The sequence below is a fragment of the Fictibacillus barbaricus genome (assembly GCF_031457135.1).
Classification (GTDB): Bacteria; Bacillota; Bacilli; order Bacillales; family Fictibacillaceae; genus Fictibacillus; species Fictibacillus barbaricus_A.
The window spans coordinates 1-83,480 of the sequence record NZ_JAVDWA010000010.1; the positions used below are offsets into that span (position 1 = coordinate 1).

Sequence of the window (83,480 nt, forward strand, 5' to 3'; positions counted from 1 at the left end):
CGGAAGGTTATTTGTCATGGACAAATTCAGTATAACATGAATAATTGTAGGCTTTTAATGAAAAATGTTGACAAACTATTAGCTGGTTTTGTGGACTAACCCTATTTAAGTTGCTTTTCAACTTCCTCATTGTACTTTTCAATTTGTTCATTATTATTTGTAGTATTGTATTTCTTTTCTAGTTTAGGTTTCAGTTTTAACCAAATGACATTCTTCTCATAAATATCTCTGTCAAAATTATGGTTAAGTTCTTCAAGAGATAACCCCATAGCGTCTGCAAAAGCTCGGTGTTGCGGCAAGTCACTCGTATCTGGACCTTCCTTAATGTAATTATCTACTTCTTTTTGAGTAGTAGAAACTTTGTATTTGTTTTTAGCGATTGATTTCCATACCTCATCTTCTTCCATCTCTTGAACAGCTAGCTGTATCACTTGTTCAGCCGTTAAATCCGTTTTATAGGATAATTTTTCTTGTGTTAAAATCCGTATTATCTATTTCTTTAATTTTTCATTTTTCTCAAATTCATCTGCTTTAGATATTACTTCTTCAAAAACCTTTTTATAATCTTCGTAAGTGTAAGTATCAGCAATCTCTTTTAGTTCTTCATCGCTTTTTATCTTCACATCTACCTGATCATTTGAATTTGATTGGCAACCTGTAAATAAAAAGACCGCCATTATGCCGAAGCAATCGTTTTAATGAATTTCAACATTTCCCCTCCCATAGGCACGTCAATTGACAAGTGAGTTCGCATACCAATTCGCAGCGTGACAATAGTTATTGTCATCTTGCTAAAACGTGTGCGAATCAGGGTGCTAATTAAGGAAGCAATCGTTTTAATGAATTTCAACATTTCCCCTCCCATAGGCACGTCAATTGACAAGTGAGTTCGCATACCAATTCGCAGCGTGACAATAGTTATTGTCATCTTGCTAAAACGTGTGCGAATCAGGGTGCTAATTAAGGTGATAAAAGTGGTGTTTTTTAACAATAGACCTTATATACCAAGAAAAAACCGCAACGAAATACGTTGCGATTTATTGTGCTAATTGCTTTGCGATTTGGCTTGTTTTTCCTCGTTTTCTCCCTCAAAAGAGAACCCGTTACCAAAAGGTGGTCCCTTTCTTTTTAACTTATAAAGGTTTGATAAGGAGAGGTCAGATGAAGAAGCAAATTGAAATCAACATTTTAGAAGGTCTTTTTGTTAAAAGCATGGTTTTATTTATAAACCTTATTTTAGAAAGCCACCCATTAAAGATTTATCGTTCGTTTTCTGATGATATTCATTAATAAAATTTCAGTTAAGCAAAATATGTAAAAAACTCAAAAATAAAAATACCCATTTGCTTAAGAAATCGCAAGGATATTACAGTGATTTTATCGATGCAAGGTGGATAACTGGGAACACTTAGATTGAGACGGAATGATTCTTTATCTGCAACAGGCGATTTCCCCAGATGCCTGTGAGTTCAGCTCTGTTTATCTTCCATTAAAGCACCCGATTGTTGAATAAAAAGGAGAGACAGTTTAGTTAGAGTCCATCTCTCATTATTTACGAATACCGATACCTAATATCTTTTTTGAAACTTCATCAATATATACGTTAATCGGACCAAGTTCTGCATCATCAGTTGTTTTAAAGGTTACCTTCAATGTTTTAAGCCCTTCAATATTGATATACCTGTCTTTTTTTTCATCCTTTACTTCTAATTTCCCAGTGGGTGTAAATTTCTCCACATTTGCTTTTTTCCAATCCTTAATAGTTTCTTGGGAAACAGGACTAACATAGTTGTAAGCACGTTCAATTTCATCAGGATATGCTGAATTTGAATTGCAACCACTTAAAACAATTGTAATGAACAAACTAAATATAATAAAAAATTTTCCCACCAAGCACCTCCAAACAAAATTAATACCCCTTATTCAACAATCCTGCTCGTTTGTTGAATAAAATTCATTGTTTTTTTACATTACTATATCTTCTTTTGAGGTGTCGTTTATCCTTTTTCGTTATATTTGGTAAGTCTATTACCAAGTCCCATTATCGAATGTCAATATGAATAAATCCAAGTTAATAACTAATACTATCACCAGTGTTCTATATCCTTTTTAAAAGGAGTAAATTAAGGAATTTTCAACGGAGGAGATTTTTATGCCAGAACAAGGTCATAAACCACCAAGAATATCTGATAAATCTGTTGACGACAATCCTTATTTAGATACAAGTAAGCACCACTCAACAAGAGCTGATTATGATGGTGGTAGCCCTTATCTAGATACTAGTGAGAATCCAACTATACAGGTTAATAACGCTGGGGGCAGTCCCTATTTAAATACAAGTGATGACTCTACAACCACAGGCTAACGAATAAATGGAAACCAACTGAGCAATAGAAAAGGACCACCAGAAGGTGGTCCTTTCTTATTGGACAAACTTTACAAATACAGGCATTCTTAGAATTCCAGCCTTTGTGTAATTCCTGAACTTCACTGTGCAGCAAACTTTAGGACTTAGATATACTGCATCCTCCGTTTCGTTCGTAACGAATCCAGCAGCAGCTTGATAAAGTTCCCTTCTAGCCTTAGGGGGCACGAATTCGGTAACGCCAAGTGGTCTTGTGACACCGTTCTCTACTTTACCAAGTATCCAGCCAAACTCCTTTTTGCGGTACCCAATCACGAAAACATCTTCATATTGATAGTTAATCACTTTCTGCCACGAATGAGAACGGCTGTCTTTCTCATAGACCGAATCGGCTTTCTTTTGCACAATCCCTTCTAGTCCTCGCTCTTGGCAAAGGGCAAACAACTCGCTTCCTTTTCCTTTTAACCAACGAACCTTTGATACTCGTTCGTTCTCTTGGATTATAGAATCCAAGAGTCGCTTCCGTTCCAATAAAGGTAATTTCATGACAGACTTTCCTTCATGATACAGAATATCGAAAGCACAGAAATGGACAGGATTATTTTTGGATAAGCCTTGAATCTTCATTGTCTTAGAAACCTGAAAACGGCCTTGGATGGCTTCAAAATCGGGATGTCCTTTATGGTCAGTCATGATAAGTTCTCCGTCAAGAATGGTCCCTTTTGGAATGCCAGCGTCCCAAAGTTCTGGGAACTTTTGACTTACGTCATTGTTATGTCTTGTATATAGCCTCAATTGTTCCATATTTGAATAGATCATCCGTATACCATCAAGTTTCAGTTCCGATATATAACCTTCTTGATTAAGGGGTTCGTCTGATCTTTGTAGTAACATCGGAGATAAAAACATTTACATCACCCATAATAATTTTACCACTGGGTGCAGTTTTAGAATAAGTAATTAGGATACAGAAACTTTTGGAAATTTTTAAGTATCCATACGTCTAAAACAACAAAAATCTCCCAAATACTGATAAAATAGGAGGTCATAATAATGCGGCAAGAGATTGGTCAACGGGTTTGTTTTTTAAGAAAGAAAAAAGGCTTCTCTTTAGCAGAACACGCTAAAGAGTTCGGCGTCTCGAAAACGTATATGTTTAACCTAGAAGCAGGAAAATCCAAAAGCATCTATTTTCAGATTCTTGAAGAACTGCAAAAAGAACTCCACATCTTTCCCGATGTCCTGCCAGACAAAGAGAACGATGAAAGTTCTTTTCGAGTGAATCATGCTATAAATCGATATAAAGAGTTACTTGCAAAAGACGAGGAAGCAGCTGAATACCTGCTATCCAGTTTTGAAAAAGGATTGGAACTTCTTTTATCAAAATCTAAATAAGCCCATCTCATCTGTAAAAGACCAACATAAACATGAAAAAGCAAAAGAGGATTAATTATAAATGATAAGTAGCAACTCTACCATTAGTAGTAGTTCACAAATATCATTTCCAATATATTTACATTTTGTTATACTTTAAAGTATTAACTGATTAGATTGGATGATAAAAATGATTACTTGCGAGCAGTTGCTGCAAGAGATTGCCAGAGTCAAAAACGAGTTATTGCAACAGACTTATACGATTGAATGCTTAACTGATCCTGTTTTGTTAAAGAAGAGTCAAGAGTTGGATGATTTAATATCTCTATACCAAGCCAAACAACAACCGTATTATTATCTTGAGGAAGGCAACTAGTTCTACCGTCTTATTGTAAAACTTCAATCCCTTGATCATTAGTAAAAAACATACATAAACGTGAAAAAGCAAAGGATACTTAGAGGTTCCTTTGCTTTTTTTATTGCTTGTTTATGCTTCTGGAAAGATTCTTTTTAGTACATCTTTCAATTCAACTGTACTTGTACGGTTACTTCCGCCTTGGCAGTGAAAGTAAATCTTTTCCCCTCATGAAAAGCACTTACGGCTTCTTGCCATGGTTACTATGCTTCTTCCTCGACTAACTCAATTTCTTCTCCGTTTATCTCACCATCCTTGCTAATGTCTGGAGTTTTTTTGACATCTTCCTTTTTTACTTTTTGCTCAATTGGAGGACCGACGGTTCCGTCTTCCTTCAAAACCAGTTTTTTATCTTTTATCTGTTTCAGCAATTGAGGAAAGGTTTTCTTAAGCAGCGGAACAAAAACTTTCATCTCCTCTTGCGAAACTGGACACATATAACCATTTTCTTTAAATACATTATCTCTCATGAGTTCTTGGTCATCAAAATAGACGTTGTAGATGATTTTCATTTCATTTTCAAGTGAATCAGTATCCACCTCATTAATAATTTCTTTTTCTATTAATAGCTCTTTAAATTTTCCAAATTTAACTTTTTCATATTTGTTGCCCTTCTTTTTCGGAATAGAAGGGCTTTTATCACTAGGTTGTTGAAGAACTGGGTTTGTACCGTTGATCGTTTTCTCCTTGCTAGATGGTTTTTTTAATTGTTCTATTTGTTGATTCAGATGGTTTAACTCATCATTAATTTTGTTTAGAACATCATCCAAATTTTTTTCGGCTGCAATAATCCTTTTTTTTCCTTTAAGATAAGATTCTGAATTTGGAACAATTACACTTTCGGAATACTTGTCATAAATGTATACCATTTCAACAATGCCTGGCATTTCTTCATCAATGAACTCATATAGGTCGTACTCCTTTATCATCCATCCATCTTTTCGGGTTGCTTTAACCCCGTGTAGCCTACCTTCCCTAATATAACGAGAAACTGTTTGTATATTCTCAATAATGTAGTGTCGCTTCAAAATTTTAAAAGCCTCATGGACATTGAATGTTTTCTCCACTTTTCGATCACCATCCCCTGTTTACTTGTACAAGTATATGAAAAATGGTTTTTATTCATGACGGTTGTAATATTACAACGGTAAAGTTACAGCAGAATTTTTATTGGAGTAATATTAAAACGGAAATATTACGATCCTAAATTTACTTCTGTAATGTTACTCCTCTATTATTACTGTTTCATTGTTATTCAGATGATATAAAAAACCGAGAAATATTGTGTTGAAATATGATAAACCGAGATATTATTTAGAGGATAATGTTGATAAAAGTTGAAACGCATAAAATGGTGTAAAATCCTTGTAGGTTCGTACAGGTTTGTCCATTCCTTATAATATGGTTCTCGGCAAGTGTAGGAAAAGGGATCCCTTTTCCTACACTTGCCGAGAAATTGTATAAGCCTCTCCGAACTGCCGAGAAATAAAGAAAAATAAAATAAGAAAAAATAAAATAATATAAAATAACTTTATTTCTTTGTTCAGTACAAAAAGGCATAATTTTTTTGTCGAATGTTTCAAAAATATTATAACTTGTCCGACCTATTATGGACCACACCCTTATTTTAACGCGTTATTAGAATGGATTGGAAAAAAAGAAAACAAAAAATGAGCAGATTTTCTGCTCATTTTATTTACCACTTAGATCAAGCGTCTCGGGTAGGAGTGATTTAATTTTTAATTTAACCTTTGTTGAAGTAATGAGGGAACATTCTTCAATGAGAAGCAGCACCAGATTGCGAATTTCAAGATTGGTAAGTGACTTCCATCTTTTGTAGCGAAAAAACAAATCAACCCATCCTTCAATGTTTCCATCCATATCATGTATCTCTTTTAACTTCCGACATGCTTCTTCCATTTGAGGTAAATCAACCTTATAGGACTTTAATTTGCCCTCACTATCAGCTTTTGAGAGCAGATATGCCAATAAATCATGTTGTTCTGAATCAAGGAGCATGCCATCCTTTTTATCTCCGTTTTTTTCAAACATTTTAAGGACATTTAAATTGTTCTTTTCATACTGGATGTCATTCTTCAATTGAAGTATTTCTATTTCTTTAGCCACAATCTCAGCAGCAATCATTTTTTTTACTTCCCTGATGGTTAAGTCTTTTGGTGCAGTCATTTTAAAGATTAAGTCTAAAACCAGGTTATTTAGTACATCCGCTTTTATTTTCTCTTTACACTTCGGACAAATATAATAGCGGAACCCATATACCTTTTTCCCTTTTTTCCTGTTTAGGTTTGTACGCTTATCTCTTCCCATCATCAGACCACCACAATAACATCTTAATAGATCATTCATATAAAATGATGTATTCAAAAACCTCGGCCGTTTATCTTTCGTTTTTGTGTACTTATGCCAACAATACCACCAGTCTTCTTCACTAATTACAATGCCCTTCTCTTGGATAAAAGAACATTTAAACCATTTCCATTGTTCGATTGGAGCAAAATTTCTTGATTCCTTCTCATAACGGTTATAGACGAGATGACCCGTATAGATCGGATTCGTTATGATTTCTTTAACCCTGGTAGCCGTCCATTTCTTTGGAGGATTTTTTTTGTTCAATGTGTTAGCTATACTTGAGAATGTCTCACTTTTTTTATACAGATGAAAGACCTTTTTTACATTACTCAACTCTTTGTGAACAGGTTTAAATCGAACGACTTTCTGCTCTTTCTTCACCTTCTTCACATCATCAACAATGGGTTCATATCCATATGGTGGTGCTCCACCAATATATTTCTCCCTGTCCAGTAATGATTTTAAAGTGGCTTTTGTACGGGTTGAAATGTTGTCAGATTCAAGTCTCGTGAGAGCGTCTTCCACAAGTGTACGAATAAAATCTTCCGAATCATACAACTCTCCTCTTGATGCAATAACAACTGGCACACCTATTTTTTCTAATAATAACCTTAACTGAAAATGCTCTTCGGTCTGTCTGGAGAGTCGATCACGGTCTGAAACAACGATAGCATCGAACTCTTTATTTTCTACCGCATGTAATAAAGCCTCTAGATTTTTTCGTTCCGTAAAAGGTTTTGAATAAGCCGATCCAGTATCGGAAAACTTAGCATCATCATTAACCGTTTTATCATACCGATTTAAAAAATCAGAAACCTTTCCATACTGCTGACCTTCATCTTTTTCTTTTTCTTGTTCTTTTGTTGATACTCGGCTGTAAAACGCAATGCGTTCAGCATTTTTTATGATTTCATCAACCGAAAGTATTTCTTTTTTCTGTTTCATTTCTCACCTCTATAAGTCGGTATTAAACAACGAATATCGGGTGTCTTCTTACGGTGATAGTGCACTACTTTTACGAGGGAGAGGATGTTTTGCTTCTGTATCTCGGTTAAGTTTATATCACTTATTAAATCAAGTGTTTCCTTTTTATCTAAGTGATTAAGAAACTGTTTGTTATGAAAATGAAGTGACTCATATTTTTCTAGTTCTTTTGATTTTTCTTTATAGCAGTTTACAAGATAAGATAATTGCTCTTGATTATCCTCAGATGGATATTTTAGAAGTTGTTGAAAATGGGATTTAATTTTATTCTCCAATAAAGATATTTCATTATCCAGATACGTGATTCTAGCTTTGAACGGTTCTCCATAGCGTTTTTCTAAGATCTCTTTAAGTTTTCCCCATTGGTGTTCTCCCTTTTTGATGAGGTAAGCCCATACTCTTTGAAAGACTTCTTCATCCAGTTTGTTGATTTTTGGTGCGTTTTTACACGTTTTTGTTTTGCACTTGTATACTTTTTTTATCGCTATTAATGGTTCTTTACAGGTTCCGCAGCGTAAAACATGTTCTAACTTTGCCATTGGCAGCTCTTCTTCTAAACCTTCATCATCCTCTGATTTTTCACCCGTTATAGATTCAGGTACGTCGAGCTGTTTCACGATATCGTTCGCTTTATACCATAACCCTTCTTCTTCATAGGTTAAAATGCGAAGCGTCTGTGTGACTTCGTTATCAATCGAATATTCATTACCATCTAATCGTTGTACCATTTTTCCGATATGAAGGGGCTGGACAATGATGTCCCAGATTTGTTTTGGGGTCAGAGATGCTAGGTTTTCATTCTCTTTTAAGCATTTGCAGAAAAATGAAAAGTCACGCTTGTCCACAATATCCGTAGAAATCGCGTCCACTTCAGAGTAGAGAGTCCTAACGGTTTTCACTTTATCAGGGATGTGCCTCAAATTGCTTTCGCCTTCTTTAAGTTCCTTAATAGGTTCTTCATCCTCCTCTTTAGAATCAGATTTTTTCTTCTTTTTTGATTCATAAGCGAAAGGTGGAGAACCTACTTGCCACAGTCCTTTCTTTATCAAAGGGATCTTGGAATAGATTAACCTTTGGACGATATTGTTGGCTTCATGTTCTGCAATACCAGCCAATATCGCCTCAATAAACTCAGAAGCTGCTCCTTCAAATGGAGGGGGTTCATTATCTGCTGTAAAATGCAGGTCAACTTTGTATTTTTTTAGTATTCGATAGATCTCGATGTACTGCTGCACTTTCCTAGCTAGCCGATCCCGCTTAAAGACTAAGATTCTTTCAATCTTTCCTGTTTCCACATCGTTTAATAAACGTTTTAATTGAGGGCGTTCATCTAATGTGGTTTTTCGAGCTGAACGATTTCCTTCATCGTAAACTTCGTGGATGATCCAATCCCGTTTTTCAGCATATTCTAAGGCCATATCTTTTTGCATGCTGATGGAATGCGGCTGTTTATCAGTGTTAAGGGACTGCCTTAAATAGATGACAGTTTTCTTCATGGAAGATCACCCACCTCCTTTATCAGGTTATCTTTGATCTGAAAATAAATATAAGAAGCGATCACTTTCGCCCAATCTTTTTCAAACCCTGGTTCAAAAACAAATTCTAACTTTCCTATTTCTAATCTTTCCTCTGTGACTGATTTTTTGTGACGAACCATATTTTTCCCTCCATTCATTTACTGGCTGTGACTGTATTATGTGTAAACGAATAGAAATTATTCACATATAAAAACAATTGTTCATATATATGAATAGTCTGTGTAAATCAGTTTATCCTATCAGTATGACTAACCTTTGCATTCTTTCCGATAAACCTCTAGCGTCATTGTTTGCTTAGGATCGAGTGACTCCATAAGGCTTTCATAAGCACCACGCCATAATTTTTCTTCCACCTTGTGCCAGTTTTTGATGAATTGTTCTTGATCGCTTGTGGATAATTGGTCAACAGAATGAAACGGCTCACCGTTTCGAAAAAAAGTAACACGTCTCTCCATTACTTGTCTCATCGCCATTCCCCCTTACTTCACTCTATGCAGAAGGAGAAGTGAGATAATCCATCTTTCATAAGACAAGTTTTGAACACATATAATGGACAAACAGAATGGGGGATCGATATGTTTCGTCAATCAGAGGAAATCGACCAACGAGACATAGGGATTTATACACGTGTATCGACCGAAGAACAAGCACGTGAAGGGCTTTCACTCGATGAACAGAAGAATCGATTAGAGTCTTATTGCCACGCCATGGGTTGGAACCAGCACATCCGTTTTTTTATCGATGAAGGGGAATCGGCAAAAAACTTAGAAAGACCGCAACTAAAACTGCTAATGGAAGAAGTGAAAGAGAACAACCTTTCACGGATAATCGTCACAAAGCTCGACCGATTGAGCCGAAAACTCTCTGACCTTCTAGCACTCATCGACTTGTTCCAGTCACATAAAGTGTCTTTCATCTCCATCAGCGAGAGTTTTGATACGAATACGCCGTCTGGCCGATTGACGCTTCAAGTTTTAGGGGCCGTGGCGGAGTTCGAGCGTGAAAGAATCCGTGAACGTGTTATCGATAACATGTTTCATGCAGCGAACCAGGGACAATGGCTCACATCGGCTCCATTTGGGTACAAACTCGCCGACAAAAGACTGGTTATCGATGAAAATGAAGCCAACATTGTGCGAAGGATTTATGGGATGTTTTTAAAGGAAAACATGGGCTATTTTGCGATCGCTAAAAAACTCAACGAAGAAGGAATCCCCTCTCATACGGGAAAAGAATGGTGGAACCGAACGATCAAACTCATGATCACGAATCCCGCCTATAAGGGGACAACCATCTGGAACCGATTAGCTGGCAGTACAGAAAAACGCGAGAAGAAGGATGTCGAGGAATGGGTCATCATAGAAGGTACGCACGAACCCATCATCGACCCTGAAATATGGGAGGAAGTCCAGAAGAAAGCCGAGAAAAAAAGACTGCCCGCTCGCTCGCAGCGAAGCACGCATCTTTTAAGCGGTATCTTAAAATGCGGATTATGCGGTTCGGGGATGAGTCATGACCGTGCGGGATCGAAGAACAGCAAATACGGGGTCTACCGCTGTTCTGCGAACAAAAACAAAGGAACCTGTACGGGTAAAGTTTACCGTTCGGCCGAGTTAGAACTACTCTTCAAAGAAAGTCTGTTGCAGCTGTCAAAAGATTTCACGCTTCATTTTCTTCCGTCTATCGAACCTGCTAAAGATGCACTCACTTCGACCGCCCTTCAGCAGAAAGTTCATAACGCCAAAAAAAGGTATCAACGAAAAGTGGAAGCCTACACCGCTGGTCTAATCGAGATGGAAGACCTGCAAAATGAAAAAGAAAGAATGGATACACTTGTAAGTGAGCTTGAAGCATCCGAAGTCATCGAAGTGAACCCGAAAGCCATTGAAGAAAACATTAAGTCCAAACTTCGTACTTTGATGAACGTTATGGACCAGTTACCTGTTTCGGTCACAAAAGCACTCATCAAAGAAGTCGTGGAGAAAGTTGTGGTTAAGGGAGAACATGATATTGAGATTCATTTGAAATAGCATCCATGTCGGATGCTTTTTCATTTGTTTATAACTTTATCTATTTAACCTGAAGGAAAAAAACACTTTATTAAAACGGGTCTAATTGTTATAATGATCCAAAAATGGGAAAGGTTGTTTTTATGAATATTAACAGAGATATAGATGATGTGATAGTTTCCCTTAAGAATGCAAAACGTGAAGGCATTAAAGTAAATCTTTTAATCGGTGCTGGATGTTCTGCAACGGCAGATATACCGACAGCTAATGGGATTGTGAAATTAATAAAAGAAAAATTCCCAAGAGAGTATGAAAGAGCAAACCCTAAAAGCTACGAAAATTGCATGTCAAAATTAACTCCTTCTGAAAGAAGAAACTTAATTAAAAGTTTAGTTGATGATGCTAAAATAAACTGGGCACATATAGCCATTGCACAGTTGATAAAGCACAACTTTTTTCATAGGGTGTTAACTACCAATTTTGATAATTTATTACAAAGAGCATGTGCACTTGTAGGTGAGTTCCCAGGGATATACGATTTAACCACTTCTTCAGAATTCAGATCAGATTTACTATTTGAAAAATCGATAATTCATTTACATGGTCAACACACTGGTTTTATTTTATGTAACACCAAAGACGAACTCGAAGAACAATTAAATATAATAAATCCTGTTTTTAAACAACTAAATCAAAATAGCCTTTGGCTTATAGTAGGATACAGTGGCAAAAACGATCCGATTTTTAATTTATTATCTGAACAAAAATTATTTGAAAATAGATTATTCTGGGTTGGTTATAGGTATGATGAACCCGAAATGCATTTAAAAGAGAATTTATTGAGTGAGGAAAAATATGCATTTTATGTTAGTGGACATACTTCAGATGATTTTTTCATTGAATTAGCCCAGAACCTTGACTGTTTTCCACCTACATTTATTCAAAAACCTTTTACATACCTGTACAGTACACTTAATAACATTACAGAATACAGTGAGCCTGGATACAGGAACAGATTTAAAGACGACAAAGATAGTAATATAAACGGCAATATTCAAGTTAGTACAAAGAATTTTATAAATAAAGCAATATATGAGATAGAAAGCGATCCAAAGTTAATGGCAGATCATTACTTGATGGCAGGATTATATGATGAAGTATTAGAATTTGATAAGAAAAGTGAAAATGATTTTGAATTAGAAATCAATATTATCCAAGCTCTTAAAGCTAAAAGTATACTCCACAAGGAGACAAATATTATAACTGAGGCTAAAGATAGAGCAGAATCACTTATTTCGAGATACCCTGATGACCCGCAACTATACACATTACTAGGTGAGATCCATTATGAAACTTTCTTAATGAAAAGTAGAGTTGAATTAAAAGAGCAATTTCTGGATTTAATATCTTCATTAGATGCAATGATATACTCAATGGAACTTAGTCCATCCATGAAAAAATTAAAAGATATATATTATATTACTTACATGTTATTTAGAGACTATAATGATCAAAAGCTAAATACAAATAATCAAAATGCAAAAGATGATTTCAATAAAGGTGATTTGGACAAATGTCTTTCCACCTGTTTAGATCTCTTAAAACAGTATTTTAAACAATTTACAACTTTTAATGAAACTCTCGATGGACTCTATATTAACTTAACTTATGAACTTGTAGCTGCTGAAGATTATGAAAATGCCAGAAAATATTTGACTTTCTATAATGAGGTAAAAGAATATTTAAATCCACATGATGTTCCTTTTATTGATGCCAATTGGGGTTACTGGTATTTCAATAATAACACCTTAGAATTCTCTGAGGCTGAAGAAAAAGGTAAATATTTTTATAGTATTGCCTTCGAACAACTTAGCGTTAATGATCCACAAAACAGTGATTTATTAAATGCTTTTAAACAAAAGTATTATTTAGAGCATAGTAAATTTTATTTGAGATATGAAATGATTCAAGAGGCTACTGATATGTTAATAGAAGCGAAGAATTTAGGGGAGTTAAGATATTCGTTTTTATACAATGAGTGTAAGGAACTTGCAATCGAAATAAAATCCAAATTGGATTTGAAGAATCAAGAAGTTGCTAGTGCCTTGGATATTGATGAAGAATCTAATTAGAAATAAAAACACGAAGTTAATTATTACTTCGTGTTTTTATTTGATATTTTTCATTTAACCGCCTTAATGGGACGAGCCCCAGCCTTCGTTCATGATTTTCGTTTCGAGCTGGGGCCAGAAATACAGCATTTCTTCTCTCATCATTGATAAAATATCCCGTTGCCATTCTTGAAGCTCACGGCTATATATTTCAATAAACATCAGGATGTCTTTTTCAGGCTGAGGAGGAAAAGATTTTTTCTTTTTTATCATAGGTTTATCTGATTTCTTTAGATCCAGTTTCCATAAATCATCATACGGTGTTTCTTTTTTAGGTGTTATTACTTCCTCTTCTTCTATTCCATATTTAAATTTTTTCCGGACAATGGAAGGATCAATATGTTCTTGAATGGCAAGTACAGCATCAAGGAATTGCTCAACCTCTTTTTTACCATATTGATGTTCATATTGAGCTACTCGTTCAGCAGTCGCCGTCATACATTCAACCATATCGCGCCTTGTGTTTGAAAAACGAACGTTGTTTTTGAAAAAATCGCAGTGTGCTAATACATGAGCGATAATAAGTTTGTTTTGAATAAGTGAGTTTGTATCTAATAAAAAGGCGTAGCACGGGTCTGAATTGATTACGAGCTCATAAATCTTACTGAGCCCTAAGTCATATTGAAGTTTCATCTTATGAAACTGTTTACCGAAACTCCAATGGGAAAACCGAGTTGGCATTCCATAGGCACCAAATGTATAAATAATATCTGCCGGACATATTTCATACCGCATTGGGTAAAAATCAAGGCCAAAGTGGTCAGCAATCTCGGTAATTTCAGCAATTGCATTTTCCAGTTGTTTATTTTGCAGATCCCAGTTCATGTTTACCCCCTCCTGCATATTCCTTACTCTTAACTGTATGACCGAAGAAGGACATTCATGAAAGAGTAAAGGCGAAAAATGGGGACTGACCCCAAACAATTTATTTCCCTTGTCGGTTTCAGCTTGTTGTTCTGGATATTTCCTCACTTTTAATCGTTCATTTTCATGGTTTTCATATTCTCATTTTAAATCACAACAATATTTCCGATTTATATTTCATTACACATAAACAAACAAAAGGCGAACTCTTTGCAAAGAGTTCGCCTTTTGTTTCGTTCTATCTAGCTTGATACACATCTAGCACACATTGCCATCCATAACAGTCTGATGGAGCTTTTACATGATTGATCCATAGTTTCTCATTTGAGTTTATATCGTTCTTTTTCATCACTTTCACATTTGTCATGTTAGAGTTTGTCCTAACCCACATCAATCGACCATCCAGAAGTGTTTTGGGATAAACATCTGCCATTCTCTTTGGATAAGTGAGTTGTTTTGAACTTCCATCTCGTACATTAACAAAGGTTAGAAATGCTTTTGGTCTTTGTTCTTTCGGGATATTCCATCCGCTTTCCTTTTGTCGGCTTACTACTAATTCTTGTTCATTTCTCCAGGTGAAGTCTCCATCTGCAAAGCCTGCTGTACCATAGCTATTTTCTTTTTCCGCTATTGAATTCCAGACTGTTAATTTTTTATTTTCTGTAGTCAGCCTTCCTATCCCTTTTATATACGCTAACTTCTCAGATTTTGGCGACCAGTGAAACCAGTTTGGGTTATTCAGCATCTCACCCGCTATTTTTGTAGCAGCACCGTCTTTCGAGACAATCATCAATGTGTTGCTGTCAGCTGATAATGATGCTGTTGGACACGCAATAAAAGCAAACTCACTTCCTCCTGCAGCCCACTTAAACTTTGATGTGCCAATCGCAAAAAAGGATGCGCTTGCTTTTGGCAATGTAGTAAGCAGTTTCACTTTCTTCAAATCACCGTTTGCATCATAAGGTACAGTGAAAATTTTTACTGATGTCCACCCGTCTGGCTCTAGATTAGCAGAAGAGGATACAACAAAGCCTTTTCCATCAGGTGTCCAGCTGTAATTACCTGCACCTAAAGTTACATTCTGAAAAGATGAAGCAGGTTTGGATACATCAATAACATTGAGGACACCATCGCTTTTCCATGCTAATAATGGAGCAATAGGTGACCAATTAGGCATTGTGGCATTTGACGGAAATACTCTCCTTTTCAACCTTGTTACTCGGTTATATACCCATAATTCATTTGAATCTCCAGAAAGATAACTGATATAGATTCCATTGGATGATATTTTCGGATAAGACAATTTTGGCCCTTCAGCTATTTTTCTTTCAACATCTCCATCTATATAGTATAATCCGTCATCTCTTACAAAAGCAGCTTGATTGCCCGCCGCCTCTACTGTCAACACATGAGAACTGCCGAACAAAGCGATGATAAAAATGACTGCAACAGATATTCGACTCAACATGATCACCTCTTTATTAAGATGAACCAATGAGACAAAACCATACAAAGAAAACTTGGCTGAGCCAAGCCCTTCTGTCACCTTAGTTGCACTTGTACTATATAAACTTGTAACCTCATCGATAAACATCAGTGTTAACAAGATATCTTTTCTATAGTAAAAAAAGCTCAGAAACCAGCCGGTTCCTGAGCTTCTATCCTACTTTCCTGTTTCAGCAAAACGTTTGATGCGTGCTCCGATTTCGTCGCGAACACGCTGGAATTCACTCCACTCTCTCCCTGCAGGATCATCAAATCCCCAGTGTTCTCGCGTTTTGTGTGGTGGTGTAGCTGGGCAAACATCATTAGCATGTCCACATAATGTTACAACCAAATCCGCTTTTTCTAAAATGTCTTTATCGATCACATCCGAAGTTTGCTTTGTAATATCAATGTCTACTTCGTTCATCGCTTTAACCGCGTTTGGGTTTACACCATGCGCTTCAATTCCTGCAGAATGCACTTCATATCTATCACCTAGGTAGTGGTGTCCGAATCCTTCAGCCATCTGAGATCGGCAAGAGTTACCTGTGCAAAGAAAATAAATGATTGGTTTAGCCATTTTAAAACCCCCTAATACTTCTTTCGTGATTATCATAATATAAGTACATCCTTATATCAATATTTAATTATATATACTTTGACTTTCTATATAAACATATGGTTATATACTAATGAGGTGAAATGGAAATGGAACTTGAACAGTTAACTGAATGTTATAAAGCAATGGCCGATAAAACACGTTTGAATATTTTAGCTTTACTACGTCACGAAGAATTGTGTGTTTGTGAGTTAGTTGAAATTCTGCAAATGACACAACCAAGTATTTCACAGCATTTACGCAAGTTAAAACAAGCTAAATTAGTGAAAGAACGCCGAAACAGTCAATGGATTTTCTATTCCATCGATGGAGAAAATTATCCTTTTATGAAAGAAAATTTAGAAGCGCTTCCTGACATGTCAGATAAAATTGAGCAATTAAAGCAATCAGGCGGAAAAGTTTGCTGCTAATTCAGAGAGAGAAAATGCATAAGCAATTGGGGGAATTTTTATGAACAGCATGGCAATTACGGCTTTTGCTGTATTTTTATTAACGATTATTTTTGTAATTTGGCAGCCGCGAGGACTTTCCATAGGCTGGTCGGCTACCATTGGAGCTGCCATTGCTCTTCTTGCAAAAGTAGTGACTCCATCAGATGTTTGGACCGTTACCGGAATTGTATGGAATGCTACCTTAGCTTTCGTTGCTATTATACTAATATCCATAATTTTAGATGAAATCGGATTTTTCGAATGGGCCGCCCTCCATATGGCAAAACTGGCTGACGGAAATGGCAGGAAGATGTTTTTCTATGTCATTCTGCTTGGTGCAGCTGTATCTGCTTTCTTTGCCAATGACGGTGCAGCTTTAATTCTGACACCTATTGTTCTTGCTCAAGTACGTGCCCTTAATTTTAAAGAGTCCATGATCTTACCGTTTATTATGGCAAGTGGTTTTATCGCTGATACCACTTCCTTGCCGCTCGTTGTATCAAACTTAGTTAACATCGTCTCTGCTGATTTCTTTAAATTCGGTTTTGTAGAGTACGCGAGCCGCATGATTGTACCGAACTTCTTTTCATTGTTTGCGAGCATGCTTGTCCTATACGTATTCTTCCGAAAAGATATTCCGGCGAATTACGATGTTTCACAATTAAAACAGCCAAAGGATGCAATTCGTGATCCAAAGATATTCAAGCTTTCTTGGTTTATACTAGCAGTTCTTTTAGTGGCATACTTAACAAGTGAGTTCATCGGAATTCCAGTATCTTTTATCGCTGGTGGAGCTGCTCTATTCTTTATTTTCGCTGCACGTAAAAGCCCTGCCATCCATACAAAAAAAGTCATCAAAGAGGCACCTTGGACGGTTGTTGTTTTCTCGATAGGAATGTATGTAGTCGTATACGGTCTTCGCAACGCTGGATTAACAGACATGCTTGGAGATTGGATACAAGTGATTGCAGATCAAGGCTTATTCTCAGCCACAATTGGAATGGGCTTTCTTGCTGCCTTTTTATCCTCCATCATGAATAACATGCCTACTGTTATGATTGATGCGTTAGCCATTCATGGGACGGGTACCTCTGGCGTTATCCGTGAAGCGCTAATTTTTGCTAACGTGATCGGTTCTGACTTAGGACCAAAGATAACACCAATCGGATCCTTAGCAACTCTTTTATGGCTTCATGTTTTATCGAAAAAAGGAGTTAAGATTACTTGGGGTTACTACTTTAAAATCGGTATCATTTTAACGCTTCCTACCCTATTTATTACTTTAGCAGGGCTTTACTTATTGCTCCTGCTTGTATCTTAAAAAAGGAGAGTGCAAAATTATGATTCAACGTATGCATGTTGCTGTTAACTGTTCAGATTTGGAGAAATCTCTATCGTTTTATAAAAGTTTCTTCGGTCAGGAGCCAGCAAAAGTAAAAGAAAACTATGCAAAATTCGAGCTGGATGAGCCTGCCCTTCACTTTTCTCTAAATGTACGTCCCTTTGAAAAAGAAGGAGTGCTTAATCACTTAGGGTTTCAAGTGAACAAAACCGAAGATGTCCTCGCAATGGGCGAAAGACTTCGAGAATCTGGACTTCTATTAATCGATGAAATGAATACAACTTGCTGTTATGCTGTACAAGATAAGGTTTGGGTATATGACCCAGACGGCAACGCTTGGGAAATCTTCTATACAAAAGAAGATTCCGAATTCGAATCTGCAGGAGATTCACGTGATTTATCATTATGCTGCGCTCCTCCTCAGAACCCACAGACCATTCAATTAGGTTTCACAAAGAAATAGTAAACAAAAAATCCCTCTGCTACTTAAAAGTGCAGGGGATTTCTTAATTAAAGGGCAGACAAAGCAATAATTTCATCCGTCCGTATGATGATCTGGTCAAATTGCTGATGATCATTACGCAAGACACTTATTATTATATAATCTCTTTCCACTACTTTAAGTCTGCCTTTGTAAGTCTTTTTCACTGTATCAACAGCGACTTGCCTCTCAATAAGACGCATAGCTTCTCTTCTGAAGCCCATTCTCATAACTCACCCTTCCCATTTAGTACAACAAGGGTCTACATACTATTACATGCAGCAAGTTCATAAAAAGATACGGACAAACATACCAGGTCAAATGACTATTTTAGGACAAACAAACATATGTATGAATAATAAAAGTACAAGGATGATTGCCATGGTGAGACGTACTGTTGCTATATTTTTCGGCAGCCTATTAGTTGGCATTGGTATTAATGGATTTATCGTTCCGTTTCATCTTCTCGATGGCGGGATGATTGGAATTAGCCTGCTCGTTAAATATGTATGGGGATATAAGATTGGACTGACACTCGTCATTTTAAGCCTGCCTATTTATCTGATGGCTTGGAAACTTGAGCGACGCTATTTTATTAACAGTATCCATGGTCTTCTCGTTTCTTCTATTATTATCGATCTTCTTACTCCGCTAAGAGGGATGTTTACCGTTTCGATCATGGAGAGTTCAGTAATAGGCGGACTGTGTATTGGAACCGGAATCGGCTGGATGCTCCGCTATGATACCAGTACAGGCGGTTCCGATTTATTAGCCCTCTTTGTTTCGAGATGGTTTTCCATTAATGTTGGGATGGTTATTTTTCTAATTGATGCAGCGGTCATTATCGCAGGATTATATGTTATGGGAGAAGGCATCTTATTTTACTCACTCGTTACCATATTATCCGTAGGCTTTGCTACGATGACCATGACCCTGATTCGTTCTATTAACTTTTTCCAAAGCACTTCATAGGTATGACCCTATGCATTTGTTTGAGGAATTCACATTAGCTTTTGTAAGATTTTGTCGACTCGGGAGTATATGATAAAAACTCGGTGGATTATGAGTGAAACTCGGTGAATAATTTCAAAATCTCGGTGGATTATGGCTGAATTTCGTTGAATTAATCACTCCGCAACTAAGAATAAGGAAAAAGAAGCCTCCAATAAGGCTACTTTTTTCTCTTTTATCAACGAACGAGACCCCCTTTACAAAAAAGGCTCTGTCATTCCACTTTTTAAGTGCAGTGACAGAGTTTTTTCATAATAAAATATCAAACCAAATTTTAAGTGCAGTGGCGATAATTAATGCGGCTAAGATAATTTGAAGTATTTTTGTATTCGATTTTTTTCCTATCTTGGCTCCAAGCGGAGACGCGATTAAACTAGCGACAACCAAAATCAAAGCCGGCCACCATAAAATTTGCCCTGTTGAAATTTTCCCCGCAATTGATCCAATCGAAGAAATGAATGTAATCGCAAGGGAAGAAGCAATCGTCATCCTCGTTGGAATCTTCAATACTACAAGCATAATCGGTACTAAAATAAATGCACCGCCTGCGCCTACAATACCTGCAGCTAGACCTACTATAAAAGCAAGGGAGGCCGCAAGCCATTTGTTGAAACGAACTTGGTCATTTGGAATATTATCTATTCCTTTTTTCGGTATAAACATCATAATAGCTGCAATAACTGCTAATACTCCATACACGATGTTGACTTGTTCATCAGACAATAATCGAGATCCGAACCCACCGATAAAACTTCCTAACAATACGCTTATTCCCATATAGAGAATCAATGTTTTATTTAAATATCCGCCTTTTCGATAAGCCCAAACACCGCCGATCGTCGCAAAGAATACTTGTACGGCGCTGATGCCTGATACCTCATGCGGGGAAAAGGCTGAGAACCCCAATAATGCAGGGATAAAGAGAAGCATGGGATAGTTAATGATAGATCCACCGATACCGACCATTCCAGATATAAAAGAACCAATAAAGCCAATTAAGAAAATAGTAATAAAATAAGAAATATCCATGCCTTTATCCTCCCCTGCCCAAGTACCTATTAGATAAATAAGTTAATCTTGGATTCGTCTGCATCAGCAAGATAGGATGCCACACCTGCATAATCTAAACCGTCAATAAGCTCATCTTGTGTAATTCCCATTACATCCATTGACATTGTACAAGCAACCATCTTAACATCAAGATCTTGAGCCATTTCAATTAATTCTTTCAGTGAAACGATATTTTTCTTTTTCATGGTGTACTTCATCATTTTTCCGCCAAGACCGCCAAAATTCATTTTTGAAATACCAAGCTTTTCTGGCCCTCTTGGCATCATTGCAGCGAACATCTTATCCATGAATGATTTTTTACCAACGTTCACATACTCTTCTTTTCTTAAAATGTTTAATCCCCAGAATGTAAAGAACATTGTAACTTGTTTCCCCATAGCTGCAGCACCTGTTGCAATGATGAAACTTGCCATTGCTTTATCAAGATCACCGCTAAAAACGACCATTGTTGATTTATTTTGTTGTTCCATTATTCAATCTCCTCCTCATACTTTCACAATTAGTATCATGTTATAGGGAGGAATGTGACCATACCCCCAATGCTTTGTTAACCCTTTTTAATATAGAATTTGAATACGCCGTCTTCTTCTTTGTGCTCTAATAATTCATGACCTGATGATTTTGACCAAGCAGATAAGTCATTTACTGCCCCTTTATCTGTTGCTAGTACTTCCAATACATCACCGCTTTGTAATGTATCCATTGCTTTTTTCGTTTTTACGATTGGCATTGGACAAGATAATCCTTTAGTATCTAAAGTTTGTGTTACGTTCATTTGAAGAACCTCCTGATTAATGTTGTTTTAGTCAAACTACACTCTTTTATAAAAGCTGTTTTCGTAAACTCTGTTACTTTTGAATAAGGTTAATTTCCATTGCAGGACTCGCTTTCCGCAGGGTGTGCGGTGAACCCTCGTTAGAAGATGAATGAATCCTGCTCCTGCGTCTGCAAGAAAATCCTGCCGTAGTTAGCTTCCTCGTCGCATACCTTTATAGATGAATATTCAGGTAGCTGGTATGCAGGAGTCTCACACCTTTCACTCCAATCAACTGTCAAAGAAGATAATAAATAAGATTAAAAAACAACAATCTATTAGAAAACAGCCATTAGAAAAGAGCGTTTGTTTTATTTACTCAGTAATTGCACAGCGGTTTGGACCAATTTCCATCTCGCGCTGTTCGTCAGTTGTAGGGTCGATTTTACCCATGTTTGTCTGACGGATTTCTTGGTATGCGTTAGGCTGAGGCGGTAAGTTTTCTGTTACAGCCTTACGGAATTCATCATCACTTTCAATTTTTAAACCATCATTCTTTTCGAATAATTCACCTAGTGGAGCAGAAACAGCACCTTTTTCATCAAGTTCGCTGATCTTACCAAAGTGAGCTGGCAATACCACTAAATCTTTTGAAAGACTGTTGTACTTGTTATATAAAGAATCACGTAAATCACTTACCCAGTCTTCCGCTTTACCTACTAGGTCTGGGCGTCCGATTGAATCAACAAACAGAATATCTCCAGAAAGCAAGTATTGGCCGTCAACGATCATAGAAGTACTTCCAATCGTATGACCTGGCGTATAAAGCGGCTGAATTTCGATCTTTGTATTACCAATCGTAATGTCTTTGCCTTCTTCTAAGGCTTCATAAGAGAACGTTATTTCCTCAGCATCTTTTGGAGGCAGCCAGTACGTTGCGTTCGTTTTTTCCGCAAGACGGCGTCCGCCTGAAATGTGATCAGCATGAAGGTGAGTATCGATCATGTGCTTAATTTCAATATTGTTTTCTTTAGCAAAATCTTCATAAGCTTCAACAGTACGAGCAGAATCGATGATTGCTGCTTCACCGTTTGAATCAACAAGGTAAGAAAGGCATCCTTTACCAATACGGTTGAACTGATAGATAGAGCCTCCATCCTTTAAATCGCCGATCTTAACTGGCAACAAGTATTCGCTCCAGGCTTTCATTCCGCCTTCAAGGTAATAAACATCTTTAATGCCTGCTTCATCAAGCATCTCTGCAACCATTACTGAAGAGCCTTCTTTCGCACAAACAACTAAGACCTCTTCTTCTGGAAGGTGTTCAAGCAAATCTTCAACCCCATCAATTAAATCGAAGTACGGACGATTTAAGGATTCAATACCTTTCCCTTCGATCTTCCAGTCTGAAAAATCACTTTCATTACGAACATCAAGAATAAACATTTTTCCTTCAACAACACGTTTTGCTACTTCTTTAGCTGTTAATGCTTTTATCATTTTAAAAATTACCTCCCCGGGTATATTCTTATTTAAAATTTTTTTACTGAGAATTTACAGGTCCAGACCATTCAGACATTCCAGGTAAAACGTTTTTCACACGCTCAAAACCTTTTTCCGCTAAGAGTTGTGCGGCCATATCACTTCTGCTGCCTGTGCGGCAAATAACGTGAATTTCTTTACTTTTATCAAGTGTATCTAACTTATTTTCAAGTTCACCTAGAGGAATAGATACTGCCCCAGGTATATGTTTGAACTCATATTCTGCAGGTTCTCTCACATCAAGCAGAATCAAATCATCTTTATTCTCAGCTAAAACTTTTTCTAACTCATCGTTTTGAATCGTGTGCTCAAACTTAGCTGCTTCTTTTACTTCACCAGGGTTAGATTTTCTTAAATAGTGCTTAAGAACATCTCCCTCTTCTTTTGTACCTAAATATTGATTTCCCGTGTTTCTAGCCCATCCTTGAATATCAGCCAATGAACCTTTATCTGTTGCCTGAACTTCAATTACTTGACCTGCTTCAAGCTGATCGATTGCTTTCTTCGTTTTTACTATCGGCATCGGACATGACAATCCTTTACAATCTAAAACTTGATCTACTTTAATACTCATTTAATAAAACCCTCCATACCTTCTGTTTTATTTTGTTTGACCTTCCCAATTCATCATTCCGCCAGTCATATTCTTAACTTTGAAATTGTTATCGGATAAGAACCCACATGCTTTTTCACTTCTTTTACCGGATCTGCAAACCATGATGTATTCTTTTGAATGATTTAATTCATTTAATCGGTTTGGAATTTCTCCAAGCGGAATATGCTTTGCACCTGGAATCATCCCATGTACCACTTCATCATTTTCACGTACGTCAATAAAGTTTAACGAGTGGTTGTTTTTCAGTAAATCTTCTACTTCTTTTGGTTCAATTGTTGGGAATGACATAATAAACATCTCCTTTTTAAAGTAACAAAGTTTTTATATACTCATACCCGTATAGGTATATTAATTCCTAAAATTTTTAACATAATCCTATACGACTTCTAACACTAAGCTTTTTCATATAAAAGATTTTGTTTATATTAATTAACCAAAATACCCATAGGGGTATATTAAAACATAAAAGATAATCTGTCAACAGTCATTACTTTTGACAGATATTAGCGGCTTTTCACTAGAAGCTGGACAGCTTCTTTAACAAGATCAGAGTTCAGATTATCGCCTTTTTCCATTTGATCACGCAAACATTGTTCCAAGTTAGTGCCGACAATCAATCCAATGGTACGGTCAATTGCGGTACGAGAAGCAGAAAGCTGTGTAATAACATCTTTACAATCCTTTTCTTCCTCTAACATACGCAGAACACCACGAATTTGACCCTCAATTCTTTTTAAGCGGTTTTTCATTTCTTGTGTGTACTCCAAATCAGCACCTCCTCGCTTTCAATACCTATAGGGGTATATTACAGGAATCCAGCTTACATGTCAAACAAGTAAAGAAAAAGGCTGCAGTTCTATCACCACAGCCCATTTATACTTATTGTGCCACTTTTTGCATTCTTTCATGAACCAGATCCATAACAGCTTGTTTAAGATCAGCTAAAGCATTATCTGCTTTATCATTAGATTCAGCTTTTACTCCGAAATAAAATTTCACTTTCGGCTCTGTTCCAGAAGGTCTTACACAGAACCAAGAACCATCCGCAAGCTTATATTTTAATACGTTGGATTTTGGAAGTGTAATATCTTCAATCGTATCTTCTTCAGTATAATGACGGCTGCTAGCTTGGTAATCTTCAGTAACCGTTAGCTTTTGTCCGTTTATTTCTTGAGGCATATCCGCTCTAAAGCCCGCAAGCAAATTCTCTATTTGTTCTGCACCTGACTTGCCTTTTAGTGTTAAAGATTCAAGGCCTTCTTTATAATAGCCATGTTTTTCATAAACATCTGTTAGGGCTTCATATAGCGTTTTACCATTTTTCTTATAATAAGCAGCCATCTCAGCAGCCATTAAACAGGCTTGAACGGCATCTTTATCACGTACAAAGTCACCGATTAATGATCCATAGCTTTCTTCATATCCGAATACAAAGGAATGTGTTCCGCTCTTTTCATATTCTTTAATTTTTTCACCGATGAATTTAAATCCAGTTAGTGTATCTTCAACTGTTTGGCCATATGATTCTGCAATTACACGTCCTAATTCTGATGTAACAATTGTTTTAAAAACAATGCCATTTGAACTTAGGCTGCCCTTTTCTTCTCGTTGTGAAAGAATATATTCAATCATTAGGGCTCCGGTTTGGTTTCCTGTCAAAATTTCATATTCACCAGCATTATTTTTCACGGCGATTCCTACACGGTCAGCATCAGGATCAGTAGCCATTAATATTTCTGCGTCTGCTTTCTTCCCATATTCAATAGCAAGTTCAAATGCAGCATGTTCTTCTGGATTAGGAGACTTAACCGTTGAAAAATTCGCATCAGGAAGTTCTTGCTCTTTAACGATTGTCACGTTTGTAAAGCCAAGTCTTTTTAATCCTTCACGGACTGGAATGTTGGCTGTACCATGAAGTGGAGTAAACACGATGCTTAAATCATGCATATCTTGAACGGCATCACGGTTCAAGCTGATTTTAGCCAGTTGTTCCATATATGCTTCATCAATTTCATCACCGACTACTTTAATCATGCCTGATTCTTTTAATTCTGCTTCCTCTTTGACTGCGAGTGACAGCTCATCTTCAACAGCATTGACTTTATCAATAACTATATCAGCTTCTTTAGGAGGAAGCTGCCCGCCATCTGGCCCATATACTTTATAACCGTTGTATTCAGGAGGATTATGACTTGCTGTTATCACGATTCCGCAATACGCTTTTAAATACCTAACTGCAAATGATAGCTCTGGAGTTGGTCTTAGACTTTCAAACACATATGCCTGAACACCATTGGAAGCTAACGTCTTAGCCGCTTCCATCGCAAATTCAGGTGAATAATGTCTTGAATCATAAGCGATTACTACTCCGCGCTTTTGAGCTTTTTCTCCTTGTTCGATAATGAAATTCGCTAACCCTAAAGAAGCCTTGCGAACTGTGTATGTGTTCATCCTGTTTGTACCAGGACCGATTTCTCCGCGCATTCCGCCAGTACCAAACTCTAGATTCTTATAAAAGCAGTCTTCAAGTGCTGTCCCGTTATCCTTCATTTCTTCTAATGCAGTTTTTAATGATTTCTCTAATCCTTCGTGTTGAATCCACTTTTCGTATGTTTGTTGCCAGGACATCTTACTGCCTCCCTCATCATTGTTGTAAAAAATTCGTTTAGTGTAATTTCGGTTTTTCTCGACTATTTCCTGCTTTATCTTTTAATTACGGCATTTATTATACCGTTTTCCCAATAAAATGAATACCTCTTATTGGAATTTAATCACATATATGACACTGTTCGAGATATTTCCCGAGAAATAGAGAAAATGCGGCAGCATATTTGCTAACCGCATTTTGGATATTTATTTGCTTTTGTCTTTTTGAACAACAGAATATAAATCTAATCGTCGATCACGAAGTAAGGTTACACTTCCTGTTTTCCGCTGTCTTCTTAAGATTTCTAAGTCTACGTCACCAACAACAACGGTTTCTATATTCGGGTGACATTCCCCGACAATTCCATCACGAGGAAATGCAAAATCAGATGGTGTGAAAATACCGGACTGGGCATATTGGATATCCATGTTTTCAACTTGTGAAAGGTTTCCTACTGTACCTGCAATTGCCGTATATATCTCATTTTCAATTGCACGCGCTTGAGAACAATAACGTACTCTTAAATACCCTTGGCGATCTTCCGTACAGAAAGGAGTAAAGATAATTTTTGCACCTTGATCCGTAACAATGCGGGATAACTCTGGGAATTCAATGTCATAACAGATAAGAATAGCAATCTTTCCACAGTCTGTATCAAATACTTGAATTTGGTCTCCAGGGCTGATTCCCCACCATTTACGTTCGTTCGGCGTGATGTGCAGTTTGTATTGCTTATCAATCGTACCGTCTCTTCGGAATAAGTAAGCTACATTGTAAATATCTCCATCTTCTTCAACAAAGTGTGAGCCTCCGATAATATTTACGTTGTATCTGACCGCAAGATTTGTAAACAGCTCAATATATTGCTCCGTAAATTCTGTCAGCCTTCTAATCGCAGAACTCGGACTCTTCTCCTCGCAAAAAGATAGAAGCTGTGTAGTAAGAAGCTCTGGGAACACAGCAAAATCTGATCCTTGATCTGAAGCAACATCTGTATAATACTCTACTTGTGTTGCAAAATCCTCAAATGAATCGATGGTTTTCATCATGTATTGAATTGCTGTAATTCGAACAGGCTCACTCGTTTTAAAGTATTTCTTTGTTTTGTTCGGAATGAAATCAACGTTGTTCCATTCCATTAAAGTAGCGTAGGCTTTTGATTGTTTGTCATCAGGAAGATAGCTCTTGTTTAATCGCATAACAGTGAAACCATTCATTAATTGAAAGGTTAAGACAGGGTCATAAATATTATGCTGGATAACTTCCTTAACATATTCTCGCGGTGTCATCTCATTTTCATATTTATGATAGTTTGGAATTCGTCCCCCGAGAATGATACTTTTAAGATTTTTTTGCTCAGCTAGTTCTTTCCTTGCTTCATATAATCTGGCGCCGATTTTCATCCTCCGAAACTCAGGGTGAACCATCACTTCAATTCCATACAGATTAAATCCTTCTGGGTCATGGTTTGTGATATAGCCTTTGTCCGTAATTTCATCCCATGTATGTTTATCATCATACTCATCAAAATTCACCATTAAGCTGGAGCAGCTGCCTACAATCTCCCCTTCATATGTAACACAGAATTGCCCTTCAGGAAAAATTCTTAAATGGCTTTCTAGCTGCTCTCTAGTCCAAGGCTCCATATTATTGGGAAAGCAAATCTTTTGAAGTGCTAAAATTTCATCTAAATCTTGAAACTCAATATTTCTTAATTCTATCTTTTTCTCAAATTTGGATACATCGATTTCATTGCTCATCTTATCCACTCCTCTAACCTTTAAGCTGCTGTTTTTTTACGACCAGTTTTTCATACGTTCGTACAATGAACCTGTGTAGAATTCCAGTTCATTTCCATCAGGATCAGTAAAGCTTACTGTCCATCCCCCTCCTCGCACAATAGGTCCTCTAATGATGGTCACTTGTTTTTCACTCAGTGATTCAACAGCCTTATGAAAGCTTTCTTCGCTCACTGTAAAAGCAAAATGGTCTACTCCGATTTGTTCTTTTTGAATAGGTTTTGCATTTTTTATTTCTATTAAACACAACCAGACTCCGCCTACATCAAGATATATATCTGTATTCCCTTTGTGGACGAGTTTTGCACCTAAAATATGTTGATAAAACAGATAGGCTGTATTTATATCTGAAACTTTGATCGTAATATGGTTTAGCCCTAATACTTTAACCATCTTTTAATGGTTGTTTTCAATCATTTTAATAAGATTGGATAGTTCGAGCTCTGCAATGGATTCCATTTTGTGATCTACTTCATCAAAAACCATGTGTTTGGTTACGGGGTTAGGTATGGCCACACAAAAAAGTCCCGCTTTTTTTGCAGCAAGAGAGCCGTTTAACGAATCTTCAAAAGCAATCGCTTCATCTGGCTTCACGCCCAGTGCCTCCACGGCTTGTATATAAAGTGCAGGATCCGGTTTAACCTTTTCCACATCATCTGCCGTTTTTATCACTTCAAAATAATCCATAAGTCCAGTTCGTCCTAAATGTTCTGTTACCCACGCTCGGCTGGAACTCGATGCAAGCCCAATTTTCAAATGGGCTTCCTTAGCAGCTTTTAAGTAATTTTCAATTCCCGGCAGCGGCTTTTGTTCGCCGATTAATTCCAATACCCGTTTCGTTCGTTTTTCTTTCAACTCTTCATGGTCGAGCTTTTTTTGGATCTGCTTCTCTAAATATTCGTAAGGATTAAATCCAGAATGGGTACCGATGCCTTCACCCCATACTTCGATCGGCAAATCGGCTCCATGTTCTTTAAATATTTCCTGCAAGGCGTTATAGTGTTGAGATTCTGTATCTAATATCGTGCCATCGAAATCAAAAACAAGTGCTTTTATCAATGATTATCATCCTTTTGGGCTGGCTTTTACTCTATCTTCTAAAATTTTTAAGAATGACGCAAGAAAACAGGTCTACCGAAGACATAATATGTGGTTTATCTCGCAGATTTTTTGATAATCTCACGGATTCTTATAATATTCTCACGGATTTTTCAATAAACTCACGAAAATCCGGATATACTCGCGAGCCGACAAAACTTGTCATATTCGCTCTGGGTCGCCACTGATTTTTAATGGATCGGACTCGTTTTGAACATCACCTTTTTCCCGTTGCTCGTGGCAATAATTGCTCCTAATTGGTCTGTTCTGTATATCGTCATTTTTCTATTATTTAATCTGTACATGACTTCTCTTGAAGGAAATTGATAAGGATTGTTTCTGCCGACCGAAATAACAGCGGTTTTTGCTTTCACCTTTTTTAAAAAGTCCAGTGTTGTTCCTGTATTCGCCCCGTGATGTCCTATTTTAATAACATCCGCTTTTACACCGCCTCGGCTGAGGATCTCCTTTTCCTCTTCAGCACCCGCATCAGCCATCAATAAAAACTTCTTTTTCGCATGCTTGATCATAATAACAGCAGAGTAGTCATTGATATGTTTGTAGTAAGAACCTTTTGGCGCCAGCATTTCCACTTTTACCGAAAATCCCATCCTAAAACGAACACCAGCTTTCGCTCGATCAACTGGAATTTGTTTTTCATTGATTACCCGAAACAGGTCGTGATAATATTTCGTATCATATGGAAGATTGGGCATATAAAGAACACTGACAGGAAAAGCTCGTATGACATCATCTAATGAACCGATATGATCATGGTGAGGATGTGTGGCTATTACAATATCGAGTTGAGTAATCCCAACCTTTTTCAAGTAAGTAATAATTTTATCAGCATCGTTTTCATCTCCGCCATCAATTAGCATGGTTTGCCCATTTGGAGCTTGAACGAGTATACAATCTGCTTGTCCGACGTCTAAAAAGTGAATGGTTAATGGATCAAACCAGTCGGCATGTACGGTTTTCCCCGAAAATAACATGAATACAAGCAAAAAACTAAAAAATAATGCCGCTGATTTGTTATATTGCTTCAATTTTCACACCCCTTATTTACCATCTTTTTCGTCCAAAAAAACTTATCCTTAGTTATATGTAATTCTTTCTATTTCAACAACAAAAACCGCCATCCAATACATGGATAGCGGTCAGATATGCATTATAGCATGATTTCATTCTTCTTAAAAAAGCTCTTCATCGCGTGATAAACATCTGCTTTTTCTTTTAGGATATAATAATTAAATTTCGGATTATCCATATTTTTGTAAACACTCATTAAGGTTGAGTGCCGATTATAAGCATTTACTTCGCCATAGCCGAACATGTTCGAATGCTCCATTATCTCCTGCACAAGTTTCACACAGCGTGCATTATCACTTGTTAAGTTATCACCATCGGAAAAGTGGAAAGGATAGATGTTGTACCGGCTTGAAGAATATTTTGTTTCAATCAATTCCAGTGCTTTACGATAAGCAGATGAACAAATTGTCCCCCCGCTTTCTCCCTTGTTGAAAAAATCCTCTTCTGTAACGACTTTTGCTTCTGTATGGTGGGCAATGAACTCTATCTCCACCTTCTCATACTTAGATCTTAGGAAACGAGTCATCCAGAAAAAGAAGCTGCGAGCCATATACTTTTCCCAAATTCCCATGGATCCTGATGTATCCATCATCGCTAATACGACGGCTTTAGATTCGGGCTTAATGACTTCATTCCACGTTTTAAAACGAAGATCGTCATTCATGATCGGTGCAACACTAGGCTTACCGATGAGTGCATTTCTTTTGAACGCAGTTAAAATCGTTCTCTTTTTATCGACGTTGCCCATGAGTCCCTTTTTACGCACGTCGTTAAATTCGATTTTCTCCAGCACGATCTCATCTTGTTCTTTTTGTTTCAAATTCGGAAGCTCGAGTTCTTTAAAAAGCATTTCTTCCAGTTCTAAAATGGAAACCTCAGCTTCTGCATAATCCACTCCGGGTTTATCTCCTGCAGGTCCTTTTCCTTTTCCGGCACCGTTTTGTCCGGCACGTCCATCTCGTGCGACTACATCCCCCACCTGGCTATCTCCGTCACCTTGGCCGACATGTTTGTTTTTATCATAGTTGTATCGGATTTTGTATTCATCCATCGAGCGGATTGGTATCTTAATAACATCACGTCCGTTGGATAAAATGATATTTTCCTCACTTATCAAATCCGGCAGGTTATTTTTTATCGCTTCCTGCACCTTTTCCATATGCCGTTGATGATCTTGATATCCTTTTCGGTGGAGGGACCAATTTTCCTGAGAGACAACGAAATTGTTTTTATCTGGTTTATTCATAGTAATCCCCTCCAGAGCAACAATAATCAATGCTGCCTTTTCTTGATCAACCCGGGGCAAATACTGTTTTCTATAAATCCGCTATTTTGAGGAAAAAAGGGTTGGTTACTCTATCTTATGCAAGTACTCTCTAGAATTGCTAAACTTTCGCGATAAAAAAAGCCCTCTTTTTCAAAAATAGAAAAGGAGAGCTTTTTGTTTATTTATCATATTCATTTTTATCATGCTGTTCTGGGTCATTCGTTTTCCCGCTTTTTCTCACTTCTTCATTTGTTGATACATGTTCCATCACTTTTCCGTGTTCTTTCATTTCTTCGAATGTCGATGCCATTGAGCTGTTTTTTCTTTTCGGCTCTTTATTTTCTTTTGTCATAGGAATTCACCTCTTAGGTAGAATTTTCCCCATTTATTCGGTTTTAAAACCGTTAAAGACTCTCATTTCATCCACTGGCCAATAACGCAGGTTTGCTTGGCCTACAATATCCTTCATATCTACAAAACCGATATGGCGGCTATCAATACTGTGCAGACGGTTGTCTCCCAGAACAAAAATTTTCCCTTTTGGTACTTTGTTCTGCCCGGTGATCTCCTCAAGCGTAAAATTCCCGGTCAATGTACGAGTGCCCGCATATTGCTTGTATTCCCTCAAATAGGGTTCATCTATCGGTTTGTTATTGATATATAGTTTGTCATCTTTGTACGCAATATGGTCACCCGGGAGTCCAATCACACGTTTAATGTAATCTTCTTTCGGATTCGCTTTAAACACAATAAGATCAAATCGATCCGGCTGCCCGATATCGTAAACGATTTTATTCACGATTAAACGATTGCCGTTTTGAATAGTCGGCATCATGGATTCTCCATAAACAACATATTGCTCAATCAAGAACTTTTTTATAATAATAGCAAGTATGAGTGCAATTCCTATCGCTTTGATCCAATCCACTAGCCCATTTCTTTCTTTTCGCGCAGAGCTCATACCGCTCACCCCTTATATCAGCTTATTAGTATCAATTTACCATTTTTAATTTATAAAATACAAGCTCATTTGTTTTTAATGTAAAAATTTATAATAGCTTAACATGTAATTCATTTAGTATTAACGAAAAAGGTATAAAAAAACACACCCTAATGACCATTACTATGTCCAGGGTGTGTTTTTCTATTAGACTGTTTTCTAAAAGATCGTTGCTTTGTGATCCATTATCATCTCATCCTGTAACGGAAAGCATCCACTTCCAAGAGCAGCAAAGATTGCGAAATCAGCCTTTCAGTTATTACCGGTTTAACAAACTGCCTACATAGCGCAATAACTCATTGGCACTCGTTGTATTATATCCGTGCTCATCTACTAACCGGGCTATTACCTCATTAATCTTTTTCAATTGAGACTCATCCGGCGTCTTCGATGATGTCGTAATCTTAACAACATCCTTCAAATCTGCAAATAATTTCTTCTGAATGGCTTCTCTTAATCGTTCATGTGAATTGTAATCAAATTTCTTTCCTTTTCTTGCATAGGCCGAGATTCGAATCAAGATTTCTTCACGGAATGCTTTTTTAGCATTTTCGGAAATACCGATTTGCTCTTCAATCGATCTCATCAGCTTTTCATCTGGACTCATTTCCTCACCTGTTAACGGATCGCGCAGCTTGTTTTTGTTGCAATAAGCTTCTACATTATCAAGGTAGTTATCCATCAATGTTTTAGCAGACTCTTCGTACGAATACACAAACGCTTTTTGAACTTCTTTTTTCGCAATGTCATCATATTCTTTTCGCGCGACAGAGATAAAATTAATGAATCTTTCTTTGTCTTCCTTCGATATGGATGCGTGGTGATCCAGCCCATCTTTTAACGACCGCAGGACATCCAGCGCATTAATCGAAGGTGACTCTTTACGTATGATGGCAGAAGAAATTCGGTTTATAACATAACGCGGATCAATCCCTGACATTCCTTCATCAGCAAATTCTTTCTTTAATTCTTCCAAATCTACATGATTAAAACCTTCAACAATCTCGCCATCATACAGCCTTAATTTCTTCAGCAGATCCATTCCTTGTTTCTTTGAATCTTTCAGTCTTGTAAGTACAGAGAAAATGGCTGCTACTCTCAAAGCATGCGGTGCAATATGAACATGTGCCATATCACTTTCACTGATCATCTTTGCATAAATACGTTCTTCTTGCGATACGCGCAGATTATAAGGAACACCCATAACAATGATTCTGGAATGCAATGCTTCGTTCTTTTTATTTGAAATAAACGACCGGTATTCCGATTCGTTCGTGTGAGCGACAATAAGTTCGTCAGCTGATATGAGCGCAAACCTTCCTGCTTTGAAATTTCCTTCCTGTGTCAATGAGAGAAGGTGCCACAAAAACTTTTCATCACACTTCAGCATTTCCTGGAATTCCATCATTCCACGGTTGGCTTTGTTCAGTTCCCCATCAAACCGGTAAGCACGCGGATCTGATTCAGATCCATATTCCGCAATGGTAGAAAAGTCGATACTGCCTGTTAAATCGGCAATATCCTGTGATTTCGGGTCAGACGGACTGAAGGTTCCGATCCCCGTCCTTTTGTCTTCTGAGAAAAAGATCCTTTGTACGATTACGTCTTCGATCCGGTTATCATATTCATGTTCCAGACGCATCGTATTCAGCGGTGATAAACTTCCCTCTACACGAATTCCATAGTCATCATAAAATTCTTTTCTTAAATGCTGCGGAATTAAATGCAGCGGATCTTCATGCATTGGACAGCCTTTTATCGCATATACGGCGCCTGCCGGGGTTTTCGTGTACTGCTCCAAACCTCTTTTCAGCATCGTAACAAGAGTGGATTTACCACCCGATACAGGTCCCATCAACAACAATATACGCTTCCGAACATCAAGGCGTTTGGCGGCAGGATGAAAATACTCTTGTACAAGGCGTTCGATTGATTCTTCTAATCCAAAAATTTGATCGCTGAAAAAGTGATAGACCTTTTGTCCATTTTTCTCTGAAATGCCAGCATCTTTAATCATGTTGTATACTCTTGAATGCGCAGACTGGGCAACAAAAGGACGATCTCGTAAAATCTCAAGGTATTCAGCGAAGGTACCTTCCCAGGCTAGACGCTGTTCTTCTTCACGATGCATTTGGATTCTCGATAAAATATCCATGAGTACCTCCTTGATTGTATTGGCTCCATCAAGTGTTAATCTACTTTATGCGAGGATGTCCGTAATCATTCTGTTTGGATAATGATTTTATTTAGAAAAGTGATAATCTCTCCCATTCTTTTCATGATAAAATATGTTTACATTTCAAGTTGGAACGGAGAAACACATTCATGAATCAAAAGCTCGGTGTCCTTACGATCATCATTTTTTTAACGATCATATTTTTTTCATTTGCTGGATTATCAAAGGAATTCGCTAACTATGTTCCTTTCCAGCGTGCCATTCATTCACTCGCAGATTCAAAAAGTATTAAGCTCGAACAAAACAGCCGCCTGGTTGACGCTAATGGCGGCTTTCTATACGAGTTCAAAGGAAATGAAAGCAGAATTGAGCTGTCTTATGAGCAGATTCCGCAATATGTGAAACAAGCTTTCATAGCTACTGAGGATCAAAATTTTTTAACACACCATGGCATTGATGGAAAAGCGATAGCGAGGGCGTTTATCACCAATTCTTCAGAAGGTGCTATCGCGCAAGGCGGCAGCACGATCACCCAGCAGCTCGCAAGAAATCTCTTCCTGACACATGAGCGTTCATACGACCGAAAACTGAAAGAACTCGTCATTTCCTATCGAATCGAACAGCAGCTGACTAAGGAGCAAATATTAGGACTATACATAAACGCGATCTATTTTCAAAACGGTATTTATGGTATTGCGGTATTTATGGTATTGAACAAGCAAGCCGCTTTTACTTTAATAAGCCCTCTAGCGAATTAACGTTAAGTGAAACAGCGCTGCTTGCTGCCATACCGAACAATCCTAAAATGTACGACCCTTTAACAAATCTTCCAAACACTGAAAAACGGCAGAAATGGATTTTGCTAAAAATGAAAGAACAAGGATTCATAACTGACCAAGAATATACGAATGCAATTAAACAACCGATTAAACTGCATGCAGCGAAGCGCCTTGTCCCATTTCCGGAAGTTATAGGATTTGTAAAGGATGAATTGACCGAACTTATTGCTTCCTCCCCTGAAAACAAAGGATTAAGCAAAGAACAACTGATTAAAAAAAGAAACGAATTACTAAATAGCGGTGTTGTCATTGAAACTTCTTTACTACCTGCTCTGCAAAAAGAAGCTATGGCAGCCATTCAAAAAAGGGTCCCCTATTCGAATGCGGAAGGTGCTGCAGTGGTCGTTGATCATACAACGAAAAAGATTGTGGCTATTGCAGGTGGAAAGGAATATGGACTCGAACAGTTTAACCGGGCTTATCAAAGCTTTTTACAGCCAGGCTCGTCCATTAAGCCTCTGCTCGTCTATGCGCCTTATATCGATGTATTTGGAGCAAACCCTGGCACGATTATTTCTGCCGCAAAAATCTGTGAAAGCAAATACTGTCCGGAAAATTACGGCGGAGCTGCTTACGGTTCCATGTCATTAAAAAAGGCGATGTCCCGATCTGTCAACACAGCGGCTGTAAGACTGTTAAAAAAGACAGGCGTTGAGAAAGCTTTTAGTTATCTTGAGCCTTTTCAATTTTCAAGCATCACTCAACAAGATCACCAGCTTGCAAGTGCACTGGGAGGATTTTCGCGCGGCTTCTCTCCTCTCGAACTTACAAGTGCTTATTCGGCATTCAGCAATAACGGCACCTATGTAAAACCAAGAATCATATCGGCTGTAAAAGACAGCAATGGTAACATCCTTTATAAGTGGAAAGAGACTCCTGTTTCCGTTTGGAAAAAAGAAACGAATACACATATGAGGGTTATGCTAGAAGAGGTTACAAGATCAGGAACTGCAAAGAATGCACGATTTCCTGGATCGAAGTACATTGGAGGAAAAACCGGAACGACAAACGATGCAAAAGATCTTTGGTTTGTCGGCATAACGGATCGTTATACTGCTGGTGTTTGGGTTGGCCGCGATAAGCCAGGAAGTCTAGGAAACATAGAAAATTCTTCTCCAGAAGTAATGATCTGGCGCGATATTATGATGAAAGCCTATCAAAAATAAGGAAACCCCTGCCGATCGCTGAACACGGCAGGGGTTGTTATTATGCAGGAGCTGTAATTTTGATTTTATCAACGGCAAATCGGATTATATCCACGTTGTTTTTGATTGTCTCTTTTCTAAAGGCTTTTTTCTAAAAGATTGTTGCTTTAGGGGCATCTTTGAAAAGTTGATAGGAGTGTAAGGTGCGAGACTCCTCGAAAATGAACTTCACATTTTCTTCGTGCGATATAAAGCTCCCGTAGCCTTCCTTGTCCTGCTGGATTAGTGGGACAGGTGAGACCATTCAGAGTCGCAAGGCGACGAGTGGGCTCACCGCACGCCCCGCGGAAAGCGAGCATCCTGTAACGGAGGTCAACTGCTTTCAAAACGACATTGAATGCGAAAACAACCTTTGGATTTAACCAAGAACCGACAATCGTGCCCTGCTATGTAATCGTCACTACAAATGCATTATACAGCCTCAGGACCGTATAGACGACCAGCAAGCCAAAACCTGTCCAAAAGAATAAGTGCAAAAACACCATCCCCATGATTCCCGAAGTTGAAAAGCTTGAACCCACTTTTAGTAGCCAATAAAAAAAGTAAATGAATGAGGATGCTAAAAATACGATCACCATCATGATAATGGAATGATTTAGCACAATCGCGAGCATTCCGCCTGAAAAGAAAAACCATCCCCCGCTTGTTCCTTGCCGCAATAAAACACCCTCTGTATCTTTTGAAAAGAAGAACATACTCAAATGCATAAGCGTGTCAGATACTAGTTTCAAAGCGGCGAATCCCATAAAGAATAATAAAAACAGGCAAAAGCCCACTGATAAATGAATCACATGGTCAGCAAACAATTCGCGCATACCTTGGTAAACACCAAAGTATGTAAGTTTTTCTATAAGCAATCTTTCTAGATTAATCGCGAATCCAGAACTAAACAGAATTATAGAAAACAGAGGCAAATAACCTGTCATATACACATTTTTCTTCATTCTCTTACCTATATCCCCCTCAATTTGTAAACTTTCATATAAATATTCATTCACACGATAACCGTTTTCATTTATAATGGGGAGAGAATATGGAAAGAATAAGACTATTTTCAAAGGAGGAGTTCAGATGAGCTTTATCCTCATCCTACTTGTGATGCTCGCCTTCCTGACTGCTATTTTTACAGCAGGCTATAACGACCGTCCTGGTAAAAACTAATCCATATACATATGGAAGCAAAAACGTCCTTAAACAAGGACGTTTTTTAGTTCCTCTTTACTTTAGCTCTCCGAAATTTTGCTGCCTAAGTGCTTCATAAATTAAAATCGCTGCCGTATTAGACAGATTCAATGAGCGAATATTTTCGTTCATTGGGATGCGCAAACATCTTTCTAAATTTGCATCGATCAGTTCTCTAGGCAATCCCTTCGTCTCTTTCCCAAATACAAAAAAGACATCTTTTTCAGCATCTGAATAATCAAAATCAGAATACGTCTGCTCTCCGAATTTCGTAATATAATAAAATTCACCATCAGGATACGCTTGAAAAAAAGCATCCAACGAATCATGATGATGCAATTTAACGTGCTCCCAATAGTCGAGTCCCGCTCGTTTTAAGTACTTGTCCTCCAATGAAAATCCAAGTGGATGAATCAAGTGCAGATACGTATCTGTCCCTGCACAAGTTCTAGCAATATTCCCTGTGTTCGCAGGAATTAATGGTTCGAATAATACAACATGAATAGCCAAAAAGCTCACCTCAAAACAATATTCCAATAAGTACTTATTATAGCACTTTTTCAGGAATATCACTCTTTTATTGGTGAGCTTTGGTTTTATATGATGTGAAAAAATTTATACTGAATTCTCTTCGTATAAGCTGTCGAGTCTTCATAGCCCCAGTAACGCATTCGGCTATTGGTTGTATGAGCATTCACTAGCGGTTCCCCTGACTGATCTTTCGCAACCACAATCGTACTATGCTGATAATGGCCATCACCGGTAAAGTCGTAGCAAATCACATCACCAGGGAGCAGTAGATGTGCAGACGATTTCTCTTGTGCCTGCAAACTTGACTTCGACCCGCTCAAATACCACCTGAAAGCATTTGCTACTGACCAGCTGTAGCTCCAGGAATTATTTCGCATCCACCATCCCTTTGACTTAATCGACTGAGGAGTCATCGGAATACCGCCTCCATGAATACATTGCGAAATATAATTCGTACAGTCGTTTTCGAATGTCTTAAAAGCAGGGTTATAGGAATTCCACCACCTCTCTGCATAACGGACGGCTGCTAGTCTGTCATAACCATCCTTTGAAGGTACGATCGATTCATTCTCACGTTCGATCTTTGGCAATTCCTTGTAGTTTCCTTCAACGATTACCGGTTCATCACTGATCATCTCGCCATCAACAAAAACAGCCCGCCGTTCTTGAGACATTTCTTCCACATAAAAATCAAACTCTTGTTTAATGAGCAGGCTATAATGTACAAGATAATCTACCTGTGCACGGTTTTCTGATTCAGTTTTCCGCAGAATACTGCCGTTAGCCTGATTATTTACAATGAATGCTTTTCTATCGTTAAGCATTTGCTTTTTACGCAAAAAACTTTCCTGTTCTTCTTTTAAAAAGAAGCCTCTTCCATCACCATCCGCATGAATCATCCACTGTGATTGATACTGGATATACTGTTTAAGTGCATCCACCCACACAAGACATCCCTCCCTGCACTATTAACATATGTGGGTGACATAAAAAAAAAGAACCCTATCCTGGGCTCTATGAAGTCTTCTTACAGCTATTCTGTTCAATTGATAATAAAATTTCTTTCTTGTCTAAGCCCCCGCCATAACCAACTAGCGCACCATTGCTGCCAATGACTCGATGACACGGAATGAACACAGGAACTGGATTTTGGTTGTTGGCACTTCCGACGGCACGAACGGCCTTCGGTGCCCCGATCCCTTGGGCTACTTCTTTATAAGAGCAAGTTGCTCCATAAGGAATTTGTGTGAGCTGCGTCCAAACCTTTTTTTGAAAAACAGTACCAAATAAATCATAAGTGATATTAAATTCTTGCAGATGACCTGCAAAATAATCATTTAGCTGATGAACTGCATCTGCTAATTTTTCAGGAGAATGAACCAGTTCCCCTTTAATAAAATGTTTCGCCATCCAAGCTTGCAAAGATGGAAGATTATCCTCCATCGAACCAAAATCGAGGCGACAGATTCCGTTCTCTGTTGCAATGATTGTTAATGGTCCGATTACGCTTTCCATTTCTTCATAATAGAGCAACGTTTTAATCTGACACATAAAATATCCCTTCTTTTCAATACTGTGACCTTACTATATCGGACACTTAAAACATATGCGATTACGAAATTTCCTGATTTCGAACCATTTTGAGTCCTTTATCTATCTCTAGCGCCACCAAATCGTCTTTTTCACGTTCTTTTGCTTTAGACAATTCCAATGCCGCTTGATCTCCGCCTATTTTACCGATCGCCCAAGCTGCAGTCCCTCTTATTACCGGTCTGGGATCCGTATGCATTAATTGAATAAGATCCGGTACAGCGGACTCATCTTTAAAATGCGCAAGGGCAATAATCGCATTTCGCTGAATCGGTTTTTTCCCTCTCCAGCTGCCCGAAACTTGACCAAACTTTTCTTTGAAATCTCTATTGCTGATTGTCAACAAAGGTTTTAAAAGCGGTTTAGCTATTTCTGGATCAGGCTCCATTTCATCATGATGATGAAAGTCTTTTCCTTTATTTTCAGGGCAAACGGTCTGACACGTATCACACCCGTATAGCCGGTTACCTAGTTTTTCTCTATATTGGTCAGGCAAGAAGCCTTTCGTTTGGGTTAGGAATGCAATGCACTTATTAGAATCTAGCTGTCCGCCCTGAACAAGAGCGCCAGTCGGGCATGCATCAACACATTTATTACAAGTACCGCATTGATCTTCCATTGGCTGATCAACCGGTAAAGCTACATTCGTTATCAGTTCACCTAAGTACATATAAGAACCGAATTCTGGAGAAATAATGGCGCAGTTTTTTGCACTCCAGCCTATACCAGCACGTTCTGCAACTGCTCTGTCAGAAAGTTCTCCTGTATCGACCATTGACTTTACTTGTGCCGCAGGAACTTTTTCTAAAATAAAAGCTTCTAAAAGAGCCAGCTTCTCTCTTAAAATATGATGATAATCTCTGCCCCATGACGCTCTGCAAAAAATCCCTCTCCGCTCTCCTTTTATACTTCTCGGCGCATTTTTCATTTTGGAGGGATATGCAAGGGCGATAGAAATAATAGTAGAAGCCCCTGAAAGAAGCAGCTCTGGTTTCGTTCGTTTCTCAATATCTTCTTCTTCAAATCCTGATTGATAATTTAATTCTTGCTGCAGCCGGAGACGTTCCTTAAGTCCTGCAAAGACATCCGCATTAGCAAAACCAATTTTATCAATGCCGATTTCTTTACTATATGCAACAATCTCCTCTTTCAACTGGGCACCTGTCATGCATATCCCTCCTTTCACATTTATTTTCCGCTAATATGGTAAACTACAATTATATCTTATACGAAACGGAGTCCCTGCTATGGTAACCATTTCACCAAAAATTAAGGAACTTGTCCCGCAATTTAAAATAGGCACAATTACTTACCATAATATCGTTATTAGTGAATCACCGCAAATGATTAAAGGCCGATTCCAGCTATTTCTAGAATCTTTAAAACTCGAGGATAAACAAGCCGCTGACTACCCTGGTGTCGCAGAATACCGTTCAGTCTTTAAAACGCTCGGAACTGATCCGTCTCGGTACCGTCCAGCTTCAGAAGCCCTTCTCCGCCGTGTTTTAAGCGGTAAAGAACTGCCTCCGATCAATTCGGGTGTGGACGTGAACAATTTCTTCTCCATTCGTTTTGCTATACCAATTGGTTTATATAACCTCGATGAAGTAAAGGGCAATGTAGAGATCAGAATCGGAACCGCTGAAGATACATATGAAGGGCTAAACGGCCGTGAAATGAACATGGAAGGCAAACTTTTATCAGGAGATGAAATAGGCGCGTTTGGAAGTCCAATCGTCGATTCAAAAAGAACGATGGTCAATGAAACGGTAAAAAGCGCCTTACATATCGTCTATCTTCAGCCATCAATGGATAAAAGCGAAGCTGAAAAACTATTACAATCCATGGCAGACATGTTTACCCAAGTAAATGGCGGAACAGCTGAAATCCAGGTTATTTAAACAAATGTTTAAATACTATTAGTTCTGAGGAGCGGAGCGACGAGTAACCGCAGGAGCATAGTGCCTACGTGAGCACCGCAAGAACAAAACTGACGAAGAGATTCGCCGCTTATCAATCAACAAAAAAAAATGCAGGGATTCATTGGTACCAACGAACCCCTGCATTAAAACCTACAACTAACTTGTTACATATATAAGCAGCATGTATTAAATTTATGACAAGTTCTTTATTTTTTTATTCCACTAACGTGTATTTTACGGATAGCGTAGCTTCAATTTCGTCCCCTTCATCTAACTCATAAACGTATTCTGGCAAAAATAAATCGTCATTCTTGCCTAAAATAATATTTACTTTACTTCCGCCATTCACAAAATAATTTCTAAACCCGCTAGCTGGTTCTACAGCCAAACAAAAAAGCATTTTACCAAAGTAAAAATGCTTTTAAATCATATGTTCTTCGAAAGAATAAGCAGTGAAAAAAACAAGATTAGAATTAAAATAAAGATTATTTTAATTGCGTGCTGTATCTTAATCATCATAATTTCAATTACATTAAAATAATGCACAATATCAATAATCAGGAAAAATATAGAGGTTAGACAGATTGTTATCAAAACGATACAGGTCGTTACGATCCACCTTCTATCCATGAGCATCTACCTCCTTACACCTTAAATATTCAGTGTACAAGAAGAAGATTCAAAGAAACTTGATTCGTACAGCCATTTATTCATTTTCATGAAAAAAGTCCCTCGCTGATGCGAGGGACTTTTGATAATTACATAACTGTTTATCAGCCAGCTATATCTAATTTTTGAGGCTGGCTCTTGCTCGATGTAAACATAATTACTGCAAATGACAGTAAAGTGAAACCAACAAGATAAACGAGTAAGACTCCCATATTGGATAAAGCTGTTCCAAAGTCATTCAATGAAATAAGTGATTTAAATCCTTCAATTGAGTACGTAAACGGCAGGAACTGACTTAGATTACGCAAGTCTGCCGGCAGCATCTCAATAGGAAGGTTTCCTCCTGTAATTGAAAGCTGAAGTACCACTAGTGCAAATGCGATAAAACGTCCCACATTTCCTAGGGATGCAAAGAACATTACGATTCCGGTGAACACTAAGCTTACAAATATCGCAAAAAGAACAAATCCACCTGGATTTTGTACGGATACTTTTAAGATGAGCATGACTACCGCGCAAAGCAGAAGCGCCTGAGCAATGGCCAATGCTGCCAAATTCATAAACTTAGCCCCGAACCAAGATAGAGCTGAAATATCTTCAGGCTTTTTAAAGTTAATAAATAACGACATGATCAAAATCCCTGCAAACAAGGCTAATGATAGTACATAAGGAGCTGTTGAATCACGATAATGAGGATATTTATTAACAACATCACTCTTTAATTCAACAGGTGATGAGAACATGTTTATGTTTTTGTCATCATCATTAATACCGCTTGTTTGTTCTGCACCGTCTTTAAGACCAGTAGACAATTTCATGCTTCCATCGTTTAATTTTCCAGCACCATCGTTAAGCTTCGTTACACCATCAGTCAGATCTCCCCAGCCTTTTTCTACCGCTAAGTTTCCGTCACTCAATTGTGATGTACCTGAATGGATTTTAGCTGCACCGCTCGTCAAGTCTCTCCAGCCTTTTTCTACAGTTGAGTTACCAGCTGAAATCTGGCCAGCTCCATCATTTAATTTCGCAGCACCTACTGTCAGATCACCCCAGCCCTTATTGACTGATTGGTTACCTGCTGAAATTTGACCAGCACCATCATTTAAGCGTGTAGCGCCTACTGTCAAATCACCCCAGCCTTTGTTGACTGCTTGATTTCCTGCTGAAATTTGGCTGGCTCCAGCATTTAATCTTGTTGCTCCATTCGTTAAATCACCCCAGCCTTTTTCTACGGCTGCATTTCCTGCTGATATTTGACTAGCGCCATCGTTTAATCTTGTTGCACCATCTGTTAGGTCGCCCCAGCCTTTATTAACTGATTGGTTACCTGCAGCAATCAGTTCAGTACCAGCTTTTAAATCCCCTACTTTATCGACCATCGTATTCCAGCCATCTTCAATAGACGCAGTCCCTTGCTGAAGCGCTGGCACTTTTTCGCTTAAGGTTTTTACTCCATTATCTATTGAAGTTTGTCCTTCAACCATTTGGTTAACACCATCAGCTAAGGAATTTGGATTAGGTACATCATGTTTTGTAAAAGCAGCTGCCAATTCAGATGCACCGTTTTTTAAATCCATAAGTTTTTTCCCTTTTTCAGGATCTGTTGCTGCGGAAGCTAACCCTTTTCCTGTAAGATAAATTTTCATAAACTCCGTATCATTCTGAAGTTCAGGGTGTTTGCTTAAATAAGCTTGCAAATCTGCTGATAATCCAGTCAGCCCTGCCCCAAGTGATTGAGACTCAGTTACTACCGTATTAACACCATCTGAAATTGCTTGTGTGCCAGGTGTTATCTTACCTTGTATTGCCGCCTGAGCACCTTTCAGTCCCGTAAGAACTGCCGAGGTTCCTGCTTTTAACTCTGGAATCCTACTTTGGAGCTCTTTAGCTCCATCAGCCAATTGTTTGACCCCAGGCTGGTTATCCTTTAACCCTTTTAACAATTGACCAGTTCCGTCATTTGCCAGGTTTGCTCCATCAGCTAATTTTGAAATGTCTCCTGATTTAGCCTGTAGTGAATTAAGCAAATCTTGTGTACCGGCATTTAAATCATTAGATCCCTGTGCCAGCTTACTTATATCACCTTGCTTACCTGTTAAAGAACTAAGCAAATCCTGTGTACCGTTATTTAAATCACTGGAGCCTTTCGCCAACAAGCTTATATCACTTTGTTTACCTAACAAAGAACCAAGCAAGTTTTGCGTACCTGCATTCAAATCTTTTGCACCATTAGCCAGCTTGGTAATATCACCTTGTTTGCCTAATAACGAATTAAGCAATGTTTGTGTACCTGCGCTTAAGTCTCTAGACCCATTCGCAAGCTTGCTTATATCTCCTTGTTTCCCTGATAAAGAGCTAAGCATTTGTCCTGTTCCTGCATCTAACTCTTTAGCACCATTTGCAAGCTTCGAAATATCTCCTGATTTTTCTGTAAGCGATTGCAAAAGTTGGTTTGTTCCATCATGGAGTTCTGTCATCCCATCATTGAGCTGGGCTGAACCGTCAGCAGCTGACTGGAACCCTTCAGAAACATCCCCAAGACTTGCAAACATATTACTCGTATACTTCTCCGTAATTTTATCCCCTAGTTTTTCTCTAATTTTTTCAGTGGCACTGCTCGTTACTTTAGCAGCAAGGAAGTTCAAACCTTGATTTTGTATATAGTTTAACTCCGGCTTCTTTGGATCTTTTTCAGTCACTGTTGTAACTCTTTCTGAAAAATCATCCGGGATTTCGATCACCATATAATATTTTAGGCTATCAAGTCCCTTTTTTGCTTCAGAAGCGTCTACAAAATCCCACCCAAGATCCTTTCCTTTCTTTAAGTCTGCCACTAAATCTTTACCGACATTGATCGGTTCTCCATCAGACGTTGCCCCTTTATCCTTGTTGACAACCGCAACAGGAAGGTTTGACAAATTGTCGTAAGGATCCCACTTTGGAGATAATAAGATACCCCCATATACAACTGGTACGAGCAAGGCACCGATGACCGAAATCAATACCCCTTTCTTTACTGCAAGTTTTGCCATTTCAGCTAAAAATAAGTGAAAGACATTCATCCCGTTTACCCCCGTATTTACAAGATAAGAACATTTGATAAAAGTGAATACCTATTCACTTCTACTAGAATGTATAATTCGGATAAAGCAGAATAAATCCTCCTTACTAATCAGAAAATTGTAAAAAATTAAAATATTTTAAGGGATTTAGACCTATTACGACAAATAGTTACATAAAACTAAAGACGGACCCTGCAGAATGCAGAATCCGTCTTTGCTCATTTATTTAAACCGGCTCCAATAAACCCATTTCTAGGCATGCTTTTATAGAGAGCATTTTTTCTTTAGCTGGAAATTTCATCTGAATATACTCATCTTTCACTTCTGTAATTTCCCCTGTTCCGAACACCCTATGAACAACTACAAGCCCCGCACGTAATTCTTCCTTTTCCCGAATGGCATTAGGATTATAAGGGACTCCATCAACCTTTTTCATATACTTAGATTTTTCCTTGTTGACTATTTCTCTCTTTAAAATTACGTTTTCCACGGAATCAGCAGGATTCACTATATTCTTAACGTCTGTAACAAATGGGGACACTTCAACCTTTTTTTCATCACGGTATCCATAAGTAATAAGTTTTAATTGTTTTTTTGCACGAGTCATCCCTACATAAAAAAGACGAGTTGCTTCTTCCATTAAACTGCTGTCAGCTCGATCATCACTGGACGGAATGACCCCATCTACTAAATCAATCATATATACCTTTTCAAATTCAAGCCCCTTTGAGCTATGAAAAGTAGAAAGCGTTACAGCATGTTGCCCCTTTTTCTTCTTAGCTGTCTTTAAAACATTTTCTAAATGCTTTAATCTTTTTGCAAAACCCTCAAGAGACTCAAGGTCAGCTGCAATCTCTTCAAGGGTATTTAAAATACTTATCAAGTAATCATTTCGAAACCCGAGACTCTTGCATATCTTCTCCAAAGCCTTTTCGTAACCTAGGCGATCCCTTATAACACGAATCGCACTAAGCGGTTTCATCTCTTTCATCTCTTTAAATGTTTCTTTGCTGGCACTCAATAGCTTAACTTGGTATTCCTGTAATTCAACATGATTCAGCAAATTATCAAATACAGAACGATTATTATTCAATTGCTTCAAAGCATTCATCTGCTGCTTACTAATGTAACCATTGAATTTCAAATGAATTTTTTCTAAAAGATCAGGGCGTTTATCTGTAAAAGCCATTCGCATAAAATTCAAGATATCTTGAACAACCCAGTGGGAAAAGAATCGATTATCAGCATCCTTCATATAAAAAGGAACTCCTGCACGATCAAAATCATTCATTAACCCAATAGATGAAGAATTGTTGCGATATAAAATAGCAATTTCCTTAAGATTATCTGTATCTTTAAGTTCAGTAACCAAGTATTTCGATTGTTCCTTGAAATTTGTTAAATTCCTTATTTGAATCGGTTTATAAGAAGAGTTTTCAGTGAACATATTCTTTTCATATCTATTTCTGTTTCGTTTAATAAACTGATTTGAAACTTGGACGATGTCCTGTGTCGAGCGATAATTTTGCTCCATGAAAAGAATTGCAGCTTCCGGATATACCTTCTTAAATTCAAGTAAATAAGAAGGCTCAGCACCTCTCCAGCTATAGATTGACTGGTCATCATCTGCCACAACACATAAATTTTTATGTTTGGCGACCAGTTTTTCTATTATAGAATGTTGTACCAAAGACGTATCCTGGCTTTCATCCGTTAAAATGTAATCGTACCTTTGCTGATACTTGCTTAGCAGCTGCTTTTCTTGTTCTAAAATATGATTACCGGTCGTTAGCATATCGTCAAAATCCAATAAAACCTGATTCTTATCTGAACGCTTAAATTCTTCATATTCGCTCATAATTTGTTCAGCTTTCGAAACATCACATGCTACCGTTGACCATTGGTCTTGAGGAATCATTTTATTTTTAATGTAACTGATGTAAGTTGTCAGCTCCTCCATTTGATCTTCAGTTATGTTCTCGCCTGCAATTGACTTAAATAAATTTCTTAAAATTAGCTTCTTGTTTAACGAGGTATTCTTTACCAACGCTGTTTTCTCTTCAATTTCCTGATCCCCTTCAATTATTCGAAAAGCAGTTCCCAGCTTTCTAAAATAATCCCTAACTACTTCAAAGGCAAAGCTATGAATTGTAGAGAAGTCTACTGGCTGCATATGTGGATAAAAACGCATGAACCGTTCTTTCATATCATTGGCCGAAGCTTTACTAAACGTAACAGCTTTAATACGAGATGGATTTACACCTTGTTCCTCGATTAAATAACCAATACGCATAATGATCGTCGTCGTTTTCCCTGAGCCTGGTGATGCAAGCAAAAGAAGAGGTCCATCAGTCTGCAGCACTGCTTTCTTTTGAACATTATTTAAGGATATACCTAATTCATTTTTCATTCTAACGAAAAAATCTCCCATATTAAAATATCCTTCCGTAAAAAATGATTGTTTTTAGTCTTTCTATAGAAGCATGAAAACTTCCTTTAAAGCTAAATATCTGGTAAATAGCTTGCAAAAAAATAAAAAAACTCCCCACAAACGTGAGAAGCCTTGAATGTATGCTGTTAAGTTAAGTAAAATGGTACCGGTGGTCGGGGTCGAACCGACACTCCAGAAGGAACACGATTTTGAGTCGTGCGCGTGGTATCGGTACCGGTTAGTATCGGGATAACCGCGTCATATTAGGGTTTAATGAACATCTTGGCTTCGGTAATTTTGGTTAACTTAACACGACTTTAACCCTCTAAATAGTATTTTTTAAGGGTATTTAATTAAGAATCGTGTTATTTCAAATTATAATTAAGTATACTGCAATGTGTCAATTAGCAGCCTTGATATTCAGTGATGGATTCTGGTGTTAAATAAAGTAAATCACTCCATACAATGGGTTGATTAAAAAGACACTTGAATTATGTTTCTTCCTAATTATGAGCAGTGATTTCCTTTTTTACAGACAAATACTATTACTTTTCAAATTGAAACCCATCACCACAAGCTGGACAAACTACATACCACTCATATTGAACTGAAGGCTGCCTATGATAATTATTTACATGTTTTATTAACTTATGTCCATGTTGTCTACAGTGATTTTTCACCCAGAACTCATTACATTCTCTACATTGATAATGATATTTTGGATATCCTTTACCGGTATATTTTATTATTTTATTAATATTGTTATGTTCCCCACAAGTCCAACATTTTTCAAATAAATTTAATTTATACTCCATAATCATTCTAAACCAATTTTTAAACGAATGAGTTGATATAGGTAGAAAATAAATTGACCCATATTTATGAATTTCTTCATTCCTTTGATTATCTATTGATTTTGGAAATTGGTTCCTATTGTAAAAAGCAAAATAATTTTCGCCTTTAGTTTCTTTTCTCATTCCTAGTTCAATATCTGGATGAATAATGAACGATGCTATAGTTTTTAAATGAGGCTTATTTTTATGCAATAAATTACCATATCTTTCGATTGCAATATCCTTGATATCCTTGGACCATTCATTTTCACCAAAATTTTCTTTATCTTGTTCTTTGTAGTTTCGATATTTTGCATCTAGGTATACTACACCTATATCTACAAACTGTCCCCAATTGTTTTTACCTTTAAAAATAAATCGATAATCTGGCTCTCTATAAGCATTTCCTTCTAGATTAACCTTTGCTTCATATGTCAATTCGATACGCCAAATATCGAGTTCCAATTCAATACTAAATCCTTTTAACTTCCTATTTGAAGTTAAATAAGTATCAATACTGTCTATCAGTATTTTTTTATTTAATATTGTCCATCCCATAAGACCTGTTAACATATTTATCATCTTCATTAATGACCATATCTCAAAAATCTCATCTACTTTTTTCACGCCAAGTTGTCTTTTTTTATTATCTGGAATTAATGATGCTCCAATTTCCTCCTCAATATCATTTAGAGATTTCCACACCTTTTTATAATTAGGGTCATGTAAAAACAATTGAGTTGGACGAATCGGTTCATAGTCTATATTTTGTATACCTTTAAAAATCTCCAACCTTAGATAACTTTCAATTTTATTAGCTAAATTTTGATAACGCTCACCCTGTTCCTGTATAGCTATATTGTTAAGTAAGAGTTGAGTTATTTGTCTCATGGTTTGTTTTTCTAACTCTAATTGGTCTTTACGCTCCTCAATTTCCTGAATATAAAAATCATAACTCAATAATAGTCGACTTAACTCATTAATTTTTTGAGTTTCAGGTGTTAAAAGTATATACTCAGTTTCATTCAATCCAATCGAGACAATTTCCTTAAAAATGAATTTATATTTATTACGCCAGGGGTTATTTGAAGGTATTCCTAATATATCTTCTGTGCTGTGAGCATGCATGATATTCTTATTTAAAATCACATAACCGTTTATATTAATATCTATCTCTTTTCCAAGAACATCAGCTTTTTGACCACATTCTTCTAGTGCTTTTAATAGCAATAAAAGTTCATTATTTGATAAAAAATTAGTTTCTAACTCACAGAACATACTATGTTTTTCTAAGATAGGCTCGTTCCATTTTTTATTGTAGTAATATTCATATCCTACAAATAAGATTGGAGGAACATTATTTTCTTGTGATTTACCAGATTTAATCATTACATTAATACTGTCTTTGTTAATTTTTAAATTCTTTTCATAAAAATCCGAAGAAACTCTTAATTTCAATTTAATTGGTACCTCAGAATAATTCTCCCTCTTACTCCTTTGAAATTTATTTCTTTTTAAAATAGTAGAAATCCAATTTTGTCTCTCTATAATTTCATTATTTTTAAATTTAAAATCAGACTCTATTTTTTGTGTTATAAACTCCAAACTAGAGATTTCAATACTATCAATGCCCCCATAGTAATTAACATAGTTTCTTATACGAGGACTACCTTTCAAAATAATAGATTTTGCCTCATTGATACTTTGAATTTTATCTGCATCAACTAAATTAGAATTAGCACTAAAGAATTTAGAGTATCCCCATATTTTTTCTAATTGCTGTTTTATTATTTTGTTTTCATAAATTGCAGAGTTATCAATATTTACTTGAGTTTTATATTTTGATTTACCTGGATTTATTATTTTTTGTATCTCTGTTTGTGGGTCATATCTTAAAATTAATGCTTCTTTAACATAAGCTTTTTTGATGGATAAATTAGTAGCTGGAAACCTGTTAATATACTTTAAAGGTGCCTCAATATCCTTTACAATATTTTCAAGCTTGTCAATCGTTTTTGTCTTTTGTGTATTTACCGATATATCAATTTTTTCATTCTTAATAAGACTTTCTCTAATTCTAAACAAATCACTTATCATAATATTATATTGTGATACAGGAATAGATGATGGAAAAAACAATATTTTTTCGGATAATAATAAATCTAAACCACTATAAACTCCTACATTTAATTGTCCAGAATGGTTTAGACCTCTTAAAAAATCATCAGTTCTCTTAGAAAAAATAAATTTATTTACAGATTTACTATTTTCAAATTTGCTTTTTTGATACCACACTTCATTAGTGTTGTCATACGTTAAAATTGTGTTATTTTCTGACCTAATTGACTTATATTGGACAGTTACTCTGTTATCATTACAATCTAAAAGTTTAAAACCTATTTGAAAAAATCTTGTCGTTTTTGTTTCATTATCTAATTTCACAGTGGCTCTGTAGTGATTTTGTGTATACCAAAAATTATTTGTATTATCATACTTAATTTTTTCACCAAGAACTATACTTTTAACAGGTAACGTTTTATCCGCCAGCAAATTTACAGTATGATTATAATCAACATATATCATATAAGGAATTAATTTCATAACTACTATCCCCAATATGAAAATATACTAGTTTGTTCAGCATGTAATATCATAGACTCTATTTTCTTGGAACTGGCACTCTTATCACCCAAAAACTCTATTACTTTATCTTTTAAATTCTGATGTATATCAGTATCAGAAGATAAAAGATAGTTTATTCTTGGTAAGATTTTTGAAATAAAGATTTCATCTAAAAGAATTTTAGAATTCTTCTCAAGTTTTATATTTGCTGCAATATACTTCTTAATGTGGTTTTTTACACGGTCATTATAATCAGAATTTAATTTTTCTAATAAACTAACAAAATTATCAAATATCTCTTTTTCTATTTGATTGCATTTTACTTCAGTCTTGATATCTATATTAACTTTAAAATTATCTGCATTTAATTGGAAGGTACCTATATTGGTAATTTCATGATTCTCTTTTTGTTGTTTCATTATAGGGATTACAAAACTTCTATCAATAACCTTTGGACTAAGAGGTTTAGTAGTCCCATCTACATTAATAGTTCCTATAAATCTAATGTTATCCGGAATAACCAACATAGGCTGAAAACGCATTAGATTTTTATACCTTTGTAGATACTCCAATTCCTTTAAAGAGTTTAAGTCTATATTATTGCTTTTTTTCCACTTTTCTAACTCTTCTTTATTGTATTTTAAAGATTTTTGAACAAACCATTCTATTTCCTCCATAGCCTGTTCAAATTCATATTTACTGTACAATTGTATCCCTTCATTTTCCTGTTCACGCACACTCAAAATATCAGCTAAATAGTATTCGACCTGAGCCAAGTTTAACTCATCTAAACAAACCAAATACAAATCAGCATTCTCTTTATATAATTCCTTATTTTCTTTTGCTTCAATAATTACATCTAAAAGAGGAGAAGAAACATATTGTTTTTTTAAAGGATTATAAAAGCCAAGTAAATCTTGTTTATCAGTCCAACTTGGCTGAACAGGAATTATACGTTTTTTAGCACCGATAGTATCAGCTATAACAGATACTAAACTTGATTTCCCCGTACCAGATGGACCACTTAATATTATTAATTCGTTTGTTTTTAATGCTGTATAAAAACTACGCAGCGTAGTTTGCTCATAAACTAACCTATTTGACCTAGAATATATTTGGTGTTTTATTTGTTCTAATAATTCACTTTCTAACGCTGGAATTGGAAGTACAAGTGCATTATCCTTGTCTATCTCCTGTTTAATTTCTTCTAGTTTTGGAAATGAAAAACCTAACATTTTTAACGAATTAGTTTTTTTCTCTAATTCTAATAATGATGAATTAAACAATTTTTCTTTTTTAGAAAAATCACTCATTCTCTTTTCTAATTTATTTCTGTTTTCTTCATATTCTTGAAATGATTCATTTAGTTGCTTTTCTCTTTTATTTCTGTTTTCTTCATATTCTTGAAATGATTCATTTAGTTGCTTTTCTCTTTTATTATGTAAATTATTCTTCTCCTCAAAATTCGCTCTTATGAAATTTTGATAGAAATCCGATATTGAAAAAACACTGTTTGCACTTTTATCGATAACACCTGAAATAGCTAAATCTTTTATATCAATTTTTAATTCTCTAAATATGTCACTAAAATCGTCAATAGGAATAATTTCATTTTTCTTAAGGGAAAAGATTTCCCCCATTTGGACATTGTTCTGATTTAATCCCTCTAAATTTAATTCAAATGGAAATAAAACTGTTCTACCCTCAAATTCTTCCAAATTTTGGTCATAACAAAATGCTCTTTTTAAATGTTTGGCATCTTTTAAATACAAACCCAAAACTTGCCCTGTTCTAGGATTTTTTATGTTCTCTATACGATAGAGTTTTTTATTTCGTATGGAATGTTGAACTACCTCTCCAATTAGATAATTGTCCATTAAATTAAATAGATTTTTAATATATGATTCCATTTCAAAAGAGGTTAGTTCTATAAATTCTTGTGAAGTAATATATTTTTGTTTCATTTTTTCTGCTCCTAAAGACTATTCTTTATTTAATACATTAAAAATCTTCTGAAAGTAATTTTAATGTATTAAAATCCAATGATTTCAACTGTTTGTTTTTTGTTATTGAATCCCACATACTTAGTCTGTTTTTTATTCCTTCAGGAAATTCATCGTTATTATCAATTCTCTTCAATATCGTAGTAACTACTTTTATATATGAGTTAAGAGTTTTATCGGTTAATTTATTATTTTTATTAAGAACTATTAGAAATTTTGCTATTGTACTCAAACCCAGATTAATCATAAGAACATTTTCTATATTGTTAAAACTTATCTTAATTGCTTTTTCAAAGTTTGAAATACCTTGATTATATTCACCGATATATATTTGGCAAATTGCATAATTAAAAAGAATAATATTATTGGGATATGTATTATTATCAAACATATGTATATCTATAGATTTCTTGATTAGTTCAAATCTCTCTGAAGCAAAAATCACTTCCCCATTAATCATTGATTCTGCCAAAATTGCTAGATAGTGCATCCAAATAAACGATTGCTGTTGTAGAGGTAATAGTAGAATTTTTTTAACAATAGCTTCCGAACTAGCTTGTTTTGGTAATTGGATTGATTCAGCTATATATTTTTCAGCTAATAAATACATCTTTTTGCGACTATTAATTTGTGCAAGTGTTTGGAATTGTCTTGTCTTATCGCTTTCTGCATCAAATTGTTTTAAAGCTTTATAACAATCTTGTTCAGCTTTTGTTAAATAATTTACATCCTCCATGCTTAGTCTTAAGTATGCTTGTGAGCGTACACCGTATACTTTACCCAGTAAAATAGAATTAATAGTTCCTCCACCTGTTTTAAATTCATCAGTAAGAATCGATGAAGAAATCTCTGCAATTCCAGAGACCATTTCTTCTAGTTTGTCCATTAAGATAATAGAATTTTTATAATCATGAACTGAGTAAAGATATGCTCCTTTTCGTATGTAGTATTCAGATATAAAATCTAAGTTTTCCCATCTTTTCGATAAGTTTCTGATTAATAATTCCAGTTCATTAATTTCTTTATTTACCAATGAAACATTTCCTAAATTAGCAGCTGTAGTTAAAAGAGAAAAATGTGCCTCAGCTTCAATTCTTAATGTATCAACGTTTTTATCATTTAATGAAGGTACAATTTCTTCAAAAAATATTTTCAAGTATGGAATTGCTAAATCAAACTGCTTATTATAATTAACCAGTGCTTTTATGTAATTTGCTAAAATATTTAATTGCATGTTTTTTTCAGACCTATTTAATTTCTCTAACTTAGAATTCAAACTGTCTTTCAAACTTAACAACTTACTCGTATTTTCCTTTGTACCATTATTACTTTGTTTTAGTTCATGATAATGCCCAATCCATTCAAATAATCCTTCTCCAAGAGCTTTTAATTTTATTTTTTGTTTTATGGAAGCTATACCGCCAGGTTCTAAAATTGTATAGACCTTTCCTTCTAGAATCCGTTCCAATTTGTCTTGCGATTTTTGGGATAACTTGTATCTTTTACTGTACCAAGCATGACAAACTAAATCGGCAACCATTAATCTCCTATCTTCTCTAGCAGAACCTATTTGAATATTTATTTTATAGTTATTAAATTTATTTAAATTTGGATTTTTGATTTTCAATAGCGAAATTCTTTCCATTAATCTTGAAATATATTCTTCATCTTTCATTCTAGTAAGAATCATATCTTTTTTGTACATTCTTCTTGCAATATACAAATCAAAAATTAGATTATCTTCATCCAAATTAAGGTCTGATATTAACTGCATGATTCCTTCTGCAAAAACAGATAGATAGGTAGTTTGAGGGTCAATTATAGAAACTCGCTCACGATTCTCAAAAACTATTGGTATTATACCAAGGCTATTCATTTTATCAATTGCAGTATTAACTAATGTTTCTAAATCCTTCTCATATAACTCAGCAGCATGCAGAGGTTTTGTAGTCCCAAGAATCTCTCTTGCACAAATTTCAGTAAATGGTCTACCTTTTAGAACGACTCCCCCGACCAGTGAAGGAACTCTATTATTATTTTCGTCATTAAAATTGCCACTTTCATCTAGCCATATCTCAACTTTTCTCATATGTATCACTCCTACACACTTCTTATTTCCATTTAAAAGAAATACATCCATATTGTTACACGAAAGAAGTGTGTTATCAAGACTATGAAATGCAGTTCATTAATTTATCTGTGTAAAACAAATAAGACTTAAATTTCTAAATAGAAACCTAAGTCTTAAATATATTCTATGTTAATTTTATTCCAATTAGCTTTTCTAATTTCTTAATATATTCATCTAATTGTTTAAAATAATCTTCAAAGAATTTCTTTCTATTATCATGCTTTTGTTTAATGCTTCCGTCTTTATTATAAGTATTAAATGGATTTTTCTTATATAGAAAATCTTCATGTGTATAACCATGTGCAATATTAGAAAGTTCTGCTATTAGTTTTAATACATTAATTGTTATGTTTTCATCAAAACTTCTCTTAGCTAATAAATCAGGAATACTTGTAATAATATCAACTTTTTCCTTTGACCGTGTAAGCATTTTTTTTACCCATTGATTTTCAAATGTCATTTGAAATTCATCCCAAGTAAGTAATCTTATATTTGTTTGTTTTGCAGCTTCAAGAGCACCTTCTTGAAATTCTGATTTAGATATAATATAACCAATACTTGCCCCCGCATCTGAAACAACAGTTCTTAAAGCATGAACTTTTTCTTTATTTACTTTTTTCTTCCAATATTTACACTCAATAATATAAATAAATTTAGAAGGAGATTCTTTATCCATCACCCAAACGTCAAGGTCAACTGTGTCTCCTCCTCTTAATTCAAATGATTTTGCATCTTCAAGAACCTGATAATTCATATCTTCAAATATCTCAGCAACACACTTTTGTAAATCTCGCCAAGAAACTGGCTCTTTTTTTACTAACATCATTTTTTCCCCTCTAACTTACTGATTGCTCCAATGAAACTTGATATTCTTTTTAAAATGGTTGTTTATACAATTTATCTAACTGAAAAAAATTGCATTTCATTATAAACTTTAAAAATCCCTCTTAAACCAGTCCCAGCGTTACATAAGAATCTTTAGTTAACTTCTAAACTATTTACAATAGGAGAAATAAGGCATACCAACTGTATTATTTATTTTGTAAAATTATTAAAAATCCACTATTCTCCTCACTATAAATAGATAATTTAATTTTAAATTTGATAAATTTATATCTTAAATTATTAAATTCTAATGCTTCTTCATTAGAAAAAGGCAAATATATATCATTGGTGACATTTATCAAATAATTCTCATCAGCCTCCTTTTTGTTAACTAAATACTCTTCCAAATTAGTTTTTTCGAAGTCCTCTAATATCATTTCAAATTTATCCACACTTATTTTTAACTTCGTAGAATCAAAGCCTAACCAATACTTTTTTCTAACTAAATGCAATTTTTTTTGATTTTCTATTAATTTTAATTGTTCCATTTTTTGAGCTGGTTCACTATATAAGAGTCTATCATCACTTGTAATACCTGAAACAAATGTATTAATATTTGTATTTGTGTTAATCTCTAAATCATTAATCTCATCTAATAGAATGTTGATTTTATTATTACTGTTGGTTGGAATATAAATAGTGTTAATTCCATATTTGTTAAGCTCACTTAATATTTTGTTTTCTACATAACCCCAAATTTTCACTGATATATGTTCATCAATATTTTTTTCTTGAAGCAAAAAATATATCATCTCTTTAAAACTATGCTCAATATATATGTCATATATTTGCTCTTCTTCCAATTCATGTTGAAAGGGGAAAATATTCATTTTTTCTTCGAATTTTATTTTTATGCTATCCAAACAATCTATACTTTGTTGATTTAAATACCTTAATTCATTTACTTCAATATCTTTATATATTTTTAATAATTGCTCCTTTAGAGATAACAAATCTGCTTCTTTGTTTCTATCGACTCCAAATAAAAATACAATATCTTCGTAAATTTTATCTAGATGTGGAGAAATTTCATTATTATTTAAGTAGTTATTTACTATTCCAAAAATTTTTGATTTGTCGAGAATATCTTTACTTACATTAAATAAATTAAAATTTACAGAAATAATACTTACTAAAATATAAAACTCATTAACCACCGAACTCATTATTATCCATTTAGCTTCATCATCAGGCATTATTTCCCATGACCTTAACTCCACACTAACTTCTTCATAATATTCCCAAATGTTTTCTTCATAATTGTATAGGTTATCTCTAAATACATAGTTGATTTCATTTAGAAATTCTTTTAGTGAATTTTTGTCCTCAACAGAGATAAGTTCTTCTTTAAATATTAAATAATAAATGTAAACAGTAATTGTAAGAAAGAGTTTCTCTAACATAATTCTATCTTTATACATGTGCTGTTGTTTATGTAGGTGTAGTAGGATTGATTTTAAAATAATTAAATCTCTTTTATTTATAATATATAAAATTAGTTGAACTATGGATTTCTCTATTAAATCCTTATGAAAGTCAGATGTTAACTCTGTATAATATGAAAAAGTTAAAATAGAGTTAAAGAATCTATCTATATTTTTATTTTTTTCATTTTCATTTAAATTATTATTCTCTTTAAAAGATTTATATATCATTCTAATTATCAGGGGTATATTATTATCACTTTTTCCAAGTCCGATTCCCGCATTAATAAACAATTTATAAAGCAGTTCAATAGGACCCTCTATCATCTTTTTTGAATCTATACTTTTTAAACTGTTTATGTAGGCTTCAATACCATCGTCCAGATAATAATTAATTTTTTTATACTCATTTAAAATCTCATAGAAATCCAATAATAAGTCGTATCCTAATTGCTCTCGGTCCAAATCAAAAGAAATTTTTATTAATTCATCATAATAAGAAATAAAGCTATCTATTAATTTAGATTGATGTGCATTATCTGTGTTTTTCATATAAATTCTCAATATCTCTTTTAACAACTTGTTGTTCTCGTCTATTGCCTTTAAATCATGATTTACTAAAGAATCTTTAGTATGAATATAAAGTGAATCAATTATTTTCTCCATTACTAACCTCCCTTTCCTTTATTCTTGCATTCTCTTCCTTTATAGAACTTAGAGCTAAATCTAAAACTTGATTATATATTTTTTGTTTTACTCTTTCTTCAAATAAAGATACTTCAATACTTTTATATAATAAATGGATAATTACTCCAAAGTTAATAAAGAATATAAAGGCAACCCCAGGAACATAAACAAAAGCTACAAAAAAATATTGAACAGTAAGCAACAATAAAGTAACAACGATTTCATCATAAAAATTTATATAAAAACTATTTTTAATACTCATGGTATCTAACGTTTTTAATCCATATATTTTTTCCTTCTTTAAATTAATAATCAATGTTAATAATGCTGTACTTGCAATCGATATACTTGAATGAATCTGAAAAATTGTGTTAACAAAAGAACTATCATCTTTTTGATTAATTGGTAAAAATTTTACATATTCATACAGCCAACTTAAAAAAACAGCTAATATTACTATAATTAAAATTGATATGAATATATTTTTAATGTTAATTATTTCTTGTTTGGAATGCATTTCCCTTAATTACCGTCCTTCGTTATTTTGTTTCTCATACCATATCCTTACACAGTTATAACTAATACTCTAAGTAAATAATTGAAATTCCTAAAAGGAGTAGCGTGGCTACTCCTTGTTAATTAATTAATTAATATCTTTAACAGCTTTTCTCTTATAGTTTTTTCCCTTTCCACCATAAAGTCTTCAAAATTATCCAGACTTAAATTAATATCTGGTATGAAGTGTTTCTCTCTATACGTAGCTTTTTCTTGGTCACTTATACAGATAATATTTAACCATTCATCGAACTTTTTATTAGATTTTTCTAGGTTTGGAATGCCCTCAATTAACTGTAAATTCCCCACATAATCATAATTCTCTACAGCATAATCTATAGTTTTTTGACTTATTCCTTCCCTTTTTAGCTTGGCTCGTGATTTTAACAAGCTTTTAGGAAAGATATGGTCTTGATGAAAATTATTCTTATAATCAAGATTAGGATATAGCAACGATAAAACAGAAAAAGCATATCTATTTCCATACTTAGTCCATAATAAATTTTCTACTTCTTCCTCAGTAAACTTTAGCGTTTTATTAGTTACTTTTAGATTCTCTTTTAATAACACGTATGGAAAATTAGTTAAATTGTTTTTAATTATTTCCCTAATGGGCTTCAATACATTGTCTGGTTGTCCACCAAATATTCTTTTTAAAATAGCTGCGATAGTAAACTTTTGTATGTTTTTTCTATCCTGAATATATTTGTATGATTCTACAAAATTATGAGGATTACCATTTTTATATAGATAATATGCAATTGGGATAATTACATAATTTGCAGTCAGAGATTTATAGTTAAATCCATAACTAGCAACTAACTGAACAGATAGTCGAATAGCTTGAGCTATTTCATCCCATTTATCTTCTATAATGTTCATAGTAACAGAGTCAAAGTTATCGACTTTAAAAGCTATATCATTAAAATCACATAAAACTAAGCAAGTTTTAAGCACTAAATCTTTATCAAAATCAAAGTAGTCCCCTATTTCATTTATTTCATCAACAAAAGAAGTTATTGTCTTCCTAGCATCTTTTTGTTTCCATTGAGCTGTAGCAATAGATAATAATAAATCAGAATAGCTAAGTTGTGTACCTCCGCTATTTACTCTAATAAAAATATTTAATACCTTATCAAGTGATTGTGACCTTTCAAGATAGTAATTTATACATGGAGTTACATGAATTGCCTTATAGAGTTCAAATAAAGTTTTGTTTGCATATCTCGCTTTTTCTTGTTGTACTAAATTAAGTTCGTTTCTATATATGTAATCATTTATTTCATATTGTTCACTAAAGTTCAAAATGTCTCCAACTTTAAACCAATAGGAATTATCATCTCTTTTAAGTGCTTCTTTATTAGTTAGAAATCTAAAATCATATGTCATGTCAATTTCATCAGATGGTGTTAAGAGATTTAAATATAGGTGTCTAGTAGGATATGCAGAGTCATTCTCTACCCATCTTCTTGGTAATCGATATGCATAGGTTCCTTTTAAACCTATGTATAAAGATGTTAATCTTTGTTGACCATCAAGAATAGCATTTATATCTTCTTCACCACTAACATTAGCTTCGGTATTATGTATATTATCCCGTTCGTGATAATTCCTTAAGAACTCATAAAATTTGAATTTACTTATATTCTCTTTATTTACATGCCAAAATAAAAACGCGCCTACAGGATAGCCCGTTAAAAGAGAATCAAATAATCGCTCAATCTGCTCTGTATCCCAAACAAACTCTCTCTGGATTGAAGGAAGCAAATATTTTTTTCGGTGTATGTCATTTACTACTTCAGTAATAGTAAGTGCTGTCTGAAACGCCATAAATAATCCCCCTAAATAACCTTATTTTCTATTTCCATAATGCGTTTTAGTTTTATGTACACTATACTTTCTTTTAATTCTTCTAGGGTAAGTTCCTTACTATCTATATAGAATGTGTAATTATGATTTAGCTCCTGTAAATTTATAGGTATTTTTTTATCACTGTACACTAAATAGTCAATAGATATATTATAAAAATTAGCAATTCTAATTAAATGTCCTATACCTGGTTCCTTTTTATCATTTTCATAGCTCCATATTAGACTTTTAGTAAACTCAACTTTTTTCGCAAATTCTTCAGCACTTAAACCAGCTTTTTCTCTTAGTTCTTTTAATCTTTGTCCAAATGTCATTTCCATGCTCCCCATTCAAAAATAAGCTCAAAATTTTATTGGCTGTTATCAATAGTAAATTGAATCTCTTTGGAGCCTACCCATTTTGCAAATCCCTCTTCAATAAGTACCGGCGCCACATATGAAGCAATTGCTCTTTTGGAAACATTGGTTAATAACCATTCTCCTAAACTATGTGGAGGTGGAGAATTAAAGGACCTGCCCACAACAACACGTTTCCCTTTAAAATTATCAAGGAGAAGAAGACATTGTTTTTGATTCATTTTTTCTTTTCTTCCAGTTCCAAAATATAGGATTATTCCTTCCTCTAGAGAACCCTCATATTTAAAAGGGCTTTTTTTTGGAATAGTATGCAGTTCTTTCATATTGATAATTACTCCTAACTATAAAGATGTTATTTAGAATAACTAATTTTCCCTTTGAATTTTACTCCTACAACGACAACTTTTGTATCACCTACTTTTAATTTTTCGTAGGATACGATTTTGCCATCACTCTTAATTTTCTTTAATGGTTTGAATGAACCCATCATTTCTATCCCTCCATTTATTAGGTACGGAATAAAATATAGTTGATTAAATCTATTATAGAAATATTTTGAAAAAATTACCACCTGAAATAAAATTGATGTAGAATCTATAAAACATAACGCTTGTGTCCGTAATCGTTATAGCATTCATAACGATTATTTAAACCGTTATAAATAATGGAGGAAATCACATGAAAAAAGCTGCGATTTATATTCGTGTATCGACTAAGGAACAAGTTGGAGAAGATAAATTTGGATTACCCGTACAACTTGTAATTTGTGAAGATTATTGTACTAAAAATGAACATCAGATATATAAAGTATTTGAAGATGGTGGAAAATCAGGTGGTTATGAAGATTTAGATAACGACTTAAACAAAAGACCCGCTTTAAATGAATTATTGACTGCTGCAAATTTAGGTGAATTTAATATAGTAATTGTTCCAAAGTTGGACCGTTTAGCTCGTTCTCTCTATGCACAACTTTGGGTTGAAAAAGAACTAAGAAAACATGATATCGAAGTTATTTCAGTCAGCGAACCATTTAGTGGTCAAGACCCTGTAATGACAATGATGAGACAAATGATGGGCGTCTTTGCAGAATTCGAAAAAAACAGAATCAATGAAAGATTATATTCTGCTAAGATGTACAAAAGAAAATTAGGAGGTTTTATCGGAGGACAAGACCCTCTAGGATATTACTCATTAAAAGGGTCCAAAAAACTATATATAAAAGAAGATAAAATAAAAACAATAAGAAGAGCATTTGAATTAAAAGGTAGTATGTCCCTTCGAAAAATAGCTAATATTTTAAATAACGAGGGATATACAAGTAGAGATAGTAAACCTTTTACTCCCATGCAAATAAAACGAATCTTTGATAGAGAGCCACTATATAGAGGTGAAATGGAAGCCCCCGCTATTATATAATCATGAGCTTTTTAACTATCCTTTTTTGTTGCAGCTGTATTTCCAAAACCATCTTTGTTACTTCTCAAAAATTTTAAGATGTTACCAGAATAGATTGAAGATAATCTTTTATTTCTCATTCAAAGAATAGTTTGTTCATTATTTGTGATGTAACCCAAGTAACGATGAACAATTGTGCTTTATAAAATATTTGGTTGTTATTAATTAAGGCTGTTTTCGGAAAGTTTGTTGTACTAATTCACTTTTTTTATAAACATACAAACATGTATTACACTGTATTAAAATAGAATACATTATAGATGAAGAAACACTGCTCTTATTCAACAAACGGGTAGGTTTCTTGAATAAAAGACATTAAGTTAAACTACCTATACCTAATTAACATAGTATTTCTCTTCTTCAACAAAACTGCGCTTAATTGAATAGAATATCAAAGAACGACCAGACAAAAATCTGGTCGTTCTTTTAGAGAACAGCCCTGTAATAAAATATTAATATTGATAAAAACAAGAACATATGTTCTAATTTAGATAATTCATTTTTAGGAGGTGCTTTTCTTGAATGATAAAAAAAAGGCAAAAATACAATTAGAAATCATCAATGACTTAACTTCCTTTGTGGAACACAACAAAAATGAAATTCAAGCACTCAATTTAGAAGGATTAAAACTGCGGAACAAACAGGTCATTGAAGAAGCTCATAAAGTATTATCAAAGAGACGTTCCGATGCCTGACACCAATGGATTCCGCATCATGTTTACTCTTCGCTTACCAATCGAACTATCTTACCTCTTACTTGTTGGCTGCGATTACAATAACGGATGCTTATTCGCAATTAATCTCTATTCTCCGAATGATTCAATTCAGTTGGAACATAATACGAGTCACTATCCGAAAGAGCTTATTGTACTATTATCAGAAGAAAAAGAACTAATCGATAATGGTTTTTATGACCTTAGAACCTGGCAATTGACAATGTTTCAGCAGAAAATTAAAGAGAGAAGGGACTTCCAATGATTAGAGACAGAGGGAAAATCAAATGGCAGCCGTTTCAGAGTATCCCAGGGTTATGGAATACCTACCGTGAAATAAAAGAAGAACAAAACAAATTCCCCAAACCAACACTAGATGAGGACCAACTCGAAACCATCAATTATAGCATCATGCAGTCTCTTGAAGAAGAAAAAGTGCTCAATATAAAGCTCTATGAACAAGGATATATTAATGAGATGCCTGGAACCATTATAAAAATTGACTCCTATCAAAAAGTAATACATTTTAAAGTTACTGCAGGTGCAATAAAACAATTTGCATTCAACAAAATTGTCGGCGCTGAACTATTCGAAGCTTTATGAATAATAATAACCGACCAGAAGAAATTCTAAAAGATATTAAAAAAATGAACTTTAAGGTAGATACTTTTTTTAATGAAGTCAAAAACCATATACAACAAACTAAAATGGAAGTAGAGAAAAGGAAAAAAGCCAAGCGATAAGCTCTGGCTTTTTATGCTATATAGAACATAAAAGGATAGAACATTACCAGATTAAATAAAATGATAACGGAAAAAAATGAGGTGATTGTCTATTAGAATGGCTTAGAAAAAAATATGAAAACGGCTGTATTTATGGTGATATGTTTTTACTCTTTGACAATCTTAATCATGTTCTTATTATTAGCGGCATTATACCATTAACATGGGTTAATGGTGGACGGTCTGAATTCTCCGTACTCAGCTACCAATATCTATTATCAATACCATTATTTCTATTATTGGAGAAGTTTTTACGCTAATTGTTGGGGGAAATATTTTATATAAATACAAAAGAGGAATGAATTACCGTTATATGTTGGTTTTTTGTTATACTTTGGTCTTTTAGGATATTATACAACAATAGTTAGGAACGAACTTGTGTAGGGCGATTGAAAAAAGGTAGCAATAACCGCTCTTATTAAAACATGAAACAGCATGACTCATTTTGAGTCCCTATAAAAAATGTTATTTTTTCCAACACTTTTCTTTTGAGTGACCTAAGTTCATTGGAAATGTTTACTTTGAGGTTGTATTAAACATATTGGCTGTTATTAGTCCTTATTGAAAAATGTGCATTTTTAAATTATGCACAACAAATCGACGTTGGTGTGACCCTAACAGTCATTGGAACGATGGGGAATATACTGATTCCATGTGTTTACTGTACGGAGTTCCCCCCCCCCCGATTTCTAGAAAAAGTACATCCTTATTTTCGAATGGAAGTTCATTTAAGTCATAATTATGGATAATTATAATTCTTTCAATTAATGTAATGTACATTACGAACATGGTTCCACTACACTATTTAATTTTAGAGGTAAAGTAGATTTTATTTATGGTATGTTGAATATAAAGAATAAGTTATTTTTTGAGGAGGAAAGTTAAATATGGGCAATTTAATAAAATTCCCTAGTATAAATCGAAAGTATTACAAGAAAGAATCATCACTTGATTTACTCAAAAAGTTATCGGATGAAAGAATTCAGCAAAGAGAAAAATTTGAAAACAAAATTCTACCTATACTAAAAAAATATAAAATAAAGCCTTCAAAGCAATGTTAAGTTTTATTAAACCGTGCGATTCATAAGTAACCACACGGCTTATTTATTTTGACGAGCTAACTTTTCAATTTTATTTGATAATGCAGCTGCAAGACCTTCATTATAAACAGCAAATGATTTTCCCCATTTAATATACATTCTTTTTAAATATTCGTTTTTCGCTTTAGATATACTTACATTTAATTCATCAATAATTTCATTAATAATCATTCCTTCAGGTGTACCCTCTTTTATTTCTTCATTATTCCGAAAAAAAATCTTGAATTTAAGTATTGCATAATCTTCAAACATTTTTTCTATATCATCTTCAGTTATTTTAAATTCATATTCTAAACCTTTTAAATCTTTTTCAGTTATATTACCCTTTTCAAAATGTTTGAACGCTCTCTCTAAAGCTATTCTTTTTAGTGATTGCTCTTTTAATATCCCTTTATAGGTTCCTAATGAAATTGTAATATTATTTCTACTCATGTTTTGGTAAGTAGCTAATGAGCTTTTACCTGGTTTTAATTTTTTTACATTCCTTTGATAATTAACTGAACTGTATATTTGATAATATAAAACTGGATTTCCATTCTTATTAACGTCTTTCAAACTAAAATACCCCATTACCATTCACCTCTATAATCTATTAAACCGAGAATTACCCAGACATATATAAGTTATTTTAAAACTTTAAAGCATAATCCTTTCTATTATTTTCATTTTAATAAGAAAATAAAATTCTAAAATTATTGGCTGTTATAACATAATATATATCTTTAAAACCATTCTTCACCATAAACTGTAAAAAACAATAAAACTGATAGTTAAAACGAAATAGAGTTGGTTAGTCGCAAAAAATACATAAGAATAAAACTTATTCTTAGTTAACTAAATCTTTTCAAAGTTAAATGAAAATAAACTTCGTTAAAATCATATAAATTTTCTCTTTAAAAAATAAGGATTTTATTAATTCTTCTACAAATATATAGATGTAAACGATACGTTTACCTTGTTCACTAGTTCAAATATTTGAGAGGGGAAAATAAAGTGAAAAATACAATTGGAAAAGCTGCTATAGATATAGGTAATGACAGTATTAAATCTCTTTTCGAAAGCCCAAGTAACCAAATACTTATACCTAACCTTGTTGCTGAAATAGGAATCAATCGAAATGTAAAAGAATATGAAAAAGATGTCTTGGATGGTATTCATATAGAAATTACATCAGGGGCACTTAAAAGAAAACATGGAGTTTATGCAGTGGGGAATTTGGCAAAACAACAGCATAATTACTCTGAACTAGCAATTCACTCAAAGAAGTGTGAAAACGACCAATCACTTATATTACTACTTACTTCATTGGCAATAAATGCTGTTCAATCTGGTATTTTTTCTAGTAATGAAGAAATAATTGAAGCCAAATATTATTTGTCAACCGGTTTACCCATCCTAGAGGCTACATTAGATGAACGAAAGCAATTCAGGGATAAACTGCAAAAGAATACACATGAAATAAGATTCTTACAGACTCCTCTTTTACAAGGAAAAACTGTTCGAATCACCTTTGAGAAGGTATTTGTGAATCTAGAAGGATTAGCTTCATTTATTAATCTTTCAAAAAATAATGAGGAATTAATTCAACAAGAAATGATGATTATTGATATAGGTGGACTCACGACAGATGTTGCAGTAATTCAAAAAGCAACGGTTAATAATACAATGTCAACTGGTTATTCTGAAGGTGTTTCTCCATATTTAGATAGAATAATTAATCGTGTCCGCAGCGAAATTGGTTATCCCATTAAAACTAGAAAAGACATTGTTGAAATTATTATAAATAACAACCCTACCGATAAGAACCATGTTTATGTTTACGGTAATCGAACTTGTGTTTCGCATATTGTAGAAGAAGAACTTATGAAACTAGCTCGAAAACAATACTATTATATGTTAGATATTTGGAATCAAGTCCCAAGTTTGAGAATAGCTTATTTTGTTGGTGGAGGCGCCATTGTATTAAAAGATTATTTAGAAGCTATAATTAATAAAGAAGATAAGAATTTTCCAATAAGGTTTCTTAGGACAAATGATAGTATTTGGAGTATGGCAGAGTCTTATTTTTCAATACTAGAAACTTGGTTAAATACACTACACAAAGAGAATATAAACAATGTCGGTTAAGAAAGGAGGTGTTATTTCTTTCCGATTACCGAATGATACTTCCACCGATATTATTTACTACTTGAATAACTTAAAAAGCAAAACTGGTAGAAATTTTTCTTTTCACTTACTCCAGATATTTTTAAAAGGATTAGCTAAAAATAATCATCGATTTGAAGAGGACTACATTTTTCTAAAAATACCTACAGAACTCTCAATTGAAAAAAGGAAATGGTTACAATCAAAAGAAACTCAACTGTACCTTCTTTCAATATTATTACAATCAATAACTAATATGTCAGATAAAAAATATGAAACTAAAAAGGTCATTGAAAGTTCTTCGCAGAACTACATGCCATCTGAAACAATGACATTTATTCATGAAAATTTTATTGGTTTTGATAATGACTAGAACTGCTGCATTTATCAGCAGTTCTAGTCATTATGATATTATTATCTAAATAGATAGAATCTATCTTAGTATATACATGGTATATCCGTATATATACAAAATGTACATGATATACATCTGAGTAAATTGACAAGAGACTCGTAGTGTATATTAATGAAGTGGTAACATCCTAGAAATACAAGAACTGCTACGTTATCAGCTGTTCTTTTTCTTTGTGAATATACATTCTTAATAAATGATTCTAATCTATATGTATACACAATGAATACAAAGTATACATTGTGTATATATTCTGTGGAATTATAAAAAAAGCCCGAAAGGGCTTCTTTAGATTATGTATTGGTGACAGCCTATTGCAATTAACATTGATTTTTCCACTATTTTTAAGGTTTCCTCATTTAACCTAGCAATTGGTTGTGAAATAATTCTCTGTTTAGAAATACCCCTAATTTGCTCGCAGAGTATTACTGAAGTTTCAATAATTCCAGATAATTGTTCCACGTCATCTTCATTTAGTAAAACATGAGTAGGAAGTTTTTTTTGCTTAGTTCTAATACTTGTTGTTAATGGACAACCAATAATTACTGGGCTATACCTATTAGCTAATTGATTAGAAACTACAACTACAGGTCGCACCCCATACAGTTCACTTTTTATTCCATCCAGCTCACAATAAAGTATATCACCGCGTTTCAATTGCAATTCGCATCACCTTTTCTTAAATTTTTCTTATTTTACAAGAAATTTTTGAAAAAGCAATAAAGAATAGATATTTGAGTATTTACAATTTACTTATATGGAGTGGGAGGGATAAACTACCCCTTGTAAAAGGGTAGAATGAATTATTAAACTTATATACTTGGAGTACGTCGGGTCAATTATTCATAATGATATGCTGCATAGTCATATGCAATTCTTCCAGGTCCAGCTTTACAGAACATCTTTCTAAAGATACATATCATTCCACCTCGCATATGCGACTGGGACGGGTTAAAATCTGGATATAGAAAAGACCATCTAACGGTACACTACGAGGGAAAGTCGTAGCCGGGGTAGACGGGATACCCAGCGGTAATTGCTTAACGTCATATTTCAACAACATACATGCCTACCAGTTATGTTGAGGAGCGCTTCGCTACAGTTTTACTTGTCTTTAATTAATAAATACTCAGATGAAAATACTAATTTCATATATTACATTTTTAAAAATTTTTCATTTCTCCTTCTTTGAGAAAAAATTTTTCATCTATTAATATAACTAAATAAAAAAAGAGCAGGAGTATTATATATACTTCTGCTTTTCGTAATTATTAGAATTAACATGGGAAAAGAATTTTCTTTATCATGCTGTCAATATAAGATTCCGCATCATCATACTGAAATAATATATGCCTTTGTTCCATCTCCTCTTTGGGCAATGTATAACCTGTATTAATTAAATCGACATAGTAAGTATTAGAGATAATGAAAGAATTAAGCACTACAGAATCATCGTTTAGATTAATCTCTAACTCTTTAATAGTGCTATAGAAATTTAGTTTCGGGTCTGTAATAGAGAGATTTCTTATTCCTTTCGGGTCTGCAAAGGTAATATATTGCTTACCATTGTGTAGTATCCAGATAATAAAATCGGGGTGAAATCCTCCAGCCTCAAAAAAACCTATACCCCTACCACGAGATTGATTTCTCAACAAATATAATTGTTTGTCATTAAAAAACTCTGTATTTTTCTCATAGTATTTCGAAAAATCTTGAATAAATTGGTATTCATCTTCATTAAGTGCTACTGGCTTGATACGCACAGTTGATGTGTTACCTTCAAACGAGATAAGTGGTTCATATAAATGTTGTTCAAATGAAAATGCTTTCAACTGACCAAACTCAATATTTAGCAGTTGTTTTTTCTCCAACGCATTTTTTAATTTTTTTAGCTCTTCAAGTAAACTTCCCTGTTCTTCTTTATCAATACTAAGTTGGTACTCACTAAGAAAATTTTTATCTTCTTCATTTAGTTCATAATACTCCATATATGGAGCTTCCCATGTTTTCTTAGAGTGAAAATAATGCTTCTCGCAATACTTTTTTAGAAGTACAATCGCAATTTCTTGCCATCTATTTATTTGTTGGAATCTAGTGAATTCTAATTCTTTTTCTGGGATTTGTAATATATACCATGAATGGTCTGTTAATAATTCTACAATTCTTTCTTTTGATAATTGTAAATTGTACCAAGACCGTTCGTTCTTAAATCGTTGCATCTCAAAGTAAATCTCGTCGATATTCATGAAAGCAACATGAAACTGTTTAAAAGTTGTTTCGTTTAGAGTTGCAATCTGAATTTCTTTAATATTTCCTGCTATTTCTTTGCTATTTTTTAATTGAATTTTAGGATACCAATTTACAATGACTTTTTTATGAGAAGGAATCGGTTCATTTTGTTTTGTCAATACAGGTTTAGGTCCCTGTTTTTTGAAATTAATTCCTTCTTTAAGTCGCAACGCTTTCAATGTTAATTTTCGTTTTTTGTAATTCTTTAAGACAGGTATTGTTATTTCTTCAAAATCTTTTTGTGTCTTTATTCCTTCTTCTTCGAGATATTCTTTAAACTGTTGCATATAATCAGCACGAATACCGAAAATATTTAAAGTCTCAATGAATTTCAAGTAATTGGAATTATTCACCTCTGGAACTTGACCTTTTAATGCAGAACTGCGTTTTAAACTGAATTCAAGCCCTTTTAAACGAACACCTCTACCAAATAACTGAATAATATTGGAACCTTCGCTTCTTCCAATATTCATTAACCCCATTGTACTAACGCGCCAACTGCTCCACCCTTCAGTAAACTTCTTAGAACCAATCAAAACATTAATGGGAGAATCATTTTTATCAATTTTATGAAAGTAGGATTCAGAAAAATCACGTTCAGTTACAAGAAATTCTGGATACTCTTCGCACAATTTCCACAACTGAGCCGCATCCCCAACGTTGATTACACCAAACGGTTCATTTTCTCCTAACCGGAGTGCTAATTCACTTTCTTGCCCCTTGAGCTTTTCGACTCTTAATGTTGTCTTAGCAATTGGCGAATTAAATAAAATTTTTAAAATATCATAATAAATCTCTTCTGCTGTCTTCTCTAATATTAATAAGTAAGTGAAAGAGTTTCTAAAAATCTCTTGTCCCTTCCTATCTAGTAATCCTGGCTTACCACTTAGTAGTGCTTGAATGTTCCTAATGCTTTCTACATCTTCTTTCACAAAACGTGCAATGAACAAAAGAACATCTGTAACATCTGACACTTTTCTTCCTTTTTGGTTTCGAACAGCATTAACACTACCACCTACGAATACCCATAATGGTTTTTCCAGTAGATAGGGTCGAAATGTTACTTCATTATCAGAGTATATTTTGAGCTGTTGATAGAAAGAGACTAAGCAGGATGTTAAATACAAATGCCGTACTTTTTCGTCATTATCATCCTCTAAATTTAAAATTTGATATTCTTTCCCGTAACCATCTGCATGAAAATAACGGTATGAATAGTCAAATAAAATACATTTAGAATATTCATCAATTAGAGCTTTCTTTTTCGAAACTGCTTGACCGAAAGTAGCTGAGTATTCGAAGGCAAATCCATTTTCACTTAACTTTTCACGTTTCATTTTCCAGTCATCACCACTGGACCCACGATGCCCTTCATCTACCAATACAAGGTTGTTTCCTTCAAAAGTATCAATGGCAATGGTCTTTTCGCCCATTTCATCCTTAAGTTTATGAATATCAATAACTGCAATCTCTTTGCCTCTGAATAACCCATCTTGATTTTTTTTAAATAGGGATGATTGGATACCAGATAAGTCAAATTCTCTAACGTGCTGTTTTGACAAATCTTCACTTGGAGTTAGGAGAATGATATGCTCTAGTTCTTCTGGTCTGTGATTTTTATAAAAATAGTTCAAGTATTGCTTTATATTAATATGCATTAACAGTGTTTTTCCAGAGCCAGTTGCATTCCAAAAAGCTAGCTTTTGTAAATCACCCTTTTCATAAAGTGATAATCTTTCCTTTTCAGGTAGATTCTCGTTTATTTTATGGACAATCTCATTTAATTCTGTAATTAGTTTTTCTTGCTGATGGAAATACTTATCTAGGTATATTTCTGTAAATAACAGTGATAAATATTGGAAGTATTTCCACTTTATTCTTTCACCCCTTTTTTCACTTATTTCTAATGTAAATCGAACAATATTTTCATCATATTCTCTCAATATTTCACTTGTTAGGTGCTGTCTATCTACGAGACGTGAAGTTATATGTTTATAGAAACGTGAGATATTGTCAACATCTAATTCTTCTAATGAAGAGTCTTTTATGTCTTTTGTTAAAAATTCAAAGTCCTCTGCTTCAAACAGTGTAAGCATATATTGATTGAGAACTAGTTGGTCACTCAAATGTATTTTTTTCTTCTTCGCAGGAATTTTGTTAGATTTCACCATCTGCTTTCACCTCCTACAAATCCTTTACATCAAACATTAGTCGCTTAAATTCCTCTTCAATAAGAACGACTTTCCATTTGTTTTCGTCTATTTTTAGGTTCTCTAGATGATTGTCACCATTAACATAAATACGGTCAAATTCAGAATCTATTGAGTTGTATCTTTGTTTAAGAAAGAATGCTTCAAGGTCATCATTTGTTGATTCAGTAAGATTGCGCCAAATTATTAGTACATTATCACCTGAACGCAGCTCCCCGGAAATTATTTGAAATCCACGAATATAATCTATTTTATTAATCTGTATACCAATAAGATAGTTAAATGTTTCAACTAAATCGACTCTTTTTAATTTAGTTTCAGAACCATTACTTATTTTCATCTTATAATCGAATGGATTCTTGAAATCTTCAAAGTTTATTAATGATGTACTTCCCTCAGACTCGATATCAAGCATATAGGAAATATAATATTCTTCTTTTGTTTCGGAAGTCATATGATTCTGCAAAGCAAATTCTTGTTGAGCTGTGCGTTTTAGTTCGATATTATTTAATGAATCTTCATATGACTCTAAACAAATATATTTAAACATGTGACTAGAACCTTCACGAGACAATGGATTTCCATTTTCCCAATCTTTTGAATAGATAGCTTTTTGAATTCTTGGCTTTAAAACATATTCAAAGTGATTTCCCATTTCCACAAGAATATACTTTCTATTTCCTTCATCTTCTCTATTTAAATTAATAAGAGCATGAGCAGTTGTTCCCGAACCGGCAAAGAAATCTAAAATTACTCCATCATTGCTCAAAATATGTCTTAAAAGCAGTTCCAAAAGTCCTACAGGTTTAGGTCTAGGAAAATCACTCTTCTCAAAGCCTAAATCAATAATTTGCTCAGTTGCTCTTTCACTATTAACTTCTTTTTCCGCCCATACACTAGTCGGCATGACCCTTTCTTCGTCAGATAAATAATCTTTTTCAAAGACGGACCATACCTTCCTAGATGGCATAAACTTTGGAATTAAATTTTCAATATTTTTCTCTGTAGTTTCTATTCCCCATCTCCAACGCCCTTCTCTTCCGTCTGCTCTTAAAGGAATAATTTCAATGTATCCTTCATTATTATTTATCTTTTCCTTAGATACAAAGAACTCATTATTCTCTTCATTGTAGTAAAAATAATAAAACATATTTGGTCTATCTTCCCTTAAATCGTTATCCCCAGTTTTACGAAGGTCAATTTCTCGATATCTTTTTCCTTCACTATCTACTTTGTTGTATCTTCTTATAACATTTTCAGGAGGATTCCATCCGTATGATTTTGCTTCAGAAAAAGAGTAAAATAATATATTATCGTGAGCAGTAGGTAAGTGTCTTTGGTCAGACCTTCCTTTGGGGTTATTAACGTTTACAATTGCATTAACAAACGCTTCTTCACCTAGTAAAGAGTCCAGTAACTGTTTAAAAACGAACATTTCATTTTTATCAATACTACTACAGAAAATACCCTTGTCATTATTAATTAATTGGTATGCAGCGTTTATTCTGTTTTCCATAAAACTTAACCAAGATGAGTGTTTATAATTATCTTTGTATATAAATCCGTCCCCTCCCGTATTATATGGAGGGTCAATATAAACTGAAGATAAAGAATTGCTGTACTTATTTTCTATAAGATTTAGGGCATGAAAGTTATCACTATTAATTATTACGCCATCTAGTTTTTCATCAATATCTTCAATACTTGAAAGTATTTTGAAAACAAATTCACTCTCGAAGAACTTTGTATCTAAGACCAAGTTTTTATTACTTTTTAAAAATTCAGCTGTTAATGGCTCATTTTTATTAATTTTAAAAAGCTTATTCCACTCTTTAATCTGTTCCTGATTATTAATAATTTCTTTAAAGAGAATTTCGGGAATGCGGTCAAGTGTTATACAGTAGTTTGTTTCTATAACAAATTTTTTCTTTAACCATAGCTTTTTTTGAAAATTTTCAATTTGTTCTAGGAAATTAATAATTTTTTCACCGATTGACTTAATTACTTTTACTTTAGATAAATATTGTTCAAATCGTTTTTCATTTTCTGTATCTAGGTCATCCAAATGCATAACCTCATTCTTGATATAAAAATCAAGTTCTCGTCTTAAGAAACTACCTAAATCTTTATGTATAAAATAATCGAAAGAATTTTTAGCAGTGTAATCGTTAAGGTGTTTTTCAATTAAGGTTCTATTTTTATTTTTCTCCGTAGGTGAAACTGTTTTTAATTCTTCTATCCAGTTCTTAAAACCTTCGTGAGATATAATACTTTCAATTGTTTCCTCATTTATTTTTTCTCTAGTTCTCTTTTTCTCATCAGGCTTGTATTCAAACTTGATTGTAAGCTCTCCTGTTTCTTCAATAAGTGGTGCATCGTTCATTAATATGAAACGGCGCTCTTTACCCTCTTGTGCTTTGTTATTATTTAGTTCTGTACCAGCTTTCACAATTTTAAAGTGAACCTTTTTTCCTGAAGGCAATGTGAAGGTGTAATCATGAAAAAATTCAGAAGACTTAACATAATATTGGTCAGCATTTGCCCAATGGAGCTTTGTTTCCTCTCCTTCATACGGGATAGAATAAACATCTCTTTTGTATCGGCGTAAAGATATAAAGTCTCCTTCGTGATAGTAACGCTTAAAGAAATTTGATAGGTCAGAGTAAACCTCATTTTCTAGAGCTGTGATGTCAACACCTTGATTCAATTGCTTTGTTAAAGTTTGATACTTTTCTGAGCTCTCTTTTGCTACTCCCATCTCTGAAAGCTGATTTTCTAATTTTAAGATTTCCTGTTTAATCGTTTCAATGTCAGCATTTTTGTATTTTCCCAAGGACTCTTTAACTTGTGGAACCAAATCCTCGTGTAAAAAATGTGTCACTTCTTCACGCTTTTGATTCATAATACGATAAATACCAAAATCAAGGTCAGCTTGGTCAAATTGAAACATTTCTTCTAGTGTTTTAATAAAGTTATTTAATTGTGTACTCACTTAATTACCTCCATTCAAATTACAGTCCAACGGATAATAAATAATTCTTCATGTGCTGTTTTTTGGACTAATTGTTTTTCAAGTTGCTCTATTAACTCATCACGCTTTTCCATAATTTCATCTTCTACATCAAAGATTTGCTGCCTTTGCTTTCTTTGTTTACGTTCCATATCCTTTATTTGTTTCAGTAATTCACTTTGCTCTTCTATTGATTGTGCTAATCGTGTTTGCCTCTTTAAATCTTTTATTTTTATTTTTGTATCATTTAAATCCTTTTCAACAGCAATAAGCATATCATCTGCCCACTTCTCCAGCCGGTCTCTTTCTTCTTGAAAGAAACGATTGTTATTTTCAAGGGACCTGCTAATAGTTGCTGCTATATGGCGTTCAGCATTACTTTTTAGATTTTTTTCAGCACTTTCTGACCAACTTTGCGGTTCAATTACATCAGCATTACAGTTAAACAACCTCTCACATACTTCTTGGTCTAGAACCATGCCATTATCAGTTACTCCACTAAATAACAAATGCTCTTCCTTCTGATAAGAATTAATGGTTAACTTTTTCAGAGTTAAATAACCACATTGCCCTTTTAACTGCTCAACTAAAGAAATCTTATAAGGATGTTTAGTTATATTAAAAACAACTTCTTTTTTTGGTGTTTTTGTTCTTTGACCTTCATTTAAAACATACTCTCCTAAAGGATGAGAGAGACGATATATTTGATGAGTTGTAGTTTGTTTTTCTTTGTCCTTAGAAATTAATTGATATCGACCACATTCTACATCTCTATATTCAATAGGCTGTTTTAATTCAAATTGGTATTGCTCATCTTTAAAGATAGCTCTGTCTTTCAATATTACGGTTGTTAATCCCCAAAACATTTTACTAAACCTGTCTAATTGATAATTCGCGTCTTCAAGATGAAACTTTAACCGGCTGTGAACATCTTCATCAAAATGTTCTAAAATGCTTTTCCTGGTATCTTCCATTTTATTTTTAATTTGAGCCTCAAGTTCACTTTGTAGTTTTTGAAAAGCAGATTGAATTTCTTCTGATGAACGGCATTCTTGATAAATAGCCAGAATACGCTTTTCAAAATCAACGCCGGATTCAATTGTACCTAACACCTCATCAGAGGCTCCTAATACGCCTGAAAATAGGTTGAATTTATCTTTTAAAAGTTCATAAACACGATTATCTGCATCGTTTCGTTTGTTGATAAAATTTATAACCACCACATCATGCTTTTGTCCATAACGGTGGCAACGACCAATTCTTTGCTCAATCCGTTGCGGGTTCCAAGGTAAATCATAATTAATCAATAAGGAACAGAATTGTAGGTTAACTCCTTCAGCAGCTGATTCTGTTGCAATCATGATTTGAGCTTCATTCCTAAAACAATCAATTAGCGCTTGTCTCTTATCTGCAGTTTTAGAACCACTGATACGATTAGTTTGAAGATTTTCTTTTACCCATTTTTCATATATCTTCTTTGATTCCAAATCAGTATTTGTTCCATTAAAGATAACCAATTTACCCGCAAAACCATTTGCTTCTAAGAAGTTTTTTAAATATTCCTGAGTTCTTTTGGATTCAGTAAAAATAAGTGCTTTACGATTTGCACCCATTTTTTCCATTTCTTTAAATCCTGTATCAATAGCTGTCATTAACGCTCTTGTTTTGCTATCAATTTTAATTGACCTAGCCCAGGTAATATATTTGTCTAATTCTTCTATCTCATTTATTAATTTTTCTCTGCTGATATTACCCATTGATTCATCTTCATCAAATTCTTCTTCTTCCTCCAAAAATTCATATTCCATTTCATCTTCAGCAACGATTTCTCCCAACCAATCATTATAATCGTGTTGCTTATTAAAGGAATTCTGTAATAAATCAGTTAATCTATCCTTCATAGTCTGCAATGTGCCTGCTACCGCTTGAGAAGAAGATGCTAATAATTTTCGAAGGATAAGGGTTGTAAGTATCCTTTGACGCTGTGGTATTGCGTATGTATCTTCACGAAGTAAAAAATTAGATATTGCTTGATATAATGCTTGTTCATCGTCAGTGGGTATAAAAGGTGCTGTATGAGCTTTTCTTTCTGTATATTGTATGTATTCTTGTACTTGAGACCTAAGAGTTCTATGCGTAAAATTCTTTAACCTCATTTTCAAATCTATTAAATCTCTATCGGCACTCATATATTGAGCACGAAAAGCACCAATATCCCCAAAAAAGTGGTCATCAATTAAAGTAGATAAACCGTATAATTCAATTAATGAATTTTGTAATGGAGTAGCTGTTAAAAGGAGTTTTTTACTCTCCTCAGTTGCCCATTTAACTCCTTTGCCAAGTTTGTTACTCTTACGGTGAACATTTCTTAATTTATGAGCTTCATCTATAACTACTAAATGATAACCAGCTAATCTAATTTCTTCTTTCTTACGATTTGCAAAATGATACGATGTAATAATCACTTTTTCTTGAATAAAAGGATTACTTTGACCACTCATATAAAGGTCTTTAAAAGATTTAGCTTCCAGAATAATACTCGGCAAATTAAACTTTTCATCCAACTCTGTACTCCACTGTTTTCGAAGAGATGCAGGACAAATAATTAACAACTTTCTTTTTCTTTCTGCCCAATATTGACATAATACCAACCCTGCTTCAATCGTCTTCCCAAGTCCCACTTCATCTGCTAATAAAACTCCTTTAGATATTGGAGAACGAAAAGCAAATAAAGCAGCCTCTATTTGATGGGGATTTAAATCAACATTTGCATCAAATAAGGACCGTGATAACTTTTCTACTCCTTCTGCTGCTGAATGCCTAGTTAACTCATTAGCAAAATACTTTGCATGATATGCAGTAGACATTACACACACCTAACTTTCTAAGAAGATTGTTTTCATAATTACCTTTTTAATCGAGAATACAACTTTTTAAGTTTCTTTAATTTTATTTTACCATTCTATTAATCTTATTACTTAGTCAATAATGAATTGTAGTGCAATCTATCATTTTAACAGTTTGTTATTCTAATTTGTTAAAAACATTTTATTATTTTTATTTTTAAAACTTTTCTTGAAATCTTAAGTTTTCATTTTTAAAACTATGTATTCTATGTTTATTAAATGAAATTAATTGCTAAGGAGAGAAGAACAATGAATCTAAATAAGTGTTGCAATTGCGGAAATTACGAATCAAATGTCATTGAGTTTGTAGTACATAAAGAAGAATACAACTTTGAGTATGAATGTTATTGTCTAGAGTGTCTGGACAGGGTGCCTTCAATTAAAGGAAACCAAAATGATGAAGTATTGGCAGAATGTAATTATCATATTGAGGGAGTGAAGTAAGTTCATGGTTACAATTACAATGGAATGCACACAAGATAAAAAGAGAAACGGTTGGGTAGCCGAAATTCAAGGATTTCATTCAAAATATAATTTTACAAACCATTTTCTCAAGCCAAAGCGTTATAAAAGAAATGTAGGTAATCGATTTGCAATTGACAAATATGACTTACATGAAAATAAAAGATATATAATTAAGCTTCCAGATGAGAGTACCTATAACTATGCGAAAGTAGAGAATGACAAAGTTATAAATATTTTCGAATCTGATGTTAGAGATTACCTCATTAATTCTGGGCATAGACCGGTTATGTCTATTAACAAGGTTGCAGAACCTGTAAACATCGTTTCTAGAAATGATAATGATTTTTTTCTTAGTAAAGAAATTGATTATCTATTTTCAAATTTGAAAGAAGCATTTATTAATAAACAAGATGGCGAACAAGATGTATGTAATGGAATTATTGTAGCTGTTTGGAACTATGCTACTATGTTTAATGCCATAGAGGAATTTAAATTAATACATAAAGCACTTACGGAAGGTAAAACTTCAGAAGAGATAAAGCGAAGTTTAGCAGCAATGCATACAAAAATTGAAAGCAAAACTGCATCTAGAGCGGGTATTCTTGAAAAATATAATGTGCCTACATTTATTTAAAACAGCGACTTGTTACATTAATAGATGAAGACGACTCCTCAGCAGATGGCGTCTTCATCTTTTTTATTTTGCACGTGAATTTTGCAATTCTTTGATAACTTTTAAATATGTATTTACTACATTACATTCCCGTTTATCCGTGTAATGCCCATTACCTGTTGATGGAAATAAAGAAGCTATAAGGATAGGTTTTGATAACATTTTAGGTAGTGCATTAGAATGTATATTTAATTGTGTATTCTCACTGTCCACAATCTTAGTTATTTTAGGATTATTTTTTTTCATTAGATAGGTCAGCCCTTTATTACCTAAACACAAAATTATATCAGGTTTAACAATTTGTATTTCATGTTCAAGCAGCTCTTCCCATCCCTTATCCATTTTTTGAGCATCTGTAACATATACAAAGTCAAAATTAAATTTACATCTATCAAATAAATTTTTAATTTTTTCAAATGACTTAAATGCATCCCAGCTTTTATTACTATTTATTTCATTTCTCAATTCCAACAAACTTTTGTTTTCTTTTAATAAAGGCATGTAAAATGTAACGCTAGCTCCATCTGGACTCCGTGAATCCTGGCTTAAAATCATAGTTCTAATTCCATTCTCTGAGGTAAAATATCTATTTCCCCACCATGGAAGGTCTGCTCCAAAACCTAAGTGAAAATCAGGCTGACATTTTAAAAAGGTATCTATTTCATAAGAATAAGAATCATTTGGAAACTTAGTTTTGAACACTTGAAGAGGAGAATTATTCTCGATGTATCGATTTTTGGAATAAATACCTGTAGAATTAAATAATTGAGCCAATTCTGTAATTACTTTTTTATTCATTATTCTTTCTCTCCAATTAAGGAATATACGCCTTTTGATACCCGTTTTAGTACACGGTAATTCTTAGGGACATTAGAAGAAATACTTCCTCCTAATGATACAGGAACCATATCTGCCAAAGTTGTCCCAGTATCTTTCCATTTCGCTCCATAATGAACTTTAACCCATTCACTAATCTCCTTTATCTCCCTTTTACCTTTTAACGTTTTAAATGCTTCAATTATTACGTTATAATGAGTTTCCACTAAATCCCCTCCATTTAAGGTTTATAGGAATAATTCTTTGTTCTCACTACAAAGCCCTTTAATAATAAAAAACAGCCCAAAATGAAGTGTAAATATCACCATCAAAATGAACTATAAATTATCATTAATCAAATATTAAAAACTAATTATAACTTTCTAATACGAGTTTTCTTTTTTGTAATTAGATTATTAAGTGGACTAGCTTGTTGATGTACGTCCTTTAAATCTTGACCAGTAATATTAAGGTAACGCTTTGACATATCCATATTTTCATGACCTAACATTTTTTGTAAAGCGAATGCACTACCCCCGTTTCGTAAATACGTAATCGCAAAAAAATGCCTGAGGTCATAGGGTCTGATTTTAAATTCCAGCTTCCTACTGTATATCTCTAAACGGTCATTCCATGTATGCCTAGTTAATTTATTACCTTCATTATTACAAAAAACCGGTACAGTTTCCGACCACTCAACGAGTCGAACACTAATTAATCTCCTCAAAATATTTGATGTATATGGAAGTATAGGGAGAATCCTAGAGCTTCTAGTCTTTGATATTTCAGCAGCTATTGTCACATTATAACGTGGTAAATCAAATGAATATGGAACCAATTGAAAAGCTTCTGATGGTCTAACCCCACAATCAATTGTACATAGCATCAATGCGTAGTCCCTTAATCCTGCAAATGTATTAAGGTCAGGAAGGGTTAATAATCGCTTAATTACTTCCTGAGGTATATCCACTATTCTCGGCTCTGCTTTTCTTTTTTTAAAGTGTTCTAAGGGATTTACATGTATGAATCCTTCCTCGATACACCAATCAAAAAAAGCACGTAAATAAATTAATCTTAAATTGTAAGTGGCAGGTTTAATATCATCTGCCATGTGATTCATAATAGACTGCTTTGTCTGATACTCATCATTCCAACTATTAATAAAACGATTATAAAAGTGGCTAATATGATTTGAATACCCTTTGATTGTAATATCACTTATCCCATGTGCTTTCTTCAAAAAAAGAAAACCTTCCATTGCCTGCTGCCAAGTAAAGTGGTTATTTTTGTTTCCGGAATCAAGCTCTACATGTTTGTTTGGGTTTGATAAAACACTCGTTTTTCTTTTTGGTTTCTTATTCATTTTCATCCTCCATTTTTTGTTCCGAAGGACAAGATGTTTTCATTAGGTCGTGCGCGTTTTACTATTTCCTTTATTAGCATTCACGACCAACCATAATATCGGCATTAAAAACAAAAAAGGGAAACCACTGATATACAGCGATTTCCCTGTGTTATTAAGTAAAATGGTACCGGTGGTCGGGGTCGAACCGACACTCCAGAAGGAACACGATTTTGAGTCGTGCGCGTCTGCCAATTCCGCCACACCGGCATGATAATGCTTGTAAAAACTGAATGGAGGCGGCACCCGGATTCGAACCGGGGGATAAGGGTTTTGCAGACCCGTGCCTTACCACTTGGCTATGCCGCCAGAGAGTATTCAAATGGAGCGGAAGACGGGATTCGAACCCGCGACCCCAACCTTGGCAAGGTTGTATTCTACCACTGAACTACTTCCGCAAAAATATAAAAATGGCTGGGCTAGATGGATTCGAACCATCGCATGACGGAGTCAAAGTCCGTTGCCTTACCGCTTGGCTATAGCCCAACACTTATATGGGGCGGACGAGGGGAATCGAACCCCCGAATGTCGGAACCACAATCCGATGCGTTAACCACTTCGCCACGACCGCCACAATAATTTAAATGGCAGGGGCAGTAGGAATCGAACCCACACCAAAGGTTTTGGAGACCTTCGTTCTACCTTTAAACTATGCCCCTGTAAAAAAAATATGAATAAAAGATGGTGGAGGGGGACGGATTCGAACCGCCGAACCCGGAGGGAGCGGATTTACAGTCCGCCGCGTTTAGCCACTTCGCTACCCCTCCACAATTGAGACAGGTTTTATTTTATAACATATACAACCTGAATTCAAGAAGATTTTCTTTCCAATGAATATATAAAGAAAATCATGGTGCCGGCTAGAGGACTTGAACCCCCAACCTACTGATTACAAGTCAGTTGCTCTACCAATTGAGCTAAACCGGCAAAAAAAATGGTGGCTCGAGACGGAATCGAACCGCCGACACGAGGATTTTCAGTCCTCTGCTCTACCGACTGAGCTATCGAGCCAAGAAATAATATCTTGGAAAATTAAAGCCACCATAAAAGTAAAAATGGCGGACCCGACCGGGGTCGAACCGGCGATCTCCTGCGTGACAGGCAGGCATGTTAACCACTACACCACGAGTCCAAATTGGTTGATATTTCATGACGAGAAGTAAATCGACGCTGTTCATGAAATAATTTTGGTTGCGGGGACAGGATTTGAACCTGCGACCTTCGGGTTATGAGCCCGACGAGCTACCAGACTGCTCCACCCCGCGATAATAATAAGTAAAAATTAATGGTGGAGGATGACGGGTTCGAACCGCCGACCCCCTGCTTGTAAGGCAGGTGCTCTCCCAGCTGAGCTAATCCTCCATATAAAAGGTTATGTATTAAATAGTAGAAAGTGGTGACCCGTACGGGATTCGAACCCGTGTTACCGCCGTGAAAGGGCGGTGTCTTAACCGCTTGACCAACGGGCCATATCGAGAATTATCTGGCGGAGAGCAAGGGATTCGAACCCTTGATACGGGGTTGACCGTATACACGATTTCCAATCGTGCTCCTTCGACCTCTCGGACAGCTCTCCAATGGCTCCACAGGTAGGACTCGAACCTACGACCGATCGGTTAACAGCCGATAGCTCTACCACTGAGCTACTGTGGAATAAAGGTTGGCTCAGCGACGTCCTACTCTAACAGGAGGAGACCCCCAACTACCATCGGCGCTGAAGAGCTTAACTTCCGTGTTCGGTATGGGAACGGGTGTGACCTCTTCGCCATCATCACTGAACCTATC

General features: G+C 34.8%; 75 protein-coding genes, 15 tRNA genes, 1 rRNA gene and 2 pseudogenes. 22 read left to right on the forward strand and 71 right to left on the reverse strand.

Features of this window, described 5'->3' with window-relative positions; translation table 11 throughout:
• Positions 1 to 101: 101 nt before the first annotated feature.
• On the reverse strand, positions 102 to 407 hold the full coding sequence (locus tag J2X07_RS18000) for a hypothetical protein (protein ID WP_310262007.1): 306 nt from the start codon (positions 405 to 407) through the stop codon (positions 102 to 104).
• An 84-nt stretch (positions 408 to 491) separates the two neighbouring features.
• The gene (locus tag J2X07_RS18005; protein WP_310262010.1) at positions 492 to 677 is read right to left on the reverse strand and encodes a hypothetical protein; all 186 of its coding nucleotides are present in this window, start codon (positions 675 to 677) and stop codon (positions 492 to 494) included.
• A gap of 484 nt (positions 678 to 1,161) precedes the next feature.
• On the opposite strand from J2X07_RS18005, the gene J2X07_RS18010 reads away from it, so the two are divergent.
• Positions 1,162 to 1,290, forward strand: a complete 129-nt coding sequence (locus tag J2X07_RS18010; protein ID WP_310262012.1) for a hypothetical protein — start codon at positions 1,162 to 1,164, stop codon at positions 1,288 to 1,290.
• 258 nt (positions 1,291 to 1,548) lie between these two features.
• Here J2X07_RS18010 and J2X07_RS18015 read toward each other — a convergent pair whose 3' ends face one another.
• Positions 1,549 to 1,890: a hypothetical protein gene (locus J2X07_RS18015; RefSeq protein ID WP_310262015.1), complete on the reverse strand. Its 342-nt coding sequence runs from the start codon at positions 1,888 to 1,890 to the stop codon at positions 1,549 to 1,551.
• Positions 1,891 to 2,152: 262 nt separating this feature from the next.
• On the opposite strand from J2X07_RS18015, the gene J2X07_RS18020 reads away from it, so the two are divergent.
• Complete coding sequence (locus tag J2X07_RS18020; RefSeq protein ID WP_310262017.1) at positions 2,153 to 2,365, forward strand: hypothetical protein; 213 nt, start codon at positions 2,153 to 2,155, stop codon at positions 2,363 to 2,365.
• Between the two features lie 57 nt (positions 2,366 to 2,422).
• Here the strand turns inward: J2X07_RS18020 and J2X07_RS18025 are convergent, their stop codons facing one another.
• Positions 2,423 to 3,274 carry an RNA ligase family protein gene (locus tag J2X07_RS18025; protein ID WP_310262019.1) on the reverse strand — a complete coding sequence of 284 codons (852 nt, stop codon included), beginning with the start codon at positions 3,272 to 3,274 and terminating at the stop codon, positions 2,423 to 2,425.
• Positions 3,275 to 3,418: 144 nt separating this feature from the next.
• Between J2X07_RS18025 and J2X07_RS18030 the strand changes: the two genes are divergently transcribed.
• Positions 3,419 to 3,760, forward strand: a complete 342-nt coding sequence (locus J2X07_RS18030; protein ID WP_310262021.1) for a helix-turn-helix domain-containing protein — start codon at positions 3,419 to 3,421, stop codon at positions 3,758 to 3,760.
• Between the two features lie 169 nt (positions 3,761 to 3,929).
• Entirely contained in the window at positions 3,930 to 4,115 is a 186-nt protein-coding gene (locus tag J2X07_RS20000) for a Spo0E family sporulation regulatory protein-aspartic acid phosphatase (RefSeq protein ID WP_396194601.1), read from the forward strand.
• Positions 4,116 to 4,357: 242 nt separating this feature from the next.
• Here J2X07_RS20000 and J2X07_RS18035 read toward each other — a convergent pair whose 3' ends face one another.
• From J2X07_RS18035 to J2X07_RS18055, 5 genes are all read right to left on the reverse strand, one after another.
• On the reverse strand, positions 4,358 to 5,221 hold the full coding sequence (locus J2X07_RS18035; RefSeq protein WP_310262024.1) for a hypothetical protein: 864 nt from the start codon (positions 5,219 to 5,221) through the stop codon (positions 4,358 to 4,360).
• A 625-nt stretch (positions 5,222 to 5,846) separates the two neighbouring features.
• A complete protein-coding gene (locus tag J2X07_RS18040) occupies positions 5,847 to 7,469 on the reverse strand; it encodes a recombinase family protein (RefSeq protein ID WP_310262027.1) in 1,623 nt (540 codons plus the stop codon).
• Positions 7,466 to 9,004 carry a recombinase family protein gene (locus tag J2X07_RS18045; protein ID WP_310262030.1) on the reverse strand — a complete coding sequence of 513 codons (1,539 nt, stop codon included), beginning with the start codon at positions 9,002 to 9,004 and terminating at the stop codon, positions 7,466 to 7,468. Before J2X07_RS18045 ends, J2X07_RS18040 begins: the two co-directional genes overlap by 4 nt.
• Positions 9,001 to 9,165 (reverse strand): hypothetical protein, encoded by a 165-nt coding sequence (locus J2X07_RS18050; RefSeq protein WP_310262033.1) that lies wholly within the window; start codon positions 9,163 to 9,165, stop codon positions 9,001 to 9,003. The genes J2X07_RS18045 and J2X07_RS18050 overlap by 4 nt, the downstream gene beginning before the upstream one ends.
• 129 nt (positions 9,166 to 9,294) lie before the next feature.
• Positions 9,295 to 9,513 (reverse strand): hypothetical protein, encoded by a 219-nt coding sequence (locus tag J2X07_RS18055; protein ID WP_310262037.1) that lies wholly within the window; start codon positions 9,511 to 9,513, stop codon positions 9,295 to 9,297.
• Positions 9,514 to 9,621: 108 nt separating this feature from the next.
• On the opposite strand from J2X07_RS18055, the gene J2X07_RS18060 reads away from it, so the two are divergent.
• Complete coding sequence (locus J2X07_RS18060; RefSeq protein ID WP_310262040.1) at positions 9,622 to 11,076, forward strand: recombinase family protein; 1,455 nt, start codon at positions 9,622 to 9,624, stop codon at positions 11,074 to 11,076.
• A gap of 122 nt (positions 11,077 to 11,198) precedes the next feature.
• Positions 11,199 to 13,187 (forward strand): SIR2 family NAD-dependent protein deacylase, encoded by a 1,989-nt coding sequence (locus tag J2X07_RS18065; RefSeq protein ID WP_310262043.1) that lies wholly within the window; start codon positions 11,199 to 11,201, stop codon positions 13,185 to 13,187.
• A gap of 72 nt (positions 13,188 to 13,259) precedes the next feature.
• Here J2X07_RS18065 and J2X07_RS18070 read toward each other — a convergent pair.
• The 3 genes and pseudogenes from J2X07_RS18070 to arsC form a co-directional block, all read right to left on the reverse strand.
• Positions 13,260 to 14,051, reverse strand: a pseudogene (locus J2X07_RS18070) (SpoVR family protein); the annotation flags it as partial.
• Positions 14,052 to 14,328: 277 nt separating this feature from the next.
• Complete coding sequence (locus tag J2X07_RS18075) at positions 14,329 to 15,558, reverse strand: TolB family protein (protein WP_310262046.1); 1,230 nt, start codon at positions 15,556 to 15,558, stop codon at positions 14,329 to 14,331.
• A 195-nt stretch (positions 15,559 to 15,753) separates the two neighbouring features.
• Positions 15,754 to 16,155, reverse strand: coding sequence for an arsenate reductase (thioredoxin) (arsC, locus tag J2X07_RS18080; protein WP_310262049.1), 402 nt, complete (start codon positions 16,153 to 16,155; stop codon positions 15,754 to 15,756).
• A gap of 128 nt (positions 16,156 to 16,283) precedes the next feature.
• Between arsC and J2X07_RS18085 the strand changes: the two genes are divergently transcribed.
• The 3 genes from J2X07_RS18085 to J2X07_RS18095 are packed head-to-tail and all read left to right on the forward strand — an operon-like array spanning position 16,284 to position 18,430.
• A complete protein-coding gene (locus J2X07_RS18085) occupies positions 16,284 to 16,604 on the forward strand; it encodes an ArsR/SmtB family transcription factor (RefSeq protein ID WP_310262053.1) in 321 nt (106 codons plus the stop codon).
• A 49-nt stretch (positions 16,605 to 16,653) separates the two neighbouring features.
• Positions 16,654 to 17,946 (forward strand): arsenic transporter, encoded by a 1,293-nt coding sequence (locus J2X07_RS18090; RefSeq protein ID WP_396194625.1) that lies wholly within the window; start codon positions 16,654 to 16,656, stop codon positions 17,944 to 17,946.
• Between the two features lie 19 nt (positions 17,947 to 17,965).
• Entirely contained in the window at positions 17,966 to 18,430 is a 465-nt protein-coding gene (locus tag J2X07_RS18095) for an ArsI/CadI family heavy metal resistance metalloenzyme (protein ID WP_310262058.1), read from the forward strand.
• Between the two features lie 47 nt (positions 18,431 to 18,477).
• Here the strand turns inward: J2X07_RS18095 and J2X07_RS18100 are convergent, their stop codons facing one another.
• Positions 18,478 to 18,678, reverse strand: coding sequence for a hypothetical protein (locus J2X07_RS18100; protein ID WP_310262061.1), 201 nt, complete (start codon positions 18,676 to 18,678; stop codon positions 18,478 to 18,480).
• A gap of 151 nt (positions 18,679 to 18,829) precedes the next feature.
• Between J2X07_RS18100 and J2X07_RS18105 the strand changes: the two genes are divergently transcribed.
• A complete protein-coding gene (locus J2X07_RS18105; protein WP_310262063.1) occupies positions 18,830 to 19,420 on the forward strand; it encodes a YitT family protein in 591 nt (196 codons plus the stop codon).
• Positions 19,421 to 19,708: 288 nt separating this feature from the next.
• Here the strand turns inward: J2X07_RS18105 and J2X07_RS18110 are convergent, their stop codons facing one another.
• The 16 genes from J2X07_RS18110 to J2X07_RS18185 form a co-directional block, all read right to left on the reverse strand.
• On the reverse strand, positions 19,709 to 20,488 hold the full coding sequence (locus J2X07_RS18110; protein ID WP_310262066.1) for a sulfite exporter TauE/SafE family protein: 780 nt from the start codon (positions 20,486 to 20,488) through the stop codon (positions 19,709 to 19,711).
• Positions 20,489 to 20,517: 29 nt separating this feature from the next.
• Positions 20,518 to 21,000 carry a DsrE/DsrF/DrsH-like family protein gene (locus J2X07_RS18115; RefSeq protein ID WP_310262068.1) on the reverse strand — a complete coding sequence of 161 codons (483 nt, stop codon included), beginning with the start codon at positions 20,998 to 21,000 and terminating at the stop codon, positions 20,518 to 20,520.
• Between the two features lie 77 nt (positions 21,001 to 21,077).
• Positions 21,078 to 21,305 carry a sulfurtransferase TusA family protein gene (locus J2X07_RS18120; protein WP_310262071.1) on the reverse strand — a complete coding sequence of 76 codons (228 nt, stop codon included), beginning with the start codon at positions 21,303 to 21,305 and terminating at the stop codon, positions 21,078 to 21,080.
• Between the two features lie 354 nt (positions 21,306 to 21,659).
• Entirely contained in the window at positions 21,660 to 22,784 is a 1,125-nt protein-coding gene (locus J2X07_RS18125; protein ID WP_310262073.1) for an MBL fold metallo-hydrolase, read from the reverse strand.
• A gap of 43 nt (positions 22,785 to 22,827) precedes the next feature.
• On the reverse strand, positions 22,828 to 23,400 hold the full coding sequence (locus tag J2X07_RS18130; RefSeq protein ID WP_310262077.1) for a sulfurtransferase TusA family protein: 573 nt from the start codon (positions 23,398 to 23,400) through the stop codon (positions 22,828 to 22,830).
• Positions 23,401 to 23,427: 27 nt separating this feature from the next.
• Positions 23,428 to 23,730 carry a rhodanese-like domain-containing protein gene (locus J2X07_RS18135; RefSeq protein ID WP_310262081.1) on the reverse strand — a complete coding sequence of 101 codons (303 nt, stop codon included), beginning with the start codon at positions 23,728 to 23,730 and terminating at the stop codon, positions 23,428 to 23,430.
• A 215-nt stretch (positions 23,731 to 23,945) separates the two neighbouring features.
• Positions 23,946 to 24,209: a metal-sensitive transcriptional regulator gene (locus tag J2X07_RS18140; RefSeq protein ID WP_310262083.1), complete on the reverse strand. Its 264-nt coding sequence runs from the start codon at positions 24,207 to 24,209 to the stop codon at positions 23,946 to 23,948.
• Positions 24,210 to 24,321: 112 nt separating this feature from the next.
• Complete coding sequence (locus J2X07_RS18145; protein ID WP_310262085.1) at positions 24,322 to 26,070, reverse strand: phospho-sugar mutase; 1,749 nt, start codon at positions 26,068 to 26,070, stop codon at positions 24,322 to 24,324.
• 225 nt (positions 26,071 to 26,295) lie between these two features.
• Positions 26,296 to 27,849, reverse strand: a complete 1,554-nt coding sequence (locus J2X07_RS18150) for a GNAT family N-acetyltransferase (protein WP_310262086.1) — start codon at positions 27,847 to 27,849, stop codon at positions 26,296 to 26,298.
• A gap of 36 nt (positions 27,850 to 27,885) precedes the next feature.
• A complete protein-coding gene (locus J2X07_RS18155; protein ID WP_310262088.1) occupies positions 27,886 to 28,281 on the reverse strand; it encodes a VOC family protein in 396 nt (131 codons plus the stop codon).
• A 3-nt stretch (positions 28,282 to 28,284) separates the two neighbouring features.
• On the reverse strand, positions 28,285 to 28,947 hold the full coding sequence (locus tag J2X07_RS18160; RefSeq protein ID WP_310262089.1) for an HAD family hydrolase: 663 nt from the start codon (positions 28,945 to 28,947) through the stop codon (positions 28,285 to 28,287).
• 230 nt (positions 28,948 to 29,177) lie between these two features.
• The gene (locus tag J2X07_RS18165) at positions 29,178 to 30,035 is read right to left on the reverse strand and encodes a ComEC/Rec2 family competence protein (RefSeq protein ID WP_310262092.1); all 858 of its coding nucleotides are present in this window, start codon (positions 30,033 to 30,035) and stop codon (positions 29,178 to 29,180) included.
• Between the two features lie 122 nt (positions 30,036 to 30,157).
• Positions 30,158 to 31,324 (reverse strand): sporulation protein YhbH, encoded by a 1,167-nt coding sequence (yhbH, locus tag J2X07_RS18170; protein ID WP_310262095.1) that lies wholly within the window; start codon positions 31,322 to 31,324, stop codon positions 30,158 to 30,160.
• Between the two features lie 199 nt (positions 31,325 to 31,523).
• On the reverse strand, positions 31,524 to 31,697 hold the full coding sequence (locus J2X07_RS18175; RefSeq protein WP_310262098.1) for a hypothetical protein: 174 nt from the start codon (positions 31,695 to 31,697) through the stop codon (positions 31,524 to 31,526).
• Positions 31,698 to 31,730: 33 nt separating this feature from the next.
• A complete protein-coding gene (gene lepB / locus J2X07_RS18180; RefSeq protein ID WP_310262099.1) occupies positions 31,731 to 32,306 on the reverse strand; it encodes a signal peptidase I in 576 nt (191 codons plus the stop codon).
• 298 nt (positions 32,307 to 32,604) lie between these two features.
• Entirely contained in the window at positions 32,605 to 34,500 is a 1,896-nt protein-coding gene (locus J2X07_RS18185) for a PrkA family serine protein kinase (RefSeq protein ID WP_310262102.1), read from the reverse strand.
• A 170-nt stretch (positions 34,501 to 34,670) separates the two neighbouring features.
• Between J2X07_RS18185 and J2X07_RS18190 the strand changes: the two genes are divergently transcribed.
• The 3 genes and pseudogenes from J2X07_RS18190 (at position 34,671) to J2X07_RS18195 (ending at position 36,526) form a co-directional block, all read left to right on the forward strand.
• Positions 34,671 to 35,279: a biosynthetic peptidoglycan transglycosylase gene (locus tag J2X07_RS18190; protein ID WP_310262105.1), complete on the forward strand. Its 609-nt coding sequence runs from the start codon at positions 34,671 to 34,673 to the stop codon at positions 35,277 to 35,279.
• Positions 35,231 to 35,335, forward strand: a pseudogene (locus tag J2X07_RS20005) (transglycosylase domain-containing protein); the annotation flags it as partial. The gene J2X07_RS18190 and the pseudogene J2X07_RS20005, both read left to right, overlap by 49 nt.
• Before the next feature lie 54 nt (positions 35,336 to 35,389).
• The gene (locus J2X07_RS18195; protein ID WP_310262107.1) at positions 35,390 to 36,526 is read left to right on the forward strand and encodes a transglycosylase domain-containing protein; all 1,137 of its coding nucleotides are present in this window, start codon (positions 35,390 to 35,392) and stop codon (positions 36,524 to 36,526) included.
• Between the two features lie 425 nt (positions 36,527 to 36,951).
• Here the strand turns inward: J2X07_RS18195 and J2X07_RS18200 are convergent, their stop codons facing one another.
• The 5 genes from J2X07_RS18200 to queG form a co-directional block, all read right to left on the reverse strand.
• The gene (locus J2X07_RS18200; RefSeq protein WP_310262111.1) at positions 36,952 to 37,509 is read right to left on the reverse strand and encodes a DUF5366 family protein; all 558 of its coding nucleotides are present in this window, start codon (positions 37,507 to 37,509) and stop codon (positions 36,952 to 36,954) included.
• 274 nt (positions 37,510 to 37,783) lie between these two features.
• Positions 37,784 to 38,257 carry a tRNA (uridine(34)/cytosine(34)/5-carboxymethylaminomethyluridine(34)-2'-O)-methyltransferase TrmL gene (trmL, locus tag J2X07_RS18205; RefSeq protein WP_310262114.1) on the reverse strand — a complete coding sequence of 158 codons (474 nt, stop codon included), beginning with the start codon at positions 38,255 to 38,257 and terminating at the stop codon, positions 37,784 to 37,786.
• A gap of 86 nt (positions 38,258 to 38,343) precedes the next feature.
• On the reverse strand, positions 38,344 to 39,225 hold the full coding sequence (locus tag J2X07_RS18210) for an amidase domain-containing protein (protein ID WP_310262116.1): 882 nt from the start codon (positions 39,223 to 39,225) through the stop codon (positions 38,344 to 38,346).
• A gap of 67 nt (positions 39,226 to 39,292) precedes the next feature.
• Positions 39,293 to 39,829: a methylated-DNA--[protein]-cysteine S-methyltransferase gene (locus J2X07_RS18215; protein ID WP_310262119.1), complete on the reverse strand. Its 537-nt coding sequence runs from the start codon at positions 39,827 to 39,829 to the stop codon at positions 39,293 to 39,295.
• 61 nt (positions 39,830 to 39,890) lie between these two features.
• A complete protein-coding gene (queG, locus tag J2X07_RS18220; protein WP_310262121.1) occupies positions 39,891 to 41,036 on the reverse strand; it encodes a tRNA epoxyqueuosine(34) reductase QueG in 1,146 nt (381 codons plus the stop codon).
• A 79-nt stretch (positions 41,037 to 41,115) separates the two neighbouring features.
• Here queG and J2X07_RS18225 point away from each other — a divergent pair, with 79 nt between their 5' ends.
• Positions 41,116 to 41,769, forward strand: a complete 654-nt coding sequence (locus tag J2X07_RS18225) for a B3/B4 domain-containing protein (protein ID WP_310262123.1) — start codon at positions 41,116 to 41,118, stop codon at positions 41,767 to 41,769.
• Between the two features lie 235 nt (positions 41,770 to 42,004).
• On the opposite strand, the gene J2X07_RS18230 is transcribed toward J2X07_RS18225, so the two are convergent.
• The 13 genes from J2X07_RS18230 to J2X07_RS18290 all read right to left on the reverse strand — a co-directional run bounded on the left by J2X07_RS18230 (position 42,005) and on the right by J2X07_RS18290 (position 61,807).
• A complete protein-coding gene (locus J2X07_RS18230; RefSeq protein ID WP_310262128.1) occupies positions 42,005 to 42,178 on the reverse strand; it encodes a hypothetical protein in 174 nt (57 codons plus the stop codon).
• A 385-nt stretch (positions 42,179 to 42,563) separates the two neighbouring features.
• Positions 42,564 to 45,521 (reverse strand): YhgE/Pip domain-containing protein, encoded by a 2,958-nt coding sequence (locus J2X07_RS18235; protein WP_310262131.1) that lies wholly within the window; start codon positions 45,519 to 45,521, stop codon positions 42,564 to 42,566.
• Positions 45,522 to 45,747: 226 nt separating this feature from the next.
• Positions 45,748 to 47,931 carry an ATP-dependent helicase gene (locus J2X07_RS18240; protein WP_310262134.1) on the reverse strand — a complete coding sequence of 728 codons (2,184 nt, stop codon included), beginning with the start codon at positions 47,929 to 47,931 and terminating at the stop codon, positions 45,748 to 45,750.
• A gap of 566 nt (positions 47,932 to 48,497) precedes the next feature.
• A complete protein-coding gene (locus J2X07_RS18245) occupies positions 48,498 to 51,386 on the reverse strand; it encodes a nuclease domain-containing protein (protein WP_310262137.1) in 2,889 nt (962 codons plus the stop codon).
• Between the two features lie 5 nt (positions 51,387 to 51,391).
• On the reverse strand, positions 51,392 to 53,371 hold the full coding sequence (locus J2X07_RS18250; RefSeq protein ID WP_310262140.1) for an AAA family ATPase: 1,980 nt from the start codon (positions 53,369 to 53,371) through the stop codon (positions 51,392 to 51,394).
• A 37-nt stretch (positions 53,372 to 53,408) separates the two neighbouring features.
• The gene (locus J2X07_RS18255) at positions 53,409 to 55,499 is read right to left on the reverse strand and encodes a hypothetical protein (protein ID WP_310262143.1); all 2,091 of its coding nucleotides are present in this window, start codon (positions 55,497 to 55,499) and stop codon (positions 53,409 to 53,411) included.
• Between the two features lie 166 nt (positions 55,500 to 55,665).
• Positions 55,666 to 56,367 carry a restriction endonuclease gene (locus tag J2X07_RS18260; protein ID WP_310262146.1) on the reverse strand — a complete coding sequence of 234 codons (702 nt, stop codon included), beginning with the start codon at positions 56,365 to 56,367 and terminating at the stop codon, positions 55,666 to 55,668.
• Positions 56,368 to 56,572: 205 nt separating this feature from the next.
• Positions 56,573 to 58,516 (reverse strand): hypothetical protein, encoded by a 1,944-nt coding sequence (locus tag J2X07_RS18265; RefSeq protein WP_310262149.1) that lies wholly within the window; start codon positions 58,514 to 58,516, stop codon positions 56,573 to 56,575.
• Positions 58,500 to 59,054 (reverse strand): hypothetical protein, encoded by a 555-nt coding sequence (locus tag J2X07_RS18270; RefSeq protein WP_310262153.1) that lies wholly within the window; start codon positions 59,052 to 59,054, stop codon positions 58,500 to 58,502. Before J2X07_RS18270 ends, J2X07_RS18265 begins: the two co-directional genes overlap by 17 nt.
• A 122-nt stretch (positions 59,055 to 59,176) precedes the next feature.
• Positions 59,177 to 60,922 carry a DUF262 domain-containing protein gene (locus J2X07_RS18275; protein ID WP_310262156.1) on the reverse strand — a complete coding sequence of 582 codons (1,746 nt, stop codon included), beginning with the start codon at positions 60,920 to 60,922 and terminating at the stop codon, positions 59,177 to 59,179.
• 11 nt (positions 60,923 to 60,933) lie between these two features.
• Positions 60,934 to 61,275 (reverse strand): helix-turn-helix domain-containing protein, encoded by a 342-nt coding sequence (locus tag J2X07_RS18280; protein ID WP_310262159.1) that lies wholly within the window; start codon positions 61,273 to 61,275, stop codon positions 60,934 to 60,936.
• Between the two features lie 35 nt (positions 61,276 to 61,310).
• Positions 61,311 to 61,640, reverse strand: coding sequence for a hypothetical protein (locus tag J2X07_RS18285; RefSeq protein WP_310262163.1), 330 nt, complete (start codon positions 61,638 to 61,640; stop codon positions 61,311 to 61,313).
• 29 nt (positions 61,641 to 61,669) lie between these two features.
• Positions 61,670 to 61,807, reverse strand: a complete 138-nt coding sequence (locus tag J2X07_RS18290; protein ID WP_310262168.1) for a hypothetical protein — start codon at positions 61,805 to 61,807, stop codon at positions 61,670 to 61,672.
• A gap of 188 nt (positions 61,808 to 61,995) precedes the next feature.
• Between J2X07_RS18290 and J2X07_RS18295 the strand changes: the two genes are divergently transcribed.
• The 5 genes from J2X07_RS18295 to J2X07_RS18315 all read left to right on the forward strand — a co-directional run bounded on the left by J2X07_RS18295 (position 61,996) and on the right by J2X07_RS18315 (position 65,328).
• Complete coding sequence (locus tag J2X07_RS18295) at positions 61,996 to 62,733, forward strand: recombinase family protein (RefSeq protein ID WP_310262170.1); 738 nt, start codon at positions 61,996 to 61,998, stop codon at positions 62,731 to 62,733.
• A gap of 557 nt (positions 62,734 to 63,290) precedes the next feature.
• Positions 63,291 to 63,467, forward strand: a complete 177-nt coding sequence (locus tag J2X07_RS18300; protein WP_310262171.1) for a hypothetical protein — start codon at positions 63,291 to 63,293, stop codon at positions 63,465 to 63,467.
• Positions 63,460 to 63,750 (forward strand): hypothetical protein, encoded by a 291-nt coding sequence (locus tag J2X07_RS18305; protein WP_310262174.1) that lies wholly within the window; start codon positions 63,460 to 63,462, stop codon positions 63,748 to 63,750. Before J2X07_RS18300 ends, J2X07_RS18305 begins: the two co-directional genes overlap by 8 nt.
• Positions 63,747 to 64,088, forward strand: coding sequence for a YolD-like family protein (locus J2X07_RS18310; protein ID WP_310262177.1), 342 nt, complete (start codon positions 63,747 to 63,749; stop codon positions 64,086 to 64,088). Before J2X07_RS18305 ends, J2X07_RS18310 begins: the two co-directional genes overlap by 4 nt.
• 1,066 nt (positions 64,089 to 65,154) lie before the next feature.
• Positions 65,155 to 65,328: a hypothetical protein gene (locus tag J2X07_RS18315; protein WP_310262178.1), complete on the forward strand. Its 174-nt coding sequence runs from the start codon at positions 65,155 to 65,157 to the stop codon at positions 65,326 to 65,328.
• A 39-nt stretch (positions 65,329 to 65,367) separates the two neighbouring features.
• Here the strand turns inward: J2X07_RS18315 and J2X07_RS18320 are convergent, their stop codons facing one another.
• On the reverse strand, positions 65,368 to 65,922 hold the full coding sequence (locus tag J2X07_RS18320) for a hypothetical protein (RefSeq protein ID WP_310262180.1): 555 nt from the start codon (positions 65,920 to 65,922) through the stop codon (positions 65,368 to 65,370).
• 438 nt (positions 65,923 to 66,360) lie between these two features.
• On the opposite strand from J2X07_RS18320, the gene J2X07_RS18325 reads away from it, so the two are divergent.
• Positions 66,361 to 67,494 carry a ParM/StbA family protein gene (locus J2X07_RS18325; protein ID WP_310262183.1) on the forward strand — a complete coding sequence of 378 codons (1,134 nt, stop codon included), beginning with the start codon at positions 66,361 to 66,363 and terminating at the stop codon, positions 67,492 to 67,494.
• Positions 67,484 to 67,885, forward strand: a complete 402-nt coding sequence (locus J2X07_RS18330; RefSeq protein WP_310262186.1) for a hypothetical protein — start codon at positions 67,484 to 67,486, stop codon at positions 67,883 to 67,885. Before J2X07_RS18325 ends, J2X07_RS18330 begins: the two co-directional genes overlap by 11 nt.
• Before the next feature lie 327 nt (positions 67,886 to 68,212).
• Here the strand turns inward: J2X07_RS18330 and J2X07_RS18335 are convergent, their stop codons facing one another.
• The 4 genes from J2X07_RS18335 to J2X07_RS18350 form a co-directional block, all read right to left on the reverse strand.
• A complete protein-coding gene (locus J2X07_RS18335) occupies positions 68,213 to 68,587 on the reverse strand; it encodes a type II toxin-antitoxin system PemK/MazF family toxin (RefSeq protein WP_310262188.1) in 375 nt (124 codons plus the stop codon).
• A 614-nt stretch (positions 68,588 to 69,201) separates the two neighbouring features.
• Positions 69,202 to 72,384 carry a DEAD/DEAH box helicase family protein gene (locus tag J2X07_RS18340; protein WP_310262192.1) on the reverse strand — a complete coding sequence of 1,061 codons (3,183 nt, stop codon included), beginning with the start codon at positions 72,382 to 72,384 and terminating at the stop codon, positions 69,202 to 69,204.
• Positions 72,385 to 72,397: 13 nt separating this feature from the next.
• Positions 72,398 to 75,415 carry a site-specific DNA-methyltransferase gene (locus J2X07_RS18345; RefSeq protein WP_310262195.1) on the reverse strand — a complete coding sequence of 1,006 codons (3,018 nt, stop codon included), beginning with the start codon at positions 75,413 to 75,415 and terminating at the stop codon, positions 72,398 to 72,400.
• A gap of 14 nt (positions 75,416 to 75,429) precedes the next feature.
• Entirely contained in the window at positions 75,430 to 78,300 is a 2,871-nt protein-coding gene (locus J2X07_RS18350; protein ID WP_310262199.1) for an SNF2-related protein, read from the reverse strand.
• 487 nt (positions 78,301 to 78,787) lie between these two features.
• Here J2X07_RS18350 and J2X07_RS18355 point away from each other — a divergent pair, with 487 nt between their 5' ends.
• A complete protein-coding gene (locus J2X07_RS18355; protein ID WP_310262202.1) occupies positions 78,788 to 79,438 on the forward strand; it encodes a hypothetical protein in 651 nt (216 codons plus the stop codon).
• A 63-nt stretch (positions 79,439 to 79,501) separates the two neighbouring features.
• On the opposite strand, the gene J2X07_RS18360 is transcribed toward J2X07_RS18355, so the two are convergent.
• The 19 genes from J2X07_RS18360 to rrf form a co-directional block, all read right to left on the reverse strand.
• Complete coding sequence (locus J2X07_RS18360) at positions 79,502 to 80,275, reverse strand: hypothetical protein (RefSeq protein ID WP_310262205.1); 774 nt, start codon at positions 80,273 to 80,275, stop codon at positions 79,502 to 79,504.
• Positions 80,275 to 80,520, reverse strand: coding sequence for a hypothetical protein (locus J2X07_RS18365; RefSeq protein WP_310262210.1), 246 nt, complete (start codon positions 80,518 to 80,520; stop codon positions 80,275 to 80,277). Before J2X07_RS18365 ends, J2X07_RS18360 begins: the two co-directional genes overlap by 1 nt.
• A gap of 146 nt (positions 80,521 to 80,666) precedes the next feature.
• Positions 80,667 to 81,656: a tyrosine-type recombinase/integrase gene (locus J2X07_RS18370; RefSeq protein ID WP_310262215.1), complete on the reverse strand. Its 990-nt coding sequence runs from the start codon at positions 81,654 to 81,656 to the stop codon at positions 80,667 to 80,669.
• Positions 81,657 to 81,820: 164 nt separating this feature from the next.
• Positions 81,821 to 81,905: transfer RNA gene (locus tag J2X07_RS18375), tRNA-Leu, on the reverse strand.
• Between the two features lie 24 nt (positions 81,906 to 81,929).
• A tRNA-Cys gene (locus J2X07_RS18380) sits at positions 81,930 to 82,004 on the reverse strand.
• A 14-nt stretch (positions 82,005 to 82,018) separates the two neighbouring features.
• Positions 82,019 to 82,093: transfer RNA gene (locus tag J2X07_RS18385), tRNA-Gly, on the reverse strand.
• A gap of 13 nt (positions 82,094 to 82,106) precedes the next feature.
• Positions 82,107 to 82,181, reverse strand: a tRNA-Gln gene (locus J2X07_RS18390).
• 9 nt (positions 82,182 to 82,190) lie between these two features.
• A tRNA-His gene (locus J2X07_RS18395) sits at positions 82,191 to 82,266 on the reverse strand.
• Between the two features lie 14 nt (positions 82,267 to 82,280).
• Positions 82,281 to 82,354: transfer RNA gene (locus J2X07_RS18400), tRNA-Trp, on the reverse strand.
• A 23-nt stretch (positions 82,355 to 82,377) separates the two neighbouring features.
• Positions 82,378 to 82,462, reverse strand: a tRNA-Tyr gene (locus J2X07_RS18405).
• 84 nt (positions 82,463 to 82,546) lie between these two features.
• Positions 82,547 to 82,622, reverse strand: a tRNA-Thr gene (locus tag J2X07_RS18410).
• 8 nt (positions 82,623 to 82,630) lie between these two features.
• Positions 82,631 to 82,706: transfer RNA gene (locus tag J2X07_RS18415), tRNA-Phe, on the reverse strand.
• Positions 82,707 to 82,751: 45 nt separating this feature from the next.
• Positions 82,752 to 82,827 (reverse strand) — tRNA-Asp (locus tag J2X07_RS18420).
• Positions 82,828 to 82,883: 56 nt separating this feature from the next.
• Positions 82,884 to 82,960 (reverse strand) — tRNA-Met (locus J2X07_RS18425).
• Positions 82,961 to 82,981: 21 nt separating this feature from the next.
• Positions 82,982 to 83,057, reverse strand: a tRNA-Val gene (locus J2X07_RS18430).
• 32 nt (positions 83,058 to 83,089) lie between these two features.
• Positions 83,090 to 83,164: transfer RNA gene (locus tag J2X07_RS18435), tRNA-Glu, on the reverse strand.
• Positions 83,165 to 83,179: 15 nt separating this feature from the next.
• A tRNA-Ser gene (locus J2X07_RS18440) sits at positions 83,180 to 83,271 on the reverse strand.
• A 2-nt stretch (positions 83,272 to 83,273) separates the two neighbouring features.
• A tRNA-Asn gene (locus J2X07_RS18445) sits at positions 83,274 to 83,348 on the reverse strand.
• A gap of 10 nt (positions 83,349 to 83,358) precedes the next feature.
• Positions 83,359 to 83,474 (reverse strand): 5S ribosomal RNA (rrf, locus tag J2X07_RS18450).
• Positions 83,475 to 83,480: the final 6 nt, after the last annotated feature.

Excerpts from the sequence above, each read along its gene's own strand:
- J2X07_RS18150 (WP_310262086.1), bottom strand. The coding sequence starts at position 27,849 with ATGAGCAATGAAATCGATGTATCCAAATTTGAGAAAAAGATAGAATTA.
- J2X07_RS18275 (WP_310262156.1), bottom strand. The coding sequence starts at position 60,922 with ATGGCGTTTCAGACAGCACTTACTATTACTGAAGTAGTAAATGACATA.
- J2X07_RS18100 (WP_310262061.1), bottom strand. The coding sequence starts at position 18,678 with ATGAGAATGGGCTTCAGAAGAGAAGCTATGCGTCTTATTGAGAGGCAA.
- J2X07_RS18305 (WP_310262174.1), top strand. The coding sequence starts at position 63,460 with ATGCCTGACACCAATGGATTCCGCATCATGTTTACTCTTCGCTTACCA.
- J2X07_RS18010 (WP_310262012.1), top strand. The coding sequence starts at position 1,162 with ATGAAGAAGCAAATTGAAATCAACATTTTAGAAGGTCTTTTTGTTAAA.
- J2X07_RS18310 (WP_310262177.1), top strand. The coding sequence starts at position 63,747 with ATGATTAGAGACAGAGGGAAAATCAAATGGCAGCCGTTTCAGAGTATC.
- J2X07_RS18120 (WP_310262071.1), bottom strand. The coding sequence starts at position 21,305 with ATGAACGTAACACAAACTTTAGATACTAAAGGATTATCTTGTCCAATG.
- J2X07_RS18330 (WP_310262186.1), top strand. The coding sequence starts at position 67,484 with ATGTCGGTTAAGAAAGGAGGTGTTATTTCTTTCCGATTACCGAATGAT.
- J2X07_RS18135 (WP_310262081.1), bottom strand. The coding sequence starts at position 23,730 with ATGTCATTCCCAACAATTGAACCAAAAGAAGTAGAAGATTTACTGAAA.
- J2X07_RS18270 (WP_310262153.1), bottom strand. The coding sequence starts at position 59,054 with ATGCATTCCAAACAAGAAATAATTAACATTAAAAATATATTCATATCA.
- yhbH (WP_310262095.1), bottom strand. The coding sequence starts at position 31,324 with ATGAATAAACCAGATAAAAACAATTTCGTTGTCTCTCAGGAAAATTGG.
- J2X07_RS18025 (WP_310262019.1), bottom strand. The coding sequence starts at position 3,274 with ATGTTTTTATCTCCGATGTTACTACAAAGATCAGACGAACCCCTTAAT.
- J2X07_RS18225 (WP_310262123.1), top strand. The coding sequence starts at position 41,116 with ATGGTAACCATTTCACCAAAAATTAAGGAACTTGTCCCGCAATTTAAA.
- J2X07_RS18215 (WP_310262119.1), bottom strand. The coding sequence starts at position 39,829 with ATGTGTCAGATTAAAACGTTGCTCTATTATGAAGAAATGGAAAGCGTA.
- J2X07_RS18240 (WP_310262134.1), bottom strand. The coding sequence starts at position 47,931 with ATGAAAAATGAATTAGGTATATCCTTAAATAATGTTCAAAAGAAAGCA.
- J2X07_RS18145 (WP_310262085.1), bottom strand. The coding sequence starts at position 26,070 with ATGTCCTGGCAACAAACATACGAAAAGTGGATTCAACACGAAGGATTA.
- J2X07_RS18050 (WP_310262033.1), bottom strand. The coding sequence starts at position 9,165 with ATGGTTCGTCACAAAAAATCAGTCACAGAGGAAAGATTAGAAATAGGA.
- J2X07_RS18075 (WP_310262046.1), bottom strand. The coding sequence starts at position 15,558 with ATGTTGAGTCGAATATCTGTTGCAGTCATTTTTATCATCGCTTTGTTC.
- J2X07_RS18280 (WP_310262159.1), bottom strand. The coding sequence starts at position 61,275 with ATGACATTTGGACAAAGATTAAAAGAACTAAGAGAAAAAGCTGGTTTA.
- J2X07_RS18045 (WP_310262030.1), bottom strand. The coding sequence starts at position 9,004 with ATGAAGAAAACTGTCATCTATTTAAGGCAGTCCCTTAACACTGATAAA.
- J2X07_RS18055 (WP_310262037.1), bottom strand. The coding sequence starts at position 9,513 with ATGAGACAAGTAATGGAGAGACGTGTTACTTTTTTTCGAAACGGTGAG.
- J2X07_RS18030 (WP_310262021.1), top strand. The coding sequence starts at position 3,419 with ATGCGGCAAGAGATTGGTCAACGGGTTTGTTTTTTAAGAAAGAAAAAA.
- J2X07_RS18315 (WP_310262178.1), top strand. The coding sequence starts at position 65,155 with ATGGGCAATTTAATAAAATTCCCTAGTATAAATCGAAAGTATTACAAG.
- J2X07_RS18355 (WP_310262202.1), top strand. The coding sequence starts at position 78,788 with ATGGTTACAATTACAATGGAATGCACACAAGATAAAAAGAGAAACGGT.
- J2X07_RS18340 (WP_310262192.1), bottom strand. The coding sequence starts at position 72,384 with ATGGTGAAATCTAACAAAATTCCTGCGAAGAAGAAAAAAATACATTTG.
- J2X07_RS18020 (WP_310262017.1), top strand. The coding sequence starts at position 2,153 with ATGCCAGAACAAGGTCATAAACCACCAAGAATATCTGATAAATCTGTT.
- J2X07_RS18250 (WP_310262140.1), bottom strand. The coding sequence starts at position 53,371 with ATGAAACAAAAATATATTACTTCACAAGAATTTATAGAACTAACCTCT.
- arsC (WP_310262049.1), bottom strand. The coding sequence starts at position 16,155 with ATGGCTAAACCAATCATTTATTTTCTTTGCACAGGTAACTCTTGCCGA.
- J2X07_RS18200 (WP_310262111.1), bottom strand. The coding sequence starts at position 37,509 with ATGAAGAAAAATGTGTATATGACAGGTTATTTGCCTCTGTTTTCTATA.
- J2X07_RS18285 (WP_310262163.1), bottom strand. The coding sequence starts at position 61,640 with ATGAAAGAACTGCATACTATTCCAAAAAAAAGCCCTTTTAAATATGAG.
- J2X07_RS18115 (WP_310262068.1), bottom strand. The coding sequence starts at position 21,000 with ATGGAACAACAAAATAAATCAACAATGGTCGTTTTTAGCGGTGATCTT.
- J2X07_RS18290 (WP_310262168.1), bottom strand. The coding sequence starts at position 61,807 with ATGATGGGTTCATTCAAACCATTAAAGAAAATTAAGAGTGATGGCAAA.
- J2X07_RS18360 (WP_310262205.1), bottom strand. The coding sequence starts at position 80,275 with ATGAATAAAAAAGTAATTACAGAATTGGCTCAATTATTTAATTCTACA.
- J2X07_RS18110 (WP_310262066.1), bottom strand. The coding sequence starts at position 20,488 with ATGGATATTTCTTATTTTATTACTATTTTCTTAATTGGCTTTATTGGT.
- J2X07_RS18060 (WP_310262040.1), top strand. The coding sequence starts at position 9,622 with ATGTTTCGTCAATCAGAGGAAATCGACCAACGAGACATAGGGATTTAT.
- J2X07_RS18005 (WP_310262010.1), bottom strand. The coding sequence starts at position 677 with ATGGCGGTCTTTTTATTTACAGGTTGCCAATCAAATTCAAATGATCAG.
- J2X07_RS18195 (WP_310262107.1), top strand. The coding sequence starts at position 35,390 with ATGAAAGAACAAGGATTCATAACTGACCAAGAATATACGAATGCAATT.
- J2X07_RS18255 (WP_310262143.1), bottom strand. The coding sequence starts at position 55,499 with ATGAGAAAAGTTGAGATATGGCTAGATGAAAGTGGCAATTTTAATGAC.
- J2X07_RS18040 (WP_310262027.1), bottom strand. The coding sequence starts at position 7,469 with ATGAAACAGAAAAAAGAAATACTTTCGGTTGATGAAATCATAAAAAAT.
- J2X07_RS18350 (WP_310262199.1), bottom strand. The coding sequence starts at position 78,300 with ATGTCTACTGCATATCATGCAAAGTATTTTGCTAATGAGTTAACTAGG.
- J2X07_RS18000 (WP_310262007.1), bottom strand. The coding sequence starts at position 407 with ATGGAAGAAGATGAGGTATGGAAATCAATCGCTAAAAACAAATACAAA.
- J2X07_RS18090 (WP_396194625.1), top strand. The coding sequence starts at position 16,654 with ATGGCAATTACGGCTTTTGCTGTATTTTTATTAACGATTATTTTTGTA.
- J2X07_RS18175 (WP_310262098.1), bottom strand. The coding sequence starts at position 31,697 with ATGACAAAAGAAAATAAAGAGCCGAAAAGAAAAAACAGCTCAATGGCA.
- J2X07_RS18105 (WP_310262063.1), top strand. The coding sequence starts at position 18,830 with ATGGTGAGACGTACTGTTGCTATATTTTTCGGCAGCCTATTAGTTGGC.
- J2X07_RS18065 (WP_310262043.1), top strand. The coding sequence starts at position 11,199 with ATGAATATTAACAGAGATATAGATGATGTGATAGTTTCCCTTAAGAAT.
- J2X07_RS18130 (WP_310262077.1), bottom strand. The coding sequence starts at position 23,400 with ATGAGTATTAAAGTAGATCAAGTTTTAGATTGTAAAGGATTGTCATGT.
- J2X07_RS18265 (WP_310262149.1), bottom strand. The coding sequence starts at position 58,516 with ATGGAGAAAATAATTGATTCACTTTATATTCATACTAAAGATTCTTTA.
- J2X07_RS18370 (WP_310262215.1), bottom strand. The coding sequence starts at position 81,656 with ATGAATAAGAAACCAAAAAGAAAAACGAGTGTTTTATCAAACCCAAAC.
- J2X07_RS18185 (WP_310262102.1), bottom strand. The coding sequence starts at position 34,500 with ATGGATATTTTATCGAGAATCCAAATGCATCGTGAAGAAGAACAGCGT.
- J2X07_RS18235 (WP_310262131.1), bottom strand. The coding sequence starts at position 45,521 with ATGAATGTCTTTCACTTATTTTTAGCTGAAATGGCAAAACTTGCAGTA.
- J2X07_RS18190 (WP_310262105.1), top strand. The coding sequence starts at position 34,671 with ATGAATCAAAAGCTCGGTGTCCTTACGATCATCATTTTTTTAACGATC.
- J2X07_RS18095 (WP_310262058.1), top strand. The coding sequence starts at position 17,966 with ATGATTCAACGTATGCATGTTGCTGTTAACTGTTCAGATTTGGAGAAA.
- queG (WP_310262121.1), bottom strand. The coding sequence starts at position 41,036 with ATGACAGGTGCCCAGTTGAAAGAGGAGATTGTTGCATATAGTAAAGAA.
- J2X07_RS18245 (WP_310262137.1), bottom strand. The coding sequence starts at position 51,386 with ATGAAATTAATTCCTTATATGATATATGTTGATTATAATCATACTGTA.
- J2X07_RS18125 (WP_310262073.1), bottom strand. The coding sequence starts at position 22,784 with ATGATAAAAGCATTAACAGCTAAAGAAGTAGCAAAACGTGTTGTTGAA.
- J2X07_RS20000 (WP_396194601.1), top strand. The coding sequence starts at position 3,930 with ATGATTACTTGCGAGCAGTTGCTGCAAGAGATTGCCAGAGTCAAAAAC.
- J2X07_RS18155 (WP_310262088.1), bottom strand. The coding sequence starts at position 28,281 with ATGGTTAAAGTATTAGGGCTAAACCATATTACGATCAAAGTTTCAGAT.
- J2X07_RS18295 (WP_310262170.1), top strand. The coding sequence starts at position 61,996 with ATGAAAAAAGCTGCGATTTATATTCGTGTATCGACTAAGGAACAAGTT.
- lepB (WP_310262099.1), bottom strand. The coding sequence starts at position 32,306 with ATGAGCTCTGCGCGAAAAGAAAGAAATGGGCTAGTGGATTGGATCAAA.
- J2X07_RS18085 (WP_310262053.1), top strand. The coding sequence starts at position 16,284 with ATGGAACTTGAACAGTTAACTGAATGTTATAAAGCAATGGCCGATAAA.
- J2X07_RS18260 (WP_310262146.1), bottom strand. The coding sequence starts at position 56,367 with ATGATGTTAGTAAAAAAAGAGCCAGTTTCTTGGCGAGATTTACAAAAG.